A 115,343-nucleotide genomic window follows, 5' to 3' on the forward strand; every position below is an offset into this window, starting at 1 on the left:
GTCATTCCTATTCGTTGACTATTAGCAAATTCAGTCACAGCCCCTACAGCCAATGGTCCTAAAAAACTGGTTGCCTTGCCTGAGAGATTATATAAACCAAACATTTGGGTAATTTCCTCAGGTTTGGCCAAGCGCGCTAAAAGGGTGCGACTTGCTGCTTGTATGGGCCCTACAAAAAGCCCAATTGCTGGTGCAAATAGCCAAAATAAAGTAACTTTTGTTACAAACAGTAGAAAACAATACACACTGATAAGACCTGACAACGCCATTAAAATAGTTTTCTTTGAACCCATTAAATCATCACACCAGGCAAATATCGCAGCACCAATACCAGCAGTAATGTTAATAATAATACCAAATGTCATGACCTCGCTTAAGCTTAGTTTGAAAGTTCCAGCAGCATAAATTCCACCTAGCGCCAACAAGGCATCCAGCCCATCAATATACACAATGCGTGCAATTAAGAATAATAGTAAATCTTTTTGTAACAATAAGCCTTTTAGGGTGCCTAATAATTCTTTTCCGCCTTTTTTTATCGCCTTACGAGGTGTAAGTTTCTTTCCGGGTTGCTGCTTAACTATTAAAAAGAAGGGTAAACTGAAAATAACGATCCATATTGCTACCAATAAGGTTACCGAACGCACATTGGCAGCATCTCGCGTACCAAGCCATAGGGCAATAAAGCCATCGACGCATAGATACAAGGCAATAATCAGGCACAAAAGCCCTCCTAAATAACCACAACCCCAGGCCCAACCTGAAATGCGGCCAAGATAAGCAATGGGCGCCAACTTTATAAGAAAAGCATTATAAAAAACAGCGCCAACCTCCAATGCAAAGCTGCTAATAAAAATACATGTCAGGGCAAGTGGAATAGAGGTTTCGTTGGGATAAGCGAACCACAAGCAGGCTATGTTAACTACAGCCAAATAAGTATAAAAAAATAACCATCCTTTATGATGTCCGCCATAATCTGCTATTGCTCCGGCAAATGGACTCATCATTGCTACTAAAAGCGCAGAAGCAGAAATGGTATAGCCCCACAATGCCGTGCCTTTAATCACATTGTCTGCAATTTCATTGGTAAAATAAGTGGCAAAAACAAAGGTAAATATGACGACGAAGTAAGAGGAATTAGCAAAATCATAAAGTACCCACGCAATAATTTGTTTGATTTTGTTCTTTTTAATTTCATAAGTAGCATCCATTCCAATTGCCCATGCCAATTTTTATAAAGATAATACTTATATTTAATGGGATTGCCTATGGTAGATGTCAATTTCCTTTTTTATCCCTCTATCACCCAGATTTAACTTAACTATCAAAAATGTACTATGGTTTTAATAAGGTTAATATTTTTTAGCCGTTCATTACTTTACTTTAAATTAACAACAACAGGGTTTGAGGGGGCATAGTGATGGATAGTGTGTTTTTAGGAAAAAATACCATCGACCAAATTAAGCCACTACTTGATCAACTGGAAACAAGCAGGCTGGGACAATACCTTAATCAACAAGAATTAGAGATTTTGATAAGACACAGTAAGATTGTTAGTTTTTTGCCTGGAGAAGTTATTCTTAAGCAGGGAAAGCATACCAATGGCATTTATATTATTGTTGAAGGTCAGGTGGCCATTACTGCGAGAGTGATGGGACAAGGTGTGACTAATATTGAAACACTGGGAGCAGGATGCTTTGTTGGTGAAATCTGTTTTATCGAAAAAGTACCCTGCCCTACCTCTGTAATTGCCAGTGTACAAGTTAAATGTTTATTCATCAATGATACCTATTTTGAATTATTATCAGCCTATTATCCTGAAATAAAGTACAAGATTCTGGATACGCTTTCGCTCCAGGTGTGTGGTCGTTTAAAACGCGTGCATGACAAAGTCACTGAATACATCACTAATTCTGATATGGTGAGCCTGTCTTTTTTTGGTAAGGTCGCTTATACCTTTAACCAACCTAAAGTTATTGCTCTTGAAGAGGAAAATAAAGAAAAACTTATGAAGATTCCCCCTTTAACCTTATTTTCCAAAGATGAATTACATGAAATGTTTAAACGGATGGAACTGATAGAAGCCTCTAAGAATTGCAAATTAATCTATCAGGGCAAACAGCAACCAATTTGCTATATCGTGATTAAGGGAGCGGTGCAATCCAGTATTGTACATGATAATAAACAAGCAAAATTATCGGTTATTGGTCCTGAAACTCTTTTTGCCGGTGTTGCTTGTATTGATAATGATTCATCCTATACCGTCACTTTTTTAACCTGTGAACAAGCGCTTTTATTAAAAATATCAGATACAGCGCTTAAATATTTTCAAGAGAATCATCCTCAGCTTTGGTATAAGCTGTTTGGTCTTATCTGTGCTTCTCTGGTTGCGCTGGAAAAATCCATTGATAAGCTAGATATCAGGCTTCATATTGAAACTTATAACAGGTAAACATTATGTGCAGAATATTATCTTATTTAGGTAAACCTATTTTGGTAGAAGAACTGCTTTATAAGCCTGATAATTCCTTTATCAAACAAAGTTATCATCCTAAGTACATGTCACATTTGTTAAATTTGGCGGGATTTGGAATTGCCGCCTGGGATGACACTTCCTATAACCCTAAATTTCCACATCTCTATAAAACACCTCAACTGCCCTTTTACGATGAAAATTTAAAAAATTTAGCTTCAAAAATTTCACCCCACTGCCTTCTTGCTCATTTACGTGGTGTTTCCTATCATGATAGGCAAATTATTTCAAATCAAAATGTCCACCCTTTTGTCTTTCCTCAATCCAATGTGGCTTTAGCTCATAATGGCTCATTAAGCGATTTTTCTCTCATGCGCTATGACTTATTAGAATTTATCAAACAGGATTATTGGCAATATATTACAGGAACTACCGATAGCGAATGGATTTATGCTGTTTTTTTATCCCAGCTTTCAAGTCCCGTAAACAATTGCGAAACAGAAGAAATTACTAAAGCCATCGTGGAAACTTTAAAAATTCTCCAACGCGTACGCGCCAAAAGAAACATTAATACTAATTCTCCAGTCAATCTTTTTATTTCAAACGGTGAATTTATTGCTGCAACCCGTTTCGTATTGGATTATGGCTGGTTTTCAGATGCACAGTCAAAGGCGCACCTGGACTATCATTCGTTGTGGTACACCTATGGTGAAAGCTACGGTTTTTATGACAATGAATATAAGATGAAAGGCAGTAATGTAAAATCCAGTATTATCATTGCTTCTGAGCCCTTGACTGAAGATACCACCACATGGCTTGAAGTTCCTGAATACACGCTGGTTGTTGCTCGTTATGTGGACAACGAAATAAAAATTGTTTCACAGGATATTGATATTTAATAGACTTTAAAACTCCGTGAGGTATCGCCAACTGAGCACCCCCAGCGGAATATAGTTAATCCTATTAAGAGGGCAGGTTATTAGAGGTACAGCACGGGCAATCCGTATTTGCAAAAACATTTTATTCGGTGCTTTTGTTAAGAGGGTAATACGCCAGTGTTTAGTACTGTAACGTCTTTTATTTTTAAATGTTTGCAAACAGGGGAACGGTTCTAACTCTTCCAGGAGATAACGATAAGTTTGCCTATTGGTTCTAAAACTACAACCTTTAGCCTTTACTAGCTGAATTATTTTATTCGCCTCTTGTCCGGGTACAAGACAATATTTTTTGCCTGCCAACTGCTTGCTTAGCAGCTGTTGCGCGTAAAATTCCAAATCATAGAACGCCTCTTTTTTTGCGGCGCGCTGATTTGAGCTTTGGTAATATAAAAATATTGTTTGTAGTCCAGACAGAATAAGAAGGGATAATAAAGATAATACAAGCATTGTAGCCATCAAAATCATCCCTTCCTGTTGCTTAAGGCGTCCGTGTTGCCGCTTCAATTTTTACAGTCTCGCCATTTGTTAAAGTAAGCAGTAGTTGCATTATCAGCTTTTGTCCCGAGTGCAAGGTTGCAGATAAATTCTTGACTATTGGCGTTAATTCCTCAGCTCTTCCGCGTTGATAATATAAAGCTTCTTTTCCTGCGCTATTTTTTTGAATAAAAAAATGCTCTTCAATCCATTCTCCCAAATAAATGGGCTCTACATAATCAAAAATTATCGGTGTTTTCAGGGTAATAATTTTTTCGCTTTTTCGTCGCTGAATTGTTGCAATCGTTCTCACTTCAGCATGAAAGCAATCAGCAATAAGAACTGTCTGATTTTTTTTATAAAGATGATTTCCAGTAATAACCACTGAATTTGTATCATATCGCAGTACTGAATCAAACTGCTCGCTCATTCGATAGGTAGCTAGAGATCCTGATTGCTTTACCTCAATTACTGCAAGTTTTTTGCCAGTACGACCGTCAAGCGTCTTTAACCAGTTCAAGCCAACACAAGGGGTAAATCCTGCGCCATGCACACTATTCCGAATTAAATCCTCTATCCAATCAAGCTCCAGTGCATAGTCCAACAAGTCCTGCAAGCGATAGTAATGTTGCTTTACAATTAAATACTGTCCTGTCAGTAGAGCTATCAACACAGTAGCAAGAAAGAGGCTTAGCATCATTTCAATTAAACTTAAGCCGCTATACTTACTCATGGGCGAATAGTTTTCGTTCTAATTGGCAGCAATTTTTATCCAACAATTTAAATCCCCAGGTAAGTCGCAGGATTTTGCCCTGAGGCAATGCAATTTGTTGCAGTTTGAACGGTTGTGATAGTGTCGTAAGCGGTAACCCCGCCAAAATACGCTCCGTATTGTTGTCCACTAGTCTAACTGCCAATGAACGTTGTAAAACGTACCTTAACCATTGACTCATCTGCTCATTTTGTTGCAAAAGTGTTAGAGAAATAGTGGTTACTAATACTAAAGCGATTAATAACTCAGTCAGAGAAAAGCCTTGAGAATTTTCCATTATCCATTCATCCGAGATTGTTTGCTCGCATAGGCTACCTGAAATGGAAGAGAAAATGCAAGTAGCCAATTTATTTATATTTTAGGCAAAAGTAGGTGCACCCTGTTAGTTTTAAATTTAATTCACTTTTTATTAGCTCTTAGCTAATATACCTAGAAATTTTCGGTTCTAAGGAGAGTCCGTTGTCTTATGACTACCAATTTTTACCTCATTCAGGTATTCAAACACTAAGACCTTATATTCCAGGAAAAGCAGCCGAAGAGTTGGCGCGGGAACAGGGTTTAACAGATATTATTAAATTAGCCAGTAATGAAAATCCCTTGGGTTGTAGTATTAAAGCCATCGAAGCATTAGCTAAACTTTCTGGGCTGCAATTAGCCACCTACCCTTCTCCTATGAATCATCCATTGCGATTCAGACTATGCAAAAAATTAGGCATTCGTGAGGATATGCTAACTCTGGGCAATGGGTCAGATCTGCTTTTCTCATTAATTTTAACCACATTTGCTCTTCATACAGGGAGACAAATGCTGACCCATGAGCAGGCATTTCTCTCTTATGAAATTCAGGCTCAAACTTTAGGAATCCCTGTGCAAAAAATCCCTTTATCCTCAAACTGGCAAGTGGACCTTGACGCACTGATTACAGCAAGCCAATCTAATACTGCCGTCCTATTTTTAGCTAATCCTAATAATCCCACCGGAGTATTTATTGAGCCTGCAAAAATTAAGTTATTATTGGAGAGCGTGCCAAGCACCACAATAATAGTGTTAGATGAAGCCTATTATGACTACGCCTATGATAAAAATGACCAAACCAGTATTAATTGGTTGCAGCAACACCCTAATTTAATTATTACCCGCACTTTTTCTAAAGCCTATGGTCTTGCGGGACTACGATTAGGTTACGCCATTGCTAACCCTGAAATTACTGAACTACTATTACGTGTACAACCACCTTTTGCAGTTAATCAGGCTGCACTCGAGGCAGCGAATGCAGCCATTGATGATGAAGATTTCCTCCATAAAACAGTCACACTTAATGAGCAGGGTATGCAGCAGTTACAACAAGGATTCGACGCGTTAAAGTTAAATTACTTGCCATCTCGTTGTAATTTTATTACTGTTCACTGCGATAGGGATGCCTTGATAGTCTATCAAAATTTACTGAAAGAAGGGATTATAGTACGGCCATTGGCTTCTTACCAATTACCTTATCACTTGCGTGTAACCGTTGGGACTTCTATCCAAAATGCACGTTTTCTTGACAAGTTAGCTGGATGTCTAGCTCAAACATAGCGGAGAGTACTGATGAAAACCGATTTAAGCCAGAAGCACTGTGAGTCATGTGAGGGAATTGGTGAAGCGCTCACAGCCGAACAAATAAAAAACTTGATGTCACAACTGGACAGTCGCTGGCAAGTACAAAGCGACAACAAAGAAATTAAACGCGCTTTCAAGTTTGCCAATTTTTATGAAACCATGGCTTTTGTTAATGCTATTGCATGGATTGCGAATACAGAAAATCATCATCCTGATCTTGAAGTAGGCTACAATTACTGCCATGTGCGTTTTATGACGCATGCCCTGAATGGATTATCGCACAATGATTTTATTTGTGCGGCTAAAGTTGATGCCCTGCTAACCTAACCAATTTATAGGCGATGCGGCCCCTTGGGACGCATCACTCTAATTTTTCTCTTTGAAAGCAGATGGAAGAGCATGCTAACAACCCTGATTTGGAGGGTATAGTAAGGGTACGTCTTCCTTCTTATCATCCTGTTGAGAGATACCAAAATTAGGTTTAGGTCCTTTAAATATACCACTAGATTCTGCCGGATTTACAAAAACAGGACTAGTTCGCCAGGTATGACCCGGATCATCAGGACGCTTTTCCATGTCTCGATATTTATTTTCACTATTTTTTAGAATTGGATAATCTTTAAGAGAACTGTTAAGTATTTTTATTTTTTTACAGAGGTCTTTTTTACTGACTTTTTCTCGAAAAGAGTCGGCAGCAGTGAATGCCGAGTACACCCCACACCCAACAGCCAGAATTAATATCATTATCCCTAATACAGGAACAGCCGAAAAACCTGAAATAATACCTAAACCGGCAAGCATTCCCATCAACCCAGCACTGCATCCTGCTACTGAGCCAAAAGCCCCGACAAATCCCAGGAAACCTTGGTAAATTAATGAGCCAAGGGTAATGGATTGCTGGCTTTTTATTATTGTAGAATGAACAAAGTGATGAATGGTTCGAATTATTTCTTCATTTCTTTCTTTTTTAGATAATTGAGAATTATTAGTGATGCTTATGAGCCTTGCAAAGTAAACTTTAATAACTTTCTCTTGTTTCTCTCCACAATCATAACTAATAATCTGTTCCGATTCTTCAACTATTTTTTTTGTATTTACAGTCAATTCGTCAATAAGCCCTGAAAGCTTGTCATTGAGTTTTTTTTCTTCTTCTTCAAATTTTTGATAGGAAAAATAAAAGATAGGAATACTGATAAGTAGAAATAGAACACTGCATGCGCTTCCTAAGCTTAGAGCAAAGGCTCCACCAACGCCCATACTAAGGGTTGAGAATAAAATACCAAATAAAGGCCAGGCGACACCGGCGCCTGTTCCTAATCCTTCAAAAAATGGCCTGCTAAGAGACATAGGTTCAACCGTGAATGCTGTACTTTGTTTTGGTAACGCCTCACAAAATTACGTTTACTTCAGTAATGCTCGCCTCCTAAATTAGGAGCAGCATAGTAAATTTTATTAAGGTCTATCGTCAATTTCTCTTCGCTGACTGGGTAGAAAGTCTTTTCTATCTAACCCCATTGCAACAGCCAACGCACCAGCCACGTAAATGGAAGAGTAAGTTCCGACGACAATTCCTATAATCAGTGCTAATGAGAAACCGCGAATTGTTTCACCACCGTAAACAAATAAAGCAACTACTACAAACAAGGTGAGCATTGAAGTCATAATGGTTCGCGATAGCGTCTGATTAATAGAAATATTCATAATTTCCAAAGACGATGCTCGGCGAATTTTGACAAAATTTTCTCGTACACGATCAAAAACTACAATGGTATCATTTAAAGAATAACCAATTACAGCAAGCAATCCTGCCAAAGCTTTCAGGTCAAACTCTATCCCAAACATCGCAAACACGCCAAGAATCAAAACAGGATCATGAATGAGTGCGACAGCTGAGCTCACCGCCAGGCGATACTCAAAACGCATTCCAATATATATCATTGTTGCCAATAAAGAGACAAGAACAGCCAGGGCCCCTTTTGTCGCTAACTCTTGACCCACTTGGGGCCCCACAAAATCAACGCGCTGTTTGGTGGCTCCCGGTAATTGCTGCATCACTTTATCAACTAATACCGTCTGATCAATGTCAGCACGTGGAGCAATGCTGATAAGAACATCTTTAGAGGTTCCATAACTAATTACTTGCGCCTCTTTAAAGCCAGCTTTATACAAATTGTCACGAATGGCTTCAAGATTGACTGCTTGAGGGTAGGAGACCTCAATTTGAGTACCTCCGGTAAAATCCAAGCCCCACTTTAGGCCATTAATCAATAAAGCGCCAATGGATACCACAAAAATAAGCACAGACAACAAGGCAGTCCACTTTCGTGCACCCATGAAGTCTATCTTTGAATTTGGATTAAAAAATTCCATCTAAGCCTCGTCTCAAATACCAATTGAAAGTTTTTTTATATTACGACCACCATAGTACCAGTTCACGATGGCTCGCGTGTAAGTGATACTGGTTATCATTGAGGTTAATAAGCCCAATGATAAAATTATGGCAAATCCACGCACTGGACCACTACCAATCGCAAAAAGAACAATACCAACAATCAGTGTGGTCACATTGGCATCCACGATAGTGGCAAACGCGCGATCATAGCCCGCATGGATTGCAGCCTGCGGAGATAAACCATTACGCAGTTCTTCACGAATTCTTTCATAAATAAGGACGTTTGCATCCACTGCCATCCCTACAGTTAACACAAAGGCTGCAATACCCGGTAAAGTTAAGGTATTACCAATTAATGACATCAACGCACTAAGGAGAATTAAGTTTAAAAACAGGGCAATGTTGGCCACCAAACCAAAAAAACGGTAATAAACAAGCATTAGTATCAAAATTAGTCCCATCCCAACTTCAAGAGATATTAATCCTCGACGAATATTCTCTTTACCCAGGGAGGGTCCTACGGTTCTTTCCTCTACTGGATAAATCGCAGCAGGCAAGGCTCCTGCACGTAATAACAGTGCCAAGTTACTGGCTTCCTTGCTATCTGACAAGCCTGTAATCTGAAAATTATTCCCTAAGGCATTTTGAATAACGGGAGCGCTAATTACTCGTTCTTCACGTTGGGTCACACGCTTTTCAACACCGTCCACAGTATAAGTATTAGTTTTGGTTTCTACAAATACGATAGCCATACGCTTACCAATATTTTCGCGAGTAATTTTGGTAAACAAGCTTTCTCCACCACCGCCCAATTGCACTTGAACAGCTGGCGTACCCGTTTGTTGATCAAAACTGGACACAGCACTGGTAATAGAATCTCCACTTAATACAATCTGGCGCTTTAGCAGGATGGGATAACCATTCATCATGTACAATTTACTATTAACCGGAATCACCCCTGTTTGTTTAGCCAATTGTGCATCGTTCTCCTGGTCAACCAGATAAAATTGTAATGTTGCGGTTCCACCCAGAATTTGTTTGGCTCTTGCTGCATCCTGAATACCTGGTAAATCAACAGCTACCCGGGTAGCTCCCTGTTGCTGCACTACTGCTTCACCCACACCTAATTCATTCACTCGATTGCGTAGAATACTCATGGTTTGATCAATGGTATTTTGACGAATCTCATTGAGCTCCGTGGGGGATAAGGCCGATAAAATGGAATACGTGGCAATGGATTGAGTTGTAAGCAGGTTTGGAAATTTATTCTTAATTTCTTGTAAACCACTTTCCATTGTGGCTACATCGCGAAAGCGAATATCAACTCCCTTGTCAGCAATATAACGGATACCCATGTAGCGAATACCAGCCTCACGTAAGTTTTGACCAATATTTTTCATTAAACCTTCATAGCGGCGACTCACAACACTATCAATATCCACTTCAAGAAGAAAATGCACACCTCCACGCAGATCCAAACCTTGCTTCATTGGGTCTGCCCCAATAGCACTTAACCAGCGGGGTGTCGTTGGCATAAGATTTAAAGCTACTGTATAATCTGAACCCAATGCATTTTTAATTGCATCGCGAGCCAGTAATTGTGTATCTGTCGAAGCAAAGCGCACTTCCAGGCTTTCACCAGAAATAGTCAGTGAATTATATTTAATCTTTGTCTTATCCAGTGTTTCATGAACTTGCTGTTTCAATTGCTCCATATCAACTGGAGATTGTGAAGAAATTTGCACAGCAGGATCTTCACTGTACAAATTAGGTATCGCGTAAATAAGGCCAATCACCGCAATAATGATCAGCATTAGATTTTTCCACAAAGGGTATTTATTCTGCATGGTGTGTCCCTAACTCAACTTAAAGGGATTTAAGTGTGCCCTTAGGCAAAACGGCGCTTACAGCACTGCGCTGGACAGTAATTTCAATATTTTCAGCAAGAGCCACTTTAATGTATTGATCATCAAGATTGACCACTTTTGCCAGAATACCACCTGAGGTAATAATTTCATCCCCCTTTTTTAACTTACTAACCATTTCGCGATGCTCCTTGGCACGTTTATTTTGTGGTCTTATTAACATAAAATAAAAGAGCACAAAAATAGCGACGATCATGATCAGCGAAAAAGTTCCATCAGCTTGTGCGTGAGTTGTGGGGGCTGCAGCCATAACATCACTTATAAAAAAACTCATACCATTCTCCTCAAATTCGCTGTTTAGTCATTGTCTACAACAGATTTTATTTATTTTGCACGCTAAAAATACGAGCGTACAGAATAAAGTGCCTGTAGCCAGGCAAGGTGCGTGACATCATATCTAGATTTCTAGCGCTCGTAAATGAATGTCGATAAATTCATTAAATTAAAGAGCGGTTAATAGCAATTTTGGTAGTAATACGCATTATGTTGGATTAGAAGACGCTGGCATAGCAATGGTGTTTGATTGATAAGATGATGCAAATAAGCCCGAGTCAATTGTTGTTCACAGGTAGGACATTTGCAATGCCTGTCAATCACAACTTGCTGATGCGCTATTTCATCAGCGCATAAATCAAGCACTCCCCCCTCATAATACACTTTTCCGGAAAAAGCATGTTGAGCAGGCAAATTGGATTCAATCATTAAAGAGTCATATTGAGTTAAGGCAGCCAATTGTTGTAAATCAAAGTCTCCCGCAAGATAAATGGGTGTTGTATTATAACGTTTAATTTTCTCTTGCAAGGCTATAAAAGACAGGGATGGCTCGTAAGGGAGATACCAGCCAAACTGTTGTTCAACATGTAGCTCAGGTATAGTAAAAATCTGGCTTGTTTTGGTGAAAGATCTCATTAATCCTGGATCAAAATCAATCGGTAATACCACGATGTCTGGCTGCAATTTTTCAACCAAGCAAGCAACTTCATCTTGACTAATCTGCATCACACTCCCATCATAAGGCGAACGAACCGTATATTGTCCCTGTTTTGCCGGAGGTAATGCTGCATTGAGGACAATAGAACCTTGCCATGGGATATAAGCTTTTAAATGTGGCAGACTTTTCAGTAAAGAAATTCCGGGTTTTAAGAGCAAAGCTTCCAGATGATAGGAAACGGCGCGCACACCCACTTCTTGCCAATTCGCCAAAGTAAGACAGCTGCCCGCTTCTGTAGTTAATGTGGGAATATACATTGGCATAACTATTCGCTGATTCATTAAGATCCTTGATTAAAGCAATAAACTGGCATCCCCATAGCTAAAAAAACGATATTTCTCAGCGATGGCTTCCTTATAAAGAGCCATTGCTTGAGCATGCCCTATAAATGCGGAAACTAACATTAATAATGTCGATTCAGGAAGATGGAAGTTTGTTAGCAAGCCATCACAAATTTGAAACTGATACCCAGGATAAATAAAAATATCCGTATCGCGCTGGCAAGCTTGCAACTTACCTTCATGAGCGGCACTTTCCAGGCTGCGTAATGCTGTTGTGCCCACAGCAATCACTCGCCTGCCTGATGCACGTGTTGCATTAACCTGCTCTGCCAATTCTCGACTGATAGTGAATTGCTCGCTATGCATTTTATGTTCTTTGATATTATCGCAACGAACTGGTCGAAATGTGCCTGCACCGACATGCAGTGTTGAGTAACCGAGGGTGACTCCTTTATTCTTGATCTCCTTAAGAAGCCTTTCATCAAAATGTAAGCCAGCAGTTGGAGCCGCTACAGAACCGTTATGCAGCGCATAAACAGTTTGATATCGCTGTAAATCCAGGGGTTCATCGGGGCGGTTAATATAAAGCGGCAAAGGGATGTGGCCTATTTCCTGCAACATGCGTTCTACATCACCAACGACCACCCTGCAGTGATATAAATCATCAAGTTTGGCAATGACCTCAATAATCCAATCTTTATCCAAATGAATAGAAGAACCCGCTTTCGGCGCTTTGCTTGCCTTAATATGAGCAAGAAAGGATTCTCCTTCCAACAAACGCTCAACGAGCAGCTCCACTTTACCACCGCTGACCTTCTTACCATACAATCGCGCCGGAATAACTTTACTGTTATTCATGACCAATAAATCACCTTCCTCTAAAAATTCAGTAATTTCTTTAAATTGATGGTGGCTACTTCTCTCAGTTTGGCGATTGTAGACCAGTAATCTTGAATCACTGCGATTAGGAAGCGGATACTGCGCAATTAATTCTTCCGGCAAATCAAAATAAAAATCTTGCTTCTTCATTTTTCAACCTGACAACTAATTGAGATATTATATACCCATTTTGCTTAAAGTATGCTATCTAGGATTTAACAATTTTAGTTTTAAAAAATAAGGAAATTAAATGCTAGTTACATTCTATAGTGATGCTTATGAAAATATTATTATGTTTGGCCATATCGCCCAACATTTGTTAAAGCTTATGGGCCATAGTGGTACTGTTCCCGGAGCGATTATGGCAGAAGATATTCCTGAAGCGTTAACCCGACTGGAAAAGGGTATTGAAAGAGAAAAACAGCAACCCTCAGCCCCTGAAACCAGGAATAATGACGATGATGAACCTGAAGTGAGCTTGGCACATCGAGCACTTCCCTTAATTAATATGTTGAAAGCAGCTCGTGTCAAACAGTGTAATGTAATGTGGAAATAATTTTCACCTCATTAAAAATCAAGCGATAAAAAGGTGCCTATTTAGGCACCTGTCTATTGAGTAAAGCGTCTTCTGCTTCACTGACTGCACTGGCAGACTCTGCTGGACTCACTTTAAAGAAATAAAGAGAATTTCCGAAAGGTACCCTTTTAATGACAGCATTCGCTAGCTCTTTCAACAAATTATGAAGGTATCTTCCCCAACCAAGATCTTCAATCAATACAGGTTTTGCTTCATTGATTGCCTGTTTGCATGATGTAAGAAAAACCTCCCCTGCGGGAATGTCTTGGTCATCTTTTGCCAAAAGATTTTCATAATAGTTATCCCGGCTTTCCTTTAAGGTGGTTAATAATCCTTTCGCTCTTCGTAAGGCCTCTTTGGAGTGATGTTGCTTAACTTCTCCTATTTTTCCCTGTAAAGTTGCCAGAATTGTGTCAATAGCCTTAACGCTCTTCTCTATGGAGTCTACTCTTTTCCCTCTGGCCAAGGCAGACTCCTCAATTTGTTGTTTCCTATCACTCACCGTCTTTTGAAGAAGACTGGCCTGTGTTAATGTCTGATCTTTTTCGGTTACCACCTTTTCATTCAATTGGGCCAGTAGTGATGCTTTATGGGCCTCTATTGCATCTCTATTGTCACAAGACGTAAAATCAATTTCCATCTGTTGAATCACGGATACCACTTCAATAGCCTTCTTTCGAGCCACATAGCTGCTTTCAATTTCTTGCTGCTTTTTATGGATAATTTCACTGTAAGATTCTTTATCACTTATTTTTTCTATTTCTTTTTCAAACTCCTGAAGCTTCTTCATTAATTCTTGTCGATAGGCTTCTAAAGCATCCATGCTCTCTTGGGAAAATTCAATTTTAATTTGTGCTATCTGCTGAACAAGCATTTTAAAATTTTCCTCAATACTTATTACTCTGTTGTCAGCATTATTATTGATTTCCTTCCTCTTCTCAGCAATGGCATCCTTAAATTTACGCGCGTATTCTGGATGTTTAAAAACCACTTGATTTTGCGCTCTTTTTACAATTTTATCGAGTTCAGATAACAATGAAACCTTGTGTGATTGAATGGCCTCCTTAGTGACTTTTTTATCGAAAGATGAATCAATACTATTGATGTCTTGCAAGGTTTGTTGAAATGATTTTTCCAATAACTTCTGCTGTGTTTTTGCAGCATTCTCTATTTTGTATGTGATCTTTTTAATTAATTCCATGACCAGCGGATTGGAATTCTCTTTCTCATCATTAAAGACATTTTTTAATTCAAGCAACAGCACATTTTTGTGTTCATCAATTAATTCCGGAGAGTGTTTATCCTGAAAATTAAGGGGTAAATGGGTTAAAACTAAGGGTCGATAATGCAAAATAAGATTTAATCTTTCCTTCTGTTCTTCCGTCATAAAAGGATAAAGCTGCTCAAATCCTTTAAAGGACTCAAATTCTATATTTTTATGGATAGCCTCATCCCAACGCGCCTGGCCCTCCTGGGATAGCTCCATAGGAACTGAGTAAAGCCCCTCAGTGTTGGGGTATTTCTCTGTTATCTCACGCTCAAGGATATCCAATAAATCAGGAATAAAACGATAGGTAATAAAAGAGGCCCTTTTTTTCAATAATTCTAAAAGCTGTTCCCGCTTATTAAAAATATTTTCAAGGGTATTTTCACTCTCCGGCATCTCTTTTTCAAGAATAAATAATAGAGTTTCCCTCGTCCTATTTGTTAATCGAGTACAATCTTCTAATGTTTTGCATTGTTTGAGGGCCTGTAAAGCTGATTTACCCACTATCCCATACATCATTTCCACATAACTTTGTTCTAGATTACGCGGTATCATTCCCATAAAAAGATGAAAGATATGGGAGGACCAGGAGGCATCCAGGAAGATTTTTTTGTTTTGTTCCAGTGCTTCCGTGACAACAGCTCGCATAAGTGCACGACCAAAACCATTCCCTTTGACATTAGCACTCATATGTTTTATATAGATTGCATCAGTCCGGGTAATATCTGCAGAACCCTCCTGAAGTTGCTTGCTATGGGTTTTACTATCGAATTCTCTCATGGGTATTTCCAAATTGACTTTTACTAGTAATTATACAAGCTCATGCTTAATTAAAGATTAAAAAAATTCAAAGTAATGAATTTTTGTCAAAATACCTCAATGAATTGAAGCACGGGTAAGGCAAATACAGGATTCATGGTACTATACTGATTTTAATCAGTATGCGTTTCCTAAACCATGTTAACTTTGCGTCAAATTACACTTTCGCGCGGCAATAAGCTTCTTCTTGAAAAGGCAAGCACTGCCTTGTATGAAAAGCAAAAAGTTGGTTTGATTGGCCATAACGGGTGTGGTAAATCAAGTTTATTTGCCTTAATTTTAGGCGAGTTAATTGCTGATGCCGGGGAATGTTTTATTAATTCACAACTACGCGTCAGTCATCTTTCTCAGCAATTACCTGATAGCGATGAACCCGCTTTGGATTTTGTTCTTGCAGGCGATGAGGACTATATAAGTCTTCAACAACGCCTGGCATTCGCCGAACAAAATGAAGATCATGAGGAGGTTTTGCTATGCCATGAATTACTCACTCAGACAGGAGGTTATAGCAAGCCAGCGAACGCAGCCTCTATCATGGCAGGTCTAGGTTTTAAAACCGACGAACAAAAAAAGCCAGTTAACAGTTTTTCAGGTGGCTGGCGGATGCGGCTAAGTTTGGCACGCTGTTTGATGAAACCTGCTGATTTATTATTGTTGGATGAGCCGACTAACCATTTAGACATGGAAGCCATTTTTTGGCTTGAAAAATGGTTAAAGCAATGCCCGAGCAGTATTTTGTTAATTTCACACGATCGGGAATTTTTGGATGCCGTGGTCACCCATATTCTGCACATTGAGCAACGAACGATGACGTTATACAGTGGAAACTATAGTTGCTTTGAACAAACTCGAGCTCAGCAATTGACTTTACAGCAAATGATGTATGAAAAGCAACAGCAAAAAATTAATCACATGATGATGTTTGTAAATCGTTTTCGTGCGAAAGCAACGAAAGCTAAACAAGCACAAAGTCGTATAAATGCCATTGCCAAAATGGACATCATTGCACAGGCTCATGTAGACTCTCCCTTTTCATTTAATTTCTACCCCTGTCCAAGAGCCGGTAGTCCTCTGCTTCGTTGTGAACAAGTCAATGCGGGATATAATGACAAGGCTATCGTACTAAAAAAGCTAAATTTGGTACTTAATCCGGGGGATAGAATTGCTTTACTCGGGCCCAATGGTGAAGGGAAATCAACGTTAATTAAAACACTGACAGGCGCGCTGCCTCCTCTGGAAGGTCATCTTTATCATTCACCTAACTTACATATTGGCTATTATGCCCAACATCAACTGGATGAACTTGACAATAGTTTAAGTCCACTGGCTACCATTCAAGCGCTTTCACCTGATGCCAGGGAGCAATCCATTCGTGACTACTTAGGGGGCTTTAATTTTATAGGTGATATGGCTGTTAAACCCATTCAACACTTTTCAGGCGGAGAAAAAGCTCGATTGGCTTTAGCAAAACTTGTGTGGCAAAAACCAAATCTGTTACTGCTTGATGAACCCACTAACCATCTTGATATAGAAATGCGCGCTGCCATTGAAATAGCCTTGCAAAGCTATGAGGGGGCTCTAATTTTAATTTCACATGATCGTCATCTTCTACGAACGACTGTTGATGATTTTTATCTTGTTTATCATAAGCAGGTAGCAGCCTTTAAGGGGGACTTAGACGATTATCACAACTGGCTGCAGACAAGAGAATCTGCAAAAGAGTCATCTTCAACCAATAATAATCAATATCGCGAAAAAAAGACTCTGCAGAATCGTATGAAAAAACTGGAGTTGCTGGTTGAGCAGGTTAACAATCAGTTAGTTCAGATTGAGCATGAATTATCTGATCTATCGCTCTATGAAGAGGGGCGGCAACAGCAGTTACACACCCTGTTAGGGCAACAAAAAAAGTTACAGCAAGAATTGCTTACCACGGAAGAAGAATGGTTAAGTGTTATGAGTGAACTTGAACAATTTTAATCGAGCAACAAGCCTACGATACTAAAATGGGTGGTTTAAATGAAGGGATATAAAAAATAATTCCTATATTCAAGCGATAAATATAAGGAGACAGCAATGCGGTTGCGTAAAATATTTACTACTTTATTGAGTGTGTGCACCCCTTTCCTTGCAATATCGGCAGGCAATGCCAATGCTGCAGCGCTACATCTTGACTGGTTGGATAACGCTGTAAAGCCTGGCGAGAATTTCTTCGCTTACGCCAATGGAAACTGGCAAAAGCAAAATCCCATTCCTCCTGAATATGAAAGTTGGGGCACGTTTTATATTCTTCAGGACAAGCTGCAAGATGTGATTCATCAAATGCTGATTACAGCAGCAAATGATAAAACAGCAAAACCAGGCAGCATTGAACAAAAAGTGGGTGATTTTTACTTTAGCGGCATGGATGAAACGCTTATTAATAAAGTAGGCGCAACGCCTTTAGATCCTGAGTTTGCGCGCATTGCAGCAATTAAAACTACCGCCGATTTGCAAGCAGTCATTGCGCATTTGCAAATGATTGGTGTTGATGCTCTGTTTGGCTTTGGCAGCATGCAGGATTTCAAAAATAGCCAGGAAATGATTGGGGCTGCCATGCAAGGCGGTATTGGATTACCTGATCGAGATTATTACCTAAAAGAAGACAAGAAGTTCGCGCAAATTCGCGCTGCCTACCTTGAGCATCTACAAAAAATGTTTGTATTACTTGGTGATGAACCGGCAAAAGCCACTAAAGAGGCAAAGACTGTTATGGCAATAGAAACGGCTCTTGCCAAAGCATCTTTATCGCAAACTGAATTACGTGATCCCTATACCATTTATCATATAATGAATCGTAGGCAATTAGCGACTACCACTCCCGGTTTCTCTTGGCCGCGTTATTTCACTGCCATTGGTCAAGCAAAACTTCAATCCATTAATTTGGCAACACCTGGCTTTTTCCAGGAAATGAATCATATGCTATCAACCGTTGCTTTGGATGAGTGGAAAGTTTACCTTCGTTGGCGCTTGATTGATTCCTTTGCACCCTATTTGTCCCAACCGTTTGTTGATCAAAATTTTAAGATGATCTCTGCGATTGGTGGCGCTGAAAAAATATTGCCTCGATGGAAACGGGTCGTTAATACTGAAAATGGCGCTTTAGGTTTCGCAATTGGCAAACTTTACGTTGAAAAATATTTTTCACCCGCTGCAAAACAACAAGTTCTTGAGATCCTGCAAAATATTCGCACCGTGCTGAAAAAGGATTTAAAAACCCTAAGCTGGATGACACCTGAAACCCGTAAGGCTGCTCTTAAAAAATTGAATTTAATGGAGGAGCGGGTTGGTTATCCTGAAAAATGGTGGGATTACTCTTCCTTAAAGGTGGATCGTGGTCCTTATGTGTTAAATGTCATTCGTGCTAATGAGTTTCTCATAAAACGTGATCTTGACAAAATTGGTAAACCTGTTGACAGAACTGAATGGCATATGACTCCACAGACAATTAATGCTTATTATGATCCCTCTATGAATAACATTAACCTTCCTGCCGGCATTCTTCAACCGCCTTTTTTTGATCCCAATGCGCCTGCTGCCGTCAATTATGGTGCTATTGGCTTTATTATCGGCCACGAGATTACTCATGGATTTGATGACAAAGGGGCTTTATTTGATGGGCATGGCAATTTGAAAAATTGGTGGACGTCTGAAGATTTAAAAAAATTCCAAGCGGCTACTCAGTGTATTGCTGAACAATTTTCTCAGTATAAAGTGAATGGTAATTTGTCAGTCCAAGGAAATCTGGTTGTCGGTGAAGCAACCGCAGATCTAGGAGGTTTAACTTTAGCCTATCAAGCTTTTCAATCTTCCCAAGCTTATAAAAATGCAAAAAAAATCGAAGGATTTACACCTGAACAGCAATTCTTTCTCGGTTCAGCACATGTCTGGGCCAGCAATATCCGCCCTGAAAAAGCTCGCCATTTAGTGACTACCGATCCCCATCCTCCCATGGTATATCGCGTTAATGGAACTTTGGCGAACATGCCCCAGTTTCAACTTGCTTTTGCACTTGATGAAAACAGTCCGATGGTAAATAAAAATAGATGTGTTATCTGGTAGCGCTCGCTGCAGTTTGCAAGGATAAAACCTCATAGCAGCCTGGTTGGTGCATTTGCGCCAAGCTACCATTGCCTTTTAGAGAACATGATGAGTAAATCCACCTAAAACAGCAGCGGTTGGGTTAAAATTTCCATGTCATGCGCTAATAAACGGCGATTAGCGCGAAAATATGTCATGGGTGAGTGTTCGAGTAAGTCTGAAAATTTTTCCATATAAATACAGGCATAGCGATCGACTTGATAGGCAAAATATGTCTCCTCTGCACCAGCACGAAAAACACGCCCCCAATGAGCATTATAAAAGGTCTGCTCTTCTTTGAGCAGTTTTGTGATTTGTATATCCAATTCTGAAATTTGCTGTTGAATTTCAGTAATTTGTGCATTAAATTCAGTCGTACTTTCCTCAACGCACCGACTGTAAAGCTCACTATTTTTTTGTTCCAGTGCTTTTTTTACATTCATTGCTTCAACAATTTTCTTTTCAACTGGCAAAGCTTTTCTTTGCGACTCAATCTCTTCTCCTAATTCTTCAACAACCAAGGCAGTGCGCCAGTTGCAATCTTTTTTCAAACGCAGGATATCACCGTAGATATGATCACCAATATATAAAATTTCATCACCATTGATTGCCAAGTCTTCAGTAAATTTTCTGGCATTACCTCCTTGATAAACCCCAGGTACAATGGCACCTTCTGTATTAGTCATTGAACCATCTTCGGGATTAATGGATAAAAAGCGTAAATTATCATAGAAGAAACGAGGTTTATGAGCCAAAGTAATGACAAATTCAAACAAATCTCGCCAGTTCTCACCTTTTTCCAGAAAAGGAGAAAGAGCATAATCCAGTAAAATGTTGGTGTAATAATATTCAGAGTTGGTTAGCACAAAAAATTTTTTGCCATAACGAATATAGCGTTTTAGTCCTTCTACAACCGCTTTTTCTCTTAAAACATACTCATCCATATTCTGGGTTATAAAGCCTTTTAAGCTTCCATCTGCATGGGCTTTATCAACTGAGCTTATCACATCCAAGGCAATGGCTGAGTAACTTGGCAATGCGTCAGGCTTTTCATCTTTTAAATCGATAAGCTGGCTATAGAGCACACAAAAAGCAATAGAGAATGAGGTATCAATAGCAATGTAATTGCGATCCTTTAAATCCACATAAATACTGCGATAAATTTTCTTTTGTTCTGTAAAACTGATTTCTTTAGTGCCATGATAACTTTGGCGAATCGCAGCATAGCGACTAAGCTTTAAAATATTGCCATTTTTGCTGTCAATAATCAGGCCACGAATTGAGCTGTCAAAATTAAAGTTAAATTTTCGAATCTCTTCGGGGTATCCTTTATCATTAATTAATTTTTCTACCACCAGTTTATATACCAGTGTCTCAAAATTCTTCGTATTGTAGCGAATTAACGTGTGATCCATATCCAAGCCAATGTATTTAATTTTTTTCATATTTAGGATACGGTTTACAAAAACTTTTTGATTCATTCTTTTCCCTCAAACTGTACAACTTCTACATCCTCTAAGATGTCCACATAATCACCGGGCTTGGATAAAATAAATGGCACGATATTAATCGCATCAATGATAGTTTATCAATAGAATAACTGTTTCAGCTACCAATTAATTATTTGATCATTATAATTTCGAAGCACCTCTGCATGGCTATTATTTTTATATTTTTCAATCACTTCCAACATTAGTCGCACGCTTTCTTCCGCTTCAAGCACCGCTTGAGCACCGCCTATCCTTGTTTTTACCCAACCGGGATTTAATAACATAACTTTAATACCGCTTTGCATTACATCCAGGGCAAAAGAACGCATAACGCAATTTAATGCCGCCTTACTCGCCCGATAAGCGTAACTTTTTCCCCTTTGATTATCACTGATACTTCCTAAAGCAGAGCTAATATTAACAATTAATTTTTCTTTGCCCTTCAGCAAAAGAGGTAAAAAGGCATCGCTAATCTTAAGCGGACTTAGACAATTTACATTCATTACGTTTAGAAAATTATTCCGGTCAATATTGCCAACTGTTACGCCTGATTGCCCACTAATACCGGCATTATTTATTATCCAATCCAGGGCCATATCATTTAATTCGCCGACTAACGCCAATAATTCGCTATCATTAGTCACATTCAATGGGTAAATAGAAATATTCTTTTTTACCCTGGTATAATCTTGTAATTGTTTTGCTTCCTGAGGATTGCGGCAGGTTGCTATAATGTGATTATTCTGCTGACTAAGCTGTTTAACAAATTCAAGACCCAAGCCCCGATTACTTCCTGTAATAAGTATTGTTCTCATAAGTTTCCCTGAAACAGACACCTAACTCCTATTATAGATTTCATATCTATTGTTATAGCAAAAAGTTTTTTAAACAATCAGCTTGCTGTACAATAAATCATTTTCTGTTTGAGTAGGGTATTATGAGTGGGTATAAAATAATTACAATAGGTGCTGAGAACACTGGAAAAACACAATTACTTCGTCGCATTGTGTCTAATAATTTTAGTGAGACTTATAAGCCCAGCATGGGTATGGATTTTTGTAGTCTAAAAAAAAACAATGATAGCCTACACCTTTGGGATATTAGTGGTGATTCTAAAACATTCGGTATGACACTGCCTTTTTTTCGACATGCTGATTTAGGACTTTACTGTGTAGATTTAAGTAATCCAACGCGTTTTAAAAAAGAATATTTAGAATCATTTAAAACGCATAATCCGGATAAAAAAATCATTTTAGTAGGTACTAAAATGGATTTACTAGCAGATACTATGGAAGAGCAAACTGCAAAAGCCCAAGAAATTTTAAACAATATTGAAGGTTCTTTTGCTACACGTATTGCAGTGTCTGCAAAAAATCGCACTAATCTTGAACTTCTTGAAAATTTACTATTTAACAATACTCTTAGCGATAAATTCGATTTTGCCCTGTCTAAATTATCTACAGACTCTAGTTTTTATGTGGCTTTGAAGCAACTACAGGAAAAAATTAAGAATATCCCTCAGGAAAAATATCAAGCCGTTGCTGCAATTAGCCTTGAACTGGTGGAAAATCTTTTAAGCAATAGTTCAAGCGATAAAAAACAAGAGGCAATTGAACAGTTCACAAAAAAATGCACCCCTTATTTGGAGAAGGAACATCCATATGCATTGAAAGCAGTCTTTAGTGTTGCAGCAGTGGCTTTTGTAACCTTGCTTGCGACAGTAATAGGCTTTGGCTTAGGATTATGGTCAGGTCCAGGCGCTATCGCTACGGCCCTGATTGCTGGTACCACAACATTTTTAGCGGCTGGTAGCGGGTTTGGAATTTATACGAATAGAATATTTTTCTTTAAAGAAATCGATGCAGAGATAGACCATGTTGCTGAATGCGCAAATAAGTTCGTAAATGAAAACAGCCTGTCTCGATAATCGATCCTATTAAAAGAACTCGGATTGTGGCTTTTTGGGCTTCATTCAGGCTAAGCACCTCTACTGATTAATGCCGGGTTCAAGCAACCGGCTACGCCAGCTTTGTCCCCCGTCTGTCCACGGCTGAATCTTCTACACATCTATGGAAACCCAGTCCAGCTCTAGTTTCCGACTTCCCCGGCTTGTCCGCGGGATGCAGAAATATGCTAAACACTGGCCCCCAGACAAGCCGCGGGGCGTAGGGAGAGATGTGAGCAGGAGACAGCTGCCCGCATCCGGGAGAGCTACTACTTAACCATCAAAAGCCATGAATATCTCCTGCTTCTCAAGTAATTTCATCCAGTGGGTGCCCCGGACAAGCAAGCGGTTTACGTTGGATGCCAGGCACAGCGTTCAACTGGATGGAAAAGCTCCCGAGTCTATTGGGTAGACTGCACCTGAAATTCTTTTATTAGCTCGAGTACTTTTTGTTTTTTATCTGGCCATTTTTCAATGACTTCGTTATTGATTGCTTTACAGTTTTCCGCAAGCCATGGGCCCAATTGCAATAAAACAGTAGGCGCTTTGATTTGCAGACAGGCAACAACCTGTTTTTGTGTTGTCTCTGTACATAAATTCCCTTCTTTAAAACAATCGCGCATCAATTCTTCCGTTAATAGTTGCCAGTTAGGTGGTGGTTCAACACCTAAAAACGATTTATTCATGAGTTGAGGTAAAGCAGTGGTGGAAAGCCATTGCAATTGCATCGGCTTAATGCCATTCGCACAAATATTTTTTTCGAAGGAAGTCTCAATTTCTCTGGCAATAGCCTTCAGTTTTTTTTCGTTTAAGCAACCTGCAGAAGCAGAGAGTAGTATATCCGAAGCAGCAAAAATGGGTAGAACAAGGAAAAATAACAGCAGCATCCCCAGTAATTTAATTTTAATATTGGTCACAGTTCTCTCCTTAGATCCTATCAATTACAAGTATTGCACAAAATCCTTAATAAATTTTGTCATTTTAAACTTTAACTTTTATCGTTGCTTTAGCCCTTTTTATCCATTATTGTTTTCTTTTATTCTGTCCTAAGCTATTAATATGGAAATTGATCTTATTGCCCTCGCGATTCCTGTTTTCCTACTATCAATGGCAATTGAGTATGTCCTTTCTATTGTCAAAAAAAAACCGCTCTATCGTTTGAATGATTTCACCAATAATCTTAGCTGTGGCATTCTTGAGCAGGTTGCTATGCTCCCCCTTAGAGGGCTATTGATTTTCAGTTACCACTATTTCTATCAACACTACGGCTTTTTTAAAATTGATCCTAACTCGGTGATGGCCTGGATTCTCTTATGGTTGGGTGTTGATTTTTGCTACTACTGGTTTCATCGTGCCAGCCATCGCTGCAATTTTTTATGGACAGGACATTCCGTGCACCACCAAAGTGAATATTACAATTTATCGGTTGCTTTACGTCAGGGGATTGTGCAAACACTGTGTTCCTGGGTGGTCTATTTACCCCTGGCATTGCTGGGTTTTCCGACATGGATGTTTCTAATCGTCGTGTCTGCCAATACTCTTTATCAATTTTGGATCCATACTCAACTCATACAGCGCATGGGTTGGTTTGAATTTATTTTCAATACACCCTCTCACCACCGGGTACATCATGGCAGAAATCCAGAATATATTGATAAAAATTATGCAGGAAGCTTAATTATTTGGGATAAATTATTTGGCACTTTTGTAAAGGAAACCATTCCTGCCGATTATGGAACCACTGAACCTCTTGCCTCCTGGAATCCTTTTTTTGCCAATATTAAAGTTCTTTATGACACCTATCTTTATGGTAAAAATTTACCGAGCTTGAGTAAGCGCATTTTAGCCTTCTTTATGCCCCCAGAGTGGATAATCGAGCAACTAAACAAATCGATAGCCGCCAAGCAAAATAATAATTCAAACGATATCCAGTACCCGGGTATGTACGTGCTTTTAAATTTGACCTTGATTATTTTAATGTCTGCTTACTATTTATTTTTTTTTCATTTAAACTTAACATTAAGTGGCGTATTAGGATTTTTTATCCTAATAACGCTTTACTTAGTGGGGATAGTGCTAAATCGTGGAGTGATTATCAATATTAAATATACGGAGCTCTTTCGCAGTTTTTTAATATTAATCATTTTCCAATTAATATTTCGACATTATATGACTTCTGTTATAGCAATGTGTCTATTTTTTATAATAAATATTCTGGCTTATAAAAAACGCTTTACTCCTGCTTTCCTTCCGTTAAGCATTAAAAACAAAACCCATATATCCCAGTAAAGACGATTTTGACTTCGTCGAGGCAGAAATAGCTCTGCCGAATATAGATAAAAAGCAAATCCATTTATAACTTATCCAATCGTAAAGATTGTTTAATTCTCCAGAATTCCTTCCAGGGGTCTTCCTTCAGCTTTTTCAGTCGTAAAGGCAAGGTATGAATAGTATAAAAGGTGTCATTAAAGTTGTCGGTTAGCTCATCCCAGTGAATAGGGGTGGCCACAGGAGCATGTAAGCGCGCGCGGGTGGAATAGGCACTAATGGCTGTAGCACCGCGTTGATTACGTAAATAATCAACAAATATTTTCCCCTTCCTTTTTTCTTTGGCCATATTGGTCACATAGGCTTTTGGATTTAGTTGTTCCAGGAACTCAACGAACACATGGGAAAAATTTTTTACCTTTTCCCAATTATACTCCGGCCGGATGGGCACAACAACATGTAGCCCTTTGCCACCTGTGGTTTTAACAAAAGAAGTTAGTTTAAATGCATCCAAATGTTTTTTCACTTCAAATGCTGCCTTCACAATCTCTTTCCAGGACACATCGATACCTGGGTCTAAATCAATCGTAATCATATCGGGACATTCCAACTTATCGATACGACTCCCCCAGGGATGAATTTCAAGTACTCCCATTTGCACTAAACTTAATAACCCTTCTTTATCTTTTAAATAAATGTATTCGTCGATGTCATCGTCAGATTTATTTTTAATAGGGATTGCATAAAGTGCTTTGGGCGTGGATTTGTAATAGTGCTTTTGAAAAAAGCAGTCTTCATAACTTTCAGGACATCTTACCAGTGTTAATGGCCTGTTCATCACATAAGGCAAGATAAAATCACTGATCTCATTATAATAATCAAAAAGATCCTGCTTGGTAATTTTGTCTTTTTTGTATAAAATTTTTTCAGGATTAGAGATAATCACCTTCCTCCTGAAGGATAGTGATTTTTTTTCAATTGCCTTCATAGGCATTTCCTCACGTTTTACTGTAGAAGCCAGTTTATCTTTTCTTAAACCTTTAAAGCTGGGATGTCTTAACTTCCCTTCAGACGTCCACTGACTAAACTCAATTTCTGCGACTAAAGTTGGCTTAACCCAGGTTGCTTTTTTTGCCTCAGGAGGAATAGAATTAAAAGGGCTTTTCTCACTGACCACTTTCTGTAATTCGGTATAGACTTCTTTTAATGAGGCTTGGGTAAAACCCGTGCCCACATTTCCTGAATAAACTAAGTCCCCCTCTTCGTTAAAAACGCCAAGAAAAAGAGAACGAAAATATTGTCGGGAACGTTGAGGGGGCAAATAACCACCAATAATAAATTCCTGACGTTGACTGCATTTGACTTTTACCCATGATTTGGAGCGCTTTTCAAGGTAGGTACTTTCGGCATGTTTAGAGATAATACCTTCTAAACCTAATTCACAAGATTTCTTAAAAACCTCTTCGCCATTACTGATGATGTGATCGCTATACCGTAAAGTTGAAGGAGCGGTTGCGAGTACTTTTGCGAGTATTTCTTTTCGCTGCAATAAGGACAAGTTTTTAAGGTTAAATTTTTCGTAGTAAAGCAAGTCAAAAATATAGTAATAGAAGGGATAATCTTTATCTCCTTTCATTGCATTTTGTAAACGTTGAAAATTAGACTGCTTTTTGTCATCCAATAAAGTCACCTCGCCATCAAATACGGCTCTTTCTACTGGTAAGGTTTGCAAAGACTTAATGACATTTTTAAATTTATTTGTCCAATCAATATGATTTCGTGACATCAGGCGAATAGAATGACCATCTTTAAAGGCAATAATTCGATAACCATCAATTTTTACTTCATGCAACCATTGCGAACCTTGTGGAGGTTTATCAACCAAGGTAGTCAGTTGTGGTGAAATGCTTTCTGGAAATGGGCTTATCTCGAGAGTGCTGGGAATTAACTTTTTTATTGCCTCCTTTACTTTTTTTTCTCACTAGTCTTTAAACCTTCCTTACTGCTCCAAATATTTTCATAATTTTCGGCAATCTCATCCAGAGATTGTTCTGTTGTCACACTATTAGGTTTTGCAAGGGTAATATCATATTCATCAAGTGGTTTAGCAAATTCATCCTTGTATTTTATTAAAAACCAGGCTTCATTTTCATTTTTAAACCGGATGAGGTCCCAGCGTCCTTGTAGCTTTTTTGCATGCAACTTAAAGCGTAAATGCCCCTTTTCATAGGCTTTGCGGGGATTTTCATCCAGGGACTCCCATTCCCCTTCATCCCAAAGCATTACGGTTCCACCACCGTATTCACCTTTGGGAATAATACCCTCAAAAGTACCATATTCAATGGGATGATCTTCAACATGCATGGCTAGACGTTTTACGGTTGGATCCAGACAAGGTCCTTTGGGTATTGCCCAACTTTTAAGCACCCCATCAAGCTCAAGACGGAAATCATAATGAAGACGGCTGGCCGCATGTTTTTGCATAACAAAACGATAATTTTCCTCTTGATGAATTTTTCCCTTAGGCTCCGGTGTTTTTTTAAAATTTCTTTTTTGATGATAGACATTTAACCCCATAGAGTACATTCCTTTTCCCTAGGCCTATAGCTAATTATAGTTGAGCTCCATGACAAAAAATTAAGTACAGGAAAGGCAAAATACTTTATTTCGAGCTAATCTCATATAACAGGTATTCCAGGAGAACATGATGAAACGACAAGGATCAGCACAATGGCATGGTGGTATTAAAGAGGGTAACGGGTCAGTTTCTACAGAAAGCGGTGTCCTGAACCACACCCAATATTCGTTTAAAACTCGCTTTGAACAGGATAAAGGAACCAATCCAGAAGAATTAATTGCAGCGGCTCATGCCGGTTGTTTTTCCATGGCTTTTGCTGCTCAATTGGAAAAAGAAGGTTTAAAAGCGGAAAAAATTCATACAACGGCTACAGTATCACTTGAAAAATCGACTACTGGTTTTTCTATTCCAGCGATTCATTTACACGTTAAAGCTAAAATACCTAACGTCAATGCAGAAGCTTTTCAAATTGCAGCCAATACCGCTAAAGAAAACTGTCCTGTATCCAGGCTTTTTAACGCTGAAATAACGATGGAGACGAGTTTGGAAAATTAACCTTTTTATTGCCTCACTGTGGGCACAGGTGAGGCTGACTCCGGTCTTTTAAATTCAAACTCGCGCAACACTTCTATTTTTCTTTCCTCCAGTTTCTGTTTAATCGGCTCTATAGCATTAGTTTCTTGTCTTCCTGCCAACTCGTTTAATGCATTAAGAATTTTGCCGCTTTTGGTTTCGGAAGTATCAAAGGTGCGTGGCTTATTAATAAATGCCAGGCATCCTGGCAAATTATAAATTAAGTTGAATTGCTCACTATGACCATTTTCCAAATCCACTGCTGCATTCAAGAGTAATTGTGTCTTAACAGCTTTCTCCAAGTGCGCAAGCAATGCTGGAGTAAATCGGGTGGGCGTCTTAAAAAAAGAATTGGTGATATTACTTAATGATTGGCCTAAGGGGCCAGTCAAAATTTTCATGTAAAAATCAAATAATTGTTGATTATCATGGAGGTTCAATACCGCATAGCTTAATACCCCAGCAAGTAACCGATAGGAAGAAACCTCATTATTGTGTTCTAACGCTGATATGGTTAACTCAGTAATAGCAAGAATTTTTTGTGAATCATTGAGTTCAGATAGTAAAACAACGCCATGTAATTTTTCCATTAATTTAATCGCTGCCTCGTCCGGTAAATTTTTACAATGAGGCAAACTATCATAAACAAATTCAATTAAATCGTTAACAGGGCGCGAATAGTGAATCACATACTTGGATAATTGCTCTAACAAATTGTGTGAAAAAATTTTTGCAAACTCTTCCTCACCACAATTCTCTACATAGTTTTTTGCTTCTTGCAGTAATTTTCCACCCTTTTCCCGGGCATCTCTGTAGCTTACTTCACTTAATCTTTTGCCCTTTCGAGTCACTGCAGGTTCTTTTTGCTTTCTCGTTAGATTTTCCAGCAAAAGATCACTTTGGCTCAATCTGAAGATTGCAGCCAAGGCAGGCGGAATATCCTCTCTGCCTAAGGTGACATATTTTGATTCACCTAGGGCTGTTTTTAAATGGTGAAAAACATTGCTACGTGAAAGAAAGGAGAGATGATCTACCACAAAAATACCACAGCTGACCCAATCAGTCTGAATCATGTTGGCAACTTTTTCTTTTGGTGTTTTTGCAAAAGGCCCTGCGGAAGGCACATTTACAAAATATAGGTATCCAGCATTCAAAAGACCTTCTTTATCTAAATTCACCAGATAAACCTGAAAAAATTGCCTTGCTTTAAAATCCATTACAGAATCCAGATTAAAAACAGCTAGGCCTGTTGATGTAATTACATTATCTACACAGGTCCAGTGTCCTCCAATAAGTACCGCCAATTGGAAACGTAATCCAACGGGTAATTTATTATGATTTTCCTTTAAGAACTTTACCAGCATTGCCAATTCTTCATTATGCTCGAGTGAATAATCTTTAAAATCTTCACTTGGCGTAAATTCTGTAGCCATATAATTAAAGGGTATTTGCTTCTTTAAGCGATTTTCAGCTTTGCGAGCCAAAATGACTTTCATCACCGATGTAGGCCATACTATTCCCTCAATACTTTCGGGAATTATATTTAAATTATAATTTGTACGTCGGATTGCTCTAATAATTTCACTTCGTGAAGAGTCAGATTTCTCTCTCATTTTTGCAGGTATATTACAATAGCATACCTTAAATATAATACATTGCGAGCAATTTGATTATTTTTAAAACAAGCAATCGGTTGCGATTTAATTTGAAACGGTTAATAACTTCTAGCCTGTAGATTAAACTTTCGGATCTGAGATAATATTTATGCTCAAACAAGAATTTAAGCAAAGGACATGCAATGCTAAATCCCCGGGATGTGAAAACCATCGATCATGCGAAACAAATTATTGAAGAGCGAAATCTTAGTCACATCAAGGTAGGAATCTTTGATATTGATGGTGTAATGCTTGGAAAATACATGAGTCGCAACAAATTTTTTTCGGCTCTGGAACAAGGTTTTGCTTTCTGTGATGTAATTTTAGGGTGGGATTCTAAAGATAAACTCTATGACAATAGTCAGTATACTGGGTGGCATACCGGGTATCCTGATACACCCGTCCGAATTTTACCACACACCTGCCGTGAATTAATTTTTGAAAATAATCAGCTCTTGTTTCTGGCGGAATTTGCCAATCATGCTGAGGCAATATGCCCTCGTGCCGTGTTGCGGCGTACCATTGAAAAAGCGGCGATGCTGGGATTTGATGCCTATGCAGCTTTAGAATATGAATTTTTTCTGTTTAATGAAACACCAGAGAGTATCCGCAATAAGGGCTATCGCGATTTACAAACCCTTACTCCTGATTTTTTTGGCTATTCAATTATCCGTAATACAGTACATGCGGAATTATATCACCAGATTCTCAGCATGGGAGAGATCATGGATTTTCCCCTGGAAGGGCTACATGCTGAAACTGGGCCGGGCGTTATTGAGGCAGCTCTTGCTGTTGATAAAGCAGAGGCTGCTGGTGATAAAGCAGCATTATTTAAAACCTTTATGAAAATACTGGCGCAGCGAAATCATATCATGGCCACCTTTATGGCCAAATGGTCGCCTCATTATCCGGGACAAAGCGGACATATTCATCTTTCTTTACGTCATAACAATGACTCGCGCTCAGCCTTTTATGATTCATCCATGCCTTACAACATGAGTAAAATTCAGCGACATTTTTTAGCAGGGCAGCAAAAATTAATGCCGGAATTTCTGGCGATGGTTTCCCCCACAGTAAATAGCTATAGTCGTTTAATTCCAGGCTTTTGGGCACCTACGGATGCGACTTGGGGTGTGGAGAACCGGACTACTGCATTACGTCTCATACCTGGCAATGATAAATCACAGCGCATTGAATATCGATTAGGCGCGGCAGATGCTAATCCCTATTTAGCCTTAGCTGCGGCTTTGGGAGCAGGTTTATATGGAATAGAACAGGAGTGGGAACCTGAAGACCCTGTTAAAGGTAATGCCTATGAGCAACGCCATAAAGAAGAGTTTGCCTTGCCACGTACCTTATGGGAAGCCGCTCAACGTTTTAAAAACTCAGAAGCAGCCTGCGAATTGTTCGGTAACGATTTCGTGAAACACTTTACCGCTTCTCGCGAATGGGAAGAACGTGAGTTCCGCCGTCATATCACCGATTGGGAATTGGATCGTTATTTCGAGATTATTTAGTGGATTAAAAATGAACAGGATATTGAGAACTTACTCGCCAATTGATGGTTCCATTTACGTGGAGCGCTCTTATGCCAATCAAGCAAACATTCAAGCTGCGCTATCCAAAGCCAAGACAGCACAGCAACAATGGCGCTTCACCCAACTAGCGGAACGCGAAAAATTTTGCGCTGCCGCCATCGATGCTCTGGTTACCAACAAAGAGGCAATTGCAGAAGAAATCTGTTGGCAAATGGGTAGACCCATTCGATATGCTCAAGGAGAGATAGCAGGTTTGGAAGAGCGTGCTCGCTATATGATTGCCACCGCCTCACAAGCCCTAAACCCAATTCGCCTACCCTTTAAAGAGGGCTTTTTACGGTATATTCAACGTGAACCAATAGGCGTGGTTTTTGTTATTGCACCTTGGAATTATCCCTTTTTGACTGCAGTGAATGCCATTATTCCTGCAATGATGGCTGGAAATACTGTATTGCTTAAGCATTCTACACAAACACCGCTCGTTGCCGAACGTTTTGCAGAAGCCTTTAAAACCGCAGGGTTACCAGAGGGTGTTTTTCAATACCTGCACTTAACTCACGAAGATACTGGAAACGTAATACAATCATCGCAAGTTAACTCTATCGCCTTTACCGGTTCTGTAGAAGGTGGCAGAATGATTGAGCGAACAGCAGCAGGACGTTTTCTGCCTGTTGGGCTTGAGTTAGGCGGCAAAGATCCTGCCTATATACGCTCTGATGCAGATTTGGATTATGCGGTTGAAACAGTGATCGATGGTGCTTTTTTTAATTCGGGCCAATCCTGTTGTGGCATTGAGCGCATTTACGTCCACGAGGATATTTATCAACCTTTCTTAAATAAAGCAGTTGCATTAATTAAGCAATATAAACTTGGCCGTCCTGACGATCCAGAAACCACCTTAGGCCCACTGGTGCGAGCTTCTTCTGCCGATTTCGTTCGCGAACAAATCAAGGAAGCTCTCTCACAGGGTGCTATTGCCCATATTGATACGGAAAATTTTGCTATGGATAAACCTGGCTCAGCTTATATGGCACCGCAACTTTTAACACAGGTTAATCATCGAATGCGCATTATGAGGGAAGAATCCTTTGGTCCCGTAGTAGGTGTCATGGCAGTTGCCAGCGACGAAGAAGCCATTAACTTAATGAATGACAGCACCTATGGGTTAACTGCGGCAGTGTTTACTGAGAATATTGATGCAGGTATTGCCATTGGTGAACAAATAGAGACAGGTACTTTTTTTATTAACCGTTGCGATTATCTTGACCCAGCGCTTGCCTGGACCGGGGTAAAAGACTCAGGTCGTGGTTGCACTTTATCCTCTATTGGCTATGAGATGTTAACCAGACCTAAATCTTTTCACATCAAAACGATTACTTAAGGAATGAAAATATCATGATTAATCATTTGCAAGCAAACTGGAATTACCCTACCTCAGTACGTGTGGGAGCTGGACGTGCTGATGAATTGGCACAGGCTTGCACCACATTGGGCATAAAGGCACCTCTTTTAGTCACCGATCCTTTTTTATCTACTTTGCCGATGATTGATAAAGCACTGCAACAATGCAGAGAAGCTGGATTACGCATTGCTTTATTCTGCGACATAAAAGGCAATCCAACCGGTGAAAATATTACTCATGGTGTTTCCGCTTATCATCAAGGACAGCATGATGGCGTCATTGCTTTTGGTGGTGGCTCAGCATTGGATACAGGAAAAGCAATTGCACTCATGACAGGGCAAAATCGGCCATTGTGGGATTTTGAGGATTGTGATGACAATTGGACACGAGCCAATAGTACTGCAATCGCACCTATTATCGCTTTACCCACTACAGCCGGAACAGGCTCAGAAGTTGGACGCGCGTCAGTAATTACCGATACCGAACAGCAAATCAAGACAGTTATTTTTCATCCAAAAATGTTGCCAGCCATTGTTATTTTAGATCCAGAGCTAACCGTTGCATTACCTGCTGCAATTACCGCCGCCACAGGAATGGACGCCTTGTCTCATAATCTGGAAGCCTATTGCGCCACACATTACCATCCCATGGCAGAAGGCATCGCCGTAGAGGGAATGCGATTGATTAAGCAATTTTTACACACGGCGGTAACTAATGGGCATGATCTTGTAGCCCGCACACAAATGCTAGTAGCCTCTGCAATGGGAGCAACGGCCTTTCAGCGGGGTTTAGGTGCCATGCATGCACTAGCACATCCACTTGGTGCTATCTATGACATTCATCATGGACGGTTAAATGCCATTTTGATGCCTTATGTGCTTCAAGCTAATCGCCCAGCGATTGAAAATAAAATTGCGAGGTTAGCTGCTTACCTGCAAATTGATAAGGGATTTGATGGTTTTTTTGACTGGGTATTAAAATTGCGCAGTGATTTGGGAATAGAGCATTGTTTAATGGATATAGGTATAGACGATAGCCAAATAGACCGCATTGCGAAGATGGCTATAGACGATCCTTCCTCCGAAAGTAACCCCATCCCCTTTAACGAGCTGGACTATACTAATATTTTAAGAGCATCCTTAAAAGGTGAGGTTCATTTTCATCTTAAACATGCGACTTTTGCATAGAGGTTTAAAATGAACATTGGCATTTTGCTGTGCGATTTGGTTAAAGAGCCATTTCATGAAACGCATGGACAATATCCACAAATGATTGCAACACTGCTCCACCAAATTGATTCCACACTTCAATTTTCTATTTTTGATATCCGACAAGGCCAATTGCCAGACAGTATTCATACAGCAGATGCTTATTTAATTAGCGGTAGTCGTCATTGCGTTCATGAGGATTTACCATGGATACGTAAGCTGGAGGAATTTGTACTTTGTTTGCATCAGGCGCGAAAAAAAATTGTAGGTATTTGCTTTGGTCATCAACTCATTGCCAAACTTTTGGGAGGAACAGTTGTCTCAGCACCCAAGGGTTGGGGAATTGGCGTCTCTACCAACAAGGTTATTCAACGAAAATCATGGATGGTGCCTGCATTAGATACTCTTAATCTTATAGTTAGCCATCAGGATCAAGTGATTGAATTACCCTTGGAAGCAGAGGTTCTCGCCAGTAGTGACTTTTGTCCTGTCTATATGATGCAAATCAATAACCATCTTCTCACCATACAGGGACATCCTGAATTTACCAGAGCTTACTCTCAAGCATTGATTGAGGATAGAAAAGCCCTTTTCGGAGATGAATTAGCAAACCAAGGATTAATTTCCCTACAGTTACCCGTGGATGATATTGTATTTGCCCAGTGGATGGTTAATTTTTTAAAGGGTGAAAAATCGGATACTTCTAGCAAGGTATCGCTATAATTATAATTTCCCAAGATTAACCCTTACAATCATATCATCTTCTGCTTTAGGAACACCTCGACCATCCCTATTGTTGGTGGCTATATAAAATAATTTATCGGGGCCTACTTTTATTTCTCTTAGCCGTCCAAGCTTACCCTGAAAATATTTTTTCAGTTCTCTGGTTTTAAGATTAAAGGCATAGAGGGTTCTACCACGTAAACCACAAAAATAGAGCGTGCTTTGAAACACCTCCGCGCCTGAAGGAGCCCATGTCGCATTACCACTTTCCAATAGGGGTTTTTCTATACCCTCTTTGGTTTCCTTACCAGTCACCAGGGGCCAGCCATAATTTTTTCCTGGTTTAATTAAATTAATTTCATCATGAGCCGAGGGGCCATGTTCAGTCGCCCAGAGTTGGCCAGTTTCATCCCAGGCGATTCCTTGTGGATTCCGGTGTCCGTAAGAATAAACTGGCGAATTGCTGAAAGGATTGTCTTTTGGAATAGAACCGTCATCCTTGAGTCGCAAAATTTTTCCGGCCAATGAATTTAAATCTTGAGCGTCCTGCGGACGTTGTGCATCACCGGTTGTAATATAAAGATATCCATCAGGGCCAAAACGTATTCTGCCCCCATCATGAGTGGATGCACCGGGAATTTTATCAAGGATCACAGTCGCATTGCCAAGCACATCCTCGTTAAGTTCATAACGCACGACTTTATTAAAATATTCATCATTAGTCTGGTAAGTGTAATAAAGATAGACGTAGTGATTACTTTTAAAATTCGGATGAACTACAAGACCTAACAGGCCACCTTCACCTATTGGTGCTACCTCATCAATGCGTAGCAATTCTCTTTTATGTTGTTCTCTCAGATTGATAAGAGACACGATCCCTGCTCGTTCAGACATTAATAGGTTTTGATCAGGCAGGAAATCAATTGCCCAAGGCACGTTGAGGTGGGCTGCAACAACGGCAGTGAGTGGTTGATTTGTTTGCAGTGCTGCATTCGCACGACTACCATTGGCTTTTGGCAATGGATTCATGCGTTTTCCTAAAAACTCCCACCACACGAAAATAAGCGCCAGAACAATTATTAGTAGAAATAGCAATAAACCTAATTTTGTTTTATTCATTTTTCAAAATTTTTTTATTTTTCCTCCACTATGAAACTTTTATTTTTATTTAACAAGCCTTGGAATAAACAATTCTATTTATATGACGAGAAATAATAAATGGCACTCTTAAGGTATTGAGGCTACTAATTTAAGGGCTTACCTGTTAGAGAGTGTTAAAATTAGATTTAGTCTCTATATCATCCAACTCTGTAAAAGTTTCATTAGGCTGCTCTTTGTATTGCAAAGGAATATTTTTTTCAGGCTCACAAAAAAAACAACTGAACAACCTACCTTTAGTGTTTAAGGCTGACTCCAGAGCCTTGGGGGTTGAGTTTTCATGAATTTCTAATTCGTATTGTTTAAAAAGTTCATGCTCAACAAGTGACACTGCCTGTGTAATCGATTCAATGACGAATCTTGAGCAAAAACTATCTTGAGAATACTCTTTGGACTTGGATGCGGGATCATTTTTTACTTTTTTTCCTGAATAAATGAGAGTTTTTAACCCTTCGACCAAAGAGTAATTATCAATTTTTCGGCTACTTTTGCTCGCTGCGACTACAGCAAGGAAACTGGCAAAATTAGGATTATTGGGTCTATAAACCATAAAATCAGGCTTTTGTTTATCACGGTTGAACATCTCATCCAATTCTTCACACAGATAACCATTCGATGCTGGAGAAACGTGTGCAATCAGAATTTTACCATTCAGATTATGTCCGAGACACAAGGCTGCATGTACAGTATCGTTTTGGCCAAGCTCTGCCTTATTAAAAATCTCACCAAAACGGATTAGCTGTTGCGAAACAGTAGGCGATTTATAGGCTTTAAAAAGGAGTATATCGCCTTTCTTCAATTCTGAATTGTACATGCATTAGCGACTAGAGTTAGTATTTTTTTATTATAAATGATTAAAATTAAGACAAAATTAAGCGTGGAATGGGAGTCTGAGAAAATAAGGCAGCTATTAAGGGTACTTACACAGAGACTATAGATTAACTATTGTAAAAAAATTTGCATAAAGCGGCTGGACTTGAAAGATTCAGCAACAATGAAATTACTACTGGCTACAATGTCCCTTTAACTCCTGAAGTAACTGTTTTGCTGCGTCCTGTTCGGCTTTACGACGATTTGAGCCCTGTCCTACCGTGAGTTTTTTAATACCACTCACCTTGCAATTCACATAAAATACTTGTTCATGCTCTTCACCTTCAACTTTAAGTAAGGAGTACTCAGGAAGCGGTTTTTTATGGGCTTGTAGATATTCTTGCAGCTGAGTCTTTGCATCTTTTAAATTGTCGTGCAATGTTTCATCTTCGAGACGAGAACGATACAAATGAATTACCAACTCTTTACTAGCTTCAACTCCTCCGTCTAAAAAAACTGCAGCTATAACCGCTTCCAAAGCATCAGCCAAGATAGATGCACGACGAAATCCACCACTTTTCAATTCACCTTGTCCGAGAAATAAATAGTCACCCAATTCAATTTCAGTAGCGATCTCTGCCAGTGTTTCGCCCTTGACCAGAAAAGCGCGAAGTCTGCTCAATTGCCCTTCAGTTTGTTCAGGAAATTCTAAAAATAAGGCATGAGCTATGATAAAGCTCAATATAGAATCACCCAAAAATTCATAGCGCTCATTATTTAAACTCCCGGCACTACAATGAGTTAAAGCCTGCTTTAACAGCGCAGGATTTTTAAATTGATATCCCAAGCGTCGGCAAAGACGCTGTAAATCACTTGAACCCAAAATTTTACCTCTATTTAATAGCTTATTTGCCAGATGGCTTATCTTAAATCCATGCTCTTATTAATGAATAATATGACCTATTCTTGACCAGCGAATACCGTCTGTTCTTCCATTCCAACTCATCCACACCAGAAACGCTTTACCGCGCAAGTATTCATCAGGGGTAAATCCCCAGAAGCGACTGTCAGCGCTATCATCACGATTATCACCCATCATAAAATACTGACCTTCTGGAACTACCACCTCAAAATCATCAGCCGGAACATCAGGACGAATGTAAATATTATGCTCCACTCCATTCAAGTTTTCCCGATACTTGGCAACAGCATGACCCGAACTTTCATCCGTTGTATATTCAATAAAAGTCTGCTTCATTTCTTTTCCATTAATAGTCAGCACCTTATTATGGTAGCTAACCTTATCCCCAGGAGCCCCAATGACACGCTTAATATAATCATAACTGGGATCTGGAGGCCAACGAAATACGGCTACATCACCCACCTTCGGATTAGAAATGGGCAATATTTTTGTTTCCAATACAGGAAGCCTTAATCCGTAGGCAAATTTATTGACAGCAACGAAATCACCAACGAGTAAGGTTGGTTCAAGTGAACCTGAGGGAATACGAAACGGTTCAACTAAAAAGGAACGCAAGAGCAAGACAAGAATAAACACAGGAAAAAAAGAACGAGAATATTCAATAATGCGTCCAGGTTTTTGACCAGGCTTTCTTCTTTTGGCAAAAAAAAGAACATCTAATAAGTAAATAATACCACTGACCAAGGAAAGAATAACCAGCAAAAGAGCAAAATTCATAGTCTAAAAATTCCTATTGATAACTTATATTCAATACCCGCTTAAAAACAGAAACCAATGTTCTTCATGGTATGAGGCACTATTTTTTTCTCTCCGTTTGAAACACAGCCATGAATGCTTCCTGTGGAATTTCTACATGTCCGACCTGTTTCATTCGTTTTTTACCCGCTTTCTGCTTTTCCAACAGTTTTCTTTTTCGGGTCACATCTCCGCCATAGCATTTTGCGGTTACATTTTTACGCAATGCTTTTACGGTCTGGCGAGCAATAATGTGATTGCCTAATGCCGCCTGAATGGCTACATCAAACATTTGTCTTGGGATTAATTCTCGCATTTTATCAACCAGGGCTTTTCCACGACTGTAAGCATCACTGCGATGAACAATGACAGCTAATGCATCAACGCGTTCGCCATTGATTAATACATCCATTTTCACCAAATCAGCTTCCTGAAAACGCAAGAAATTATAATCAAGTGATGCATAACCACGACTTACTGATTTTAAACGATCGAAAAAATCAGAAACCACTTCACTCATCGGTAAATCATAAGTGACAGAAACCTGGCGGCCACTGTAGGTCATGTTGACTTGTACACCACGGCGATCAATACATAAGCTAATAATTTGGCCTAGATAATCTTGTGGCACCAGAATATTTGCCCGCACTATAGGCTCAAACATTTGCTTAATTTGCTGAGGAGGCGGTAGTTGCGACGGATTATCAATCATCAAAGTATCACCTTTGGTGGTCACTATTTGATAAACCACCGTAGGCGCTGTGGAAATTAAATCCAAATTATATTCACGTTCAAGTCTTTCCTGGATAATTTCCATATGCAACATACCAAGAAAGCCGCAGCGGAATCCAAAACCTAACGCTTCAGACGACTCTGGCTCATAAAACAGAGAAGCATCATTTAAACTAAGCTTAGCCAGTGCTTCACGAAATGCCTCAAAGTCATCCGCACTAATTGGGAAAAGCCCCGCATACACCTGCGGTTTAACTTTTTGAAAACCTGGCAAAGGTGCCGAAGCCTGATTTTTCTCAAGCGTTAATGTATCTCCAACAGGAGCACCTTGAATATCCTTAATACCAGCAACGACATAACCCACTTCACCCGCCTGTAAAATATCAAGTTTTGTTCGTTTGGGTGTAAAAATACCTACCTGATCCACTTCATACGTTTTACCAGTAGACATTACTCGCATTTTATCGCCTTTTTTAAGTGAGCCATTGGCGATACGAACCAGAGAGACAACACCTAAATAACTATCAAACCAGGAATCAATGATTAAGGCTTGTAAAGGTGCATCAATATTACCTGTAGGGGGCGGAATACGAGCAACAAGTGCTTCCAACACATCTTCTACACCAAGACCACTTTTTGCACTGACACGAATAGCATCTTGTGCCTCAAGACCGATGATATCCTCAATTTCTGCAATGACTCGCTCTGGCTCTGCCTGAGGTAAATCAATTTTATTAAGCACAGGCAGAATTTCCAAAGACTGATCAATAGCAGTGTAACAGACTGCAACCGTCTGTGCTTCTACTCCTTGAGCTGCGTCAACCACAAGAATTGCCCCTTCACAAGCAGCAAGTGAACGTGAAACTTCATAGCTGAAATCCACATGTCCAGGCGTATCAATAAAATTTAGCAAGTAAGTTTTGCCGTCACGCGCTTTATATTTTAAGGAAACACTTTGGGCTTTGATTGTAATACCTCGCTCGCGCTCGATATCCATGGAATCAAGCACTTGATTAGCCATTTCCCGATCAGACAATCCTCCACAAATTTGAATAAACCGATCAGCTAAAGTCGATTTACCATGGTCAATGTGGGCAATAATAGAAAAATTACGAATTTGCGTTAAATCGCTCAACTGAAAAACCTGGTAATAAAAATTAGGCTATTTTAGCTGAATTATTGGCATCCAGAAAGTATCTTTCGTAAAGGTACAAATATATCTAAAGCGAAGAGGATTAGGATTTCAGATTATCTGATGGCATGATAGGTGGTGGGATACCCCCTCTTAAGCTTCCAAATAGCAAAAGCAACTCAACATCAATCGACGATTTTTGCTACCTTTACCTTATAGGAATAAAGTCCTCCTCTCGTGAATGCTGTTGTTACTCAAGCTAAGGCGTCTCAAATTCACTCGGCTGATCGTTGTGATTGGTGATCGCTTCTCTTGTGGGTGCTTTTAGGAGCCCTTAACTTTTTCTTCCTTCTTCTTAATGATGGTATCGCATTGTTCTAAAAGTTCCGGATCTTGTTCATTTTTGGGCACATATTGCTTGTAGTCTTCAACCGCCTGCTGCCTTGAGAAGATCTCATATTGCTTATATTCCCGCTGTCCCTCTCTCAAGCCCATTGTTCTCACAAACCAGTCATGAACCGCCGTTTTAATATTCGCATAAAAACAAATAGGTGCTTTGAAACATTTGCAGACTAATAATTTTTCGGGATTGTTTTCTTTCCTAAAGCTTGATTGAGTAGTTTTGGGTAATTCCTCGAAAATGATAGTTTTGGCTTCCTTTGCTTCTGCACATTGAGCCTTCATCAGTAGACTCAAGACCGCTTTTATTTGGGTTTCATCTGCTTTAAAACGTAGATTAGCAATAGGAATGTTTCCTTCATCCCCTATCGTCTCAGCCCAGGCACCACGTTCTGCGATGCTTAGAACCATGTCAGATCCCTGTCTCTCGATCGTTACACCAACAGTATGTTTACTATGGCCTGAGTGAGTTAACAAGGGTTTACCATGGAGTAAATCTTTAGTAACATCATCAATATTCGCGATAATATCGTTGAGCGACCGGTAATTATTCAACAGCTCGATAATTCTTTTATACTCTTTTTGTTTGCTTTCTCCGCGGCCTGCAGCGAATTGAGTTAATGTTTGCTGCAGGAAAGGAATGACATCTTGTGCGAAGCCACCGGCAAGAGATACAATGTCAACACCTTGCTTCTGAATTGACTCTTTAATTTTTTCTCCGCCAAACACATAATATAATTGTTTTTTGGCTAAAAAATTGCATAAAGAGGTTTCATCAATTTGAAATTCTCTAGGCATCTGGCGATTAAATTCTTTTATTCTTTCCTTGGCTGCACTTAGTGAACCCAAGTAATTGTTTTGAAAAACTCTGGCGGGTGTATCTTCATAGGTACTTCTCTAATTTTTGTAAATACTACCTGCTACCTCTGGAGAATAGGATAAGAGTAGACTTAGTAACTTAATATTGCCACATCCTGCAGCAATGTGGAGTGGAGTCTCGCCCTTCATATTCTGACTCTCCACACTTGCTATGATAACCTCTCGGGTTTGCGCATCTTTAAGCATTTTCTCTACAAAAGAGACACTATCAGGGTGCTTGGCAAGTTCGTGCAGCCAAGTATTTCTGTTGGCTTGATTGGCTATGTTAATTGCGAGAGAGTCAATCTGCGTAAGGAATAACGCTAGGATATCGAAATGCCCTTGTCTTGCTGCGAGAGACAAAGGCGTATCCAAATTTTCACCCGAAGAGTCTGAAGCGCATGGTTTATAGAGCAGTTCCACAGGTATTACTTTTGTGGCATTAATTTCCTGTATAAAATGATAATCACCTCGCATAACCGCTTGATAAAGCGGTGAAGGTCCTTTGGGATATCTAGTGGCAAATGTCTCCAACTCCAACAAAATTTTTTTAATTGCTTTGCTTGCCATAGCTTCATCCCATGGGGTTTCATGATAGGTTTTATTAGGCTGTTCCCAAAACTTCCCAGTTTTATCATGTTGATAACAAATGCCAATGCAATGCTTAATGAGATCAGGTTCTGCAGAGCGAATAATCTTATGAAGAAGCGTATCACCAGCTTCATCAAGATTCATGATGTGGTCATAACTAAGCATGTTTTTTTTTGCCAGCACTCTTAGCCATTCAAAATGTTTATTGTTTGCAGCAATGTGAAGAGGGGTGAGGCCTGAGTGATTTTTTTCTAGTAGTAAGCTGGAATCATCTAAATCAGCCAATACGCCGGGATTGTTCGCTTGAGCACTCTCAAATAACTTCTCTTTCATAGATGGTTAAAAGCAATACATATGATGTAATAATAGCATAATTGAATAAATGGAATTCTACTGTTTTACAGATGAGAAAATGGAGCTTTGATAATGCTTTCACATTAGTGACTACCTAAAGAGGTGTAGAGGTCCAGGTCTTTCTTTTTTGAGAGCGGAGGAAATTGATCTGATTCAGAAAATCACATAAAGCATTTAATATCTATCTTCGCTTCACGGAATTGACCACAGTAGCGGATTATGAGAATTTGGGGCTAAGTTGAAGTAAATTTTTGCTGATATTCATTGCCAAATTAGCTAAAAATACGGATGATCGTCTGTTTGCAAATGCGGGTTTGCCGTTGACTTTTTTTTGTACTAAACTCAATATTTCAATTACATGAGGATAACTAATGCGACGATTAATCACGCTCTGTTTGGCCTTGATTACATTTACAATTTGTGGCGTTCTGCAAGCTGAGCCCGCATTTACCCAGCGAAAAGATGTTCAGCGTTTTATCAATGAGATGGTGCAACAGCATGGTTTTAATAAAGCAGAACTGACTAAAATCATGAATGAAGTCCAATTGCAACCTCAGATTATCGAGTCTATGGAAAAGCCTTATGAAAAGAAAACCTGGGATGTTTATAAGCAAGTATTTTTAACCCCGGAACGTGTTCAGGGTGGGATTCAATTTTGGACAGCCAATCGTGAGCTTCTCGAAAAGGCAGAAAAAGAGTATGGAGTACCCGCCAACATCATCGTTGCAATTATAGGTGTCGAAACACTTTACGGTAAAAATCAAGGCAACTACCGTGTTATTGATGCTTTATCCACCCTCGCGTTTAATTATCCAAAGCGTTCGGCCTTTTTTACCAAGGAACTGAGTGAATATTTACTCCTTTGCAGAGAGCATCATGTCTCTCCTACTGAATATATGGGATCTTATGCCGGCGCTATAGGAAAACCCCAATTTATGCCCAGCAGTTACCGTTATTATGCAACTGATTTTTCCGGCAATTCTAAAAAAGATTTAATCAATGATAATGAAGCTGTTATTGCCAGTGTCGCCAACTATTTTAATAAACATGGTTGGCAAATGAATCAAGGAATTGCTCAACCCGCAAAGGTCCAAGGCAACGCCTATAAAAAAATTAATACCAGTTACAAAACAGCAGCTTACCAATGGCAACAATTAGCTGCAGCAGGTGTAAAACCGCTTACCGCCTCCTTGCACAGCCCTTCAAAAGTGGGCTTGATAGAGTTAGCCACTCAATCTGGCTCAGAATATTGGCTCGCCTATCCTAACTTTTATGTGATTACCCGCTATAATTCAAGTCCTCAATATGCCATGGTGGTTTACCTCTTGTCGCAGCAATTGAAACTGCAATGGGCTGCAGCGAATGTTGGCAAAAAATACGCCTACGTGTAAGCTTGAATCTTTAACTAGGGTTGAATTGCCAGACGGTACTCAGGGCGATTCATGCAGAAAGTAATTAATCAAAGGACGCTGTGTGGTTACATGCTTTCTATTTATTCATGATCTTAATGAAGACAGCTGTCTGAGCTTATGCCTTAACGAACAAGGTGAACCCATTGCCCCCTTGGCAAAGCGCAGCGTTAATGAGCTCAAAACTGTACAAAAAAATTGCCGCACGATTCTTGTCTTACCTACACAAATTTTCAGCCTACACCGCTTGACTTTGCCCTGGTTGACCGAAAAAAAAGCACGAGCGGCAATACCGTTCGCTTTGGAAGAAAAACTTGCCCAAAATGTCAATTCATTACATTTTGCCTTTGATAAGCATCATTATCAAAATGGGCAGTATTTAGTAGTGGTAGGTGATAAACAGTTTCTTTCTGGCGTCATGGAGAAATTTGACCAGGAAAACATTAAATTTGATTATGTAACGTTGGATTGGTTTGCGCTTAATAAACAGGAAATAGCTATTCTTGAGTCCTGTTTGTTAATTAATGAAGAGGAATTCGAAGGCGCTTTAAGTCAAGATCTTGCGAATTTTTATCAAAATAAGCTAAATTCAGCTGCGCCTGGACAGTATGAAATTTTTGCCTTCTCTAACAGCAATTCACAACTAATATCTGCTCTTGGCAGTAACGCTGAAGTAACAACCATTAAAGAAAATTCTTATATATGGCTTGCTCAGCGCTTACAGAATAAAAAAATAATGAACCTTTCTCAGGGGAGTTTGGCACGTGAAGGCGGTAACCATTTAACCAGACGGTGGTATCAAGCCGCCATCGCAATGAGTATTTTATGGCTGGTGACTTTAATTGCGAGCAAGACAATTCAAATTCATCAACTAAATCAGGATACAGCGACTGTTGATACCCAAATTGCAACGATTTACCGACAATTTTTTCCTCAGGCTCAGCAAATAATCAGTCCAAAATTTCGTATTACACAGCTACTTAAGTCCAATCAAAATAATGCAGATAGCAGTTTTTGGCTGTTATTAAATACCTTGGCAAAGTCATTTAGAAAAAATCTCATGGACTTATCCCAGCTTCGTTTTCAAAATCAAACGCTGCTGATTACCCTAACGACTACCAATTTTGAAGAGTTGGAAAATTTACAAACACAGTTGCAAAAAGCAAATATTAAAGTAAGACAAACCCAAGCCTCAACAGAAAATGAAAAAGTAGTAGGCACCCTGGAGTTAAGTTTGTGAGTAATTACTGGAATAATCTCAATGAGCGTGAGCGATGGATGGTAGGAATTGCCGCATTTTGCGTTATTTTTTACCTGTTTTATCTCTTTATCTATTCTCCATTAACCATCTCGGTTGAAACAAAAACTCAGCAATTACAAGAGAAAAAGGAAACATTGGCTTGGATGCAACAAGTACGAAATCAATCAACCCAGCGAAGAGCACCACAAGCGATAACCAGTTCAAAACTGCTGGCTCTTCTTGGAAATCAATTGAGCACAGGCGAACTGCATCGCTTCACATATCAACTACAACAAACCGGTCAAGGCGAAATTCAACTTTCTTTTGAGCAAGTACCCTTTAATCAATTTTTATCCTGGTTATGGAAGTTATTCAATGATTATGCACTTAGCCTTAAGCAATTCAGCGCCGAGCGCACCGATACTTCCGGCATGGTCAAACTCACCGTCGTAATTGCAGTGAGATAATTAATATTTAATTCCCAGAATTTTGTTGAATTGCACTCCAGTTTTTAATATTTGCTCCTTGTTTAATGTCTTCCGGGAGACGGGTCAATGCTTGCTGTGCCTCTTCATAACTACTGTAGCTACCATAGACGCCCTTGTAATAAACTTTGCCATCGCCCCCATAGGATTTAACCTGTGCGGTGCGATTATTTTTTGGCACCCTATAAAGTTTTCCTGCAACCTGGGATGCTTTGCCTTCAGCAATCTCAATAGTATAACCCTGAGGATTTTGGCTATGAACCCAATTACTATCAACAGCCTTATGAGACGCTGGTGAGTGAGTAGGACCTACATGGTAGGAATTTGGAACGTTAACGTCTCCACCTGCTCTTTCATAGCGATAATCAACTCCTCCATCGTAGGTCTGGTAATAGCTATGTTGATACACATAAGGCTGATAACCTGGGTAAACGGCATAATTGGCCTCTTGATAGTTAGTGCAAGCAGCAAGACTGCCAACGCTTAAGCAAATTGTTAAGACATTTATTTTTCTCATAACCGTTCCCCTTGTTGAAGTTTTACCGTATTCCGGTAGGGCAAACTTTTATTCTTTTATGGGATAAATGCTCATCCGTTTGATGCACTTACTTTTTCTTACCTTTTATCTGCAAAATTCCAAAAAACTTTAGCAATTTGTGTTGTTTCCCTTCATATAATGGCATAAAGTATAAGATTTTTTAGTAACTACTAACTATGTGGACTCATCGACGCTCTGGGCAAACTCATCAAAGAGGGGTACAGGATCATCGCGATCCTTATGAGAGAGATAGAACAAGGGTTATTCATTGCCCGGCCTTTCGTCGATTACAACGGAAAACACAAATTTTGGGAACGGATGAAGGTGACTTTCATCGCACTCGTCTGACACATTCGCTGGAGGTTGCCTCTATCGGTCGAAGCATCGTTCGCAATCTTGCTATTAATCAACAAGATAGTGTTATACTAGCTTTGCTACCCAGCGATGATTTAATTTCTGTTATTTGCTTGCTTCATGACCTTGGTCATCCTCCTTTTGGTCATGGTGGCGAAGTTGCTTTAAATTATATGATGCGTCACTATGGCGGCTTTGAAGGGAACGGTCAAACATTACGTTTGTTGACGAAAGTGGAAGACAGTTACGGCGCTTATGGTATGGATTTAACTCGCCGCTCCCTATTAGGAATTCTCAAGTATCCTGTTAACAGGGCTCAAGTTGTAGCCACAACATTACCCGATGGATTGGAATCAATCAATAAAACTATTCGTGTCAATGATTGGTTACCACCTAAAGCTTATTTTGAAAGTGAACAGCCAGAAGTCGATTGGCTTTTGTCACCTTTTAGTGAAAATGATAGAACACTGTTTCAGACTTTAAGCCGACTACCCCAGACTAAACAACATGGTAAGTCAGCCTACCATAGTTTTGATTGTTCTATCATGGATGTAGCTGATGATATTGCCTATGGAGTTCATGATTTAGAAGATGCAATTCATTTGCGTTTAATTACTCGTGAGCAACTGGATACCAGCCTTTTTCGCTCATTTCTTGCTGCAACACCGTTGGCCAATCATAAAGAACAATTAATTAATGCCTTGTTTAGTCAGGAGCTTTGTCAGCGGAAACAAAGTATTGGCGAAATAGTTAACTATTTTATTACCGCCACAGAGATTGCTGTAACCAATGAACATTTTGAAAATAATTTGCTAAAACATAATGTTGTGCTTCTTCCTGAGGCCGCCGCTTTACTGGATTATTTTAAAAATCGCATCTATGAATTTGTTATTGATTCTCAAGAAGCCCGTACCTTTGAATACGGTGGACAAACGGTAGTTTTGCGTCTTTTTGAAGCCATTAGCTCTAATCCAGGCAGTTTACTGGATACCAAAAACCGTGACTTATTCCATAAAGCTGACACAGAGATGGCCGCTTTTAGAGTGGTGTGCGATTACATTGCTAACATGACCGATGAATATGCCTACCGCATGCATGAACGCTTATTTGGATTTAACACTCGGACTATTTTTGAACGGCTTTGATACTTCTACATTATCCAGCACTCCCTAAGTTTTAAAAATAAAATAAGCGGCTCCTATCATGCATAAACCTGCATAAAAATAATTAATTCCGAGCGGTTTATTCATATAACAATAGGCAAAAACAGCAAAAACACCCATGGTGATTATTTCCTGAATAATTTTTAATTGTCCTAAGTTAAAGTCTTTATAGCCAATTCGGTTTGCCGGCACCTGAAGCACGTATTCAAAAAAAGCAATACTCCAACTCACTAAAATAGCCAGATATAAAGGCTTGTGATTAAGATTTTTAAGATGGCCATACCAGGCAAACGTCATAAATAAATTTGAACCCAGAAGTAATAAAATTGTTTTCATTGAAAAACCCTAGAGACACCTAAACATGTACTATAAGTACAAAGGTATATTATATAATTATTTACACAGTTAAATAACTCTGACTTCCACTTGATGGTAAAAAATTATGCGAATAGCAGTATCAGGAACCCATTCTGTAGGTAAAAGCACCTTCGTGTGGGATTTTATAAAAGCTCATCCTGACTACCTCAGAGAAGAGGAACCCTACAGAGCTTTACGTGCGAATTACAATATTAAATTTGGGAAAGAATCAACACGGTATTGCAATGGCATCCAACTCTACCACAATATCAGTCGTGTAAAACACTATCATGATTCATCCGACAAAGTCATCTTCGATCGCTGCCCTGTCGATTACATCGCTTATTCTCTCTACACAGCACGCTATCATCAAACGGATTTGGATCTTGCATTTGTAGAAAGTTTAATCGAACCTGTTAGGGAATCACTGACATTCATTGATCTTTTAATTTTTGTGTCGATTAATGAAAAGCACCCTGTTGAGATTGAAGATGATGGCATCAGACCGATTGATGAATCATACCGCTCAGAAGTAGATGCTTTTTTCAAACAGATTTATTTTGAAAATAGATATGAAGTGATGCCTGTACACAATAGGCCGAAATTTATTGAATTATGGGGCTCCAGAGAAGAGCGAGTTCATAAAATTTCAGCCCTTTTAAATCAACCTGACATTCTGACATAACCTCAATTGAGTCATTTCAGAATCTAATAATTTATTGTTAAAGATCACCCAACTGGATAGAAGTTATAAGGTGTGAATCTTTATTGACGCCTAATTCTTTACTATAAAACCGATTAGGGTTTACGGCATTTTTTATAGTCGTGATATTGGGTATCATCAGCGTATTGGCCCATCCCAACATGGAGTCAAAGCTATCTACTTCAGGGCTATTGATAGCTTTAAGCTCATCCAGGCTGTTTTGATCATCCATGAGGACAAATGAATAACGCTGAAGACTTACCAGCCATTGACGATAGTCAGACTCAGGAACGAGCAGGCTAGTGTCCTTTAAGGTCTTCTTATCGGTTAGTTCAGTTAACTCAGTTAAAAAATTGATGTAATCTTCTTTTCCAGCATTCGCCGATGCATATAAATTCATCACTAACGTCCATACAAAGCTGCTTGCTTCCTTTTCAGGATTATTATGATAGTTAATACGTTCGAGCTTACTGTATTCAAAAAGTTTTTCCCTGCATTTCTGATAGGATTCTTCATCAAGCGAGGCCAGGTAAGCAAATGCCCATCCTGTTATTACATCTTTTTTATCGTTTTCAAATAATTGGGTAGTCAACATTTCTTGGATAAGTTTTAATTTTTCTGTATCACCTATTAATTTTGATGCCAAAGCCATTCGTCCCATCATCCATAATTGCCATGGCTTTTCAATCTGAGATAATGCCGATTTGTCGTTTAAGATTTGTTCCATATCAGCCAATATTTTTTTATAATCATTAACTTCCTTTAGAGCAGCTACTGCTAATAAAGGCATACTCAATTGATATAATCGTTCCTGCGGAGTCAATGAGTGATTATCTTTAATTTTTTGATACGCAACTCTGGCAAACTTTATTACTGAATTTTTCATCTCTTTCCCCGAAGCAGTATTAGCCACCGCAATGTTAGCTTGCAAAAAAGCAGAAAGTAATAGTAGCAACGATACAAACTTAAGATTTTTTACAAATAGCATAATGCATTCCTAATACACAAATTGATAATTATTATCCCACAATTGCATTGCCAATCCAATTTCGCAGCGGGAAAATAGGACTTACCATCTATCGATTACCCAAATATGACCATTAAAAGTCATCTCACGACCATTACAAGCCGTACACCATCAAACATTACAATGTGGGCTCTTATTGGGAATCTCTATATTAATGAGAGAGTGGGGTGTCTGTGTCTGAACTGGAGTTGACAGAAATCCTCGGCTCCTCAAAGCATCTTGTGCAGGCGGATTGTCGCGCCATGTCGTGCTCATTTGTCTTTCAACAGTTGGGGTGGTTAATACTAGTCCCTCAGACGGCTCTCTAACTGAATTTCCACAATTCGAGATTTCCTTATGTTCAATCTGCAAATCGAGCACTTCAGAATTATCAACTGTTGAAGAATACCCTAAAACTCGCAGTTTAAAGACTAAAACAAAAGCCCTCCAGTAGGTTAATTCCTCATACCCATGCGCTTTTGGATTCTGTAAAGTTGCCTGATATTTTGCCGGAGACAGCATCTGGATGCGACTAACGTCAGAACGAAAATATACTTTACCGTCACTACCATGAATCAGTAAGGGTTGAGTTTGCGGTTTTTGATAATCTACTTCTGGAAGAAAACAAAGCCCACCATAATCAGACGCTGCTGGTTTAATCCCCGTTTGCATATAGCGAGCAATATCTCCAAGAGAATTTGTCATCCCATTGACAAGCATATTGCTATTTTCATTATTGTGTTCATTAAAATAAGTGCCGTCACCATAAGCTTGATCATCAAGGGAGTACATTTTAAAAGCATCTTTGGCGTTGCTTGCAGGTTGATGAGGATTAATCACTTCTACACTGCGAGTATTATCTTCATTATGCATGTTATTAATAAGAATACTCCCCCAGGTACCAAATCGCTGTGGCATAATTTGGCGCAACAAACCGATGCGATTCATATGCCCGCCAGCATAATGATCAGAATAAAAATGCATCGCGAATAAATCCTGGCTAATTGCCAACGCATGAAAACGATGAGCTAGCTCACGATAAATTTCTAATGCAGACGCATCAGCTTTAAATTCATACTTTTGTGGATTTAACTGAATTTTTCGCAGCATAACTTGCAGTTCATCCCATACCGGTTGCCTAATTTGCTTAAGCGTTGCATCTTCAGCGAGTTTTTGACAAGCGAGAGCTAACTCAGCCATCTGCAAAGCAGAATGATGACCAACAATGTAGGCTCTTGAAGACCAGGGAGAAAAATGAGCTTCATTTTGAGTGAGTTTGTCACCATACCCTTTAACCGTAAAGGAATAAACTAGTTGCTGAAAATAGCTATTAAGCGAGTTAAAAAAAGGAATATACGTTGTCTTTTCTATTTTATAAATTTTATCAATATCCGCTTTTTTAACATCTGGAGAGGCTAAATCATTATAAGCACTGATGAAAGCAGCCGTTTCTCGAGAGCCTACTCTTTTATTAAACAACTGCACATTATCTGCAACATGATTACTGGTTCTTTGGGGAATAGTTAATTTTAAACCCCAACCCGCTTTAGTATAATAATCTCCGGCCAAGGCAACAATGTCGCCAGCTGTAAGCTCAAGCGCTAAAGGCACTGGAACATTATCAATTTGCCGCATTACCGTGACAATCAATTCATCACCTTTTATAGGCAGCAGCTTTTTACTCCCCTTAAGATAAGGATTGTCTAATGTTTCAATTCGAATTTGATCACCAGCCTGTTTATGCTCAGTAGTTTCCATCGATAACCGGTAAAAGTTGAATTTAGACAATAGTATCTGATAAAAATTAAGGCAAACTTAAATTATATGCGTAGGATTTTAATTTTTATAAAGGACTTTTTTTAAAATCCAGTGCATACAAATCAAGCAACTTACTGTATAATATATTTACATTTTGGAAAATTAATATTTTTAGTGTTGTGGGCGATAATAATATTACGACGAAGAAAATTGCTATCATCGGAGCAGGTTGGTACGGCTGTCATTTAGCATCGGCTTTAAAAAAAGCTGGCTTTGATGTTACGCTTTTTGAAAAAAATGATACTATTTTAAACAGTGTTTCTGGTAATTTTGGTATAAGGTTGCATAGGGGACCACACTATCAACTTTCACCCGAGACCCGGCGAAATTGTCAGGAAGTGTTTGAGCAATTCTGTAACCTATACCCTGAACTTGTCGTCCAGCATGATTATTCTATTTATGCGCATGGTCTTATTGATGCGAAAGGTAATCTTTCAAAAGTTGACAAGGAGAAATTTGATGAAGTTTGTAAGGAGACCCCTGACTGCCGTTCCTTAAATATAGAGCAAACGCCTTATAATAAGGAAGAAATAGATTCAGTCATGAATTTGGATGAACCCAGTGTGGTCATTGGTGAGCGTTTGAGAAAAGAATTCTCAGCCAAGCTAAATGCTGCAAATATAGAAGTAAAATGCAATTGTTCTATTAAAGACATAAAATCAACCGCCAATGGCTTTGTGCTTACTACAGAGAAAGGAGAAGAATATCTCTTTGATAATGTTATTAATGCTACGGGTTACCAGGATTTTGTTCCTCCAAAGGTAAAAGAAAACTTCCCTGTCAAGATGGAAGTCGTTTATCAGCCTTGCCTCGCTCTAAAGTATCGCGATTTAACCCCAGGAGAAAAACCTTTTTCCTTTATCGTGATGGATGGCTGGTTCCCCTGCGTGATGCCTTGTATTGAACAAGACCCTTTTCAACATGAATACATTCTGACCCATGGTGCTTTTACTATTCAAGCCTCTCATGATACCCCCGAAAAAGCTTATGACTTACTTGAGAAGCTAACAGAGGATTATCTTGAGAACATCAAAAGACTCTCGGAGCATGAGATAGAGCGCTTTTGGCCCGGTTTTACCAATCGCTTTGAATATATTGGTGTAAAAAAAGCAGTACTTGCCAAAATAAAAACAAAGACAGAGTTCAGAAGTGCTGTAACTTTCGAAACAGATGGCATCATTCATGTCATTCCAGGCAAAATAAACAATGTCATCAATGTTGATCCTGAAGTTGAAGCACTTATACGTGATGTAAATTGTTTATCCGAAAACGGAATTCGTTTTATGAAAGGGGGTATTCTTGATCGAGCCAGAACTGAAATAGCATCAAAACCCGCTTTAGGCGAACCCAACACGTGTACTTTGGATACTTTTGCTGAATTAAATAATAAAACCCATTCAACAACGTCTATCCCTCCCAATTTGCAGCCACCCACTTACTTTAAAACACCGCACCCTACTTTTTTTAGCACGGAACCTGCATCAACGGGTGATTCCAAAGGTGAACATCCTATACCTAAAAGAAGAGGATTTTGAGGGGGATTATGACATCCACAAAAAGCAAAAAATCAACCATAGAGGAACAACTCACTAATACTATTATTGATTATCTTCCTGCCCAAATCTTTTGGAAAGACAAAAACTTACGTTATTTGGGTTGTAATATGGCCTTTGTAAACTCCTTAGGCTTAACATCCAAGACAGAAATTATTGGAAAATCAGATTTTGATTTACCAGTCTCGGAAAAAAATAGCGCGACTTTTCGCGCTGACGATCGCAAAGTGATTCAATCCAAACAACCAAAACTTAATATAGAGGAATCTCAAATACTCACTGATGGGACTGAGCGAATTTTGAGCACTAGTAAAGTTCCTCTTTTTGATGAGACCGGTGAAGCTTATGGGGTTCTGGGAATTTATATCGATATTACCGATCGTATCAAAATGGAAAGAAGCTTGGCTAAAGCAAAGGAGCAGGCTGAAATTTCCAACCGGGCAAAAACAGAATTTATTGCCAACATGAGTCATGATATTCGTACCCCCGTGGGAGGTATCATTGGCATGTCCAAGCTTCTGGAAGAACGTCTTGAACATTCTGAAGAGCAGCAGTATGCGCATTGGATTAATGAAAGTGGTCAGCAATTGTTGAGCTTATTAAATAGCGTACTGGATATTGTTTCAGCGACAAACAGTACTGATAATCATTTGATGGAGGAAGAATTTGATTTATATCAAACCTTAACTAACTTAATTAATCTGGAATTGCCAACCGTAAAACTTAAGGGCCTTGAGTTAAAACTTGATTATGACAACACGATAATAAAAACCATTATCACCGATAGAACAAAACTGGTGCGTATTTTGTTAAATTTAATCGGCAATGCAATTAAGTTCACTGATAATGGAACAATAACCATTCAGATAAAAAAACTCAAAGAAGATACTGCCTTTGAAGAGATTGAATTTACCATTGCCGACTCTGGAATTGGCATCCCACCCGAATTACAGCAGAAGGTATTTGATAGATTTTATCGCATTAATCCCTCCTATAAAGGAAAATACGAAGGTCATGGTGTTGGACTGCATATCGTGCAAAATTATTTAAACATTTTAAATAGCAATATAACACTTGAAAGTGAGGTAGGGGTTGGCACTAAAGTTAGGTTTACTTTAAAAGTTAAACGTGGACAACAGCCTGTGATGTTTAATGTCTCTGCTAGAAAAGATGATGACATTACTCCCTCTCATTTTGAGGAGCAAGATCAACTTCCTGTCATCCTGATTGTAGAAGATAATCCCATTGCGCTTCGTATTGTTGAGTCACTATTAGAGCAAGCGGGTTGTCGATATCTCTCTGCAGCCAATGGAGAAGAGGCGTTGAGTTTGCTTAAGAAAGAATCGTTTGATTTGGTTTTAACGGATATTGGTTTACCGGGTATTTCTGGACAAGAATTAGCGAGAGCAATTCGCCTGGATGAGAATAATTCTATCGCCAATCTTCCTATTGTTGGCTTAACAGCCCATGCTGCAGAAAAGATAGAGAAAAGCTGTCTTAATGCGGGAATGAACCAAGTTCTGTCCAAGCCACTATCGTTTAAAATCCTACAGGAAACATTAATAGCTTTTTTAGCACCGAAGGAACTGACAAATAATGAGCGCGAAGGTCTAGGAACGGATTTACCTAAAACAGAAACTGAATTATTTCAGCTTGACAATTTTCCTCTCTTCGATATAGAAGGTGCTCTCGCTAATTTAGGGACGCAAGAAACTCTTAAAGAATTACTTAATTTGATGATTCATGTGGATTTACCGCAGGAAGAATTTCAATTAGCCAAAGCTTATCAAGAGCAAAATTGGACTGATATTGAAAAAATTGCTCACAAACTTAAAAGTGGAGCCTTATACTGTGGTACTACAAAATTACAATACGCTTGCCAGTATCTGGAGCGCTATCTAAAAGCGGGACATTCGCGCTGTCAGAAAGAGCTTTATCAGCAATTGCATGTCGTACTCCTCCAAACAAAAAAAGCGATTAATGAATGGCTCGCAGCTTACTCTATGGGTAATAGTCCTCACTTTAAACAGAAGTATTGATTAGAATAGAAAGACTCTGGAGAAAAAAAATCCACTCACAAACGCTGGGCTTGGAGAGCCAAGCTTATAGTATGAATTACTTCAATAAATTGTAGACTAAGTCTGATAAGCCGCTATTTTTTATTATTTTTTGCTAATAGGTAATTAACGCGTTAGTTATCTGAAAGATGGCGTCCCCAGGGGGATTCGAACCCCCGTTACCGCCGTGAAAGGGCGATGTCCTAGGCCTCTAGACGATGGGGACCTGGAACTTAAATTATATACTATTTTGACACCAATAATGGCGTCCCCAAGGGGATTCGAACCCCTGTTACCGCCGTGAAAGGGCGATGTCCTAGGCCTCTAGACGATGGGGACCTTAAACATTTTCCATCAACAACCAATGGTTGATGATGGTGGAGCTAGGCGGGATCGAACCGCCGACCTCTTGCATGCCATGCAAACGCTCTCCCAGCTGAGCTATAGCCCCGAAATTAAGAATCGCAGTTTAATGACGCACCTCAATACTGTCAAGAAAAATTTAACAAAATCTTTTATTTTTAGAGATTTCTCTATCTTATCCTTGCCAAAAGCGCAAAGTACAGCCCAAACTTAACGGATGATTAAATCTTAGTCAGGAAGTTAATGTTCCATTAAGAAAAGGTCTTTATAATTCCTGGCACTTTTGACTATTTAAGGATTATCATGTCCCGACTACTAAAATCACACAAAAAAATTTACAATAATTATCAAGAATTTGAGAAAACAAAAAATCCTCAATTTTTATTAAAAAATATCGAAGAATTTGAAAGAATTTCTTCAGAGGAAAATATTCCAAGAATTCTGCAAAAATCCACCATCCCTAATCTCGACACATACAGTAAAATTCTTATTTTAGTTGCACAAAGTTACATTGATTATGCCTTTATTACAAAAGAGCAATTTTCTCTCAAAGAAAAAGAAGCTCAAGAATACTTATCCAAAGCTAAAAAATGTTATCAATTTTTTATTAATACTGTGGCTAAGATTCCTCCTTTTAGTTTGGGAGAACTGACCAGTACAAATACCGAAGTTATTTTTTACTCTCACAAGATTGACTTCTTCAAAGCCAAGATGAGATTATCTTTTGTTAAAAACTCAATGCAAGGAAACTATAGTGCCGAAAAAATTAGTTCTGCACTTAAGGAAATTATTGAAACTTATGATGCTTTTGAACAAATGCTTCTCCAGAAATACCGTCACCACTCTTATGGAATTTTTGGTATAAATGATGCACTCTTTACCTCAATTAAAGAAGGACGTGACGAAGCAGAAAATCTTTTGTCTGCAATAAAACCTGCCAAGAGAGTTCTTGAAGAGAAGTCCCCTTCTTCTTCTAAACCTAAACATACTGTAAAAAGAAGGCGAGTGAAAGAAAAGCAGAAACAAGAGGAAACTACAGAGATTCAAGAATCAACAGAAACTGCAGATTTTTCAAATAACTTCTCTCCTGTTATCATAGATCCTCCCATTGTTTCTCCAGGCGAGCTGGTCTCTGTAGCCAGGGAAGAAGAATCGGGATTGTCTGTTTTAAGCACAGCAGCAATGAGTTTCTTTCTACCTGTCAAAGAATCCCATTTACCTGAGAAGCCGCAGACACCTCCCCCAGCACCGTCAAAAAGCTTACTAAGCACATTTTGGACTCCCCCTCCTAATGCAAATTCTGATAGTCAGCAATGCTGGAGTAAAATCAATGACTGGAGTAGGCATTATTTCCTCTCGTTAAATAAAAATGTTTCTGAACAAGAGAAAATTGCATTAACCCTTGAAAAATTTGCTCAAACACTCTTATTGGCAGCTTTAGAGTTACAGCAAAAGAGCAGCTCATTTGGACAACAAAAAATAAACCCGGCGCTTCATTTGTCAGTACAAATATTCCACAGATGTGCTCAATTATCCACCAAAAATAGTAATCCCTATATTAATTTGAGGGTCTTATCAAAGCAATATGCTGAATTACTAGCTTCATTTGTACCACATTCTTCTATGAGAGACATAGAAGAATACGAATACCTTGAGCATATTCAGAAAAACCTGCGTAAACTACCTTCTCTTATACGTACTCTAAATGTCAATACAGAAGATTTGGTCAACGCTACATTCAAAGTGCTCGCCGACAACTGCACACCGGAAGATTATCAAACTGTTAATACAACTTGTTCTGAAACTTTTGATAAAGCCACATCATCGTTAAAACGAGATGCAGAACCCTCTTCCCGGTACAATTAATTTACCTGTCGATGTAAACTATTCACTCATTGATGGTTTCTAATATCTGCTATTGCACTGATGGCAGGTATTAGAAACCTATCATTGCTATCCATTCGACTGCCAATTACTTTATACCGCATACCGCACACCTAAACGAATTTTTACCGCTTAACATGAGAAATTAGCTACTTTGGGATGAATAATGTAGGTACTAAGCCACTTTATTCTCGGCTTTAATACTCATACTCCCTCTAAAGTTTGTGAGGCAATCTTATTCACAAGGGAGTGTGTAAAAATTATGGCAGGAAATAAAGGCGGCTAAAGTTTAGGCGCCTTTTATGAATTTTTTAAGCGTTTGCAGCTTCAGTACGTTTTTTTGCTGCTTTTCTATGCTGCTTCCAATCACGATCTTTAGCGAAAACAAAACTTGCAGCTTCTTCAATAAAAAATCCAATGTCATCAATATTCGCCCACGCGCAATACTCATTAATCATTTCGAAGGTTTCGCTGCTTATTTCAGCCTTGATTTTTTCTTTTTTTTGTACACGAGTACTGTTAATTATTGGCATACTTAACCTCAAATGTTATTTGAACGAATAAATCTTAACAAATAAAAACCAGGCTTGCAAAATTATTAACCTCAATTATATTATGGGAAATGGCTTGGGAATTTCAGGATAAAAATTACTCCAGATCCTATCGCAAAAACCAAGCAAATTAGGATGGTTATGCAAATAAATTTTTAATGGATCCGCGTAAGGTAGCCATGCAATAGTCGCTAAAAAAGCAAACGCTGTGGCATCAATACGGGTAAGCTCATCCCCATGAAAATATTTTTTTTCTCCCAGCGTTGTGGCAATAGCATCAAGAGTTTTATATCCCATCTGTTTAATCTCTGCCTCCGTGTGACGTCCCATACCCTGAAAAGCTAATGCTTTTTGCATTGCGTGGCGCGCGGCATTAGGAATAAATAGTTTTGCAAGACGAGGCAATTTAGCAAAAAAATCTTTTTTTAAATGCATCCAACCATCCTTATTCTGCCAGCGGGAATAACACATTATCCAATACAAACGTTCAGCGAATATACTATCAAGCAAAACGGACAATGCTTTTTGTTCTGGTGTTAAACTTCGATCGAGAGGATCACCAAATTTTGATATCAGATAATCAATAATTAATTCGCTGTCAGCGATTATTTTGTCATCTATTTTAATATACGGTAATTTTTTTTTGGGTGCCTTTCCTGGGTTCATTATAAATCTAATTTCATAAGGCATTTCTGCCATACGTAAATAAGTTTCTATCTTCAAACAAAATGGACTAGCATTGGGTAATCCCCAAACTCCATAAAATTGGTACAGTATTATCATATTCTCTTAGTTCCTTCACTACAGAAAAAATTTGGTATTATCGCTGGAGTGCGCGATTATATCGCTGTCCTCTTTTCTGTAAAGTCCGAAATTACTTTTAAGGATTACTATGAATAAATGCCCCTGCGGCTCAATGATAGAGTATTCAATTTGCTGCGGTAGTTACATCGACGGCTCTGCTATACCAGCCACACCTGAGGCTTTAATGCGCTCACGTTACACAGCCTATAGCCAAGCCAACATTGATTACATCAAAAAAACTATGCGCGGCAGCCCTCTTACAAATTTTGATGCAACAGAAGCAAAAATCTGGGCCAAGGGTGTAACCTGGTTAGGATTAAAAGTACTAAAAGCTTATCAGGATGAATTAAATTCCCATAAAGGCTATGTCGAATTTATAGCCCGATTTAGAGAAAATCATCAGCCTAAAAAGCTTCATGAAGTCAGTGAATTTGCCTATGAAGATGGTCGGTGGTTTTATACAGCCGGTCTTGAACCAAAGAAATCAACGCCAGTAAAAGCTTCTCGCAATGCTCCTTGTCCTTGTGGCAGTCAAAAGAAATTTAAAAATTGTTGTCTTGTAAAATAAAAAAAATACGTTGTACGAGATTCTTTCTCATCTGGAGAAATACAGCCTTCTTTTCAACTTTCCCTGTATAACCTGAACTTCATCCTGTGCACATTCTTGGTAAGCGAATGAAGAATGGCTTGCCGACATTAGGAAGCCCATAAGAATTAACGGTCTTAAGATTTTAGTTGGTCTGTGACAATAATTTATTAGTGTAAGCAATCGCTAGCGCAGATACTAGCAACGTCAAATGAATAACCACTTGCCACAACACACTATCAAAAGCTTGTTTACTTGGATCAATAAATGTTCTTAGCAAGTGGATGGAGGAAATGCCAATTAAGGCAAGTGCTAATTTAATTTTCATAGCACCTGCATCAATATGATCTAACCACTCTGGCTGATCCGGATGATTCTGTAGATTCAATCGTGAAACAAAAGTTTCATACCCGCCCATAATGACCATAATCAGTAAATTGGCAATCATCACTACATCAATTAAATCCAGTACTCCCAGCATAATCTGCGTATTATCAGCAGTATTGATATGGCCCATTAAATGAAATAATTCAGTGATGAACCGATAAGCATAAGCAGTTAAAATTAAAAGTAATCCCAAATAGAGAGGCGCCTGTAGCCAACGGCCTAAAAAAATTAATTGGCTAATGAGCAAAGGGAGCTTTTTTATTTTTTTATTGTCAAGCGTATTTTCAATAGTATGATTCATAATGGATTTGCCCTGTCTTAAAAGCCGGTATAAAATTAAGCTTCTAATTTTACTGCAAGTCGTTCATTTAAAAAACTGGTTGGTATATTTGAATAAGCAGCGGATGATTAATAGTGGGCCGTATAGGGTTCACGGCCCAGATTATCAGCATAGCGTGAGTTTAAATAAAATTTCAAGTCCGCATGCAGCAATAAATGGCTCTCTATAATCTGCAGTAATAAAAGATAACAGCATTATCGAGACATTAAAATAAAAATGACGGTGGCTGCTCGAAGGCAGTTTTATTGTTTAAATTATCCAGCACCTCTTGTATTTTTTGATACATCAACAGTTCTGTTTGTGAAATATTTTGTCCTGTAGAAATTTTCCGTATTATTTCAGATGCTATTGATTCTAACATGATACGGTCAGCATCAAGCTCTTCTTGTAGAACCCGGTTTTCCGTTTGCAACTGGATACACTCTAACGCTAGTTCTTTATTTTCGGCTTCAAGAGCTTTATGTTGATTTTTCAAAATTAGAAGCTTTCGCTTCTTTCTTTCTCTATATTCTTTTGCTGAAATTAACCTGGTAAGGCGTTGAAATTCCCTTTCGTCTTCTAAAGTAAATGTACCTGTCATTTTTTTAGCTTTTAACGCTTCATATAATTTTTGATTTTCTTCTGGCGAGGGCTGTTGTGTTTTTTTGCAACTTGACCGAATCACCCTGAAAGAAGATTTTTCCTTTTGTTTTTTTTCTTGCAAATTTTGGGGTTGTTCTATCAACACAGGAGCAAAAGAGAAAAAGGTTCCTGGATAACTAGTCATTTCAGGAAATAAAGGCTCTAGAGGAGGAGAAAAAACAGTAGCGGAGGGGGGAGTAAGTTCATTCAATGCCATCCCTGGAACATTTAAAGGTGGAAGCCATAATTTAGCAAGAGTACCTAATAACTCTTCAAGAATTTTTTGCTGTTCACTGTAAGCATTGCTATAATCCTTTAACAGTTCGTAAAGATTAACCTCAATGCGATTTTTTTCAGCATCAATAAGAAAATTTAATCGCTCTTTCTGGTTGTGAAGCAGTACCAACAACTGATTTTTTTCTCGCTCTTTCTCTTGACCTTGCAATGATTGTTCTATCAAGAGCAACAGTGTGTCCTGAAGGGTTTGCTGGTTCAAATAAAATTCAAGCATGTTTCTACCTATGTTATTTAATTTTATAATAATTTAACAGGAGAGGCTTAAGAAACTCTTAAGGTTTCCTGCCCCGACTGTCTGTGCTGTCTTCGTCTCTATCCTCTTTAAAGCTTTCCCCGTCAGTCTCTTCCTTCTCTTCTTCAGCTTTTGTCGTTAGTAATGGTTCCTGGGTCAAAGCAAATTTATTCTTCCCTACCTTCTCTGAAAGATTTGGCTGGACGAGAGGTTTATTAATTAACTGCTCCATCTCTGTCATTATTTTTTCATCAGCGACAATCTTTGTCTCAATTTGCGCTTGAACTTTTTGTTGATGTTGTTGCTCTCTAAAAATTTTGGCTCCCAACAGACTCGCAGCGACTGCAGTCACTGCTACGGAGATGGCTGCAATAGCAATTACCGCAGCGATAGGCGCACCTACACCTGGTATAATTAACGCCAATGCTGCGATGGCCAGAGCAAAGCCTGAAAATGAAGCAGCATAACCTAATCCTTTTATTAACTTTCCTTCGTTAGACCACCGCTTTTTTTCCAATTGTTGATGCATCACAAAACTAGATTCACCCACATTTAATTTTTCCTCTAGCTGAGCAAGTTCATCGCGGGTTGTTGGGGAGAGTTTTCGCTCCCCCAAGGGTCTCATTTTAAAATCACTATAAAGATCAGCGCTTTTTTTTATAAAATCAACTGCCCCATACGCTAAAACAGCGCCCCCAATTATTAGTCCTGGAATCATTAAGGGAGGAAAAGCAATACTTAGCACGGCTGCTGTTGTCACAAGCAAAGTTCCCAGTCCCATCCAACTTGCATTAGCCAGTAATTTTTTACGGTTATCCATACTCTTTAAATAGGATAATCGCGTATCTGCTAACAGTTGGTTATTCTGTTCAATAAGAGACATCGAAAAAAAATTGGCCAATTGTTGGTAAGATTCATTTTCTAATAAGTTATTTATGACTGCATTTTTGTGCGCGGCAAAAAATCGTGGATCCGACTCTCCTTTTAAAAAGTCCAATTCCATTCGCCAATCGGTGAAGCAAGTGTGCTCTTTAAACCAAAGCGGCATTTTTTCATATTGTGCGTCAATATTTTCTGGAGTGACATCACGCAAGAAACGAAGAAGATAATTGCAGAAACGATAGTCCTCTAAAGGCGCTTCCAAATCTGCATCTAAATTAAACTTGCTCTCTAAATTTGCAATTAACTGATTTAACCGTTTTTGCTGCAAGAGAAACTCTTCTTTTGAACTTGCTTGTAACATCCCTTTTATAGATTCTTGAGCGGAAAGTAACATCTGCTTTTGTAATTGCTGGGTTTTTCCATCAGAAGTTTTTCTAATCAAATCATCTGTAATGGCACGTAATTGATGCTCTATAATTAAAGCCGAGGTTAACTCATGCCTTAGTACTCTCTGATTAAAATTTTCAATTTCTTGATCTAAATCTTGTGCCATACTAAAAATCCTACTTATTAACTACTGCTAATGTTATTTATATTTTAGGTTATAAGCATTGTCATTTTTAACTAAAATATAGAGTAACGGAATAAAGAGTAAATCCAATGGGTATAAAAGATAAGCTGTCTCAGGCGATTACCGCTCGACATCCAATTGAGTGCAGCTATCATGAAAAAAAACGATTTATTGAGCCCTACCATTATGGCATTTTAGGTGGGGAAGAACAGCTCCATTGTTATCAGTATGCCGGAGAGAGCGAATCTGGAGGCCTTCCTCAGTGGAGAAATTTAAAGCTTCATGATATTCGCACTATTCGAATCCTGGACGGTCATTTCCTTATACGTGAAAGTTATCATCCTGAAAATGCCCATTATTCTCTAATCGAAAAAGGTATTTATAAATAAATCCTAATAATTTGAGCCCTGCCTGCAGGCTCCTCCATGAGGTTCTCATCCAATCCTCAAATTTTGACTATATTTAATAATGTAATTTGGCGTGTGATGTTAAGGAGAACTGCATGACCCAATCATTTATCCCTGCATCTCACTGACACTATTATTTGAATAACTTAAAAGAATATGCCAGATACTTTACGCATTAGTACTTACAATATTAATTGGGGAAAAGGACCCTGGAAACTTACCTCCCCCACTACCAGTATCGATGCATTGAGAAAAACCAATGCAGACATTGTTCTTTTACAAGAAACTACCCCATTTTGGCAAGAGATGTTGGAGAAGAATTTTGTCAAACGCTACCCTTACCGTTACTTTCGACATCACAACAATGCAGGGGGTTTAGCGGTAATGGCTAAATTCCCTTGTCAAACGATTGAATATATCCATCCTCAAATTGGTTGGCACCCCATTTGGATTTTCAAATCAGAAACCCCTTTAGGGCCTATACAATTTGCCAACTTACACCTGACTCCTCCCTTAGTGAATGAAAGCAGTATGGGGTTTATGTTTCACGCTTTATTCACCTCTCCACCTATTCGCTTGCAAGAAATTTATCATGTTAAACAATGCTTACAACCCGAAATACCGACGATTATAGCGGGTGATTTTAATGAAGGGGACAACGGTGGTGCTGTTAATTATTTGCGCAACCAGAATTTTATTGATGCTCTGAATGCTACCCAGTTTCAAGGCTACACTTGGCATTGGCGGATAGCTATTTTATGCTTTCGTGAACGATTAGATCGTATGTTCTCCTCACCTTCACTTAAGCCTGTGAATAGTGAAGTCATTTACGATGGGGATTCTGATCATTTCCCCCTGCTAGTGGATTTTATAAAAACTAAAAACCAAGGCTTCACTCCTTATTAAAGCAAGCATAGACTGGGCTTGCCAGTCCAGCCTACGCTATTATACTTGCCGTTTTAGTCATAAGATCAGGAGACATTTGCAGCGCGAGCACGAATGCGTTCTAATCCTTGCTCTAAACGCGCCAGAGTACGTTTTTTACCAAGTAGCGTCAATGTCATGTCAATTGCAGGAGACATGTTGCTACCGGTTACCGCCACACGCAAAGGCTGGGCTATCTTGCTCATATTCATGTCAAATTCCGCGCTAACATCATTGATGCACTCTTGCAAATTATCTTTGTCCCATTGCTGTACTGCTGTAAATTTCTGCAGTAATGCTTCAAGTGGTGCCAAGACGACAGGTCTTAAGTGTTTTTTTACAGCTTCTTCGTCATACACAATCTCATCTTGATAAAAATAAAGACTTTTTTCACAGATATCGACCAGCGTTTTACAACGTTCTGCCTGTATGGGGATTAAATCCTCCAGGTTAGGCCCTTGGGTAACATCAATACCACGTTGCTGAAAATGCCATTGCAATGCTTTGGCAACCTCTGCCGGAGAATCATGCTTTTGATAATGCTGGTTGAGCCAATGCAGTTTTTCATAATTAAAACTTGATACACCCCGACTTACATTTTTTAAATCAAAGTAATTAATCATTTCCGTGACGCTGAAAATTTCCTGGTCACCATAAGACCACCCCAGGCGCACTAAATAGTTAAGCAAGGCATGCGGCAAAAAACCTAGCTCTTTAAATTGCAGTACACTAACGGCTCCGTGACGTTTAGAAAGTCGTTTACCATCGTCACCAAGAATCATGGGTAAATGAGCAAATACTGGAACGGGAGCGCCCAGTGCTTTGAATAAATTAATCTGCCTTGGCGTGTTATTGATATGATCATCACCTCGAATAACATGAGTAATATTCATATCCCAGTCATCAATAACTACAGCAAAATTATAGGTAGGATGACCGTCTGAACGAACCAAGATTAAATCGTCAAGTTCGGAATTATCGATATGTATCTCTCCATACACCTGGTCCGTAAAGGAAACAATACCTATACAGGGATTTTTAAAGCGAATCACGTGAGGTATATCCGTATCAGGTAAATTTTTATCACGACAAAAACCGTCATAACGCGGTTTTTCCTTAGCGGCAAGCTGAGCCTCACGTAATGCTTCCAAGCGTTCTTTACTGCACTCGCAGCGGTAAGCTTTACCCTCATCAAGAAGTTTTTGTGCAATTTCCTGATAACGTTCAAAACGTTGTGTTTGATAAAAAGGCCCTTCATCATAATCAAGTCCTAACCAGGTCATGCCTTCGAGAATAGCCTGCACTGACTCTTGTGTGGAGCGCTCTTGATCAGTATCCTCAATACGCAGGATGAATTGTCCTTGATGATGCCTTGCATACAGCCAGGAAAATAATGCAGTACGGACACCACCAACGTGTAAAAAACCAGTGGGGCTAGGGGCAAAACGTGTTCTAACAACCATTAAAAAACTCCGTTGTAAGCGGGAAAATAATCAAGCTATAATAGCTCAGTTTATCTAACAAAAACCATAGAGTTAGAACCTGCGCATAAAAAATCTTGTCTTCTACCTTCCGCGGTTTATCCCCGGAACCAGTAATGTTGCAAGATTTCTTCATCCGCGAACCAATCGCGGACGTAGAAATAAGGCAGATTGATAACTTCATGTGTAGGCTTGCTCGAGCCCCTGCATTTACAAAGCTTGCTATGAATTTGCTAAGCTTATACAAATGCATTAAAAATAGTGAGCCATGGATCATTTACTATTAAAGGATAATTTAGCTTGAATGAAGTAAAATGCAGAATTATCTCATAGGGAATCGCGTGCCAAGACTATTTACAATAACGTGCGGGAGGTGCCACAGGTGAAACGGCTTGGCATTAAGTATCAACTCCGCATTACCACCTTAATCCCGGTTCTTCTGGTCGCCCTTTTATTTGCTGTTTTTTATAACGGCCAACTTAATAAAGATTTAAATCAACACATAGCCAGGCTTCGGTGAAGCTTACATTCGCCAACTTCTACCTGCAGCGCAATTTGCGATGATGCGCAATGATAGCCGAACTCTTCAAGGTTTAATTAATGCATCCACCATCAATCCGGAAATTAAAGCACTCGCTTTTTACAATGCTCAGGGACAATTATTAGCCTATCGAGGTGGAAAACATGCCATCAACAGGCTTTTTACTCCTCCGCAATATACAGGAGATTATATTGAAAGTAAGCAAATAGAGCCTTATACCATTAAATTTACTGCCCCTATCACGATTCCAAAATTTAATCTTTATTCCACAAATTCATTAAAAAAATCATCAAATCCTACAATACAAGCTGATGATATTCTAGGGTGGTTGTCATTAGATATTGATACACAATCCATGCTTATTAAACGGTATCAAATGTATATTGTAACCATCTTTATTACTCTTTTGGGCCTGTTAATTAGTTTAAGCATTCACTTTTTTTTATCCCGGCGTATTTATCTGCCTATTTCACGATTGCGTCGTAGCATGAAGCAAATTCTTAGCAATGAATTTGAAACCCATATCAGTACGAGAAGCACCGGCGAGCTCGGTATCATAGAAAAAGGTTGTGCCCATTTGCAAAAAGCTTACTTAAATACCATTAAAGACTTAAATCACCACATTGAGGTGGCAACTGAAGATTTACAACAAAGCTTGGAACTGCTCGAAGAAAAAAATATTGAGTTGTCCATGGAAAAAAAGAAATGTGAAGAAAAAAGCAGGCAAAAATCAGAATTTATTGCCAACATGAGCCATGAAATCCGTAATCCCATGAACGGCGTCATAGGGTTTACCAATGTTTTGCTGGAATCCAAACTTGATAGCTTGCAACTGGATTATGTAAAAACAATTAAGTCTTCGGCGCAGGACTTACTCACAATCATTAATGATATTCTAGATTATTCCAAAATGGATGCTGGTAAATTACATTTAGACTGCATACCGCTGGATATTCGCGCTTGTATTGATGAAGTATTAGCTCTCGCAGCTCCCAATGCTCATAAAAAAGGACTTGATCTTATTCCAGCCACGGAAATTAATGTGCCAAGAAAGGTACTTGGCGATCCCATACGCCTCAAACAAATTATTACTAACTTAGTCAGCAACGCGATTAAATTTACTGATCACGGTTATGTGTCAATTCGCACTTCCATTGAGCAAGAAACTGACAAAGATTATACCCTATGCCTATCTGTTATCGATACAGGTATTGGTATTTCTCCTGAAGATCAACCCAAATTGTTTAATGCATTTAATCAGGCTGATACCAGTATTACACGCCGTTTTGGCGGCTCAGGTTTGGGTTTGGTCATTTGTAAGAAACTGACAGAGCAAATGCATGGCCGCATTTCATTTACCAGCGAAATAAATAAAGGCTCAACGTTTTTAGTTCGAATTAAACTTGAAAAATTAGCAGCTTATGAAATAGAAAAAGAGCAAAGCCAACGTTTCGATAATCTGAAAGTACTTTGTTATGATGATAACCCATTATATTTAGAAGCCATGTGTAATGGCTTAGGCTATTGGGGAATCCAATGCGTGCGCATTGCTGCATTTAATCAATTGGAAAAAGCATTTATTGAGCATAGTGATTGTTCATTAGCCTTCGTTAATGTCAATGAAGGTTGTGAAAAACAAGTGGCACAGGTTTTACGCAAACAGACGATACCCTGTATTTTAGTGTCTAAATGGGTGATTCATAATCACCAAGCCTTGGGTGCAAAAGCTTTTTTGTTTAAACCAATCAGTATTCAAAAATTACATGAAATTATAGAATCTGTACTTAATGAAGCTTCTCAGTCCACAAGTACTAATCATGAATTGGATAATCTGCGTACACAACTTCGTGTATCCCGACCTGAGGTGTTAATTGCTGAAGACAATCCCGTAAACCGCATGCTATTAACATCACTTTTACAAGAAAACTGCAGTATTGAAACAGTGAATGATGGCGAAGAAGCAGTTAAAGTCTGTCAAAGCAAGCGCTTCACTGCTATTTTGCTAGACCTGCAAATGCCCAAGCTCAATGGTCTTGATGCAGCTCACCTTATTCGCCATGAATCCATGTTAAACAAGCAAACCCCCATTATTGTTATCAGTGCAGATAGTAGTAGCCTCAGTAAAGAGAAATTAAAAAAAGCCGGTGTGGATTTTTGTTTACAAAAGCCTATTGATGAAAAGCAATTATTAACCTATCTGCTACGTATTGTAAAAAAATCCAAATCAGCCGCCATTGATTGGCAACTTTGTGTGCAAAAAGTATCAGGAAATCAAGCACTGGCTGAAGAATTCCTAGAGCGATTTGTGCAAGAATTGCGAAAAAATCGCGAAGAATTTATTCAGCTTCTACATAATAAAGACATCAAAGGTCTGGAAAGTGCTGCTCATAAATTACACGGTGCCTGTTGTTTCTGCGGTGTTCCACATCTACAAACGCAGGTAATTCGACTCGAGAAGCAAGCAAAAGCCGCCAAAAAAATCGATGACCTGCAAAATACTTTTGCAGAGCTAATTCAAAGTATTGACGAAGTCATTGATGAATTTGACAATCTATATCAAACCAGTCCTTCTGATTGAGTTTATACCACGGAGAAAACATGTCTATAAAAAATGCAATCTATGCCCAGTCTGGTGGCGTTACTGCGGTTATTAATGCCTCAGCCTGTGGGGTTATTCAAACTGCGCGCAAACATCCTGAAAAAATAGGGAAAGTTTATGCGGCACAAAATGGTATTATTGGTGCGCTCAATGAGCTGTTAATTGATACTTCTTTAGAAACAGACGAAGATATTGCCCAATTGCTTCATACCCCATCAGGAGCATTTGGTTCTTGCCGTTATAAATTGAAAGACAGCGGCGGCCCCGAGTATGAACGCTTAATTGAAGTATTCAAGGCTCATAACATTGGCTATTTTTTCTATAACGGCGGCGGCGATTCACAGGATACGGCCTACAAAGTTTCCAAACTAGGCAGTGAAAGGGGGTATCCAATCACTTGTATCGGAATTCCTAAAACAGTCGATAATGATTTACCTTTTACCGATACCTGTCCGGGTTTTGGCTCCGTTGCCAAGTATGTAGCTATTTCAACGTTAGAGGCGGGATTTGATGTGGCTTCAATGGCTGCTTCTTCAACAAAGGTTTTTATTCTTGAGGTGATGGGTCGTCATGCAGGTTGGATTGCTGCTGCCAGTGGTTTAGCCGGTGAAAAAGCAGGAGAGCCTCCACATATCATTTTGTTTCCTGAAGTACCTTTTAAACAACAGTATTTTTTAAGCAAAGTCGATGAGTGTGTTAAAAAATACGGTTATTGTGTCGTTGTTGTGTCAGAGGGTATCCGTAATGAAGAGGGACAGTTTTTAAGTGATGCCGGCTTAAAAGATGCCTTTGGTCATTCCCAATTGGGAGGAGTTGCGCCCGTCATCGCCCAGTTAGTCAAAACAGAACTGGGGTATAAGTATCATTGGGCAGTGGCTGATTACCTGCAACGCGCTGCAAGACATATTGCCTCACAAGTTGATCTCGAACAAGCCTATGCACTGGGTAAAGCTGCCGTTGAGTTGGCATTAGAGGGCCATAATGCCATTATGCCTATCATTCAACGTGAACAAGATACTCCCTATCGTTGGTCCATAAATTATGTGCCGTTAGCTGACGTTGCAAATCAAGAAAAGAAAATGCCTGCTAATTTTATTAGCGAAGATGGTATGGGCATTACTGAACATTGTCGTCGCTATCTTGCACCACTGATTCAGGGTGAAGCTTATCCACCCTATCAACAGGGCTTACCCATATACGTTCGTCTTAAAAATAAACTTGTTCCACAGAAACTCTAATTCTGTATTTATTAGGGCTATTTCTTAAAATAGCCCTTAAGCAATTGCAGGCAAACCGACTACTCTTTTTGCCTTTTCAATTTAACCTCATCGTAAATTACCTTGGTGCTCAAATTTTAAGCACCATAAATTAATGCTATAGTATTCAAATTGAGCAAATAAAATATTATCGTGAGGCAGGCATGTTAGCTTTAATCAAGATTTATGAAGAGTCTCAGAGAAATTTGCATGCTGTAAAAGAATATCTTAACAAGAATAATCTCAATTTCAATAATGATAATACCCTTGATGAAGTGGATGGTAATGGTTGTAGTGCATTTTTCATAGCCTGTACTCAAGGCTATTTGGATCTAGCAGATCTATTATTAGAGCTCGGTGCAAATATAAATATTCAAAACTCTAATGGCTGGACTCCTTTACACGTTGCTGTTAGTAATGATGAGGTTGATAGGATTGAATTTCTTATTAAAAGAGGCGCCAACCCGCATATAAAAAATAACCAATTTTTAACAGCACGTGATTATGCTGAGAAAAAAAGAGATAAACTTTATTATCACCATCATTTTGAATTTGCCACACAGGTAAAGGATTATGAATGGATTACTGAAAAGTATGAGCAAATCAATAGCCTGATAAACTTGATGGGGAATCCAAAAGATATAAAACCTCCTGTAGTAAATGATTTTAAAACTCTCACCCAAGAGGGTATAGCGATTTCTGATCTAAGTACTCTCTCAACCAAAGAGCTAAAGCAGTTAGCCAAAACGCTGGAACAAAGTTTCCTTCACACAGCACCAAAAGAAGAAATTCAATTAAACATCGACCATCAACTCACTCCTTCAGAATTAATAAAAACAGTGTTTGACCATTATCCGGGGATGATCCTAGGGGAAAGTCATGAATCAGAGGCACCCAAACGATTTGTCATAGAGAACATTGATTTTCTGGCAGAACAAGGCGTAAAAGTTATTTTTCTGGAGCATTTATTAATTGAAGAATGTGCAGAGGCTTTAGAGACGTATTTAACTGCATCAGATGACGGACCTATCCCTGAACCACTCAAAACCAAATTACATCTGCAGGATTATCATCGTAGCCTGAAGGCTAGTCCTTATAATTTTACTAACCTTGTTACTGCAGTTAAATTACACAATCTAAAAAATCCTGATAAGTTACTCCGTATAGTACCTTTTGATACTGAACAGTCTTATAGCATTAGTTCTGATAATCCGGCTAATACTACTCGGGCACAAGTGATGAATTATCTGGCGCATATTACTATTGAAAAAGAAAAAGCGCGTTTTAATGCAGTCAATCCTGAGCAGAAATTTAAATTTGTGGGATTTATGGGGGAGGTTCATACCAATACATTTAATAAAGCAGTAGGTGTTGCCAATTATCAAAAAGTACCGGGAATTGCTTTGGAGCAAATTGATCTGAAACGTAGGCCATCACGTGCACCTTTAGTTATTCCGGATTACAGATATTGGCTGTATTCTCAACCAAACATGGAAGCTTCTTGTAGCCCCGAGAAATTAGCCAAATACCAACAAATTATCAATCTTTTCCAGTATCTGGATAGTCTAATCCCTTTAATCCCGGACAATTTTGAGGCAAGAAAGCCATTAAATGCTTTATATCACGAGATCCAGTTGTCCAAATTTGACATTCAGCAATTTAATGAAAAAAACCTGGATGAATATGTTCAACGAGCCTTAGAATTATCACCGCCAATATTAAGAAACAACAATAGGAGTTATTCATTACTCCGTGCAAAAGTACATCATATTTTGGAAGCAAATCTTACTCAAACGAAGGAAGAGTTTGAAGAAATTCGTAAAATAGAGCATTTCCTACGAAATAATCCTTTACAAACCAGAGAAAATAGTCGGGAAATAAATCGCATCATTGACCTTGTAAAATCCTATGAGTTGCGAGAAATGTCTCTTAATAAGTATGGCCAAACAGGGTTACTACCTGCTCTTGAGATAATTGAAGAACCAGAAAAATGCCCTAGCATAGTTTGGGCTGTTGCTATTGTTGAAGCCTTGGAAAGTGTTCTGGCAAGCCCCAGAGAACTGAGTGAACTTGATTTTGATATGGCGGACAAGAAACAGGAAAGGATTCTTTACCCATTATATGCATTAAGGAAAGAAAAAAGGCTTGAAATTTTGTCTCTGACTAATCATTTTATCATGCACCACTTTCCAAAAGAAAGAGAGCAATATTCCAGATACCTGGATCTTCAATTAAGCAAACAGAGCGATTCCAGGAATAGCGAATTAATCAAAGAGGATATCAATTTTCTGCTTGCCTACAGGAATCACTTTAAGCTTCAAGAGCAAAATCTAGCCAAAAAAACAGGCTCACTCTCCCATAGTCACTCTCCGTTAGGTTTTTTTAATAGCGGAGGTAATGCCAATGAGATACACTCACAATGCTCCTTATTAAGAAAGACTTTAAATCTCTCCTATAATGAACTTGCCATTGCATTTCCACAATTAAATTGGCCAGTAATTGATAATTTCAATTTAAAATTCAATGGCCTTACCGTATATTCCAATAGCAATGAGTTTATTTTAAAGTTGTGTGTGCAAAATTTACAGCAGACAAACAACAATGCCTTGGAATATATAGATAACTATGTGACATTACCTATACCTAAATTTCTTGCCACTGCTTTGCTTCACTTAAGCCAATCCCAAACTATTTGTAATGCCTTGTCATCTATGCCTGTAGGTACTATGTACCTTGGCCATAACGATAATTCTAATATGCAGATTTATCTCAGGCATGCGCAAGGAGTCCATTTTTATTCACTCGCAAAAACTGCGGCAAATACATTAATTGATCAAAATAATAGGCATTACGGCAGCTTTGATGCTTTTCTCTCTGCAGCCATGAGTTTTTACAAATTGCCTGGAATATATCCAATAAATACAGCGCAATTATTAATTGATCACATGCAGGAAATGGCCCCACAGAGTTTATCAAATCATTCTCCACGCTGAGGTAAATTATTTACTCAGATGAATGTGCCTCGTTACTTGCAGCCATAAGGTCGGTATTTTTCTTCCAAAGTACCCCCTGCACAAGTCCAGATTATATCGCCATTAGTTCTCAATGTTGGAGTTAACAGAAGCGTTCCATCACCTGCTTCAGGTGTGTAGGTGATAGTAATTACCCCTTTATCACCAATAGTGATTGATTTCACATTAGCAGTAGGAGCCGGGCTAGTGTAGCCTGTGGTTTCCTGTGAGGCAGGTAATGCCTGATTAGCCACCGCAGCTTCAGTGACTGCAATTTTGGCAGTAGAGGCTAAACTCAAACCCTCGATCACTTTCGCTCGTACGATGTGCTGTCTGTAAGCAGGTACGGCAAGAGAAATTAGAATACCTAGAATAGCTACCACGATCATTAATTCAATTAATGTAAACCCTTTTTCTTTCATAACACTACCTGAAGCTTAAAATGTGAAAAGATATCACAGCTACCTCAGAAATTCATTGAAATATTAAGATCTGCTAACCTTTCTACCTAAGGTGATCACCGTCTCCCAGAGTAGAAGAGAACCTTCAAGCAGCTCCACTGTTTTCAGGACGACGAGTGTTGGAATCTTTGCTTTGCTCCCAAAGACATACGTCATATCAAACGTAGTGAGACATCTCCTGATACAAAGGAGATCCCTCAGCACTACGTTCGGGATAACGGTCGTCTTTTTTAATGTTTGCCCCAAAGAGGCTGGAGTGCTCAGAATGACGCTTTGTTGTTTATAATTTAGATAAAGTATGATTTTGCCCTGAGACAGTTATAACAAATTTCATTTTATTCGTTATAATCTTTATTAATCCAGCAATGTGAGAAATTCATGTCGAGAGAAGCACGAATTACGAAATTAATTACTGATAATTTTAAAAGCATTTTTTTACAAGTTGAAAATGAATCCCATAAACATCATGTGCCTCAAGGCTCTGAAACCCATTTTAAAATACTTCTTGTATCTCCGGCATTTGAAGGCCTGTCGATGATTAATCGCCACCGCCAAATTAATACTCTATTAGCCGATGAGCTGCAAACAGGACTACATGCTTTAAGCCTGCATCTGTATACAACAGAAGAATGGGACAAACGACATCAAACGCTGCAAACCTCTCCTGCTTGTCGGGACGGCTATCGTCATGGATAAAAAGCAGCCTTGTTATTGGCAAACTGAATGCGTATTAACACCTAAGTCGCGTGGCTTTCACCTCATCATGGCCGAATTGGCACCGGTGTTCTCTTCCATGCCATCCTTACATACAGGACTGGCACATTTTTTTCTGCAACATACTTCCGCTTCACTGACCATTAGTGAAAATACTTGCGCCGATGTACGTCTTGATCTGGAAACTTATTTTAATCATGCAATACCTGATGATACTCGTCTCTACAGGCACACGATGGAAGGAGAAGATGATATGCCTGCCCATATAAAAAATGCCCTATTGGGTACAGAATTAACAATACCTATTTCTCATGGAAAATTGGCGCTTGGACAGTGGCAAGGAATTTATTTATGCGAGCATAGAAATACTGCACCAGCACGGCGCATTATCATCACCGTGCAGGGAGTTTTACTTCGCGGTGGGAGCAGTTTGTAGCGGAGATGGAGGAGCAGCCTCTGCTGCTGAATCTGCAAATTTAATCAGTGATGCGCCAGAATTCACCAGGTGAACCAGTGCATCAACGGCAGCCACAGCAACTGGTACTTCTGAACAACCTGCGGTAGTCATTCCAGCATAAATTGCACCTAATCTTATTAAATTGACAGCAGTAGAGCCAAATTCAGCTACCAAGGACTGAGAGTCACTTAGAGCCACATAACTAAGGGCATGGGTTAATGCATCTAAACCAAATTCTGCCAAGCTTGCTTCAGGGTTAGTAAGTAACGTAAAACCAGCAGCTCCAAGTGCAGCCAGATTAACTACCTGTAAGCCTGCGTAGAAACGATTTTTACTATTAAAGGTACTTGTAAACCATCTGTACATTATTTGTCCATGATTCGCTAAAAGATATCATTAAACAAAAATATAGAATAAGTTACAAGGGAGTCAGTAAAAAATCCCTCCTGAATATAAATAAAAGACTCCTTTATAACTCTTAATTCACTGTGCACAGAGTTATCCACACATTTTGGGGATAAGTGAATCGAAAACTGTCATGAAAAGGGCTTATTTTGTAGCGTCTGAAATATAGAGCAGGTCTTTGTAGCCCAAGAGGGGAAAACTTATCCACAAGAAAAAAAAAAAAAAAAAAAAAAATAAAATCGTGGGCTAGCCATTCTATAGAAAAAAAATATAAATAAAAAGTCTTGACTCTAACTTTTTTTGCTTTGGTTATCTTTCTCACAAAAATTGCAAATCTCATTAAATAGTTTTCATAGGCTTATGCTTCCCTTATAATGTCTATCTTTTTGCCAAACTATTTTCATTGGATTGTTATGAAAGCATGGTCTTCGGAAAAAATTTCTGTATTTGCTTTAGTATTATTGATTACCGGAGCCATCGATAGTATCCGTAATTTACCGGCTACAGCCCTTTTTGGCTCCTCACTAATTTTCTTCTTTGCATTTTCAGCCATCGTTTTTCTTATTCCAGTCGCCCTGGTTTCCGCTGAGCTCGCTTCTATCTGGCCTGAAGAAGAAGGTGGTGTTTACAGCTGGGTAAAACATGCTTTTGGTGAGGGAATGGCTTTTATTACCATTTGGTTGCAATGGATTAATACCATGGTCTGGTATCCTACTATCTTGTCGTTTATTGCAGGGACTTTGGCTTATTTAATTAACCCTGCTTTGGCCCAGAACAAATATTATTTAATTAGTGTAATTCTTATTGTCTTTTGGTCTCTTACTTTGCTTGGACTTTCGGGGTTACGCGCCTCTGCAGCCTTTGCCAGTTTCTGTGCAGTATTTGGCATGATTTTGCCAATGGGATTAATTATTTTACTTGCAGTCATCTGGTTTGTTGCCGGAAATCCGCTGGCAATTGACTTAAGCTTTCCTAATTTAATTCCTCATTGGAAAGATACACAGTCCTGGGTTTCACTAACAGCGATCATGACTTCTTTCCTGGGAATGGAACTTGCGGCTGTTCACGTGCGCAATGTACGCGACCCACAGCGCAACTTCCCTCGAGCGATGTTTTTTTCGGTTCTTTTAATTTTAACCACAATGATTTTGGGTTCTTTAGCCATTGCCTTTGTACTTCCGCAGGAAAAAATTAGTCTGGTCGACGGCGTCATGCAAGCGTTTACCAATTTTTTTAAAGTTTACCATTTAACTGCATTGATGCCTGTGATTGTTATTCTCTTACTGTTAGGCAGTCTCGGTGGGATGGTAAATTGGATTATTTCACCTGCCAAAGGTTTGCTGTTAGCGGCAGATAATGGTTTCCTTCCTCATTGGCTTTATCGGTTAAACAAGCATGGGATTGCCTCACGAATTTTAATTTTGCAGGCCGTGTTGGTAACTCTTCTATGCAGTGGTTTCTTATTATTTCCAAGCGTTAATGCAATCTACTGGTTATTTACTGATTTAAGTACTGAGTTGTATATTATGATGTATGTACTAATGTTTATAGCAGCTTGGCGCTCAAAAGAAAAATTTGCTCATTTGTCTCGCGCTTTTAAAATTCCAGGTGGCAATTTTGGTTATTATATAACTTGTATTTTAGGTTTGGCTGGCTGCCTTATTACTTTACTCGTTGGTTTTATTCCTCCAGAAAGTAGTATGGACATGGGTGGAGCTGGCCACTTCCGTCTGATTTTTGTCAGCGGCATTTTGCTCATGATCTTTCCAGCTTTATTGTTATACCTACGCAAAAAAAAGATTGACATTAAAGAGCAACAGCTTAAGAGTATAGCGGTATGAATGATAATGAAAAACTTGCAATTATCCGCAATCAAATTGATGCAATTGATAAAAAATTTTTTAACCTATTGCGGGAGCGAGCAAATTTAGCCTCTGAAGTTGCAAAGATTAAACAGGAACAGCACTCTCCTATTTACTATCGTCCAGAGCGTGAAGCACAAATTTTGCGCTCTATTACAGCCAACAATGATAGTCTCTTGCCTGACAGTGAGGTAGCTCGAATTTTCCGCGACATTATGAGTGCTTGTCTCGCTTTACAGCAGCCATTAACCATTGCTTATTTGGGACCAGAAGGGACTTTTACTCAACAGGCTGTAGAAAAACATTTTAGTGAAAGTGTTACCCTAGTCCCTGAACTTTCCATCACTGAAGTGTTTAAGCAGGTAGAAAGTGGCAATGTTCATTATGGTGTAGTCCCTATTGAAAACAGTACAGAGGGTATGGTTAATCTCACTCTGGATAATCTGATAAATAGCGACGTGCAAATCTGCGGAGAAATTTCTTTACGCATTCGCCATCATTTAGCACGAATTAATCCTGAAGAATCATTAGAAGTTATCTATGCCCATCAACAAGCATTAGCACAGTGTCAACACTGGCTTGCTGTACATTACCCACAAGTAGCCTTAAAAGAGGTTGCAAGCAATGGTTTGGCAGCACAGCTGGCCTCTCAGGAACCCAAATCAGCTGCAATATGCGGTGAGAAAGCCGTTGAAATCTACAAACTGCATAAATCACATCAACATATCGAGGATTATCCGAATAATACAACACGTTTTATTATTTTGGGTAAGCAGCTTCCTGCTGTCAGCGGTTATGATAAAACGTCACTTGTTATCTCTACGCCACATAAACCAGGTAGCTTAACTCAGTTACTCTCCCCATTTGAAAAATACAAAATAAATATGACGTCTATCGCCTCTCGCCCTTATCGACATAGAAACTGGAGTTATCTCTTTTTCATTGATTTTGAAGGACATCAAGCAGAACCTCATATTCAACACGCTTTAAATGAACTGGCCAGTAAATCAGTAATGATGACGCTGCTAGGTTCTTATCCTAAAGCCATGGGCTAATTATTGCAATAACAGCAATACATTTTGCTCTGTGCAAAAATTTTTCAGCATTGATACATTTCTTTAAGATTTTCTTAAGCTTGCAATGATAATGTGAGCGCATTTTAAATCAGGTATTGCTGAGGTTGCTTGATGAGACGGCAAAAGGTAGTCATCCAAACGTTAGAAGAAGCCCCCTCCCTTGATAATCAGTCCGAATTTAAGAAGAAAAAGAGAAAAGCGAAGCCGGTCGTGATTGAAAATTTACCATTAGTATCCACCGAGTCACCTTATTCTGAAAAAATAGAATTATTAATAAAAAATTTGGAATCACTGGCAGCAGAAGAATTTCCAATTCCTCAAATGGATATTGAGATACAACAGGATTTTACATTAAAGCCCCTGCTGACAGCATTTAAACGACAAACTGCTCTCGTTCATAACTTGTTTATGCAGGCGCGCGGTGAGATCAACCGTTGTATTCATGAAACAGGCTATCATGAAATTTTGGTTAAACATATTGAAGGATTAACGGCTGAAATCCAATATATTAATGAGGACTTAAAAAATATCCAGGCCGCAGTACATGATCGCCATGCTTTTTTAACGTTACCAACTACGCATCCTGAAAAGTGCACCGAATTTTTCATTGATTCACAACTTAAATTACAAAACACACTTGAAGGATTTCTGAATAACTTCTCAGCGCTGCGAATAGAACGTAGACAGGATGTGGTCTCACAAGGAATTAGAGCCAATCTGGTTTCGTTTATTGGTGAGCTACCACGTGATTTTAATACCATCCATTCCTTGGTTGATAGCTCAGTCATCGAAGCACTTCGGGTAAAATGTCTACAACATTTAGGTGAAAGAACAGGCTTTTTAAACTTTAGAATTGTGATTAAGCCGTTAGAGTCGTATGAGATTATTTACCTGGTGACAAATTTATTTACAAAGAACTCCATTCAAGATTTAGCTATTTTAAAAAGACAATTTGCAGCCATACACCATATGATTGCTAAGGTACAGGCTTTTCCTATTCAGACAATCAATAACTATATAAATTTACAGGATGAAATAGAGAAAAAGAATAGACAGCTCCATAAAGAATATCATTCCATTCAGGATCAAATAACCTCAGGCTTATTACCTGAGCTACAAGAATATCTGGCTTTATTTGCTTTACTATTGCCTGCTCCTGCATCAGTCATAAAAGCTAAAGAAACCATAAGAGGCTTACAAGAATTAAGTCAGGAACTTGAACGTTTTTTTATTCAGGTAAACAACGAAGAATTGAAACAGTATGAAGTAACTACCTCACTTAAAAGAAAATTCACCAATGCTCCTAAACAGGGATTACCAGTTTGGGACAATCTGGAGCAAATGGTGATTCATTTAAGTAAAATTCAAATAAGAAAGCAACAAGATTTAGATACGCTTAACGACCTGCAAAAACGCTTTGAACATTTAAAAAAGGTAACACTTGAAAGTATTCATTTTCTAAACATTGAATATGAATCTCAAAAGACAACCATAGAAAATGAACTTCATGAAGCACTTATCGATACCAAGGCAGCCTTAAACTTTCAATATCAACATGATGCACTTAGTGCGGAGGTGATTAAATCTAAAATTCAGGAGAAACTAGCTACCACGTATGATTTTCTTTTAACTCTGCCCAAAAGCAATACACCTCTGCAAAGCCTTCTCTTTCGAAAAGAGACTCTGTTATCTAAATTACGAGGTTATGTAACGGAATCAAAAGAGGCATTAAAAATTCAATTAACACCCTCTCTCAATCAAATTCACTTAGGTTTCTCATCCTATCAATCTCCCCTGCTTACTAGTTTCAATCCTTTTAATGCTGAACTCCAACAAGATGAAAATAAGGCAAGTGAAGCGCTACAAACAATGAACAGCATTTACCATGAACTGGATATCACGTCTGGACGCAACCTGCAAAACTGGTTCAACAGATTGGAAAACCAAGGTAATATTGTCCATGAACTAGTGATAAAACGTAATAAGACTTGCACCAATGCTTTGCAAATAGAGCATCGATTAAAAACTCAAGCTTACCGCACCTCTGTTGTTATTCTTAAAGCATTGCAAGAAGAATTTTGGCGTATTATGCGAGCCTATTTTCCCAATGCAATTGCTCTGCATCCCAATGATGAAAAGCTGCAAGCGATTGATGACATTATCGATGCCACTTCAGATATTAATTTAGAGTGGTCAAAAGAGACTCTGGATAAAATCGATCCTCGTTTGTTTGTTTTGTCCTCTATTTATCGTGATTTTCATCGTATTAATAATCGTTATATTAATACCAATTTATTTTTACATTCAGATCAAACCTATCTTCAGGAACTCATTGACAAGGTAGAAGTGCATTTGCACAATGATCACATGGAAGCGCTTTCCAATGCAAAACGGCCGCTCTTGGTGCAGTGGATACGCATCTATATTCTGCGCTCATTACAAGCAATTGGTCATCAGCTTCTTACTTATTGGAAGCAAGATGAATCCCTACGATATCGCTTTTTTGTAACTTTAGGAGCCTGTCAGACTGAACATAAACTGGTAGAGACAGGTAATGAAGTTTATCATTCCCTTAAGGCACTTACTGCTGCTTAAATGCAAGAAGCCAGTTTACGTGCCAAAAGAAGATCTTCTTGGGTATTGATATCTTGAAAAGGTTGTGTACAAGCCTCTTCTACTCTAATTTTATAACCCGCCCAAAGTACTCTTAACTGCTCCAGCGCTTCAGCTGCTTCCAATTCACATGCAGGCCATTTCACAACATCGAGTAAAAAAGCTGCACGATAAGCATATAAACCAATGTGGCGAAAAACCTGTTTAATACTCTCAGGTTCATCTCGATTAGCTGGAATAGCGCTTCTGGAAAAATAGAGTGCATTATTCCAGCGATCACGCACTACTTTCACAACATTCGGGTTGTGAAGTTGTTCGTAATTATCCAAAGACCAGCAAAGTGTGGCCATGGGCGCTTGTGAATCAGAGAGATTAGCAGCAACTTGTGTAATTAATTGTGGAGCAATAAATGGTTCATCACCTTGTACATTGACGATAATATCTTCGGAAGCAAAAGAAGCAGACGCGACTACTTCTGCTATTCTATCTGTTCCCGACTGATGGTGTGTTGCGGTCATTTTTACCGTAGCTCCAAAACTTTCCGCATGATCAGCAATCATTAAACTATCCGTAGCAATAATAATAGAGGCGGGTCTTGCTTTCAGTGCCTGTTGATAAACACGTTGAATAACGGTAAGCCCCTCTATCTCCATCATTAACTTGCCGGGCAGACGCGTGGACTGGTAGCGAGCGGGTATAATTACGTGAAAGGCAAGACTCATAATTGCTCTTTTTCCTCGAGTGGAATTAAGCGGGCTTCCTGTTCAAGCATGACAGGTATACCTTCACGGACAGGATAAGCTAAACGGTCAAATCGACAAATTAATTCATTTTCTTTAAAAATTAATTTACCTTTACAAAGCGGACAAACCAGAATTTCAAGCAAACGCTTATCCACGAGTATCTCCTTGCGTTATTTGATTGCGCACATAAACAGGTACTGCCTCGGCAGCGGTAATGGCTCGTATAGTATCATTTAACGTAAGGCGAATCATCGTTTTAGCCTGCGGATAAATCTCAAGTTGCTTAATCACACGTGTTTGCACCAACGCCGGCAAGTGCCCTAGGTAAGGCTTAAAACCTATCCCTGCAATTATTAAAGGCGCATCAGAAGCCAATGCTAATGCTGATAGTTCTGAAACATGTTCTTTTGCATCACGTTGAGTACACGTATAGCAAGCCCAGTAAACCTGATTCATACGTGCATCAATCAGCGCTAAAACTTCAGTGTTTGGAGCCATTTGATGTTGACAACATACTTCCTCAGCAATCGCTGCCAGACTACTTACAGGATAAAGGGGAAGATCATGAGCGTAAGCTAAACCTTTTGCGACGCTACAAGCAATGCGCAGTCCGGTAAAACTGCCAGGCCCCCTGCCATAAACAATTCCATCGAGCTGAGTTAATGTCAGCTCCGCTTCAGCCAATAACTGCTCAATCATTGGCAATAATAATTGAGCATGCTGGCGCTGTGCACCTTGCTCCAGACTTTTTATGTTGCCGTTTATGCTTAAAGCAACGGAAGCACATGCTGTTGATGTATCAATGGCTAGCAGATTCATTTTTTAAAGCCAATTCTTTAATGAAAGTCAGTACGGTAAGTTCTTCCCGAGTTTTACGCAGTGTAGGTAAACTCGCAAAAATCAAGCGTCCATATTCCCTTCCGGTTAATCGGGGATCAGCAATCATTAACACTCCTCGATCAGTCACATCACGAATAAGACGCCCTACCCCTTGTTTTAAAGCCAACACTGCATTGGGTAATGATAGTTCATCAAACCCCGATAAGCCTTGAGATTTAAAATAAGCCATTTTTCCCCGAACTACAGGATCTACCGGGTTAGCAAAAGGTAATTTATCAATTATAACACAGGATAAAGCGTCTCCTTTTACATCGACACCTTCCCAAAAAGTGGCAGTGCCTAAAAGTACAGCATTTCCCAGTTGACGAAAACGCGCCAATAAAATTGGTTTTGCCTCTTCCCCCTGAATTAAGAGAGGATAGTTTAATGTGTTGGCCAGTCTTTGAGCAACTAGTTTTAACGCTTTATGGCTGGTAAATAAAAAGAAACAGCGTCCTCCACAAGCATTAATGACAGGCAATGCTTTGTCTAATAGGACATCATAATAGCAGGCATCTTTCGGATCAGGTAATTCACGCGGCAAATACAGCAAAGCCTGTTCCTGATAATCAAAAGGACTTGTCAAGGCTAGAGTTGTCGCATCCTTTATTCCCAGCGGTTTAAGAAAGCAGTCGAAGGAAGAAGCCATGGTTAAAGTTGCGGAAGTAAAAATATAGGCACGCTGTTGTTTAGTCAACATGGCACTAAAGGAATCGGCAATGTCAAAAGGTGTGGCTTGAAAAATCATACTGTGTTTGAAACGCTCTAACCATCGAATTTGTACCTTGTCTGTCTTTGTAAAATATAAAAGCCGCTTTTTTAAGTCCTCCACTCGTTTTGCACAACGCGTAAATCCAGGAGTTTTTTCAAAATCGGCCTCTTTAATACAACTCAAAAGACTCTCTATTAGCGTTAGTAACTCATTCCAGGAATCAATAAAATTCTTGTTTCGCTCCAATATATCCCAACCAACACGTTCTTGGTGTGCAGGTAGCGCTAAAAACAACTGATCAAAAATACGATCTGCTTTTAAACTGAGCTCCTTTAAAGGTTGATTTGCCAAATCAAGCACTGGCCATTCTCGTAGTAAATCATCCATTAAATCACGAATTTGTCGTGTACCAACGCGTTCTCCATGGAAATTGGCAGCGATTTCAGCTAATTGATGTGCCTCATCAAAAATTACCGTACTAATATCAGGTAATAACTCACCAAAACCCTCTTCTTTTAAACGTGAGTCTGCAAAAAATAAATGATGATTAATGACGACAACATCCGCATTTAGCGCGCGTTTACGTGCCTTCATTAAAAAGCAACTGTCATGATGCTCACACTCACTGCCAAGACAATTGTCAGTTGTTGAAGTGACATAGGGCCAAACAGGTGAATCTTCCTGAATTTCTGGTAATTCGGAACGCTCTCCCTCAGTAAGCTGGGATAACTTTTCGCGGACATATAATAGTTCATGCACTGCCTGGGCATTGACGAAGCGTCCCTCTTTAGCATGTAATTCGATACGATAGCGACAAAGATAATTAGCCCGCCCTTTAAGATTCTGCACACGCACGGAAAGACCTAGCGCACGTATAAGCAGAGGAAGATCTTTCTGAAACAATTGATCTTGCAGGGTCTTCGTTGCGGTTGAAATAAGGGTTTTCTTTTTACTTAACAGTGAGGGAATGAGATAGGCAAACGTTTTGCCTGTTCCTGTGCCTGCCTCTGCCACCAAACTGGTTTGTTCCCTAATGGTTTTGGCAATGGCAGTCGCTAAAGTAATTTGCGGTGCGCGTGCAACAAAGCCAGGAATAGCCGTTGAAAGCCGTCCTTTCTGGCCTAGCACACGCTGACACTGCGCAATAGCATCATCAGCAAGCGAAGCTATTTCTTCCACTCTTTTTCAAGATATTGAATTTTATTCTCAACACCTTCCCAGGATTTTGCATCTTCCGGTGCTTCTTTCTTGGCGGTAATATTGGGCCACACATTGGCCAATTCGGCATTTATTGCCTGAAATTGTTTTTGATCTTCGGTGAGATCATCTTCAGAAACAATCGCTTCCACAGGACACTCAGGCTCACAAAGGGCACAATCAATGCATTCGTCAGGGTGAATTACTAAAAAATTTGGCCCTTCATAAAAACAATCTACAGGACACACTTCAACACAATCAGTGTATTTACATTTAATACAATTTTCAGTAACAACAAAAGTCATGTTACCCCTTCTTGTCCAATTAACTATAAATGAGCCTATTAAATCACAATACCTCGTTGCATGCCAAGGTTTCCACAGCAGGAGTGATTAATATGTGTATCGCTCTGGCAAATATCAATTAACAAAAACGGGATATTTGTCATGAAACCCATTTACAGAAGAACAAATATTATTGGGTTTAAAGCAGGTCGAGCAAGCTCATCGGAGGTATGTCGGAAGTTTGGCATCAGCGAAGCGACGTTTTATATATGGAAGTGCCTCGCACAAAATTACTCCTTAGCAACATGATAACTATTGAATTATCAAGGCTAATGCGTTTGTTGTACCTGATGCTTGAGTCATTTTAATCGAAAGCCAATCTTGGCCCCACCGGTACAATCTGAGTTGGATTAATCGTTTTATGGCTAAAATAATAATGCTGCTTAATGTGTAAAAAATTAACCGTTTCACTGATACCAGGATGATGATAGAGTTTTTTTAAATAGGTGGATAGTGCGGGATAATCATTAATACGCTGCTGGTTCGCTTTAAAGTGGCTATAGTAAACCGCATCAAAGCGAATAAGGGTCGTAAACAAACGCCAATCGGCTTCGGTTAGTACATCTCCTACTAAATACTTATGGTTGCTCAAATGATGTTCAAGCTCATCCAGTGTGGCAAATAATTCATTGTACGCTTCTTCGTAAGCCTCTTGTGTTGTAGCAAATCCACATTTATAAACGCCATTATTCACAGTGTGATAAATTTTATCATTGACGGTATCAATTTCTGTATGTAAAAACTCTGGATAAAAATCTTGTTTATCACCTGTTAAATCATTAAAAGCATGGTTAAATTGACGAATAATTTCAGCAGATTCATTACTGACAATGGTTTTTTCTTTCTTATCCCACAGCACAGGCACAGTGACTCTACCGGTATATTGGCTATCCGCTTTTGTATAAATTTCATACAAATAATTTAGACCATAAAGATTATCTCCAGTCGCCCCCAGACCCACTTTAAATTCCCATCCATTTTCAAGCATATGAGGATGCACAATAGAAATATCGATATAGTGTTCCAGTTTTTTAAGTTTTCTAAATATCAAGGTTCGGTGTGCCCACGGGCAAGCCAAAGAGACATACAAATGATAGCGTCCTTTTTCCGGTGGGAAGGGAGTATTTGCTTCATTTTTAATGGCATTCCTAAATTGCGTAGGCTCTCGTTTAAATGTGCCCCCGGTTTTGGAAGTATCATACCACTGGTCATGCCAGTGCCCATCAATTAATAAGCCCATTCTTCTTCTCCCTAAGCTTGAATGCATCTTGAATATAGAGGAAATTACAATAAATTAAATTTTACTCAATTTATACCAGCAAGAAGCGAAAATTCTTTTGAATCTCATTCAAGCTGAATTTATTTAAAAATAAAGAAAAACTCATCCAGGCACTGAGGGCCGCCAAATCCTTAAAAGGTGGAGGTAAATACACAGGGGGAGATAAAATACCTCTTTCCTTTAATTCCCCCAACAAAGGTAAATCATCAAGAATTAATTTACCAGTGAAAAGCAAAGGAATGGAATCAATTCGCCGCTGACTGATTGCAAAACGCATATAATTATAGATTAAAAGAAATCCCTTCGCGTAAGATAAATCTTTGGTAAAAGGCCCTCCCTCGGGCGTACTGCCGCGAAATACGCGAACAGTATGATTATAACTATCATCTTCAGTTAAGCCGCATTCAATAAAATAGCGATAGATATCAATAAAATTTGCCCCCTGCCGAACTTTCTCCAGTGCAATCACACGATTGGTAATTTTACGCACCCGACCGGGATAAGACGAAAAGGTGACAATTTCAGTAATGACGGCAAGTCCCTCCTGAATCACGCTGCATGAAGGAGAGCCTTTTCCTAAAAAGGAACAGTAAGGCTGTGTTGCCCCATTTAGCGTTGTTCCCACATGAACCCAACCTTCATGAACCTCAAGGTATTTTAAATCCCGATCACTAAACATAGCATGTTGACTTAATTTAATAGTATCTGCTCCTGCAGAAGCATCGGCAACCATGTCATCGCTTACCATAACAGTGACTTTACCGGGATGCTGATCAAAAAAGTGGCTAAGACGCTCCTGCAATAACTCCTGTGCCTTTTGTGGCGTGTGCTTCTTTTCATCTGCTTCTGATTTAAGCTGTACCTCAAGTGCTGTTAATACATCAAATAAAAGCGTGCCTAATTCAGACAGACGCGGCCCACCTGAATAAAATGCATCATCCGGACTGCCATAAAGTTCCATTGCCAGTTCACAAAATGCCGGAGTACCTCGAGCATTCAGCATTTGCACTGCGCGTGCATATTCCTCACATTGCCGTTTAATTAAACGCGTAACAGGTGAGTATTGCCCCAATTGATTTTGTGCATCGCGGACAATCAAGCGAAATTCTTCCTGCTTTTCAGTAGCATCGAAAGGTAAAGGCTTATTTAGGTAGTAATCTCTATCTATTTTAGGCAGGGCCTGTGCTTTTTTGGTAAAAAAATCCTTTTTAATCGCATCATCCCACTTGATGCTATCCAAAATTCGTATCGTCCGCTGTGCCTCTACAAGACGAGCAGATAACTCCTGGATAACACGTAATTCATCTGATTCAGTTGCCATAGGGTTTAACCTTTAATTAAGATGCATCTTCCGCGATCGTGGAATCTAACGGAGGTGCAATACCTACCTTTGCATTTTTACTCTGTGCAGGTAAATCATAAAAGTGACTAATATTATTATCAGTTAGTGGTGGAGGAACTACCAGTGATTGGCCATTTTTGCTGCGTAAATAGAGCGCCTCACCATTACTGGCATAATTGGAACAAGCTGGTAAAACTAAAACAGAAAGAACGATAAGACCAATTTTTTTCACAACAATTTTTCCTTCTTAAATAAGTTGCAAGTTGCGCAGAACCTGCTCTAGTGCTTGATGATGTTCTTCAGACAAAGACGTTAAGGGCAATCGTAGTTCATCTTTCATTAAACCCATTTTACTCAAAGCCCATTTTACCGGAATGGGATTGGCTTCAACGAATAATAACTGATGAAGAGGCATTAACTGTTCGTTAATTTTTAGACAGCCGGCAGGATCATTATCAAAAGCAGCATCAGCTAGTTTGGCCATTTGCCTTGCAGCCACATTCGCTGTGACAGAAATAACCCCTTTTGCACCAGCTAAAATCCATTGTGCAGCTGTAGGGTCATCACCGCTATAAACATCAAGACCCTCACATAAACGCAAAATTTGCTGCAAGCGAGTCATTTGACCTGTTGCCTCTTTGATCCCAATAATATTTGAAATTTTTCCAAGTCTTGCGACTGTTTCCGGCAATAAATCACAGGCAGTACGACCTGGTACATTGTACAGAATGATTGGCATGGCCACTGCTTTGGCAATTGCACTATAATGCTGATAAAGTCCTTCCTGAGTAGGTTTGATATACGCTGGAGTCATTATCAATGCTGCATGAGCACCGCACTCCATGGCTTCTTGAGTCAATGCAATACACTCTTTGGTTGCATTCATTGCGGTACCTGCAATAACAGGAATGCGTTCCCTTGCCTGCTCTATCGCTGTTTTAATGACTAAAATCTTTTCTTGATGGGAAAGAGTACCTGCTTCACCAGTAGTTCCTGCAGCAACAATAGCATGAGTCCCGGCAGAGATATGAAATTCAACCAATTCACGTAAACAATTTAAATCAACTGCATCATCCGTCATCGGGGTGGCTAAGGCCACAATACTACCATGAAACATAGCACTCTCTTTTCTTAAGACTGATTTGCCAATACTACTGGGGGAGCGACAATTTCTCAAGCCTCATAAACTTACTTTCCGATTTACTGTTTAAGAAGACAAGTCCCTCGTATAATACAGCTAAGATTAAAAGAGTCCTCTTTCTATCTGATTTTTTGCAAACTCCATGGCTTTTATCTCCGCTTCTTTTGGTGTAGTAAACATCTTACCTACTGATTTTTTGATAATATAAGTATATTGCTCATGGTGAAAGATCAGAAGATATTCGCCTGCATATTTACCATTAATAGGCTGAGAGGAACACTCAAATTCTATTCCGTGATGTTTTCCTTTCATAGCTTTCCCTACTGCTGATTTACTTCCTTGTATTGTCCCTTTTAATTATAGATTAAAGTTATCAATCCGAGCAGCTTCATTTTGCATAGGTAGCTCTTTTACCAAAGAAAATTATTTTTTGATTCATCCGATTACATGATTTACATGTGAGATAAAATGCACACAATTTCAATTTTATGAATTTTTGTAGCTCCAGTATTTCCTCGAATATTTTGGAGAATTTATAATCATAATTCTAACTACCAAATCTTTATGGCGTTTGACAAGGTATGCACAGAGTTATCCACAGATTTTGGGGATAACATGATTGAAGCATTTTCTTGTATAAACAGCAAGATTCCTTACCAGCAAAGGAATTTAGGTAATATTCAAAGAGAGAATTGCTAAGTGAAAACTAAAGCTTAAAATAAATATCCACAAATTGTGGTGAAACTGAAAATAAAACTGCGGACAGACATATTAACAAATAAATTCTAAAAATACAGTCTTGACGTTTCTATATTTTTATAAATTTATTTTTCTCTAATGCAATTTACGGCATCTTCCCCGGGCAAAATCCTCCTTTATTTAAATTACAAACAACAAGGCGTCAGTCTAGAGCAAAGCGAAGGAGCCCCAGCAGATAAATCCCGCTCTTTGAATGAAAGATCCTTCAAGCGACAATGTCGCTTTCAGGATGACGTCTGTTATAATCTTTTGCATATTTTTTTCCATCTCGTCATCCAGAATGCGGCAAAGCCGCATGAAGGATTGCAAGTAGAACCCGATTCCATATCGAAGAGGTCCTTCGCTTTGCTCCCAAAGACGTACGTCATGTCGAACGTAGTGACACATCTCCTAATAAAAGACGTACGTCATGTCGAACGTAGTGAGACATCTCCTAATAAAGGATCCTTCACTTTACTCAGGGATGACCGTCGTCTTTTTTGATGTTTGCCACAATGTGGTTGGGATACTCAGGATTGACGGTAATTTGCGTAAGTGCCCATAGATTTTCACTAATGACTTACATTAAAAAATTCCCCCCAGGCAAAGCTTTTATTTTTTAAATTGACTTATTTTTAGGCATATGATCTTTTTTTGTACTAATATCTCTAGTGAAGGATCTACTTACAAGAGGAGCTTAACCATGAAAAGACTAATATATGTTATGTTTTTCTTGGGGTTATCGACTACAGGATTAGTTTCTTGTACCGCTACTCAAGTAGGCACAGCAACTGGAGCTGCCGCCGGAGCAGGAGTAGGATATGCTGTTAGTGGTGGAAGCGGATGGGGAACAGCCATCGGTGCAGGTGCAGGAGCATTAATCGGTAATACAATTGGTCGAGAACAAGACAGAAGAAACTGGTATTATAGAAATGGCTACTATTATTATTACTAATTTGCCTAGTAATAATTTCTAGAATTTCACATAATTCCATTTTGTCTTGTTTATAGGTCCTGCTAAACTATAAAATTGTAAGGCAAAATGGAATACTCACTGTATACTAATATTCACAATATTATTTACAAGGAATGTAATTATGCGATTAAAAGACAAAGTGGCTATCGTCACGGGTGCTGCCAGTGGCATTGGTAAAGAAATTGCGATTGTGTACGCAAAGGAAGGAGCAAAAGTAGCCATTGCCGATTTAAACCTCAGTCAGGCACAACAAACTGCAGATGAAATTCAGACTATGGGCGGAAAGGCCATGGCTGTAGCTATGAATGTAACTGATGAAGGACAGGTAAATAATGGTGTTGACTCTGTAGTCAGCAGCTATGGCGGAGTGGATATTCTTGTTAGCAACGCTGGTATTCAAATCATTGAAGCTGTCGATAAATTATCGTTTTCTGACTGGAAAAAAATGCTCGCTATCCATCTGGACGGCGCCTTTTTAACAACGAAAGCCTGCCTAAAACATATGTACTCCGCAAAGAAAGGCGGCAGTATTATTTATATGGGCTCTGTTCACTCTAAAGAAGCTTCCTTGTTAAAAGCGCCTTATGTAACTGCTAAACATGGCTTAATAGGTTTGTGTAAAGTGGTTGCCAAAGAGGGTGCAGCTCATGGCGTACGTGCTAATGTAATTTGTCCCGGTTTTGTCCGTACCCCCCTGGTAGATAAGCAGATTCCTGAACAAGCCAAAGAGCTTCATATGAGTGAAGAAGATGTCATTAAAAAAGTCATGCTTAAAGACACGGTAGATGGTGAATTTACCACCACCGATGATGTTGCTCAAACGGCTCTGTTTTTTGCCTCCTTTGATTCGAATGCCTTAACAGGACAATCATTAATTGTCAGCCACGGCTGGTGCATGGAATAACTTTCCTTTTTTATTAAGGTTACAAAACTACAGGAGTTATCGATGAATGAATCACAAATTAGGGAAAATGCCTTTGCGATGCCTTTTGCCAGCCCTTCCTATCCCCGCGGCCCTTATCGGTTTATTAACCGTGAGTATCTCATCATTACTTACGAAACCGAAATGGATTTATTGCGAGAAATTGTCCCTGCCCCTCTGGAGGTTACCGAACCACTGGTAAAATTTGAAGTCATCCGCATGCCTGATTCTACAGGTTTTGGCGATTATACAGAATCAGGTCAGGTAATCCCCGTGCGTTATCAGGGAAAGGAAGGCGGATATACCCATGCTATGTATCTCGATGATCACCCACCTATTGCAGGAGGACGGGAAATTTGGGGCTTTCCTAAAAAACTTGCTCGACCTCATCTAACCGTTGAAAAGGAAACACTTTTAGGTACCTTAGACTATGGCCATAATCGCATTGCAACCGCTACCATGGGCTATAAATATCAGACACTTGATCTTAAAAAGGTTGCTCAAGCGATGGTTACCCCATCCTATCTATTAAAAATTATTCCTCATGTTGATGGTAGTACCCGCATTTGTGAACTTGTTGAATATCATCTAGAGGATGTCACCATAAAGGGAGCATGGACAGGTCCTGCACAACTAGAACTCTTTCATCATGCGTTAGCACCGGTGGCCAGATTACCTGTAAAAAAAGTCATTAACGGTATGCATTTTGTTTCAGATTTGACCTTACCTTACGGGCGGGTTGTTTATGATTATTTGAAATAACTCATGCTAAAGGGATTGTTAGGCGATCCCTTAAACAAAACTAGCCCATACAGGAAATACCATGCTTATTTTAATTGGTTATTTTATAATTTTACTCTCCGTTTTTGGTGGATTTGCCTTAGCTGGAGGACATTTGGCTGCTATCATGCAGCCCGTGGAATTATTAATTATTGCAGGTGCTGCCCTTGGTTCTCTAGTAGTTGGTAATAATCTTAGCGTTTTAAAATCCATTAGTAGCGCATTACCTGTTTTATTTACCAATGCTAAATCAAGCAAAACCCTATATAAAGACCTTTTAAGTTTATTGTATGCACTAATGAACAAAGGAAGACAAGAGGGTTTTATGTCTTTGGAAAATGATGTCGATGATCCTGCTAGTAGCGCTATTTTTACCAATTACCCGCGTCTAATGGCCAAACCCCACATTATTGAATTTCTTTGTGATTATTTACGCTTAATGATTACGTCAAACATGCAACCTTACCAACTGGAATCATTGATGGAAAGTGAAATCGAAACTTATCATCAAGAAGATTCAATTCCTGCGAATGCTATCGCTAAACTGGCGGATGGTATGCCAGCGTTTGGTATTGTAGCAGCGGTTTTAGGGGTTGTGCATTCCATGGAGTCTATTAATTTACCTCCTTCTGAGCTTGGTGTGCTTGTTGCGCAGGCACTGGTAGGAACTTTTTTAGGAATTTTGCTAGGTTATGGCTTTATTGGACCCCTTGCTACAGCTATGGAGCAAAGAACGAATGATGCGATTCTTATGCTGAATTGTATTAAAGTTACCCTATTAGCCAGCGCCCACAATTACCCCCCTATTATTGCCACAGAATTTGGCCGCAAGGTTTTATTTTCAACAACCAGACCTTCCTTTAATGAATTGAATGAAGAGATTAAACCTAGCAAGCAGGAAACATCAGAAGAAGCAGCCTAGAGATCCACTATGTCCGGAAATGATAATTTAATTATTTTAAAGAGAGCCAGGAAGCATCAAAAACATCCTCATGGCGGCTCATGGAAAATCGCTTATGCTGATTTTGTCACTGCCATGATGGCCTTTTTCCTGTTGATGTGGCTAGTTGCCTCACTCAATAAAGCACAGAAAGATGGACTAGCTGAATATTTTAAGCAACCCTTACGCATTGCCTTGATTGGTGGGGACAGCATGGGGGCACGTAAAAAAACAATTAATGGTGGAGGAACCGATCTCAAACAAAAGGAGGGTCAGGTAGCAGCAGGCAATCAATCACTGGAACAAAAAAAGGAAATTCAAAAACTGGAGCAGTTAAAAGACACCTTAATGTTGACTATAACCAGTGATCCTGCTTTAGCTGATTTAAAGCATCGTCTGTTAATGGATGTAGTCTCTGAAGGTTTGCGAATTCAGTTGATTGATAATAAAAGCAAGCCCATGTTTGGTATTGGCAGTGATGAAATTGACCCAGAAGTGCAACAATTGCTTGATAAGATAGCCAAAGTATTAACTAATGTCCCTAATAAGATTAGTATTCAGGGACATACAGACGCCCACCCTTATCATAACCCTGAGGATTTAAACCAAAGTAACTGGGAACTCTCTACCCAACGCGCCAATACTGCCCGTAGGGCATTGGTTAAAGCGGGCATGCCTGAGGATAAGGTAATGGAAGTGATAGGTTATGCTTCCACTGTCTTATTGGATAAAAAAAATCCACTAAACCCTGGCAATCGCCGCATTACGATTATTGTCATGAAAAAAGAAGCTGAGGCTAAAATTATTCAAAATAAATAGGCGTGCTTTCTTTTTTGATTAAGCGAGATAAAAATACTGCGTATTATATAACTCTTTGATTTAGGCTTGTAATTCGAAAAGGTAATAAAATCATCTTATAACTTGCTAGATAGGGATATTATTATAATGGAAACCAGAGCAGTTTATATTGCTGGAGGCATGCGGACTCCTTTCGTGAAATCCATGACCTCTTATAAAGAAACCTCGACTCAAGACTTGATGATTGTCTCCTTAAAAGCACTTGTAGAAAAAATGAAACTTGAAGATCGACTACTTGGTGATGTAGGCCTGGGGGCTGTTATTAACAGCTCTTCAAATTGGAATCTAGCTCGAGAATGTGTATTGGGCACTAAACTAAATCCCCACACACCAGCCTATACTTTGCAACGCGCCTGTGGCACAAGTTTGGAAACTACACTGCAAATTGCTCTTAAAATAGCCAACTATCAAATTGAAGACGGTATTGCTGGAGGTGTCGACACCAATAGTGATATTCCCCTTATGTTTCGCAAGAGTTTTGCACGTAAACTACTAGCGTTTAATCAGGTAAAAAGCTTCCCAGAAAGACTAAAGCTTATCGCTTCTTTTCGCCTTGGCGATTTAAAACCAGAATTTCCTGCTGTAGTTGAACCGCGAACGGGACTTTCTATGGGACAGCATACTGAAAAAATGGTTAAAGAGTGGCAGATTTCTCGTCACGAACAAGACGAGTTGGCATTTAGAAGCCATCAAAATGCTGCGAAAGCTTATCAAGAAGGATTTTATGATGATTTGGTTTGTGACTATTCCGGACTTAAACGGGATGGAATAGTAAGAGACAATACCACTATCGAAAAATTAGCCACCTTAAAACCGGCATTTGACCGTAGCGAGGAAGGTAGTTTAACGGCTGGTAATAGTACTCCACTCACCGATGGTTCCTCGGCGGTTTACTTACTTAGCGAAGCTGTTGCCAAGCAATATCACTATCCAATGCTTGCACGCTTTGTAGACGCGCAAGTTGCTGCAGTTGATTTTGTACACGGTGAAGGTTTATTAATGGCACCTACCATTGCCGTAAGCGAATTACTAAAACGAAACCAATTAGAGCTACAAGATTTTGATTTTTATGAAATTCATGAGGCATTTGCGGGTCAAGTTCTTTGTACATTAAAAGCGTGGGAATCGGCTGATTATTGTCAACGCGTATTAAATCGTAAATATCCCTTAGGCTCACTTGATAGAGAAAAAATGAATATTAAAGGGGGCAGTCTTGCTTTAGGACATCCTTTTGCAGCAACAGGCACACGAATTGTAAGTAATTTAGCTAAAATTTTGCATCAGCATGGCAAAGGAAGAGGATTAATTTCAATTTGCACAGCGGGTGGAATGGGGGTTGCAGCCATTTTGGAGGCAGTAAAATGAGGAATAAGATCAACCTATGACGTGCACCTGGTTACTGGCTTTTGGGAAAGATTCGGCGATAAAGATAAAGAGCAAAAATAGTTGATGTTGCGATAGGTGAGTTGACTCTATCTCAATCATAATGTAAGAAAGTTGAAAAATTAAAAGCCCTTAATTATTTAGAATGACTAATAGATTATAATCCTACAGAGACATAAGTTTTAGATATGAAGCACTTATTACAGTGAAATTGGAGTTTAAATGAGCACACCAGAAGATAAGGTAAAGCAAAATCAAGAAATCGCCAGATTACGAGAACTTCATCAAACAAAGAATCGGACTAGTGACCAAGAGAATGAATATAAGCGTCTTTTAGATGCATATCGAGAAAGTATTCTTAAAAATAAGCGTCTTTTGGAAGAAGATAAACCACAACCCCAATATCAGCTTGACAGTAAAAAGAAAGGGTTTGTTGCCGAGCTGCTGGAAGACTACAAAAAGGAAACAGGTAAAGAACCCATTGCTCAACCAGGAGGATTGGTTGCTCTTCATTTTGATTCACAAGAAGATGCTGTCAAATTTCTTCAAGAGCAGGCAAAAAAGAATCGTGGATTTGACGCTTACGATAAGGAAAAGGACCATCGGATGTATTCGGATGGTAAAGGCACTTTCGTTCATGGAACTAAAGTAGAGGTCGATGCTTACTTGAAAAATCCAAAATCCTTCGATCTCGATAAAACTGGTAGATTAACCGCCAAAGAACCTGAAAGTACAAAAAAAGTTTCTCCAACCTAAGCTCATCCGCCCCAGACTTTGGCTCTATCTGCATCATTTGAGATGGAGTCCACTCCTTCATCAATGTCTTTATTGCCTACTTGCTGGCACACCTACCCCTATATTATCGGGCTAAAATTACATTCCCTAAAGGAATACTAAAAAGAGAAAAATTCTTTTTCGCACACCAATCAATTTGATTATAATTTGAGCAAAATGATTAACTTGAGATAATTTATGCGTGAAAAAACAGAATCTAGTGTCAATAATCATACTTTTACTAAATATATTTTTGTTCGTAGCGATAGAAAAGAGAAAGTCCAGCATAAGCGATTTAATGCTTATCAAGTAACACCGGCTCACCATATGAATTTATCCAGAGACGATGCTAAATTGTATGAGGACTCTGGTTATTTAAGTACCTTTATGCTTACTGGTGGCATGGGATTAGAGCAAGTCTTGAAGCTCAACACAAAATATGTGCATTTTATCTGTATAGATAAATGCGTTTGTGAACACCTCTTTTTAACCGGCGGTACGAGAGGATTAACCATAGAGGGAAAAGAAACGACCGTACAGCGCCTTGATGGCACCAGTTGGCAAAAACCACCCTTTAATCCTTTGATACCGCAACTATTTTTTACCAATACCATGCAGATTGAATTAGGTTTAATTGGTGTAAGAGACTTAAGTGAAGTATTGTTGGGAGGAAATTGGCAGGATTTCGCTCAGATCTATTCTCTCGAAAGAACTGAGGCAAGGGAAATGCTAACACCACAATACAGGGACGATAAAACTTTTTATAATGATTTGAACAGTAAAACCACTCCCTATACTGTCGCATCGGGAATTTTTCGTTATACAGAAGCAAAAGAAAAATTAGAAAAGGGGCAACTGCTCCAACAGGCTTTTACCTGGTGGAATCAGCTCGAAAGTAAATCATTTTTTTGCTTTATCTATGGCATGTTTTACCGAGGCCGCCCCTATGAATTGGCAGAAGTCTCTTCCAGAGAAATTTGGGAAATGCATAGACTTCACCTGAATTTAAATAGAATCTTTGCTAATAATCCAGAGGTCAAAAAATTTTTTACTTTGAATATGGATATTGCCATGCAATTTCTTGGGACAAGTTCTTTTGATGAATTGTATCAACCTCTTGCTACTCGCTTTGTAGCTGAGATTAAAAACTTTTTGGCTTTGCCTGAAGATCTAAGGACACATCAGGCCCGACAAAGAATACCCATGGTCTATATTATTCAAAAAAAGTTGAATGTCGAAATTTGCTTCTGGCGACTTTATAAAAAAGTAGCCACCATGCGACCCAATGAGGCGGCCTCTCATGTTTTGCACATGGGGAAAGACAACATCATTCAAGGCTGGCATATTGCTATAAATGATCCACGCCAACATGAAATCATTACCTCATTAATGACAATCAACGAGAACCTGAGGGATCTTATTACTATACAAATTCTTAACAGAAAGACAGAGTCAGCATCCCATCTTAAATCAAGCAACCATTTATTAGGAGAATGGTTTAAAGAGTTCGCAGCAAGATGGTCACGAGAACATAGCAATCATGCTACCCTGACATTAATACCCTCTTCTCTTAAAAAATTATCTAGAACAGTTTGCCATTTCAACCGATTATTTGTTGAGTTTTCAAAATGTAGCCATAACGAGGAGCAAAAGAAGGCTTATCTTAAATTGCAGGACAAACTTGGTTCCGTAATTATGAAAGCAACACACCACCAAGCCCTTTCTTTAAAGCAAACTCAGCAGTTTATGGAAGAGAGCTTAAAAGAATTAACAAGGTATTTAGTTACTCTTCTGGCCGGACAAATAAAATTAATGCATTTTGTTAATCTGTCGAAGAAACTGGAACATTTTGAAAGAGATTATCTAACCAAGGAATGCGAACGGGTTAATATGGACTTTAATCCCGGATAATTGGAGAAGCTCTTACACAATGGAGTTATACCACCCTGTTACTAATTAACCCAATGCGAAACTTCTAATTTTCCATCGACAGATGCTTCAAGTTGCGCAAAAGCAACAGGAAATTTATTAATTTATAGAATAAGTAAGGGATAGCTTTAATGAAGTAAGAGCGTAATCAAAGTTTTAATTTAGCCAAGAAGACCCGGTTGCCGCAAATGCGTCAACCAGATTTGCTACATTTCAGGGCTGCTGGTTGCTCGAAACTACTGGACTTTGAAGCGCTTCACGTTTTGGAAGTTTAAGATTAAAGAAACCTGCATATTGCATGAGGTAATGCAACAAATCACGGTTCCCTCCTTTATAAAAAACTACCTGAGCTGGATGAAGATTGGATTGATCAGCGGCTTGCTCTGGATGGGTGACCCTTAAAAATTCCAAAGCAGGATGAAGTAACATTTCTCTCAATTCAGCACTGACTTCTTTTAATTGGATAATAGCTTTTGAATAATCTTGTTTTAACTGCAAAGGGTCGAGTAAAGAACCCACTTTGTGGTGCTGTTCATAAACTTTTGTATAGGCGTTTAATTTTTCATTAAACTTAGCTTGGCGTTGTTCTAAACAATCAATTGCTGTATTTAGTTTCCTAGCGAAGTTAAACAAGGGGTCAAAATTGTCTTTATCCAATGCTTCTTGAATTTTCTTAAGCGAAAAAACTACCCCAAACGTTGGGATATAAGTTTGCACCCAACCATTTCCTTTTTCAAAATAAAGGGCTGGAAAATTAGTATTCTTTGCTTTCCTAGCTAATTCAAGTAATCTCTCTTTATTTAACATTGCTATTTCCATACTATTGAAGTAAGGCTATAGTAACAGAATAGTGTTAAGTAAATATTAAATTTGATTAATATTAAATCTCTTTTTTCTGTGCAGGACAAAAATTTTGCATCGCGTTCGTTGCGAGCTGCTAGTGAAGCCATTTTGAAATAATCTTATCTCTACCTTGTTTAAGCCTTCTCTTGAGGATTTGTTACAACTGCAGCCACTTTTTTACTTTGCTTTCTATCCTGCCAAGTTTGAATAAGCACATAAAATGCAGGTACGAATACTACCGCCAAACAAGTGGAGGCCATCATCCCACTGGCCACAGCAATACCAATGGAGCGTCGTGCATTCGCACCAGCTCCTGTTGCAAACACCAATGGCATTACTCCCATGATAAAGGCAAAGGAGGTCATAAGAATCGGCCGAAATCGCGTTTTAGCCCCGAGTACGGCAGCTTCAATAGGGGACTTGTTATGAAGTAATTGCTGCTCACGTGCCACTTCGACAATTAAAATGGCGTTTTTGGCTGCTAGCGCAATTAATAGTAACAAACCAATTTGGGTATACATATTATTGTCTAAACCTAAACTGGACAAAGCCAATACGGTTCCAATTAACGTTAATGGCACACTAAGAATAACTGCTGCCGGTGTAAACCAGTTTTCATATTGGCCTGCCAAAATCATATAAACCAATATTAAAGAAAGGGCAAAAATAAAATAGCTTAAATTCCCTGCCACTTTTTCCTGATAAGCAGTGCTGGTCCATTCAAAAGATAAGCCAGCAGGCAACAATTTCCGGGCCAATTCTTCCATTGCTTGAATAGCTTGTCCTGAACTAAATCCAGGGGATGCTATCCCATTGATACTACTTGAAGGGTATAAATTATAAAGGGAAATAAGGGCAGGACCGATGGCCTGAGTAATATTGGTGAGTGTCCCAAGAGGCACCATTTCCCCAGCCTGATTTTTAACGTAATAATTACGTACATCCTCAATGCTCATACGAGAGGATGCGTCCGCTTGTACATACACCTGGAACACCTGTCCAAATTTGGTAAACAGATTCACATAAGAAGACCCTAAATAAGTTTGTAACGTGTCAAACGCATCACCAACAGTTACGCCTAACGATTCAGCTTTTAATCGATTAAATGGCGCCAAAACTTGAGGTACTGCTGCTCGAAACGAGGTCATAAGTTTTTGCAGGGCGGGCTGTAGTGTTCCATATTGCACCAACTGGTCAGTAACCTTTTGCAATTTTAGGTAATCAAAAGATCCATCTTGCAGTTCAACCTGCATTTGAAACCCACCTGATAATCCCAAACCCTGAATAGGGGGCGGAACGACTACCAGCACTTTGGCATCGAGGGTTTTTGCCGCAATCTCATTAAATTTATTATAAAGTGATCTTAAATCCTCCCCCTTTCCTCTTAGACTCCAATCTTTAAACATGATGTATACAACTCCAGCATTTGCCAGACTGGCATTGTTATCGAGTAAGGAAATCCCATCAATGGCAATTACATTTTCCACACCATCCACCTTGGAGGCTTCCTTGGTTAATTTATCAAGAACTGCCTCCGTTCGATCCAGGGTAGCACCATCCGGCAACAAGACATTTAAAACGAGATAGCCTTGATCTTCGATTGGAATAAATCCAGTGGGAATACGGGTAATTCCGAAAATGGCAATCGCAACCAGGATAATACCCACCAAACAAGTATAAGCACTGCGATTGACGAGACGACCAATAAATCGTACATAAGCTGCTTCCAATGGATTGTAAAAGCGATCAAAAGTTCGGAAAATGATATTTTTTTGCCTGTGGGGATCGATGGGCCGAAGCCATAAAGCACATTGCGTAGGCTTCAAGGTCATTGCGTTAATTGCACTAATGAATGCGGTTGCAGCAATCACCAAGGCAAACTGAGCATACATTGCACCCGTTAATCCAGGCATAAATCCCGCTGGGACAAATACAGCCATCAATACCAAGGTAATACCCACAATCGGGCCAAAGAGTTCCCGCATGGTTTCAATAGACGCTTCCTTAGGTGCTATTCCACGTTCAATATGCTGGGTCACCCCTTCTACAATAACAATCGCATCGTCAACCACGATACCAATAGCTAATACCAAGGCAAACAAGGTAAGGAGGTTAATGGTATAGCCTAATAAAAACATGGCGAAGAACGTGCCAATAATTGTTACGGGTACAGTGGTTGCAGGCACTAACGTGGCGCGAAAGTTTTGTAAGAAAACAACGATAACTAGTAATACTAAGAGACCGGCTTCAAATAAGGTTTTATAAACTTCATCCACCGAAGCCTTCACGAAGATAGTCGTATCAAAAGGGATAGAATATTGCATACCTGGAGGAAATTTCTTTGCCATTTTGGCCACTGTTTTACGCACTTCCTGAGCTACCTCTAATGCGTTAGCGCCAGGAAGCTGAAATATACCGATAGCAGCGGTGGGCTTGCCATTGAGTTTGGCAAGCTGGCTATAACTTGAGGAACCAAGCTCCACGCGTCCTACATCACGAATACGAATAATTTGGGCACTGCTGCTGGCATTAGCACCTTCATCCGACTGCGTTGCCACAGTTTTGACGATGATATCGGCAAATTCATCAGGATTGGCAAGCTGTCCGGGCACATTCACTGTAAATTGATAGGAGGGTTTGCCTGTCACGGGGGGAGCAGCAATTTGCCCTGCTGAAACCTCTTTATTTTGATGGCTAATCGCAAGGAGTACGTCTTTGGGGGTCAAAGAATAAGCATACATTTTCTTAGGATCCAGCCAAACCCGCATGGCATAAGTCCCCGAACCAAAGATAATGACATTCCCTACCCCTGGCAACCTGGATAATTCATCTTGCATATTAATGGCGGCATAACTGTCAAGAAACAAACCATCATATTCGCCGTGCTCGGAAGTCAAGTTAATAAACTGCAAAATAGCGGTGGATTTTTGTTGAACCACAACCCCTTGCTGTTGTACGGACTCTGGTAATTGGGCCATTGCCGCCTGGACACGATTTTGTACCAACACCTGTGCATAGTTAAGATCTGTACCAATAGCAAAGGTCACAATGAGATTATAATTACCACTATTGGTGCTGGTGGATTGCATGTACAACATATCTTCCACCCCATTAACCTGCTGTTCAATGGGGAGCGCTACCGTTTTTATCAATGTTTTCGCATCGGCACCAGGGTAGTTGGTCGTTACTTGAATGGTAGGAGGAACAATCTCCGGATATTGGGAAACAGGCAAAATACCTATGGCAATGATGCCAAGAAACACTAACAAAAGCGCAATGACATTCGCAAGTACAGGCCGTTCGATAAAAAATTTAGAAATCATTATGCATTTCCTAATGAATTGCTTTGCACTTTTGGGTTTACCCCATTACCAGGTGTTGCATTCTGTAAACCATCAACGATCACCTTGTCGTCTTTCTCAAGTCCTTTAAGAATTGCCCGTTTCCCCTGCTCCATACTACCAAGCACTACCCGCTTTGTTTCCACATAATTATTGTTATCAACCGTATATAAATAAGGGCCAATTTGATCGTATTGAATGGCTGTATCAGGCACAGTGAGTTGTGGTTGTGGTTTACGAACTGGAATTCTTACCTGGACATAAAGGCCTGGTAATAAAACGTGATTTTCATTAGATAAGATAGCTCGGAACTGCATAGTACCCGTTGAGGCATTAAGACCAGTATTTACGAAATCCAGTTTACCCCGATGCGGGAAATTGGTTTCATTTTGCATGCCCACAAAAACAGGGATTTTACTAATATCGGAGGGTTTAAAGCCTCTGGCCTTTGCTGCCTCACGAAGTTTAATTAAGTCCAGTTCATTTAAATTAAAATAAACATAGATTGGATTGATTTGTTCAAGCGTAGCCAGGTTTGTTGCCTTGCCATTTCCTACCAGATTGCCTGGATCCACCAAATGACGACCAATACGACCATCAAAAGGAGCCCGCACATGAGTATAGCTGTAATTAATGGCAGCGACCTTGGCATTGGCCACATTTTTGGCGATGGCTGCCTTACTTTCTTCAGCCTGAGCTCGCCATTTTTCTACATTTTTTAAGGAAGTCGCATTTTCTTTATACATCTGCCGCTGACGTTCATATTCGGCTTGGTTATAAGCATGGGCGGCTTTGGCTATAGCGACTTGAGATTCAGCCTCCAAAAGCTTTTCCAAATAAGGCTGTGGCTCAATAATGAATAATTCCTGCCCTTCTTTTACAAAGCTACCATCGGTAAATTTAACGGCATCAAGATAACCCTCAACACGTGCCACCAAATTCACTGAATTATACGCCACGGTATTGCCGGTTTGAGTAATATACTCGCCCATTTCCACTACTTCCGGATTTTTAACAAAGACTACGGGCACCGGTAAAGTATCGGTTGTACTTTTTGTTTTGTGATGGAAAATGAAATAAAGAAGCAAAACTATAACAAAACTAACTATTGCAATTTTTATTATTTTTCGATTTCTCACTGAATTCATACATCACCAATTTGGTAGATAAAGCTGTTTCAAGCGCTGCTTTTTTGTGGCTGGAGGTAAATGATTTTGTGGCTTAAGTAAATTACCCCAATTCGTGCGCGCTGCCATTTCTTGTTTAATATGGTTGGGAACAACATCATTACAACAACGGATTTGCCAGCCCCCCCCCAATGCCCGATAAAGTGCAACCAATGACAAAGCAACTTCCCCCTGTACATTAGTTAATGAGGTTTGTACTCGCAATTGTTGCCTTTCAACATCTAACACAGTGGTATAATTCGACTCACCTTCCCTATAGCGCGTTAATGCCAGTTTTGTAGAGGCAGTTGCAGACTGGTTGGCTTTAACAAGGTAATTTTCCGATTTTTTAGCTTCAATGTAGCGAGTAATATTATCTTGCACTTCCTGTTGCGCCTGCAGCACCAAATTAATGTATTTTAATAAGGCTTGTTGAAAAGCGGCGTCCTGCATACGCACAGCATTGGTAATCTGACCATAATTTAAGATAGGCCAAGTCACTGAAGGCCCTGCGGTAATTTGTCGGTTTGACCAGCGAAAAATATCGCTGATTGAATTACTACCAACACTATTGGCCGCAAACACAAATGTACCAGCCAATGATAGAGCAGGGAATAAATTTGCTTTCGTTGCACCAATTGCTTCCGATTGCGCGATAGCCTCTAACCGAGCTTGATGTATATCGGGTCTCTTAGCCAAAGCTTCTCGAGGAATACCTACAGCAACTGTAGGAGGCGTCCTAGGAATTCCCTTGCTTTTGGTAAGGAAAGCATCAACTTGATTTGGTACTATGCCAAGCAATACTGCTAATTTATCTTTTTGTTTCTGTAAGTTGCTCACCAAAGTAGGTAGTGTTGCTTGTGTTTCTGCCAGCTCTGTCTGAGCCTGTTCCACATCCAAGAGGCTCGTTTGCCCCCCTTTGTAACGAGATTTAGCGATTCGCAAACTCATAGACTGCAATTGGATATTCGCTTTAGTGATTTGAATTAGTTTTTCATAAGTACGAATACTGATGTAAGCACTGGCAATCTCTGAAGTTAGAATAACCAGCGCATTATCATAAGCAGCTACTGATGCTAAAAAAGCAGCATCGTCAGATTGGATGGCCCTGCGATATTTACCCCAAAAATCAATCTCCCAACTGGCTGTAACACCTAGTGCAGCGGTTTCAAAGCTCGAAGGTAATAAATTTTGCAATGAGCTACCACCAATGCGGTTGTAAGTATAATTACCTATAACTGCCTGCTGTTGCGGATAAAGTTCACCGACTGTTTGAGCCAGTTGTGCTCTGGCTTGCAATACACGTACACCGGCACTCTGGACAGACAAATTGTTGTGATAACCTTGCTCAATTAAACAGGTTAAGGTAGGGTCATTAAACGCTTTCCACCAGTTTGCATCTCTTGGCGGGGTTGTTTTAACCGAAGGGCTTTTCTGTAACCACTGACTGGCAACAGGTTTAATTGGCTCTTTATAATTTGGGCCAACCATACAGGAAGCAAGAAACAAGCAGACTATTGCCGTAGAAATCTTTACCATGTGCGCTACTATTTCCCTATATTTATTCAGCCCTTAATTAAGCAAGGATCTCATCGGCAAAATGCTTAATCTGCAAGCCACGCTCTGGGTTATATTATCTGTGATAGCGCAAATGAACAAGGGTCATGAAAAACTATTAATGTAGTTTCTAGCGAAAAAATTGTTGTTTAATTAAATAAATTTTCTTAAAAAATTAATTTTCCCTTAAGCATTTAGAAATATAATTGAACAATTAGATTAAAAAAGGGGAAGAAATGCGTACAAAGATAGAACTTGATGATGATAAAAAAATTTCGGCAGCAGTAAAAACTGGTTTGGGCTCCTGGTTTCATTATGACCGTGATGATATTACCCCCGGAAGTATTTATTTTCATCCAAACTATCGGCAAAATTTCAACAAAGACAATATCGTAGATAAGTTGCAGAAAGATCAAACACTAAATGGTATTGTTTTTAGACCCAGCTCTCAGTCTGGATTTACGACGGTTAGTATTCTTCAAAAAAATGGCGCTTTTAATTTTGTAATGGCCAATATTGAACTTAATAAACTGGAAAAGAGTTACAATGATTATGGATTAAATTTAGGCAATTCTATTTTTGAAATTATTAAGGCATACCGTGCAGATAGTTCGAAAGAATTGAAAGATATAAAAAAACATATGAATGATAAATTATCAGACATACTATTGGAAAGAAAAACTGAGTTAGAAAATTTTTCTAAAAAACAAGCTCAGCACGCTGCGTGTTTCATGGTTGATTATTGAGTAACCGCTACTGAAAAACTTTGTTCCTAGTTATTCCGAGCTCTCTCAGCACGAAGAGAGCTCAAATTTACTACAATTTTTTGCCAGCGATATCATTTATTTTAAATCTATACTTAATAGTACAGATTAGCAGGAGACATCATGGCAAAGAAAACAACACCAGCATCCAGCTTTACCAAAGAAAAGAAAAAAGTATCGAAGAAGAAATTAAAAGAGATTTCAGGAGGTTTTGACAAGAGTCGTACCGATATATTAACGCCCATCAAAACCCCTACTGCACCCAGTGTAAGGAATTAAATCTTACGAAGGCATAATAAAAGTTTACTTTGCAGGTTGCCAAAGAGCCACATGGGCGCCTGTTGGATCGGTAATAATTGCCAAGTGCCCCATTTCACCTGCTTGAGTAACATCTCTGATTACGGTTGCGCCATGATCTTTGGCTTTTTGCAACGCTGCTTTCACATCAGCAACCAGGATGTAAGCCATCCAATGAGGTGGAATTTCCTGTTGTTGTTCAGCAGGTATAGCCCATATCCCAGCAATGTCCTTATCATGAGACTTAACGATAGTATAAGTCATGTCCTCCATTTCATGATCCATAAATTGCCATCCAAATACTTTACCGTAAAAATCTTTGGCTTTTTTTACATCGGGTGTTGCTAATTCATTCCAACAAAACTCACCGGCTGACATTGTCATTTTTTTTTTCCTTTAATTAATTTAGGGAGAAAACATAGCGTAGTGTAATTAAACTTCTTTAGCAATGAAATTCCTTTACTTCAGCAGGAATCATTTATGTTCAAAATTTAGATGTGTTTACCCCTGAATTTAGCTGTTGAATTATCTTTTGCTGCGTTTCCCTAATATGATTCTCATCCTGATATTTTGTCCGCGGCCAAAAAAATCCTTTCAAGCCATCCCCCTTATTCCTCGGTACAATATGCGCATGTAAATGGGGTATACTTTGGCTCACTCGATTATTCATGGCAATGAAACTTCCCGTTGCCCCCATGGCTTGCTCAACTGCTTTACCCATGAGTTGAATTAAACAGCTGAAATCGGCAATTAATTGTGGCGGTAAATCATAAAAAGTCTTAAAATGCTCCTTTGGCGATAATAAAGTATGGCCCGGAAATAAGGGACGATGATCCAGAAAGGCAATAAACTGCTCATTTTCAAAAATGATATAAGCCTTTTCTTGCTTTTTAACAATCAAATCAATGACACATTTTTCTTTTTTTCTTACTGTTTCCTCATTCATTACTAAACCTTAACTTCTTAATTTATCAGCCATATAGCGTCCTACTAACTGAGCCATAATAATAGCGAGATAAGCCTGCCCCGCAAATGACTCCATCCAGGAAAAGGTTTGTGCAATAGGTGTCCTGGGTACGACATCACCATAGCCTACAGTGGTTAATGTGACAAAAGAAAAATAGATTAAATCCGTCTCATAGCTTATATTTAAACCCGAAAAAGCATTGTAATCGAGTAAACCAATGCATAAGTAAAGATAAGCATAGGCTAACCCTATAAACAAATAGGCTGAAAGTGAACCAAACAGAGTCGTTATATCAATTGTTTTATCGGCAAAAGTATATCGCAAACAGACAGCTGTCATTAAGGCAAAGTAGAGCATAGTAAAAAATGCTTTAATGACTCCTAATAGAGGGTAGTCAAATAAAAAGCTCAGCAGTAAAAATATGCCTTCTATTATGGCAAGAACAATTAAAACTTGTAGAAGCCGTCGCGATCTATCGCCAATAATAATCAAGCTATAAATAATAAGAACAGAGAAGATAACATCACCTAACCGCCACAAACCAAATTGAGCATCGAGTGCTTTAGTAAAGCAAAATAGTAGTAACACAAAAAATAAAAACAAGAAGCGCAGGCGCTCAATTAAATTTGAAAAAGTTCTCATCCAACTCTCATGAACCAAAGTTATACTGGCAATATAACTTTAAAGTCTTAAAGAGCAAAGATGCGTCACCTGAGTCATTTATCTAACCCATTAAAAATCTATCAGATTGAAAATTAAATTGTCATACTTGCCCTTTTAATGAAATTTGATTGTAATTCTTTATAAAGTAATTTTTTGTTACGAGACAATATTGCACACTAAGAAAAACTCATTCGATTTGATAAGACATTTTGCGGCCTTACTGGTTTTATACAGTCACCATTATGCTCTGTTGAAACAGCCAGAGCCCATTTTCTTGAATTGGGATACTTACGGCACTTTGGCAGTCTTGCTATTTTTTAGTATTTCAGGTTATTTCATGCCAATCAGTTTTATTTGTGCGGGTAATTTTGTCAGGTACATGATAAAACGCATTCGTAGAATTTTTCCGGGTCTGACAGTTTGTATGTTCTGTATGTATTATTTAATTGGTTCTTTATTTGTCTCGTCCTCAGCGCTCTCCTACCTGCTAAGCCCCAACACTTTAGTAACTACTTTAACTCACATTCTATCGATGCATGGCCCTAAAATTCCTGGTGTCTTTACTGATTTTTTATACCCTGAAGCAATTAATGGAAGTTTGTGGACATTACCCATTGAATTTATTTATTACATTATGTTGGGTCTTTTGCTTTCTTTATCCACCCATTGGAGAACCATTGCTTATTTAGTTGCGGGTTTTATTCTCTTACATTTTATTTCACGCAACACCTGGATAAATCAGCTCTATTACGCCAATAAGTTTCACCTTTATTATTTGACTTTATTTGGCCTTGCTTTTAGTGGAGGTGCTCTTTTATCTGCACTGCAAAAGTATTGGCTAGTTTATAAAAACTATTTATTGATTCTTAGTGTAACTTCATTGCTCTTTTTTTCTTATTTACCCTGCGTATTGAAAGTTATTAACTTAACCCTTTTAACTATTACTTTTGCTCTTACTATCCCAGATAGCCTTATTAAGCGAAAATTTGATATTTCTTATGGAATATATATTTATGCTTTCCCTATTCAACAAATAACTATCAATCTGATAACAGCTGATTTTATAAAGGGAATGTTATTAGCCATTTTTTTTACTATCTTGGCAGGTTTTTTTTCTTATTATTTTGTAGAAAAGCCATTTCTAAAACCTAAAATTAAGAAAAATAACGAGAGAATGAAGAAATTAATCGTTAGACCTCATACCTTTAGCACGTAGCTCTTGCAGTGCTTCTTCATTTTTATATAAATTTAAATTCATTCCAGCTAATATTTCAGGTGCCTTAGTAAATTGAATATTTGCGTACTCAATTACCTGGATATAATTCCCCCAAGGATCAAGAAAATCTAAAAACTTATCTCCAATGAATTCTGCTCCAGCCTTTTGCGCCAATTCTTTTACCTTAGAACGATCGTCGACCACAAGACCAAAATGGCGTTTTTTATCTTTATGAGTATTATTACTTTTCATGAGCGCAATAAATTGATCGCCTAAATCAATAAAAGCATGGTTTTTGTCCTTACTTCGTAGCGTAAAATTAAAAATTTTACTATAAAATTCCAATGCCTTTTCCACATTAGCTACTTCAAGTGCAATATGATTAATTCCGATTAAATTTGCTTTTTCCATAACTCGATTTACTGGTAAGTTCTATAGAGAATTATAGGTGGCAAATATAATTTACACAAAATGCCTGCTACACTTAAAAAATTTCACCCTGAATCAACGGCGAGAGGGGATTGTCCTATTGAAGTCTTTTCCATCCTCAGCATTGGGATTACTACTATCTCGTATTGTAAAAAATGCTGAAACGCAAGAAGGTTTCGAAGCAATTATCTCTTTTCGTTTTTTTCCAATCAATCTGTTAAAATCAAGCTGTGTGCTTGTTCCTCCTAATAAACCACGAATTACTCGTATTATCCATAATGAACTTCGCAGCTGTCGAATGAACTGCAGTTCTGGGCGTGGTTGCTTGCCATTACCACCATTTAAAGCTTGTGCCAGTTGGTTTAATAGTGGACATAAATCGTTATCGGGTACTTTGTTTCTTAGAAAAAACCTTAAGCAATATACTGAAATTTCTTTCTTCATTTTTAAGCTGAAACGATAATCTTCACCTATATCACGTAACACTTCAATTAAATCTTCCGCCGTTTTAGCAGTTTTAGCCCTCTCTAAGTAAGGACTGCCTTGTAAATGATAAGACCGGATTTTTAATTGTTTATTTTCATCACCAAACCGTTTATAGGATTTTGTTTTATCTACTCCCTCATTCAATAAATGCTTCATGATAGAGAAGGGATTGCTTCTGGGATCCTCAATAGCTATATCAGCGTTGGTGCTCAAGTGAGTCTGAGCCATTTTTACAGCCACATCAAGTGGCTTTTCCCCCTTGTCATTGACCTGGTTTGCAAATTCTCTAAAATAACCCCAGGTTTCATGATACCGATAATCACCCAATCGAATGGCAACATGTAAGGGCGTGTCTCCTTTTTTGAAGCCATTCTCTGACACGCATAGCTCTTTGTAAAATTCTATTTGGCGATTTAAAACAGGTTGATAGTCTGCTTTATTTAATTTGGGATGATGGGTGAAAATTTCTTCACCCAATGTCTCATTGTTTACAGTGGCAACATAATGTCGAAACTCTTCTATTGAAAAAAGAACAGCTTTCAATTGGGAAAGACGACTCATTGTCGCTTGACTAATCAAAGCAAGTTGCGCTCGCTCATAAGGATCCGCTTTATTCAAGGAACGCTCTAGATAATTTTCAACCATGGCTGACTGTAAAAGAATATGACTATACCATGTTCGCCATTTCGCTTGTTGAAATTCAGCATTTTTGCCTAATTGTATAAAGGCATTTGTTTCGGCAGAATTATAAACTTTAGGGTCATTATATTTAACAAAATAACGTAAACAAGTAGGCCAATAATGGTTTTTAGAATCAGTGAGCTTAGGAAATTCAAGCAGATCTCTGGCAGTAATCTTAAATGCGTCCTCTCCATGTCCCCAATGTTCAATACGAGCTTCATAACGAGACATTAAACTATTAGAGAGCAGTAAATCATTATCAATTTTGAAAAAAACTACTCGTGGCTTTTTTTCTCGTTCAACAATATAAAATCCTAAATTTCCTTTATGCAAATCATCTTCTTCCAGCGTATATGCACTACATAAAATACTGGCCAAAGATTCCATATCTAGAATAACTTTTCCCTTTAGAAAAGCTTGATATAAATCGGCAAAAAACCCACTATAAAATTCATTTAAAAAATAGATTGGTATATCTTCAGCCTTTTCTCTTTTTTTCGATTTGAGTTTGTATCCAGCTGCTGTTTTTTTTAACGAGCAAAAGTTAGGAAGTAATGTTTCACGACGGGCAGCTGTATAGCAAAAATGTTCAGCCGCTAAACCAATTATCTGGCCTTCTTCATTCCTAACCACCCTTTGCTTCGGTGTAAGATTGGATTTTAAAAAAAGACTAATTAAATGGGTAAGAGAGGCTTCAAACAAAGACAACAGAGATTGATTATGCTTATTTAACTTAAATACTACTTTTTTAGTCGATTTAAATAATGCTTCTTTATAAACAATATGGCCTGAGTGGCTTGCTGCACCAGTAGTTATATCCGTTTTGTCATAAAATTTAGGCATATATTAAAAAAAAGACCATATGTTTATTATTTTAACAAATTGCGTATAATACTTAAACAGCTCGGAAAAGAATTTTTTAGTCAAAAAGAATAAAAAATAAGCTAATATTATAATAGAAATTATTGGCTTTGGCGCAATTTTTTCAAAAAATTTACCCCAGCTTTGGAGGCCATCATGAAGAATCATCAAGATACGGCCCTGAGCATTTCAAATCCAAGATTACTCGCCGGCGTTTATTTTGCTTTGCTGGCAGTGATAGCGACTTGTATTGTCGATGGTTTTCTCTATTTTGTAGGGGCTGAACAGTTCTTACCGCTGTTTAAAGCCACTCTTTTAGCTGTAGTTATTGCAGGCTGTTTTGGAGCAATTTTTGGCAGGCGCATTGTTTACAGCCAAAAACCCTATAGACGTAAAGCATTTATCTATGGTTTTTTAATGGTCCTTGTAGCGCTTCCTTTTTATGTCCTGGGGTTTCTTTATTTGTCCGAAGATTATACCCGCTGGATACGAACAGAGACCCTATCACAACAAATACTGAATTATCTGTTTACTCTTTTTTATAGTTTTATATTTGCTGGCCTATGGTTAGCAATTGCTGCTGGATTTGCTGCAATGTATTTGCGCGGACATGTAGTTTACGACATACTACACTCGAAATACTTAAGAAGGCGATAATTCAGATGCCTTGTTCCAATGCTACCTAACTCGTTGAGTGAAAAGACATTATGACTCTAAGCAAAAGCGATTTGTCCCTGAATCCCCGATTTACGGGGGCAATATTTTTCACAATTTACAGCCTGCTAATTTTATTGTTCACCAAGTATACCTTGCTGTCTCTGAAAGACAGTGCTCTTATTCCCCTGTGGCCTTCACTTATTTTAACCCTGGTGATTGGTATTTTAACCGGTAGCTTATTTGGAAAGATTGTGGCCCAAAAGCGCTCCTGGTTGTCTGTCTTTTTAATCGGGATTCTAATTGCCTGCTTTATGCTGCTTTGCTTAAGTCTGGCAATATGGGCTCATTTTTACTATACAGGTTCACCAGTACTTGAGCAATTTCAATACTGGCAAGACCATATTATTTTTTACGGTGTTATTATAGCTACGCTGTTTCTAACCCTGGGCGTCTGGTTTATCCCTTTAACAGGGCTTGTTTCACTTTATTTTAATAAGCGGTTTTGGCCAGGTCTTATGGCTACCGGTAAAAAACAAGCACTTGTAAACCATGACAATGATAGCGCCGATGAATAAAGAGCAACTTTTGGCGTTAATGAGAGAAGGCGCTTCTATAATTACTCCTAATAACCGCCTAAGCGGAGAATTATTGCAGGAATTTGCCAGAGCATTTCCCAACCAAATCCATAAAAAACCCTACTGCCTTCCCTACAATGCTTTTTTGATGAATGCCTTTCAACAATTAATTCACCAGCATCCGCATCGCTCTCATCCTCTTTTACTGACCACACAACAAGCCAGTTATTTGTGGCAGAAAATCTTGTCAGCCACTGAGACCACTGTCAGCCGAGGCTTACTAAATGCTGTGGAGGACGCTTGGACAAGAGGCCATTTATGGTTGCTGGATTTTCAGCACCCACTTTTTGAATATAGTCATCAAACTCGTCAATTTCAGCAATGGGCTCAGCAATTTACTCATGAATTATACCGGCTTCATGCAATAACTGACCCACAACTTGCGACCTATTTAAGTGCTCAACAAACTAATTTTGCTACACACACAATCGTTTGGGTTTGTTTTGATGACTTTACACCTCAACAAAAACACCTGCAGCAGTATCTTACTGCACAAAATTGCCTGCAATACTATTTTGATTTGGAAGAGCGCACTGCCAACCTTTATCAATATGCTGCCAAAAATGAGAGTGATGAGTATGAGCAACTGCTTCACTGGATAAAAAAACGTCTGGCAAAAGGAGAAACCCGTATTGCTGTTGTTGTCCCTGATTTAGAAATGAAATTTTCCTGGTTGCAGCGGAAACTGCAGGAACATCTCCCCACAAATCAATTCAATATTTCACTAGGTAAACCATTAGCCCATTATCCTTTGGTGGCTCATGCACTAGCTTGGCTTGGTTTAGAGGAAACTTTTAATCTTCATCAAGCCCGTTTACTTTTAAGCTCTCCTTATCTTGCCTTTTCGCAGACGGAATTAATTGCGCGGGCACAGGTGATGGAGAATAGCTCCTGCTTACGTGAATTAAATTTTTCGCAAGCAATATTTGTTCGTGAATTAACGATTAAAGCTCCCAAACTCGCTAAAATGTTGCAAGACGTGGTTATATACCCTGAAGAAGCCTCTGTTCAAACCTGGATTATGCTATTTCAACAACGACTTGAAACATTAGGCTTTCCCGGAGAAAATGTTCTTAATTCAGCCAACTACCAATGTTATCAACGCTTGTTATTGCTATTTGATGAATACAAACAATTGGCATTAATTACGCCACACATGACAAAATCACAAGCTCTGACAGCACTTAAGCAATTAGCAGAATCAACTATTTTTCAACCACAAAAACCAGTAGCACCAGTACAAATTTTGGGCTTATTAGAGGCTTCCGGTTGCACGTTCGATAGTCTATGGGCTACAGGCTTCACTGATGAATGTCTGCCGCAATCAGTAAAGTTTTCAGCATTTATACCTATTTCCTTGCAAAAGGAAAACCTAATGCCACATGCCGATGCTGCACGAGAATTTAGTCTTGCAGAAAAGACAATGACTCGTTTAAAAAATGCAAGCCTTTCCGCTGTTTTTAGTTATCCGCGGTTAATTGACGACAAACCGAACCTGGCAAGTCCATTAATTGGCAATTTGGAGCCCTACACGGCTATTCTGCCGGAAGCCCCTTTAGAATCAAAATTAATTTCATTCACTGAAACCTATTCTTTGCCTTTTATCTCCCTGGAGAAAGTTACCGGGGGTACTACTATCCTGGCAAACCAGGCTAAATGCCCTTTTCGCGCCTTTGCTGCCCATCGTTTGCATGCGAAGGGACAATTCGAAGTCTCCGATGGACCTGACGCTAGAGAACGAGGACAAATTATTCATAAAGTGCTCGAACTCCTGTGGAAAATGATAAAAAATCAACGAAAGCTTTTACAGCTTTCTCAGGAAGAGTTAAGGAGTCAGATTGAACTAGCAATCCATACAGCGCTGCAACCCATCGTTCAGCAAAGAAGTCATTCTTTTCCTCCTATCATTCAAGAAGTAGAATTAGAACGCCTCCAACAATTAGTACAAGCGAGCCTAGATTGGGAGCGACAGCGCCCTCCCTTCGACGTGGAAGCCATTGAGCAAGACTTTATTATCCATTTAGCCGATATGGAATTTAGAATCCGCATTGACAGGCTGGATAAAATGGAAAATGGACAGAAATGGGTTATCGACTATAAAACAAGCCTGCCTCAAAATTTACCGTGGAATGAAGAACGCCCGAAAGAACCTCAATTATTAATTTATGCCTTATTAGATGAGAATATTAATACTTTATTATTCACTCAGTTAAAAGCAGGTCAGTTAACCCCTAAAGGACTTAGTGAAGAAAATCTGGCTCTGGCAGGCATAAGTTTCTTAAAAAAAGGGCAAACCTGGGCTGAACTGCGCCAACATTGGCATAACCAATTAAATGAACTGGCCCATGAATTTATGCAGGGACATTGTCCACCAACACCAAGTAGTCCAACAGTTTGCCAACAGTGTGACTATCAAAATTTATGTCGTTTCACACGCATTTAATTGACAGAATAAGACTAGATACAGCTCATCCCCCTAAATTACTCAAGAGTCTCTGGAAAAACTATGCAACATTTAATTATCGGTTATGGTTACTGCGGCTATCATCTGGCTCAGTATCTGTTGAAAAAAAAAGAATCGGTTACTGCCATTTCTCGTCACTTGGATAGCATCTATGAATTAGAAGGATTAAATCACATCCAACATAACATAGAAGAACCCTTTCACTGGCAGAAAAAAGAGACCATTATCTATTATCTCATTCCTCCTATCGGAGATAGGAGCGATGATGTGGGATTAAAACAATTTTTAAACCACAGTCAGCTAAAGGCTACTCAGGTTATTTATTTTGGCTCCAGTGGTGTCTATGGCAATCATGCAGGCGCCTGGGTTGATGAATCGTCCACTTGCTATGTCCACAGTTCTCGCCAAAAACGTCGATTGAATGCTGAAGCTCAATGGCTGACTTATTGTCAACAACAACAGATCCCGTTAATTATCTTGCGTGTTGGCGGAATCTATGGTGTTAATCGTTTACCGCTACAAGCTGCAATGAAGCAGACACCTGTTATTACTCCTGAATTAGCCCCCTATACAAATTCTATTTACATTGATGATTTAATTAAAATAAGTTATCTGCTTACCCAGACAAAATCTACTACTTCTCTCTACAACATTGCTGATGGTCAGCCCACACCTGTTGGTACCTTACAGCAATTAATAGCGCAAACCTTGGGATTAAGAGCTGCCGATTATGAATC

At 39.0% G+C, this 115,343-nt stretch carries 102 protein-coding genes, 3 tRNA genes and 1 pseudogene (2 of these 106 running past the window's edge); 48 read left to right on the plus strand and 58 right to left on the minus strand.

The window, feature by feature from the left end:
- Positions 1-1,208 carry the 5' portion of an MFS transporter gene (locus tag clem_RS09880; RefSeq protein ID WP_094091400.1) on the minus strand. The gene continues 100 nt to the left of window position 1, outside the view, so the window shows 1,208 of its 1,308 coding nt (coding positions 1-1,208); it begins with the start codon at positions 1,206-1,208; its stop codon lies beyond the left edge, outside the window.
- A 209-nt stretch (positions 1,209-1,417) separates the two neighbouring features.
- Between clem_RS09880 and clem_RS09885 the strand changes: the two genes are divergently transcribed.
- Both clem_RS09885 and clem_RS09890 read left to right on the plus strand, forming a co-directional pair.
- Entirely contained in the window at positions 1,418-2,449 is a 1,032-nt protein-coding gene (locus clem_RS09885) for a cyclic nucleotide-binding domain-containing protein (RefSeq protein ID WP_094091401.1), read from the plus strand.
- 5 nt (positions 2,450-2,454) lie between these two features.
- On the plus strand, positions 2,455-3,369 hold the full coding sequence (locus clem_RS09890) for a class II glutamine amidotransferase (protein WP_094091402.1): 915 nt from the start codon (positions 2,455-2,457) through the stop codon (positions 3,367-3,369).
- 6 nt (positions 3,370-3,375) lie between these two features.
- On the opposite strand, the gene clem_RS09895 is transcribed toward clem_RS09890, so the two are convergent.
- The 3 genes from clem_RS09895 to clem_RS09905 are packed head-to-tail and all read right to left on the minus strand — an operon-like array spanning position 3,376 to position 4,931.
- Positions 3,376-3,864: a hypothetical protein gene (locus clem_RS09895; RefSeq protein ID WP_157698228.1), complete on the minus strand. Its 489-nt coding sequence runs from the start codon at positions 3,862-3,864 to the stop codon at positions 3,376-3,378.
- Between the two features lie 22 nt (positions 3,865-3,886).
- Complete coding sequence (locus clem_RS09900; protein WP_094091404.1) at positions 3,887-4,615, minus strand: PilW family protein; 729 nt, start codon at positions 4,613-4,615, stop codon at positions 3,887-3,889.
- Entirely contained in the window at positions 4,608-4,931 is a 324-nt protein-coding gene (locus clem_RS09905) for a type IV pilus modification PilV family protein (protein ID WP_094091405.1), read from the minus strand. Before clem_RS09905 ends, clem_RS09900 begins: the two co-directional genes overlap by 8 nt.
- Before the next feature lie 182 nt (positions 4,932-5,113).
- Here clem_RS09905 and hisC point away from each other — a divergent pair, with 182 nt between their 5' ends.
- Together hisC and clem_RS09915 are read left to right on the plus strand one after the other, a co-directional pair.
- A complete protein-coding gene (gene hisC / locus clem_RS09910) occupies positions 5,114-6,229 on the plus strand; it encodes a histidinol-phosphate transaminase (protein WP_094091406.1) in 1,116 nt (371 codons plus the stop codon).
- A gap of 12 nt (positions 6,230-6,241) precedes the next feature.
- A complete protein-coding gene (locus clem_RS09915) occupies positions 6,242-6,580 on the plus strand; it encodes a 4a-hydroxytetrahydrobiopterin dehydratase (RefSeq protein WP_094091407.1) in 339 nt (112 codons plus the stop codon).
- Positions 6,581-6,655: 75 nt separating this feature from the next.
- On the opposite strand, the gene clem_RS09920 is transcribed toward clem_RS09915, so the two are convergent.
- From clem_RS09920 to queA, 6 genes are all read right to left on the minus strand, one after another.
- Positions 6,656-7,600, minus strand: coding sequence for a hypothetical protein (locus clem_RS09920; protein WP_094091408.1), 945 nt, complete (start codon positions 7,598-7,600; stop codon positions 6,656-6,658).
- Between the two features lie 105 nt (positions 7,601-7,705).
- On the minus strand, positions 7,706-8,623 hold the full coding sequence (gene secF, locus clem_RS09925; protein ID WP_094091409.1) for a protein translocase subunit SecF: 918 nt from the start codon (positions 8,621-8,623) through the stop codon (positions 7,706-7,708).
- Positions 8,624-8,635: 12 nt separating this feature from the next.
- Positions 8,636-10,492, minus strand: coding sequence for a protein translocase subunit SecD (gene secD / locus clem_RS09930; RefSeq protein WP_094091410.1), 1,857 nt, complete (start codon positions 10,490-10,492; stop codon positions 8,636-8,638).
- A gap of 19 nt (positions 10,493-10,511) precedes the next feature.
- A complete protein-coding gene (gene yajC / locus clem_RS09935) occupies positions 10,512-10,844 on the minus strand; it encodes a preprotein translocase subunit YajC (protein ID WP_094091411.1) in 333 nt (110 codons plus the stop codon).
- Positions 10,845-11,023: 179 nt separating this feature from the next.
- Positions 11,024-11,842 carry a tRNA guanosine transglycosylase family protein gene (locus tag clem_RS09940; RefSeq protein WP_094091412.1) on the minus strand — a complete coding sequence of 273 codons (819 nt, stop codon included), beginning with the start codon at positions 11,840-11,842 and terminating at the stop codon, positions 11,024-11,026.
- A gap of 12 nt (positions 11,843-11,854) precedes the next feature.
- Positions 11,855-12,871 (minus strand): tRNA preQ1(34) S-adenosylmethionine ribosyltransferase-isomerase QueA, encoded by a 1,017-nt coding sequence (gene queA, locus clem_RS09945; RefSeq protein ID WP_094091413.1) that lies wholly within the window; start codon positions 12,869-12,871, stop codon positions 11,855-11,857.
- A gap of 100 nt (positions 12,872-12,971) precedes the next feature.
- Between queA and clem_RS09950 the strand changes: the two genes are divergently transcribed.
- Positions 12,972-13,277, plus strand: a complete 306-nt coding sequence (locus clem_RS09950) for a DUF1840 domain-containing protein (protein ID WP_094091414.1) — start codon at positions 12,972-12,974, stop codon at positions 13,275-13,277.
- A 37-nt stretch (positions 13,278-13,314) separates the two neighbouring features.
- Here clem_RS09950 and clem_RS09955 read toward each other — a convergent pair whose 3' ends face one another.
- Entirely contained in the window at positions 13,315-15,345 is a 2,031-nt protein-coding gene (locus tag clem_RS09955; RefSeq protein WP_094091415.1) for a hypothetical protein, read from the minus strand.
- Between the two features lie 177 nt (positions 15,346-15,522).
- On the opposite strand from clem_RS09955, the gene clem_RS09960 reads away from it, so the two are divergent.
- A complete protein-coding gene (locus clem_RS09960; protein ID WP_094091416.1) occupies positions 15,523-17,364 on the plus strand; it encodes an ABC-F family ATP-binding cassette domain-containing protein in 1,842 nt (613 codons plus the stop codon).
- A gap of 96 nt (positions 17,365-17,460) precedes the next feature.
- The gene (locus clem_RS09965) at positions 17,461-19,485 is read left to right on the plus strand and encodes a M13 family metallopeptidase (protein ID WP_094091417.1); all 2,025 of its coding nucleotides are present in this window, start codon (positions 17,461-17,463) and stop codon (positions 19,483-19,485) included.
- A 101-nt stretch (positions 19,486-19,586) separates the two neighbouring features.
- Here the strand turns inward: clem_RS09965 and clem_RS09970 are convergent, their stop codons facing one another.
- Positions 19,587-20,984, minus strand: coding sequence for an HAD-IG family 5'-nucleotidase (locus clem_RS09970; RefSeq protein ID WP_094091418.1), 1,398 nt, complete (start codon positions 20,982-20,984; stop codon positions 19,587-19,589).
- A gap of 128 nt (positions 20,985-21,112) precedes the next feature.
- Positions 21,113-21,808 (minus strand): SDR family oxidoreductase, encoded by a 696-nt coding sequence (locus clem_RS09975; protein WP_094091419.1) that lies wholly within the window; start codon positions 21,806-21,808, stop codon positions 21,113-21,115.
- Between the two features lie 122 nt (positions 21,809-21,930).
- Between clem_RS09975 and clem_RS09980 the strand changes: the two genes are divergently transcribed.
- Positions 21,931-22,920, plus strand: coding sequence for a GTP-binding protein (locus clem_RS09980; protein ID WP_094091420.1), 990 nt, complete (start codon positions 21,931-21,933; stop codon positions 22,918-22,920).
- Positions 22,921-23,339: 419 nt separating this feature from the next.
- On the opposite strand, the gene clem_RS09985 is transcribed toward clem_RS09980, so the two are convergent.
- The gene (locus clem_RS09985; protein WP_094091421.1) at positions 23,340-23,855 is read right to left on the minus strand and encodes a hypothetical protein; all 516 of its coding nucleotides are present in this window, start codon (positions 23,853-23,855) and stop codon (positions 23,340-23,342) included.
- Positions 23,856-23,997: 142 nt separating this feature from the next.
- Here clem_RS09985 and clem_RS09990 point away from each other — a divergent pair, with 142 nt between their 5' ends.
- Entirely contained in the window at positions 23,998-25,227 is a 1,230-nt protein-coding gene (locus clem_RS09990) for a sterol desaturase family protein (RefSeq protein WP_094091422.1), read from the plus strand.
- A 64-nt stretch (positions 25,228-25,291) separates the two neighbouring features.
- Here clem_RS09990 and ligD read toward each other — a convergent pair whose 3' ends face one another.
- Together ligD and clem_RS14995 are read right to left on the minus strand one after the other, a co-directional pair.
- The gene (gene ligD / locus clem_RS09995) at positions 25,292-27,091 is read right to left on the minus strand and encodes a DNA ligase D (protein ID WP_198333108.1); all 1,800 of its coding nucleotides are present in this window, start codon (positions 27,089-27,091) and stop codon (positions 25,292-25,294) included.
- An 80-nt stretch (positions 27,092-27,171) separates the two neighbouring features.
- Positions 27,172-27,783 (minus strand): DNA polymerase ligase N-terminal domain-containing protein, encoded by a 612-nt coding sequence (locus clem_RS14995; RefSeq protein WP_198333109.1) that lies wholly within the window; start codon positions 27,781-27,783, stop codon positions 27,172-27,174.
- A gap of 127 nt (positions 27,784-27,910) precedes the next feature.
- Between clem_RS14995 and clem_RS10000 the strand changes: the two genes are divergently transcribed.
- Positions 27,911-28,339 carry an OsmC family protein gene (locus clem_RS10000; RefSeq protein ID WP_198333111.1) on the plus strand — a complete coding sequence of 143 codons (429 nt, stop codon included), beginning with the start codon at positions 27,911-27,913 and terminating at the stop codon, positions 28,337-28,339.
- A 5-nt stretch (positions 28,340-28,344) separates the two neighbouring features.
- On the opposite strand, the gene clem_RS10005 is transcribed toward clem_RS10000, so the two are convergent.
- On the minus strand, positions 28,345-29,970 hold the full coding sequence (locus clem_RS10005; protein WP_094091424.1) for a hypothetical protein: 1,626 nt from the start codon (positions 29,968-29,970) through the stop codon (positions 28,345-28,347).
- 185 nt (positions 29,971-30,155) lie between these two features.
- Here clem_RS10005 and clem_RS10010 point away from each other — a divergent pair, with 185 nt between their 5' ends.
- The 4 genes from clem_RS10010 to clem_RS10025 are packed head-to-tail and all read left to right on the plus strand — an operon-like array spanning position 30,156 to position 34,883.
- The gene (locus tag clem_RS10010) at positions 30,156-31,529 is read left to right on the plus strand and encodes a glutamine synthetase family protein (RefSeq protein WP_094091425.1); all 1,374 of its coding nucleotides are present in this window, start codon (positions 30,156-30,158) and stop codon (positions 31,527-31,529) included.
- A 10-nt stretch (positions 31,530-31,539) separates the two neighbouring features.
- Positions 31,540-32,931 carry an aldehyde dehydrogenase family protein gene (locus clem_RS10015; RefSeq protein ID WP_094091426.1) on the plus strand — a complete coding sequence of 464 codons (1,392 nt, stop codon included), beginning with the start codon at positions 31,540-31,542 and terminating at the stop codon, positions 32,929-32,931.
- Positions 32,932-32,945: 14 nt separating this feature from the next.
- Positions 32,946-34,139 (plus strand): iron-containing alcohol dehydrogenase, encoded by a 1,194-nt coding sequence (locus clem_RS10020; RefSeq protein WP_094091427.1) that lies wholly within the window; start codon positions 32,946-32,948, stop codon positions 34,137-34,139.
- Between the two features lie 9 nt (positions 34,140-34,148).
- Positions 34,149-34,883, plus strand: coding sequence for a glutamine amidotransferase-related protein (locus clem_RS10025; protein ID WP_094091428.1), 735 nt, complete (start codon positions 34,149-34,151; stop codon positions 34,881-34,883).
- Here clem_RS10025 and clem_RS10030 read toward each other — a convergent pair whose 3' ends face one another.
- The 7 genes from clem_RS10030 to clem_RS10060 all read right to left on the minus strand — a co-directional run bounded on the left by clem_RS10030 (position 34,884) and on the right by clem_RS10060 (position 42,613).
- Entirely contained in the window at positions 34,884-36,002 is a 1,119-nt protein-coding gene (locus tag clem_RS10030) for a PQQ-dependent sugar dehydrogenase (protein ID WP_232505452.1), read from the minus strand.
- A 145-nt stretch (positions 36,003-36,147) separates the two neighbouring features.
- Positions 36,148-36,855 (minus strand): hypothetical protein, encoded by a 708-nt coding sequence (locus tag clem_RS10035; RefSeq protein WP_094091429.1) that lies wholly within the window; start codon positions 36,853-36,855, stop codon positions 36,148-36,150.
- A 189-nt stretch (positions 36,856-37,044) separates the two neighbouring features.
- Positions 37,045-37,734 (minus strand): ribonuclease III, encoded by a 690-nt coding sequence (gene rnc / locus clem_RS10040; RefSeq protein ID WP_408606869.1) that lies wholly within the window; start codon positions 37,732-37,734, stop codon positions 37,045-37,047.
- A 60-nt stretch (positions 37,735-37,794) separates the two neighbouring features.
- The gene (lepB, locus tag clem_RS10045) at positions 37,795-38,550 is read right to left on the minus strand and encodes a signal peptidase I (protein WP_094091431.1); all 756 of its coding nucleotides are present in this window, start codon (positions 38,548-38,550) and stop codon (positions 37,795-37,797) included.
- Positions 38,551-38,629: 79 nt separating this feature from the next.
- Entirely contained in the window at positions 38,630-40,435 is a 1,806-nt protein-coding gene (lepA, locus tag clem_RS10050) for a translation elongation factor 4 (RefSeq protein WP_094091432.1), read from the minus strand.
- Between the two features lie 321 nt (positions 40,436-40,756).
- Entirely contained in the window at positions 40,757-41,629 is an 873-nt protein-coding gene (locus tag clem_RS10055) for a hypothetical protein (RefSeq protein WP_094091433.1), read from the minus strand.
- Positions 41,630-41,728: 99 nt separating this feature from the next.
- Positions 41,729-42,613 (minus strand): ankyrin repeat domain-containing protein, encoded by an 885-nt coding sequence (locus clem_RS10060; protein WP_094091434.1) that lies wholly within the window; start codon positions 42,611-42,613, stop codon positions 41,729-41,731.
- 392 nt (positions 42,614-43,005) lie between these two features.
- Between clem_RS10060 and mltB the strand changes: the two genes are divergently transcribed.
- The 3 genes from mltB (at position 43,006) to gspM (ending at position 45,750) form a co-directional block, all read left to right on the plus strand.
- Complete coding sequence (gene mltB / locus clem_RS10065) at positions 43,006-44,025, plus strand: lytic murein transglycosylase B (protein WP_094091435.1); 1,020 nt, start codon at positions 43,006-43,008, stop codon at positions 44,023-44,025.
- 82 nt (positions 44,026-44,107) lie between these two features.
- A complete protein-coding gene (gene gspL, locus clem_RS10070; RefSeq protein ID WP_094091436.1) occupies positions 44,108-45,283 on the plus strand; it encodes a type II secretion system protein GspL in 1,176 nt (391 codons plus the stop codon).
- Positions 45,280-45,750: a type II secretion system protein GspM gene (gene gspM / locus clem_RS10075; RefSeq protein WP_094091437.1), complete on the plus strand. Its 471-nt coding sequence runs from the start codon at positions 45,280-45,282 to the stop codon at positions 45,748-45,750. The genes gspL and gspM overlap by 4 nt, the downstream gene beginning before the upstream one ends.
- Positions 45,751-45,757: 7 nt before the next feature.
- Here the strand turns inward: gspM and clem_RS10080 are convergent, their stop codons facing one another.
- The gene (locus tag clem_RS10080; protein ID WP_094091438.1) at positions 45,758-46,285 is read right to left on the minus strand and encodes an SPOR domain-containing protein; all 528 of its coding nucleotides are present in this window, start codon (positions 46,283-46,285) and stop codon (positions 45,758-45,760) included.
- 197 nt (positions 46,286-46,482) lie between these two features.
- Here clem_RS10080 and clem_RS10085 point away from each other — a divergent pair, with 197 nt between their 5' ends.
- Positions 46,483-47,805 (plus strand): anti-phage deoxyguanosine triphosphatase, encoded by a 1,323-nt coding sequence (locus tag clem_RS10085; protein WP_094091439.1) that lies wholly within the window; start codon positions 46,483-46,485, stop codon positions 47,803-47,805.
- Between the two features lie 24 nt (positions 47,806-47,829).
- Here clem_RS10085 and clem_RS10090 read toward each other — a convergent pair whose 3' ends face one another.
- The gene (locus tag clem_RS10090) at positions 47,830-48,159 is read right to left on the minus strand and encodes a DMT family protein (RefSeq protein ID WP_094091440.1); all 330 of its coding nucleotides are present in this window, start codon (positions 48,157-48,159) and stop codon (positions 47,830-47,832) included.
- A 106-nt stretch (positions 48,160-48,265) separates the two neighbouring features.
- Between clem_RS10090 and clem_RS10095 the strand changes: the two genes are divergently transcribed.
- Positions 48,266-48,865, plus strand: coding sequence for an AAA family ATPase (locus clem_RS10095; protein WP_094091441.1), 600 nt, complete (start codon positions 48,266-48,268; stop codon positions 48,863-48,865).
- Positions 48,866-48,902: 37 nt separating this feature from the next.
- On the opposite strand, the gene clem_RS10100 is transcribed toward clem_RS10095, so the two are convergent.
- Entirely contained in the window at positions 48,903-49,871 is a 969-nt protein-coding gene (locus clem_RS10100; protein ID WP_094091442.1) for a hypothetical protein, read from the minus strand.
- A gap of 150 nt (positions 49,872-50,021) precedes the next feature.
- Positions 50,022-51,647 carry a hypothetical protein gene (locus tag clem_RS10105; RefSeq protein ID WP_094091443.1) on the minus strand — a complete coding sequence of 542 codons (1,626 nt, stop codon included), beginning with the start codon at positions 51,645-51,647 and terminating at the stop codon, positions 50,022-50,024.
- A 179-nt stretch (positions 51,648-51,826) separates the two neighbouring features.
- Between clem_RS10105 and clem_RS10110 the strand changes: the two genes are divergently transcribed.
- Both clem_RS10110 and clem_RS10115 read left to right on the plus strand, forming a co-directional pair.
- Positions 51,827-53,242 (plus strand): FAD-dependent oxidoreductase, encoded by a 1,416-nt coding sequence (locus clem_RS10110; RefSeq protein WP_157698229.1) that lies wholly within the window; start codon positions 51,827-51,829, stop codon positions 53,240-53,242.
- 8 nt (positions 53,243-53,250) lie between these two features.
- Positions 53,251-55,299, plus strand: a complete 2,049-nt coding sequence (locus clem_RS10115) for a PAS domain-containing hybrid sensor histidine kinase/response regulator (RefSeq protein WP_094091445.1) — start codon at positions 53,251-53,253, stop codon at positions 55,297-55,299.
- 168 nt (positions 55,300-55,467) lie between these two features.
- On the opposite strand, the gene clem_RS10120 is transcribed toward clem_RS10115, so the two are convergent.
- The 3 genes from clem_RS10120 to clem_RS10130 form a co-directional block, all read right to left on the minus strand.
- Positions 55,468-55,543 (minus strand) — tRNA-Glu (locus clem_RS10120).
- A 37-nt stretch (positions 55,544-55,580) separates the two neighbouring features.
- A tRNA-Glu gene (locus tag clem_RS10125) sits at positions 55,581-55,656 on the minus strand.
- Between the two features lie 36 nt (positions 55,657-55,692).
- Positions 55,693-55,768, minus strand: a tRNA-Ala gene (locus clem_RS10130).
- A gap of 215 nt (positions 55,769-55,983) precedes the next feature.
- Between clem_RS10130 and clem_RS10135 the strand changes: the two genes are divergently transcribed.
- Entirely contained in the window at positions 55,984-57,546 is a 1,563-nt protein-coding gene (locus clem_RS10135) for a hypothetical protein (RefSeq protein WP_094091446.1), read from the plus strand.
- A gap of 329 nt (positions 57,547-57,875) precedes the next feature.
- On the opposite strand, the gene clem_RS10140 is transcribed toward clem_RS10135, so the two are convergent.
- Positions 57,876-58,097, minus strand: coding sequence for a hypothetical protein (locus tag clem_RS10140; protein WP_094091447.1), 222 nt, complete (start codon positions 58,095-58,097; stop codon positions 57,876-57,878).
- A gap of 75 nt (positions 58,098-58,172) precedes the next feature.
- On the minus strand, positions 58,173-58,898 hold the full coding sequence (locus tag clem_RS10145; RefSeq protein ID WP_094091448.1) for a glutathione S-transferase family protein: 726 nt from the start codon (positions 58,896-58,898) through the stop codon (positions 58,173-58,175).
- Positions 58,899-59,007: 109 nt separating this feature from the next.
- Between clem_RS10145 and clem_RS10150 the strand changes: the two genes are divergently transcribed.
- Positions 59,008-59,487, plus strand: coding sequence for a YchJ family protein (locus tag clem_RS10150; protein ID WP_094091449.1), 480 nt, complete (start codon positions 59,008-59,010; stop codon positions 59,485-59,487).
- A gap of 163 nt (positions 59,488-59,650) precedes the next feature.
- On the opposite strand, the gene clem_RS10155 is transcribed toward clem_RS10150, so the two are convergent.
- The 3 genes from clem_RS10155 to clem_RS10170 form a co-directional block, all read right to left on the minus strand.
- Complete coding sequence (locus clem_RS10155; RefSeq protein WP_198333113.1) at positions 59,651-60,193, minus strand: TIGR00645 family protein; 543 nt, start codon at positions 60,191-60,193, stop codon at positions 59,651-59,653.
- 244 nt (positions 60,194-60,437) lie between these two features.
- Positions 60,438-61,364 (minus strand): bZIP transcription factor, encoded by a 927-nt coding sequence (locus tag clem_RS10165; RefSeq protein WP_094091451.1) that lies wholly within the window; start codon positions 61,362-61,364, stop codon positions 60,438-60,440.
- A gap of 58 nt (positions 61,365-61,422) precedes the next feature.
- On the minus strand, positions 61,423-62,817 hold the full coding sequence (locus clem_RS10170; protein WP_094091452.1) for a hypothetical protein: 1,395 nt from the start codon (positions 62,815-62,817) through the stop codon (positions 61,423-61,425).
- Between the two features lie 107 nt (positions 62,818-62,924).
- Here clem_RS10170 and clem_RS10175 point away from each other — a divergent pair, with 107 nt between their 5' ends.
- Both clem_RS10175 and clem_RS10180 read left to right on the plus strand, forming a co-directional pair.
- A complete protein-coding gene (locus tag clem_RS10175; protein WP_094091453.1) occupies positions 62,925-63,224 on the plus strand; it encodes a hypothetical protein in 300 nt (99 codons plus the stop codon).
- Positions 63,225-63,398: 174 nt separating this feature from the next.
- Positions 63,399-64,148: an endonuclease/exonuclease/phosphatase family protein gene (locus clem_RS10180; RefSeq protein ID WP_094091454.1), complete on the plus strand. Its 750-nt coding sequence runs from the start codon at positions 63,399-63,401 to the stop codon at positions 64,146-64,148.
- Positions 64,149-64,213: 65 nt separating this feature from the next.
- On the opposite strand, the gene gltX is transcribed toward clem_RS10180, so the two are convergent.
- Positions 64,214-65,629, minus strand: a complete 1,416-nt coding sequence (gene gltX / locus clem_RS10185) for a glutamate--tRNA ligase (protein WP_094091455.1) — start codon at positions 65,627-65,629, stop codon at positions 64,214-64,216.
- A gap of 400 nt (positions 65,630-66,029) precedes the next feature.
- Here gltX and letS point away from each other — a divergent pair.
- The 3 genes and pseudogenes from letS (at position 66,030) to clem_RS10205 (ending at position 73,036) form a co-directional block, all read left to right on the plus strand.
- Positions 66,030-68,766 (plus strand): annotated as a pseudogene (gene letS / locus clem_RS10195) (two-component system sensor histidine kinase LetS).
- A gap of 20 nt (positions 68,767-68,786) precedes the next feature.
- Positions 68,787-70,025 (plus strand): 6-phosphofructokinase, encoded by a 1,239-nt coding sequence (locus tag clem_RS10200; RefSeq protein WP_094091457.1) that lies wholly within the window; start codon positions 68,787-68,789, stop codon positions 70,023-70,025.
- Positions 70,026-70,207: 182 nt separating this feature from the next.
- Positions 70,208-73,036 (plus strand): ankyrin repeat domain-containing protein, encoded by a 2,829-nt coding sequence (locus clem_RS10205; RefSeq protein ID WP_094091458.1) that lies wholly within the window; start codon positions 70,208-70,210, stop codon positions 73,034-73,036.
- 32 nt (positions 73,037-73,068) lie between these two features.
- Here the strand turns inward: clem_RS10205 and clem_RS10210 are convergent, their stop codons facing one another.
- Positions 73,069-73,476: a pilin gene (locus clem_RS10210; protein WP_094091459.1), complete on the minus strand. Its 408-nt coding sequence runs from the start codon at positions 73,474-73,476 to the stop codon at positions 73,069-73,071.
- Positions 73,477-73,893: 417 nt separating this feature from the next.
- Between clem_RS10210 and clem_RS10215 the strand changes: the two genes are divergently transcribed.
- Positions 73,894-74,211: a BolA family protein gene (locus clem_RS10215; protein WP_094091460.1), complete on the plus strand. Its 318-nt coding sequence runs from the start codon at positions 73,894-73,896 to the stop codon at positions 74,209-74,211.
- A complete protein-coding gene (locus tag clem_RS10220) occupies positions 74,204-74,665 on the plus strand; it encodes a secondary thiamine-phosphate synthase enzyme YjbQ (RefSeq protein WP_094091461.1) in 462 nt (153 codons plus the stop codon). The genes clem_RS10215 and clem_RS10220 overlap by 8 nt, the downstream gene beginning before the upstream one ends.
- Here clem_RS10220 and clem_RS10225 read toward each other — a convergent pair.
- On the minus strand, positions 74,639-75,052 hold the full coding sequence (locus clem_RS10225) for a hypothetical protein (protein ID WP_094091462.1): 414 nt from the start codon (positions 75,050-75,052) through the stop codon (positions 74,639-74,641). The genes clem_RS10220 and clem_RS10225 overlap by 27 nt on opposite strands.
- 452 nt (positions 75,053-75,504) lie before the next feature.
- Between clem_RS10225 and clem_RS10230 the strand changes: the two genes are divergently transcribed.
- The 3 genes from clem_RS10230 to clem_RS10240 all read left to right on the plus strand — a co-directional run bounded on the left by clem_RS10230 (position 75,505) and on the right by clem_RS10240 (position 80,624).
- A complete protein-coding gene (locus clem_RS10230; protein WP_094091463.1) occupies positions 75,505-76,932 on the plus strand; it encodes an APC family permease in 1,428 nt (475 codons plus the stop codon).
- The gene (gene pheA / locus clem_RS10235) at positions 76,929-78,008 is read left to right on the plus strand and encodes a prephenate dehydratase (RefSeq protein ID WP_094091464.1); all 1,080 of its coding nucleotides are present in this window, start codon (positions 76,929-76,931) and stop codon (positions 78,006-78,008) included. The genes clem_RS10230 and pheA overlap by 4 nt, the downstream gene beginning before the upstream one ends.
- A gap of 132 nt (positions 78,009-78,140) precedes the next feature.
- A complete protein-coding gene (locus clem_RS10240; protein WP_094091465.1) occupies positions 78,141-80,624 on the plus strand; it encodes a hypothetical protein in 2,484 nt (827 codons plus the stop codon).
- Here clem_RS10240 and kdsB read toward each other — a convergent pair.
- The 10 genes from kdsB to clem_RS10290 form a co-directional block, all read right to left on the minus strand.
- Positions 80,621-81,364, minus strand: a complete 744-nt coding sequence (gene kdsB / locus clem_RS10245) for a 3-deoxy-manno-octulosonate cytidylyltransferase (RefSeq protein ID WP_094091466.1) — start codon at positions 81,362-81,364, stop codon at positions 80,621-80,623. The genes clem_RS10240 and kdsB overlap by 4 nt on opposite strands.
- On the minus strand, positions 81,361-81,540 hold the full coding sequence (locus clem_RS10250; protein ID WP_094091467.1) for a Trm112 family protein: 180 nt from the start codon (positions 81,538-81,540) through the stop codon (positions 81,361-81,363). Before clem_RS10250 ends, kdsB begins: the two co-directional genes overlap by 4 nt.
- Complete coding sequence (gene tsaB / locus clem_RS10255) at positions 81,533-82,204, minus strand: tRNA (adenosine(37)-N6)-threonylcarbamoyltransferase complex dimerization subunit type 1 TsaB (protein ID WP_094091468.1); 672 nt, start codon at positions 82,202-82,204, stop codon at positions 81,533-81,535. Before tsaB ends, clem_RS10250 begins: the two co-directional genes overlap by 8 nt.
- On the minus strand, positions 82,185-84,155 hold the full coding sequence (locus clem_RS10260; protein ID WP_094091469.1) for an ATP-dependent DNA helicase: 1,971 nt from the start codon (positions 84,153-84,155) through the stop codon (positions 82,185-82,187). Before clem_RS10260 ends, tsaB begins: the two co-directional genes overlap by 20 nt.
- Complete coding sequence (fdxA, locus tag clem_RS10265) at positions 84,143-84,478, minus strand: ferredoxin FdxA (RefSeq protein ID WP_094091470.1); 336 nt, start codon at positions 84,476-84,478, stop codon at positions 84,143-84,145. The genes clem_RS10260 and fdxA overlap by 13 nt, the downstream gene beginning before the upstream one ends.
- Before the next feature lie 343 nt (positions 84,479-84,821).
- On the minus strand, positions 84,822-85,757 hold the full coding sequence (locus clem_RS10270) for a glutathione S-transferase family protein (protein WP_094091471.1): 936 nt from the start codon (positions 85,755-85,757) through the stop codon (positions 84,822-84,824).
- Positions 85,758-85,827: 70 nt separating this feature from the next.
- Positions 85,828-87,117, minus strand: coding sequence for a flavohemoglobin expression-modulating QEGLA motif protein (locus tag clem_RS10275; RefSeq protein WP_094091472.1), 1,290 nt, complete (start codon positions 87,115-87,117; stop codon positions 85,828-85,830).
- 16 nt (positions 87,118-87,133) lie between these two features.
- Positions 87,134-87,370: a hypothetical protein gene (locus clem_RS10280; RefSeq protein WP_094091473.1), complete on the minus strand. Its 237-nt coding sequence runs from the start codon at positions 87,368-87,370 to the stop codon at positions 87,134-87,136.
- A 15-nt stretch (positions 87,371-87,385) separates the two neighbouring features.
- Positions 87,386-88,255 (minus strand): 4-hydroxy-tetrahydrodipicolinate synthase, encoded by an 870-nt coding sequence (dapA, locus tag clem_RS10285; RefSeq protein WP_094091474.1) that lies wholly within the window; start codon positions 88,253-88,255, stop codon positions 87,386-87,388.
- A 126-nt stretch (positions 88,256-88,381) separates the two neighbouring features.
- Positions 88,382-88,591 (minus strand): hypothetical protein, encoded by a 210-nt coding sequence (locus clem_RS10290; protein ID WP_094091475.1) that lies wholly within the window; start codon positions 88,589-88,591, stop codon positions 88,382-88,384.
- A 1,129-nt stretch (positions 88,592-89,720) separates the two neighbouring features.
- Here clem_RS10290 and clem_RS10300 point away from each other — a divergent pair.
- The 8 genes from clem_RS10300 (at position 89,721) to clem_RS10335 (ending at position 97,561) form a co-directional block, all read left to right on the plus strand.
- On the plus strand, positions 89,721-89,972 hold the full coding sequence (locus tag clem_RS10300; RefSeq protein WP_094091477.1) for a glycine zipper domain-containing protein: 252 nt from the start codon (positions 89,721-89,723) through the stop codon (positions 89,970-89,972).
- 142 nt (positions 89,973-90,114) lie between these two features.
- A complete protein-coding gene (locus clem_RS10305) occupies positions 90,115-90,897 on the plus strand; it encodes a 3-hydroxybutyrate dehydrogenase (RefSeq protein WP_094091478.1) in 783 nt (260 codons plus the stop codon).
- Between the two features lie 42 nt (positions 90,898-90,939).
- Complete coding sequence (locus clem_RS10310) at positions 90,940-91,677, plus strand: acetoacetate decarboxylase (protein ID WP_094091479.1); 738 nt, start codon at positions 90,940-90,942, stop codon at positions 91,675-91,677.
- A 61-nt stretch (positions 91,678-91,738) separates the two neighbouring features.
- Positions 91,739-92,617 carry a flagellar motor stator protein MotA gene (gene motA / locus clem_RS10315; protein WP_094091480.1) on the plus strand — a complete coding sequence of 293 codons (879 nt, stop codon included), beginning with the start codon at positions 91,739-91,741 and terminating at the stop codon, positions 92,615-92,617.
- A gap of 9 nt (positions 92,618-92,626) precedes the next feature.
- Complete coding sequence (motB, locus tag clem_RS10320) at positions 92,627-93,454, plus strand: flagellar motor protein MotB (RefSeq protein ID WP_094091481.1); 828 nt, start codon at positions 92,627-92,629, stop codon at positions 93,452-93,454.
- 126 nt (positions 93,455-93,580) lie between these two features.
- Entirely contained in the window at positions 93,581-94,858 is a 1,278-nt protein-coding gene (locus clem_RS10325) for an acetyl-CoA C-acetyltransferase (protein WP_094091482.1), read from the plus strand.
- 240 nt (positions 94,859-95,098) lie between these two features.
- Complete coding sequence (locus tag clem_RS10330; protein WP_094091483.1) at positions 95,099-95,632, plus strand: hypothetical protein; 534 nt, start codon at positions 95,099-95,101, stop codon at positions 95,630-95,632.
- A gap of 216 nt (positions 95,633-95,848) precedes the next feature.
- A complete protein-coding gene (locus clem_RS10335) occupies positions 95,849-97,561 on the plus strand; it encodes a hypothetical protein (RefSeq protein ID WP_094091484.1) in 1,713 nt (570 codons plus the stop codon).
- Positions 97,562-97,792: 231 nt separating this feature from the next.
- Here clem_RS10335 and clem_RS10340 read toward each other — a convergent pair whose 3' ends face one another.
- The 4 genes from clem_RS10340 to clem_RS10355 form a co-directional block, all read right to left on the minus strand.
- Positions 97,793-98,386, minus strand: coding sequence for a hypothetical protein (locus clem_RS10340; RefSeq protein ID WP_094091485.1), 594 nt, complete (start codon positions 98,384-98,386; stop codon positions 97,793-97,795).
- A 170-nt stretch (positions 98,387-98,556) separates the two neighbouring features.
- The gene (locus clem_RS10345) at positions 98,557-101,745 is read right to left on the minus strand and encodes an efflux RND transporter permease subunit (RefSeq protein WP_094091486.1); all 3,189 of its coding nucleotides are present in this window, start codon (positions 101,743-101,745) and stop codon (positions 98,557-98,559) included.
- Complete coding sequence (locus clem_RS10350; protein WP_094091487.1) at positions 101,745-102,911, minus strand: efflux RND transporter periplasmic adaptor subunit; 1,167 nt, start codon at positions 102,909-102,911, stop codon at positions 101,745-101,747. Before clem_RS10350 ends, clem_RS10345 begins: the two co-directional genes overlap by 1 nt.
- 3 nt (positions 102,912-102,914) lie before the next feature.
- The gene (locus clem_RS10355) at positions 102,915-104,468 is read right to left on the minus strand and encodes an efflux transporter outer membrane subunit (RefSeq protein ID WP_094091488.1); all 1,554 of its coding nucleotides are present in this window, start codon (positions 104,466-104,468) and stop codon (positions 102,915-102,917) included.
- A 254-nt stretch (positions 104,469-104,722) separates the two neighbouring features.
- Here clem_RS10355 and clem_RS10360 point away from each other — a divergent pair, with 254 nt between their 5' ends.
- Positions 104,723-105,232 carry a hypothetical protein gene (locus clem_RS10360; protein ID WP_094091489.1) on the plus strand — a complete coding sequence of 170 codons (510 nt, stop codon included), beginning with the start codon at positions 104,723-104,725 and terminating at the stop codon, positions 105,230-105,232.
- A 141-nt stretch (positions 105,233-105,373) separates the two neighbouring features.
- Positions 105,374-105,529 (plus strand): hypothetical protein, encoded by a 156-nt coding sequence (locus tag clem_RS14870; RefSeq protein WP_157698230.1) that lies wholly within the window; start codon positions 105,374-105,376, stop codon positions 105,527-105,529.
- A 24-nt stretch (positions 105,530-105,553) separates the two neighbouring features.
- Here the strand turns inward: clem_RS14870 and clem_RS10365 are convergent, their stop codons facing one another.
- The 3 genes from clem_RS10365 to clem_RS10375 all read right to left on the minus strand — a co-directional run bounded on the left by clem_RS10365 (position 105,554) and on the right by clem_RS10375 (position 107,156).
- Positions 105,554-105,931 carry a VOC family protein gene (locus clem_RS10365; protein WP_094091490.1) on the minus strand — a complete coding sequence of 126 codons (378 nt, stop codon included), beginning with the start codon at positions 105,929-105,931 and terminating at the stop codon, positions 105,554-105,556.
- A 100-nt stretch (positions 105,932-106,031) separates the two neighbouring features.
- Positions 106,032-106,493, minus strand: a complete 462-nt coding sequence (locus clem_RS10370) for an HIT family protein (protein ID WP_094091491.1) — start codon at positions 106,491-106,493, stop codon at positions 106,032-106,034.
- A 9-nt stretch (positions 106,494-106,502) separates the two neighbouring features.
- Positions 106,503-107,156: a potassium channel family protein gene (locus tag clem_RS10375; RefSeq protein ID WP_094091492.1), complete on the minus strand. Its 654-nt coding sequence runs from the start codon at positions 107,154-107,156 to the stop codon at positions 106,503-106,505.
- A gap of 217 nt (positions 107,157-107,373) precedes the next feature.
- Between clem_RS10375 and clem_RS10380 the strand changes: the two genes are divergently transcribed.
- Positions 107,374-108,393, plus strand: coding sequence for an acyltransferase family protein (locus tag clem_RS10380; protein ID WP_232505453.1), 1,020 nt, complete (start codon positions 107,374-107,376; stop codon positions 108,391-108,393).
- Here the strand turns inward: clem_RS10380 and clem_RS10385 are convergent.
- Together clem_RS10385 and ankK are read right to left on the minus strand one after the other, a co-directional pair.
- The gene (locus tag clem_RS10385; protein WP_094091494.1) at positions 108,361-108,804 is read right to left on the minus strand and encodes a VOC family protein; all 444 of its coding nucleotides are present in this window, start codon (positions 108,802-108,804) and stop codon (positions 108,361-108,363) included. The genes clem_RS10380 and clem_RS10385 overlap by 33 nt on opposite strands.
- A gap of 93 nt (positions 108,805-108,897) precedes the next feature.
- Positions 108,898-110,832 (minus strand): Dot/Icm T4SS effector AnkK/LegA5, encoded by a 1,935-nt coding sequence (gene ankK, locus clem_RS10390; RefSeq protein ID WP_094091495.1) that lies wholly within the window; start codon positions 110,830-110,832, stop codon positions 108,898-108,900.
- Positions 110,833-111,006: 174 nt separating this feature from the next.
- Here ankK and clem_RS10395 point away from each other — a divergent pair, with 174 nt between their 5' ends.
- The 4 genes from clem_RS10395 to clem_RS10410 form a co-directional block, all read left to right on the plus strand.
- A complete protein-coding gene (locus clem_RS10395) occupies positions 111,007-111,507 on the plus strand; it encodes a hypothetical protein (RefSeq protein ID WP_094091496.1) in 501 nt (166 codons plus the stop codon).
- A 50-nt stretch (positions 111,508-111,557) separates the two neighbouring features.
- Entirely contained in the window at positions 111,558-112,082 is a 525-nt protein-coding gene (locus clem_RS10400) for a hypothetical protein (RefSeq protein WP_094091497.1), read from the plus strand.
- Positions 112,075-114,585, plus strand: coding sequence for a PD-(D/E)XK nuclease family protein (locus tag clem_RS10405; protein WP_232505454.1), 2,511 nt, complete (start codon positions 112,075-112,077; stop codon positions 114,583-114,585). Before clem_RS10400 ends, clem_RS10405 begins: the two co-directional genes overlap by 8 nt.
- A gap of 63 nt (positions 114,586-114,648) precedes the next feature.
- A protein-coding gene (locus clem_RS10410; protein ID WP_232505455.1) for a Rossmann-fold NAD(P)-binding domain-containing protein crosses the window boundary here: on the plus strand, positions 114,649-115,343 show its 5' portion. Its footprint extends 169 nt past the window's final position; 695 of the gene's 864 nt are visible here — the first part of the coding sequence; its start codon is at positions 114,649-114,651; the stop codon falls past the right edge of the window.

The sequence above is a fragment of the Legionella clemsonensis genome (genome assembly GCF_002240035.1).
GTDB lineage: Bacteria > Pseudomonadota > Gammaproteobacteria > Legionellales > Legionellaceae > Tatlockia > Tatlockia clemsonensis.

Excerpts from the sequence above, each read along its gene's own strand:
- clem_RS09890 (WP_094091402.1), top strand. The coding sequence starts at position 2,455 with ATGTGCAGAATATTATCTTATTTAGGTAAACCTATTTTGGTAGAAGAA.
- secF (WP_094091409.1), bottom strand. The coding sequence starts at position 8,623 with ATGGAATTTTTTAATCCAAATTCAAAGATAGACTTCATGGGTGCACGA.
- clem_RS14995 (WP_198333109.1), bottom strand. The coding sequence starts at position 27,783 with ATGGGGTTAAATGTCTATCATCAAAAAAGAAATTTTAAAAAAACACCG.
- clem_RS10010 (WP_094091425.1), top strand. The coding sequence starts at position 30,156 with ATGCTAAATCCCCGGGATGTGAAAACCATCGATCATGCGAAACAAATT.
- clem_RS10405 (WP_232505454.1), top strand. The coding sequence starts at position 112,075 with ATGAATAAAGAGCAACTTTTGGCGTTAATGAGAGAAGGCGCTTCTATA.
- clem_RS10100 (WP_094091442.1), bottom strand. The coding sequence starts at position 49,871 with ATGCTATTTGTAAAAAATCTTAAGTTTGTATCGTTGCTACTATTACTT.
- clem_RS10355 (WP_094091488.1), bottom strand. The coding sequence starts at position 104,468 with ATGGTAAAGATTTCTACGGCAATAGTCTGCTTGTTTCTTGCTTCCTGT.
- clem_RS09920 (WP_094091408.1), bottom strand. The coding sequence starts at position 7,600 with ATGTCTCTTAGCAGGCCATTTTTTGAAGGATTAGGAACAGGCGCCGGT.
- clem_RS10080 (WP_094091438.1), bottom strand. The coding sequence starts at position 46,285 with ATGAGAAAAATAAATGTCTTAACAATTTGCTTAAGCGTTGGCAGTCTT.
- clem_RS10175 (WP_094091453.1), top strand. The coding sequence starts at position 62,925 with ATGGGTATAAAAGATAAGCTGTCTCAGGCGATTACCGCTCGACATCCA.
- clem_RS10095 (WP_094091441.1), top strand. The coding sequence starts at position 48,266 with ATGCGAATAGCAGTATCAGGAACCCATTCTGTAGGTAAAAGCACCTTC.
- clem_RS10210 (WP_094091459.1), bottom strand. The coding sequence starts at position 73,476 with ATGAAAGAAAAAGGGTTTACATTAATTGAATTAATGATCGTGGTAGCT.
- dapA (WP_094091474.1), bottom strand. The coding sequence starts at position 88,255 with ATGTTTCATGGTAGTATTGTGGCCTTAGCCACCCCGATGACGGATGAT.
- clem_RS09990 (WP_094091422.1), top strand. The coding sequence starts at position 23,998 with ATGGAAATTGATCTTATTGCCCTCGCGATTCCTGTTTTCCTACTATCA.
- clem_RS10225 (WP_094091462.1), bottom strand. The coding sequence starts at position 75,052 with ATGTACAGATGGTTTACAAGTACCTTTAATAGTAAAAATCGTTTCTAC.
- clem_RS10230 (WP_094091463.1), top strand. The coding sequence starts at position 75,505 with ATGAAAGCATGGTCTTCGGAAAAAATTTCTGTATTTGCTTTAGTATTA.
- clem_RS10030 (WP_232505452.1), bottom strand. The coding sequence starts at position 36,002 with ATGAATAAAACAAAATTAGGTTTATTGCTATTTCTACTAATAATTGTT.
- clem_RS10005 (WP_094091424.1), bottom strand. The coding sequence starts at position 29,970 with ATGAGAGAGAAATCTGACTCTTCACGAAGTGAAATTATTAGAGCAATC.
- clem_RS10140 (WP_094091447.1), bottom strand. The coding sequence starts at position 58,097 with ATGCCAATAATTAACAGTACTCGTGTACAAAAAAAAGAAAAAATCAAG.
- queA (WP_094091413.1), bottom strand. The coding sequence starts at position 12,871 with ATGAAGAAGCAAGATTTTTATTTTGATTTGCCGGAAGAATTAATTGCG.
- clem_RS10170 (WP_094091452.1), bottom strand. The coding sequence starts at position 62,817 with ATGGCACAAGATTTAGATCAAGAAATTGAAAATTTTAATCAGAGAGTA.
- kdsB (WP_094091466.1), bottom strand. The coding sequence starts at position 81,364 with ATGAGTCTTGCCTTTCACGTAATTATACCCGCTCGCTACCAGTCCACG.
- clem_RS09950 (WP_094091414.1), top strand. The coding sequence starts at position 12,972 with ATGCTAGTTACATTCTATAGTGATGCTTATGAAAATATTATTATGTTT.
- clem_RS10165 (WP_094091451.1), bottom strand. The coding sequence starts at position 61,364 with ATGCTTGAATTTTATTTGAACCAGCAAACCCTTCAGGACACACTGTTG.
- clem_RS10240 (WP_094091465.1), top strand. The coding sequence starts at position 78,141 with ATGAGACGGCAAAAGGTAGTCATCCAAACGTTAGAAGAAGCCCCCTCC.
- clem_RS10085 (WP_094091439.1), top strand. The coding sequence starts at position 46,483 with ATGTGGACTCATCGACGCTCTGGGCAAACTCATCAAAGAGGGGTACAG.
- clem_RS10205 (WP_094091458.1), top strand. The coding sequence starts at position 70,208 with ATGTTAGCTTTAATCAAGATTTATGAAGAGTCTCAGAGAAATTTGCAT.
- ankK (WP_094091495.1), bottom strand. The coding sequence starts at position 110,832 with ATGCCTAAATTTTATGACAAAACGGATATAACTACTGGTGCAGCAAGC.
- clem_RS10025 (WP_094091428.1), top strand. The coding sequence starts at position 34,149 with ATGAACATTGGCATTTTGCTGTGCGATTTGGTTAAAGAGCCATTTCAT.
- clem_RS10155 (WP_198333113.1), bottom strand. The coding sequence starts at position 60,193 with ATGAATCATACTATTGAAAATACGCTTGACAATAAAAAAATAAAAAAG.
- clem_RS14870 (WP_157698230.1), top strand. The coding sequence starts at position 105,374 with ATGGCAAAGAAAACAACACCAGCATCCAGCTTTACCAAAGAAAAGAAA.
- clem_RS10310 (WP_094091479.1), top strand. The coding sequence starts at position 90,940 with ATGAATGAATCACAAATTAGGGAAAATGCCTTTGCGATGCCTTTTGCC.
- clem_RS09965 (WP_094091417.1), top strand. The coding sequence starts at position 17,461 with ATGCGGTTGCGTAAAATATTTACTACTTTATTGAGTGTGTGCACCCCT.
- clem_RS10035 (WP_094091429.1), bottom strand. The coding sequence starts at position 36,855 with ATGTACAATTCAGAATTGAAGAAAGGCGATATACTCCTTTTTAAAGCC.
- clem_RS10370 (WP_094091491.1), bottom strand. The coding sequence starts at position 106,493 with ATGAATGAGGAAACAGTAAGAAAAAAAGAAAAATGTGTCATTGATTTG.
- clem_RS10345 (WP_094091486.1), bottom strand. The coding sequence starts at position 101,745 with ATGATTTCTAAATTTTTTATCGAACGGCCTGTACTTGCGAATGTCATT.
- clem_RS10150 (WP_094091449.1), top strand. The coding sequence starts at position 59,008 with ATGAATAAATGCCCCTGCGGCTCAATGATAGAGTATTCAATTTGCTGC.
- clem_RS10350 (WP_094091487.1), bottom strand. The coding sequence starts at position 102,911 with ATGAATTCAGTGAGAAATCGAAAAATAATAAAAATTGCAATAGTTAGT.
- clem_RS10360 (WP_094091489.1), top strand. The coding sequence starts at position 104,723 with ATGCGTACAAAGATAGAACTTGATGATGATAAAAAAATTTCGGCAGCA.
- pheA (WP_094091464.1), top strand. The coding sequence starts at position 76,929 with ATGAATGATAATGAAAAACTTGCAATTATCCGCAATCAAATTGATGCA.
- clem_RS10305 (WP_094091478.1), top strand. The coding sequence starts at position 90,115 with ATGCGATTAAAAGACAAAGTGGCTATCGTCACGGGTGCTGCCAGTGGC.
- clem_RS10375 (WP_094091492.1), bottom strand. The coding sequence starts at position 107,156 with ATGAGAACTTTTTCAAATTTAATTGAGCGCCTGCGCTTCTTGTTTTTA.
- clem_RS09940 (WP_094091412.1), bottom strand. The coding sequence starts at position 11,842 with ATGAATCAGCGAATAGTTATGCCAATGTATATTCCCACATTAACTACA.
- clem_RS09980 (WP_094091420.1), top strand. The coding sequence starts at position 21,931 with ATGAGTGGGTATAAAATAATTACAATAGGTGCTGAGAACACTGGAAAA.
- clem_RS10290 (WP_094091475.1), bottom strand. The coding sequence starts at position 88,591 with ATGAAAGGAAAACATCACGGAATAGAATTTGAGTGTTCCTCTCAGCCT.
- clem_RS10135 (WP_094091446.1), top strand. The coding sequence starts at position 55,984 with ATGTCCCGACTACTAAAATCACACAAAAAAATTTACAATAATTATCAA.
- clem_RS10215 (WP_094091460.1), top strand. The coding sequence starts at position 73,894 with ATGTCGAGAGAAGCACGAATTACGAAATTAATTACTGATAATTTTAAA.
- clem_RS10400 (WP_094091497.1), top strand. The coding sequence starts at position 111,558 with ATGACTCTAAGCAAAAGCGATTTGTCCCTGAATCCCCGATTTACGGGG.
- fdxA (WP_094091470.1), bottom strand. The coding sequence starts at position 84,478 with ATGACTTTTGTTGTTACTGAAAATTGTATTAAATGTAAATACACTGAT.
- clem_RS10180 (WP_094091454.1), top strand. The coding sequence starts at position 63,399 with ATGCCAGATACTTTACGCATTAGTACTTACAATATTAATTGGGGAAAA.
- yajC (WP_094091411.1), bottom strand. The coding sequence starts at position 10,844 with ATGAGTTTTTTTATAAGTGATGTTATGGCTGCAGCCCCCACAACTCAC.
- clem_RS10220 (WP_094091461.1), top strand. The coding sequence starts at position 74,204 with ATGGATAAAAAGCAGCCTTGTTATTGGCAAACTGAATGCGTATTAACA.
- secD (WP_094091410.1), bottom strand. The coding sequence starts at position 10,492 with ATGCAGAATAAATACCCTTTGTGGAAAAATCTAATGCTGATCATTATT.
- clem_RS09960 (WP_094091416.1), top strand. The coding sequence starts at position 15,523 with ATGTTAACTTTGCGTCAAATTACACTTTCGCGCGGCAATAAGCTTCTT.
- motB (WP_094091481.1), top strand. The coding sequence starts at position 92,627 with ATGTCCGGAAATGATAATTTAATTATTTTAAAGAGAGCCAGGAAGCAT.
- clem_RS10105 (WP_094091443.1), bottom strand. The coding sequence starts at position 51,647 with ATGGAAACTACTGAGCATAAACAGGCTGGTGATCAAATTCGAATTGAA.
- clem_RS10395 (WP_094091496.1), top strand. The coding sequence starts at position 111,007 with ATGAAGAATCATCAAGATACGGCCCTGAGCATTTCAAATCCAAGATTA.
- clem_RS09975 (WP_094091419.1), bottom strand. The coding sequence starts at position 21,808 with ATGAGAACAATACTTATTACAGGAAGTAATCGGGGCTTGGGTCTTGAA.
- clem_RS10340 (WP_094091485.1), bottom strand. The coding sequence starts at position 98,386 with ATGTTAAATAAAGAGAGATTACTTGAATTAGCTAGGAAAGCAAAGAAT.
- clem_RS09895 (WP_157698228.1), bottom strand. The coding sequence starts at position 3,864 with ATGGCTACAATGCTTGTATTATCTTTATTATCCCTTCTTATTCTGTCT.
- clem_RS10020 (WP_094091427.1), top strand. The coding sequence starts at position 32,946 with ATGATTAATCATTTGCAAGCAAACTGGAATTACCCTACCTCAGTACGT.
- clem_RS10365 (WP_094091490.1), bottom strand. The coding sequence starts at position 105,931 with ATGACAATGTCAGCCGGTGAGTTTTGTTGGAATGAATTAGCAACACCC.
- clem_RS10200 (WP_094091457.1), top strand. The coding sequence starts at position 68,787 with ATGTCTATAAAAAATGCAATCTATGCCCAGTCTGGTGGCGTTACTGCG.
- clem_RS10060 (WP_094091434.1), bottom strand. The coding sequence starts at position 42,613 with ATGAAAGAGAAGTTATTTGAGAGTGCTCAAGCGAACAATCCCGGCGTA.
- tsaB (WP_094091468.1), bottom strand. The coding sequence starts at position 82,204 with ATGAATCTGCTAGCCATTGATACATCAACAGCATGTGCTTCCGTTGCT.
- clem_RS10270 (WP_094091471.1), bottom strand. The coding sequence starts at position 85,757 with ATGGGCTTATTAATTGATGGGCACTGGCATGACCAGTGGTATGATACT.
- clem_RS10090 (WP_094091440.1), bottom strand. The coding sequence starts at position 48,159 with ATGAAAACAATTTTATTACTTCTGGGTTCAAATTTATTTATGACGTTT.
- clem_RS09885 (WP_094091401.1), top strand. The coding sequence starts at position 1,418 with ATGGATAGTGTGTTTTTAGGAAAAAATACCATCGACCAAATTAAGCCA.
- clem_RS09955 (WP_094091415.1), bottom strand. The coding sequence starts at position 15,345 with ATGAGAGAATTCGATAGTAAAACCCATAGCAAGCAACTTCAGGAGGGT.
- motA (WP_094091480.1), top strand. The coding sequence starts at position 91,739 with ATGCTTATTTTAATTGGTTATTTTATAATTTTACTCTCCGTTTTTGGT.
- clem_RS09915 (WP_094091407.1), top strand. The coding sequence starts at position 6,242 with ATGAAAACCGATTTAAGCCAGAAGCACTGTGAGTCATGTGAGGGAATT.
- lepB (WP_094091431.1), bottom strand. The coding sequence starts at position 38,550 with ATGAATTTTGCTCTTTTGCTGGTTATTCTTTCCTTGGTCAGTGGTATT.
- clem_RS09900 (WP_094091404.1), bottom strand. The coding sequence starts at position 4,615 with ATGAGTAAGTATAGCGGCTTAAGTTTAATTGAAATGATGCTAAGCCTC.
- clem_RS10015 (WP_094091426.1), top strand. The coding sequence starts at position 31,540 with ATGAACAGGATATTGAGAACTTACTCGCCAATTGATGGTTCCATTTAC.
- mltB (WP_094091435.1), top strand. The coding sequence starts at position 43,006 with ATGCGACGATTAATCACGCTCTGTTTGGCCTTGATTACATTTACAATT.
- clem_RS10275 (WP_094091472.1), bottom strand. The coding sequence starts at position 87,117 with ATGGCAACTGAATCAGATGAATTACGTGTTATCCAGGAGTTATCTGCT.
- clem_RS10055 (WP_094091433.1), bottom strand. The coding sequence starts at position 41,629 with ATGCCTAGAGAATTTCAAATTGATGAAACCTCTTTATGCAATTTTTTA.
- clem_RS10000 (WP_198333111.1), top strand. The coding sequence starts at position 27,911 with ATGATGAAACGACAAGGATCAGCACAATGGCATGGTGGTATTAAAGAG.
- clem_RS10335 (WP_094091484.1), top strand. The coding sequence starts at position 95,849 with ATGCGTGAAAAAACAGAATCTAGTGTCAATAATCATACTTTTACTAAA.
- clem_RS10325 (WP_094091482.1), top strand. The coding sequence starts at position 93,581 with ATGGAAACCAGAGCAGTTTATATTGCTGGAGGCATGCGGACTCCTTTC.
- clem_RS10145 (WP_094091448.1), bottom strand. The coding sequence starts at position 58,898 with ATGATAATACTGTACCAATTTTATGGAGTTTGGGGATTACCCAATGCT.
- clem_RS10300 (WP_094091477.1), top strand. The coding sequence starts at position 89,721 with ATGAAAAGACTAATATATGTTATGTTTTTCTTGGGGTTATCGACTACA.
- gltX (WP_094091455.1), bottom strand. The coding sequence starts at position 65,629 with ATGGTTGTTAGAACACGTTTTGCCCCTAGCCCCACTGGTTTTTTACAC.
- clem_RS09970 (WP_094091418.1), bottom strand. The coding sequence starts at position 20,984 with ATGAATCAAAAAGTTTTTGTAAACCGTATCCTAAATATGAAAAAAATT.
- clem_RS10385 (WP_094091494.1), bottom strand. The coding sequence starts at position 108,804 with ATGGAAAAAGCAAATTTAATCGGAATTAATCATATTGCACTTGAAGTA.
- clem_RS09905 (WP_094091405.1), bottom strand. The coding sequence starts at position 4,931 with ATGGAAAATTCTCAAGGCTTTTCTCTGACTGAGTTATTAATCGCTTTA.
- clem_RS10330 (WP_094091483.1), top strand. The coding sequence starts at position 95,099 with ATGAGCACACCAGAAGATAAGGTAAAGCAAAATCAAGAAATCGCCAGA.
- clem_RS10115 (WP_094091445.1), top strand. The coding sequence starts at position 53,251 with ATGACATCCACAAAAAGCAAAAAATCAACCATAGAGGAACAACTCACT.